Below are 110,398 nucleotides of genomic sequence, written 5' to 3' on the forward strand. Positions count from 1 at the left end.
CTACGGCTCGAACTTGTAGCCGGTCTACGGCTCGAACTTGTAGCCCAGACCACGCACCGTCACCAGATACCTGGGCGCGCCCGGGTCCGGCTCGAGCACCGTCCTCGACGCGCCCCTCGCACCGCTATGCGGGCTTCGGGACGCTGCGCCGGACTCCGTCCGCCGACTCCGGTCTACGTCGGTTCACGGCTCGAACTTGTAGCCGGTCTACGGCTCGAACTTGTAGCCCAGACCACGCACCGTCACCAGATACCTGGGCGCGCCCGGGTCCGGCTCGATCTTGGCTCGCAGGCGCTTGACGTGGACGTCGAGGGTCTTGGTGTCGCCCACGTAGTCGGCGCCCCAGACCCGGTCGATGAGCTGCATGCGGGTCAGAACGCGGCCCGCGTTGCGCAGGAGCATCTCCAGGAGGTCGAACTCCTTGAGCGGGAGGTCGACCTTCGAGCCGGAGACCGTGACCACGTGGCGGTCGACGTCCATACGCACCGGACCCGCCTCCAGCGCGGCCGGGGTGACCTCCTCGGGCTCGCCGCGGCGGCGCAGGACGGCCCGGATACGGGCGACCAGCTCACGGGACGAGAAGGGCTTGGTGACATAGTCATCGGCTCCTATTTCCAGGCCGACGACCTTGTCGATCTCGCTGTCCTTGGCGGTCACCATGATGACGGGGACGTTGGAGCGGCCGCGCAGCTGGCGGCAGACCTCCGTGCCCGGCAGGCCGGGCAGCATCAGGTCCAGGAGGACGAGGTCGGCGCCGTTGCGCTCGAACTCGTCGAGGCCGTCGGGCCCAGTGGTCGCCACGGCGACCTCGAAGCCCTCCTTGCGGAGCATGTACGACAGAGCGTCAGAGAAGGATTCCTCGTCCTCGACGACGAGCACTCGGGTCACGGATGGACCTCCGGGGCGGAAAGCGTCTGATACGCGGCTGACTCGGGGGGTGTGTCGTGGGACGGATCGGCGGGGCGCCCGGCCTCGTCGTCGAGGACGGGATGCTGCTGAGCTCGGTCGCGGGCCGCGCCCGCCTCCGGCAGTCTCAGGGTGAACGTGGAGCCCTGTCCCTCGGAACTCCACACCGTGACCTCCCCGCCGTGCGAGGCGGCCACGTGCTTGACGATCGCCAGCCCGAGCCCCGTGCCGCCGGTGGCACGGGAGCGGGCCGGGTCGACGCGGTAGAAGCGCTCGAAGATGCGCTCCTTGTCCTTGTCGGAGATGCCGATGCCCTGGTCGGTCACGGCGATCTCGATGTGGTCGCCGCCCGGTACGGTCAGGCGTCGGGCGGCGATGCCGACGCGGGTGCGGGCGGGCGAATAGTTGACGGCGTTCTCGACGAGGTTGCCGAGGGCCGCGGCGAGCTGGCCGCGGTTGCCGAAGATGCTCAGGTCGGCGGTGCCGCCCGCGGCCATCGTGATCTGCTTGGTGCCGGCGGCGTGCCGGCAGCGGTCGATGGCCTCGGCCACCAGTTCGTCCACGCGAACCGGCTCGGCGTCCTCCAGCGGGTCGTCGTTCTGGACCCGGGAGAGGTCGATCAGCTCCTGGACGAGGTTGGTGAGCCGGGTCGCCTCGATCTGCATGCGCCCCGCGAAGCGCTCCACGGCCTCCGGGTCGTCCGAGGCGTCCATGACGGCCTCGGACAGCAGGGAGAGCGCGCCGACCGGGGTCTTGAGCTCATGGCTGACATTGGCGACGAAGTCGCGCCGTACCGCCTCTATCCGCCGGGCCTCGGTGAGGTCCTCGACGAGCAGAAGCACCAGGCGGGAGCCGAGCGGCGCCACCCGGGCGGAGACCGCGAGGGCCTCGCCGCGTCCGGTGCCGCGCCGGGGCAGGTCCAGCTCGACCTGGCGTATCTCGCCGTCGCGCCGGGTGTCCCGGGCCATCTGGAGCATCGGCTCGACGGACAGCTTCCCGCCGCGTACGAGCCCGAGGGCGTACGCGGCGGAACTGGCCTTGACGACCGCGTCGGCCTCGTCCAGTACGACCGCGGAGGAGCGCAGCACGGAGAGCACCGTGTCGACGCCCGGCGGGAGTACCGGATCGGTGTGCAGGGAGGTTCTGGTGGGTCGCGCCTGGTCGCGTTCGCTCCAGCGGAACGCCAGCATGGCGATGACGCCGGTGAGTACCCCGGCAATCGCTGCCGCTGCGGCGACCGCCGCGTTCACGTCCATGCATCCAGGTTAGGCACGGCCCCGGTCATGGCCACAGCCATCAGAGTGCGACCTCGAACACTCGTCGCCCAGAGTTCACCTTGGAGCTAGCAATGGTTCATTTGGGGTGGCGGAAACGGACGCGTGCAGGTCGGAGGGTATGGGCGTGGGGTGCGATAGCGCCGGTTCAGCAGGACGTGCACACTGGCCCCGGCCCCTGGAACCCCAAGAAACACGTACGAGAGGGAACCCTCATGCGGGACGCGTACCACGAGGAACTTGACTCGATCAGCGACAGCCTGGTGGAGATGGCCCGCCTGGTCGGGTCGGCGATCGGACGCGCCACGACCGCCATACTCGACTGCGACCTCAAGCTGGCCGAGAGCGTGATCGAGGCCGACCAGAAGGTCGACGATCTCCAGCACGACCTGGAGGCGCGCGCGATAGCCCTGCTCGCCCGGCAGCAGCCGGTGGCGACCGACCTGCGGATCGTCGTCACCTCCCTGCGGATGTCCGCGGACCTGGAGCGCTCCGGCGACCTGGCGCAGCACGTGGCCAAGCTGACCCGGCTGCGCTACCCGGAACGGGCCATCCCGCACGACCTGCACGCCACGGTCCTCGAGATGGGCCAGCTCGCGCAGCGCCTGATGGCGAAGGCCGCCGAGGTGATCGTGACCAAGGACGTCGACCTGGCGCTCCAGATGGAGACCGACGACGACGCGATGGACCTGCTCCACCGCACGCTCTTCCAGCACCTGATGGACGACCGCTGGAAGCACGGCATCGAGACCGCCGTGGACGTCACCCTGCTGGGCCGCTACTACGAGCGGTTCGCCGACCACGCCGTGGCGGTCGCCAAGCGCGTGGTGTTCCTGGTGACGGGTGAACACGCGGACGAGCTCCAGCAGGACATCCCGATGACGGGCGTCGAAGGCGCCTGACAGCACGCCGGGGCGTGCGTGAGAGCCTCCGTGCGCCGTTGATGCGCCCGGCGGGATGGGCATGCAATGGGGAACAGGCAGCAGCCTCCAGCCTCTACGAGGAGGGACCCATGGCGGACTCCCCCGGCACGCCCGGCACCACACCCGACCCCACGCAGGAACGCCAGACCGAGCAGCCCGCCGAGATCAGGAACCTGACCCTGATCGGCGCGTGCGGCTGCGGTTCGGGTTGTGGCTGCGGTTGCCAGTCCGGCAACCCGTGCCAGTGCGGTTGATTCTTTTTCCCTTACGACGGTGAAGGGCCCCGGCGCGGCTGCCGGGGCCCTTCGTCGTGCTGTGGGGCGTGCCGGGGCGCAGCATGGAAGGGAGAGCCCATCGGGACGTCAGGAGGTGTGCGATGGCTCAGTTCATGGACGTACACACCGGGATGCAGGGCATCACGGCGGAGCAGCTGCACGAGGCGCACCAGGCGGACCTCGCCATAGAGAAGGACGAGGGGGTCCACTTCGAGCGGGCCTGGGCGGACCCGGAGTCCGGCCTCGTCTACTGCCTCTCCGAGGCACCCTCGGCCGAGGCGGTCCAGCGCATCCACGAGCGCGCGGGTCACAAGGCCGACGAAATCCACGCGGTGCCGCTGACGGTCTGACGCGGCGCGAACGAGCAACGGATGAAGAACGGATGGGGACCATGACCCGGTTCATGGACGTCCACCACGGAATGCAGGGCATCACGGCGGAGCAGCTGCGCGCGGGCCACGAGGCGGCGATCGCGGTCGAGAAGGAGGAAGGAGTCCACTTCGAACACGCGTGGGCGGACCCGGAGACCGGCACGGTGTACTGCCTCTCCGAAGGCCCCTCGGCCGAGGCTGTGCACCGGGCCCACGAGCAGTCGGGCGCCGCGGCACCGGACGAGATCCACCCGGTGCCCCTGTCCGTCTGAGCACGATCGCGGTTCACCACTGGCCCCGCCGCGGACGCGGGGCAGTGGGTGAGGTGACGTGCGTCCTACGGCGCGTGAAGAACGCCGTGCGGCCTGTGAAGTACGCCCTGCGCGGCCCAGAAGTACGCCCGCTGCGGCTACCGCCCCTGCCCTGCGTACCCGTCGATGATCCGCGCGGCCTCGGCGAAGGGCAGCTGGAAGAACTCGCGGTCCGCGCGTACCCGGTACTCGGCGAGCATGCCGTGCACCTCCGCCTCCACCCGGCGGGCCTGCGGAACCGTCCAGGCGCCGCGGACCCCCCACGGGATGATCACGCCGGTCGCCGAGTTGATCTCCTTGGCCCGGGTGAGCGGATCACGGTCGGTGTACCCGATCTTGAGCATCTCGGGCTCCTCTCGGGTGGAGAGCACATAGACGAACCCGCGTCCGTCGAGCGAGAGGGGAGTCCCGGCGACGAAGGCGCTGATCCGCTCCGGCAGACCGGCGTCCGTCAGGACGGCCACGTCGCGTTCCGCGCCCGCCAGGTCCCCGTCGCGCAGACAGTGCCGAAGGTGATGCAGCGTCCCGGACACCCGGCGGGCCTCCTTGGCGGGCGGGTACCCCAACTGCGCGCAGACGGTGAACCAGTCCCACTGGTCCTTCTTGTAGGTCCGGGTGAACAGCCCCCGAACCGTGGACAGATCGTCGAGCCGGCCCAGCGCGGCCTGATGCCCCCGCTGCAGCACCTCGACGACGGTCCGCCCGGCGACGACCCGCCCCGCCTGCACCTCGGGCTTGACGGGCGCCAGCCCGAACCCCCACTTCTGGGCGACCCGCGTCACCGGCCGCACATCCCCACCCTGTGATCTCATACGAGGATCCTAAATAGCCAGAATCAGCCCGCTGAACTGCGCGTCTGCCGTAAAGTTCCCGGCCGTGACGTCGTATGAGCGGTTGTCCCTGATTGCTACGTTCGGCTCCTTCCTCGTCAGCGTCGTCGCCTTCGGCGCGGTGGCCTGGCAGCTTCTTCTCCTGTCGCACAGCACCGCCCGGGATCACGACAGGCGCCGCAAGCAGGCGACCATGGAGTATCTGACGGCCAACATGGACCGGCGGATGGTGCTGATCGACGAGGGGATACCCGACGATCGGGATCCCGCGGCCATCGCGGACCTGATCAGGCTCTCGCTGTCGGGCGACGTCCCCACCACCAAGCTGATCACGTCCTACCTCACGACCTTCAACTTCCTGGCCGTGGGCGCCCAGACGGACGCCTTCGACCGGAAAGTCATCGACGAGGCATGGGGCGGAATCATCATCGCCGTGTGGAACCACTACCGGCCCTGGATCGAGGCGCAGCGGCAGCGCCACGGCGAACCCCGCGTGTGGGAGAACCTGGAATGGCTGGCCGGCGAGATGTCACCCCGCCCGGCCGAAAGACCTCCCGTGCCCGCCGGAACCTAGGACCTGCCCCAGTCCGCGAAAACGCCCCCAACCCGCGCCGTAAGCGCAGCTCGGGGGCATGATCGGGAAACCTACTTCTTCTTGCCCTGGGTGTTGTCGGGGATCTTGGGGAGCTGGGCTTTTGCTGGTCGGGGACGGTGGGCTTGTGCGCCTGGTGGTCGTCGTTGGTCGTCATTGGCCACTGGTGAGCGGCCTCGGACGGCCCAGGGACGGCCCAGCTCCCCGGTCCGTGTGAGCGGGTCGCCGGCCTCAGCGTGAGGGGCGCCTCTTCGGGGGGACCGGGCCCGGGATCACATCCTTGCCAAGGTGTTCCTTGATCAGGTACTTGAGTTCCGGCCCTTCGATGAGCTGGAGCCTGCCATGTTGGCGGGCGAAGTCGTGGCTGGCCCTGCCGAACCACGATGTGGTGATCAGGACCCCCTTGGCGGCCCGCTTGTGCTCGACCACTCCGGCGAGCGCCTGGACGGACTCAACACCCACGAGCTTGCTGTAGCGCTTCGCCTGAATGATGCACTCACCGTTGAAGACGGGGTCCTTGCTGACGGCCACCGCATCGACACCTTCGTCTTTTGAGGCCTGGGTGTTCCATGCCTCCATCCCGATCGCTTCGAAGAGTTGGCGGATCAGGTGTTCGAACTCGGTAGGGGTCAGCTTGACCAGTACGGGCCTGCTGTCGAGGTCAGCTACCACGTCCATGCTGTCCATCAGGCGGTACTTGGTCAGATCGAACTCGATGATGGGCCGGATGGGTTCGAGGTCGTACGGGTTGGGAGAGACAAGGGCATTGAGTCCCTTGAGGCAGGCGGCTGGATCGACCTGGCTGAGGCGCAGCTTGCCAAACTGTTCCCTGCTGGCGCTCAGTGTGACGAGACAGGGTGAGACCTCCTGACCAGTAGCTCGGTCGATGGTCTTGACGCGACCGTTCAGGATGACGCCGTTGACTACCCGGTCGGGGTCGCTAGCCAGAATTTCGTGGACAGTCCGTAGAGCGACCTGTGCCAAGACAGACGAGTAGATCTCCTTGCGCTCCTTCTCCGGCCGAGGCACCGCGGTCGTCTCGTCCCGGCTCTTCACATACCTGTAGCCGCGCGCGGCGGGCACGATCGTCTCCGGCGGCAGCTGAATCTCGACAAGGACGTCCCCTGTAGCAGGCCGGAAGGCGATGCGGTGCTCGTGCGGGAAGCCCATCGGGTACGACGAAGCATCGAGGACGGCCCCCAGGTGCGCTTCCACTGCTTCAGGATCGCCAGCGCGGTACGCCTCGCGCTGCTCATCCAACTGCCTGTTGAAGGCCTCGACCTTCTCAGCAGCCCGCTCCTCCGCCTGGCGGTGCTCCGTGCGCTTCTGCTCCAGCGTCTCCCGGCGCTTTTCCTCAGCTCGCGCGTGCCGCTGCTGCGCTTCGCTGAATCGTTCACGGGCCTCGGCGACTTGTGCTTGGTATCGCTTCCTGCCAATGCCCAGGACGGCAGCGAGGCCACCGGGCTCTGGGGGTGCAAAGTCCTCCCACCGCGGTGAAGGCTCCGGGCGGGACCAAGGGCGTTCATCTAACACTGTCGGCGTATGAGTCCTCCGCCGGCGCTCGAACGTTGTGGGCGGGTCACCGACCAGAGCATCACGCAGCAACTGGCTCAGCTGCTCGACCTCGTGCTCGACCCCGATCGTCTGCACGTTGGCCCGTTCGGCTTGCTGCTCCAGATACGCAGCCTTCCGCTCTTGCTCCCGCCGTTTGCTGGCCGCTTCAGCAGTCTTGCGGGCCCGCTCCGCTTGGCGGGCCTGTTGCTCCTGGGCCCGCCGCAAAGCCTGTTGCTGCCGCTGATACTCGTTGCCTCGGCCACCACTGCGCTGCGCCACTCGCTAGCCCCTCCCCTGGCTCGGCTCCCCAGAGCTGCATTCCCCTCTCATCGCGCAGAATCACGCACCTTGGGAACGTGGAACCTCGCGAGGTGCGGCAGTTGCGACACGGCAACGAGCCTAGGGACGAGCTCAGAGCCATCAGCTTAGGAAGCTTGGATGCTGCGAGGGCAGAAGCGTCGTTGACCTGCAGTGACTGGATTTCCAACGGTCGACTCATAAGCAGCCTTCGCCGCCATTCCCCGTTGGTCCCCGCTGGATCTGGCACGCCTATGGCACGCCCCCGTGACCACAGGACCCTGGACTGAGCCCGGGGAACGCCGGCACTCGCCGGTTGGGTCAACCGTCGTTGCTGTCGACATCTTCGAACATCCGTGAGGAAAGGTCACTCAACCCGAAGAAATGGCTGATGAACCGTCAGTCAGACTGCTAGCGTCACGATCGTCACATGGGCACTAAAACGCCCCGCCCGCACCTCACGCACAGGACGACAGTGAAGATCAAGCGCGTTCGCATCGAGAACTTCTGCTGCCTGTACAAGGTGGATGTGTCCTTCGAAGAGATCACCTCCTTCATCGGGCCAACGGGAGTCGGTAAGTCCACCGTGCTGCGGGCGCTCGACTGGTTCTTCAACGGCGAAAAGGGCGTCGCTCTGACTGACGACGACGTTCATTCTGCGGCCGACGACGACCGTATCTCCGTGGAGGTTGAGTTCGACGGACTCACGGCTCACGATCGCCAGACCCTCGGCCGATACGCACCCGACGGGGCCGCGAGCGTGAGTATCTGGCGGACTTGGCAGAACGGTGAGGACAAGATTACTGGCAAGGCGCTCGCCTTCGGGCCGTTCGAGGAGGTGCGGAAGAACGAGAAGGCCTTGGAACTGCGCCGTGCTTACGATCAGTTGAAGGACAGCGATCCGAGTCTGGGCCTGCCGTCCGCCGGTACCAAAGACAAGGCCCTGGACGCGATGCGCGCCTGGGAGCTGGCCAACCGTGATCGCCTCACTGAGGCGGAAGTCGAGGACACACACTTCTTCGGCTTTGCCGGACAGAGCAGGCTCGCCCAACTGATCGACTTCGTATTTGTCTCCGCTGACCTGCGGGCATACGAGCAGGCCGACGACCAGAAGGCGACGGCACTCGGCCGCATCCTCGACCATGCCGTGGATCGCTCGCAGGCGAATGAGGAGCTCGGCGAGATTGAGGAGAACGCCCATTTGGCGAGGCAGGAGGTGCACAGCAAGGTGTACGGCCCCGTGCTGGGCGAGGTGTCGGCCGCGCTGTCCGCAGAGGTCGCGAAGTTCACCACCGGACGTGAGGTCGTAGTGACCCCGACTGTGCAGGCGCCTAGGCCGGCTCGAACCACCTTCCAGGTGAGCATCCGGGACGGTGCTGCTCATACCTCCGTACACCGGCAAGGGCATGGCTTCCAGCGTGCCCTGATTATCGCGGCGCTGAAGTATCTGGCCGACCGCAGGCGCCCGGCCGACGGCATGCGGACGCTTTGCCTGGCCATCGAGGAGCCCGAGTTGTTCCAACATCCACCGCAGGCGCGGACTTTCGCAAAGGTGCTCCGCGAGTTGGTCGCTACCTCACCGCAGGGGCGCACCCAGGTTATGTACGCCACCCATAACCCGGTGTTCATCGATCCGAAGGGCTACCACCAGATTCGTCGTCTCTGCCGAGCTGTTGGCGAAGAGCACCCCGTCACTGAGGTTTGGCAGGCTACTGAGGAGGATCTGTGTGAGGCTCTGGACGGGCTTGTCGACAAAAAAGTAATCACGAGCAGGACCGAGGGCACCTTGGGAGGCGCGCTGGCTGAGGGGTTTTTCGCTCACGCCGTGGTCCTGGTCGAGGGGCGCGGGGATGAGGGAGTAATCACCGGTTGCGCGGACCGGTCCGGAGTCAACTTGGGCGCGGACGGCATCAGCATCATTGAGGTCACCGGCAAGGACAACCTTATGATCTCCGACGCGCTCTTCAGCGCCTTGGGCGTTCCTTGCTACGTCGTGTTCGACGGTGATGCCGGCATGGAGGAGCGCAAGCGAGAGTCGGTGCGCAACCTCGCCGCTGAGCAACGCCAGGAGAAGGAGCAGGAGTTCGAGCGACAAGCGCGGATGAACCGGACCAAGAACGCGAATCTTCTGAAGTACCTTGGCGCGACGCCGAACCCTCAGCCCGCCGACGGCTCGACGGGTCGGTACACCGTCTTCGAAGACACCCTGGAGACTCACCTAAGCCAGTATTGGCCGACCTGGGAGGAGCGCAGGAAGGAGCTCGTCCGTGCGGGCGAAGGCGCGGACGGGAAGAACGCAGCAACGTATCTGGAGACCACCCGGACTGTTGCGGCGGAGCCCCCGTACCTGCTGCACGCCTTGCTGGAGAATGTTCGATCCCTGGCATGGCGGCGGTAGTCGGGGGGTCGTTTCGTAGGCGCTGTCCCGTCTAGCCAACTGCCTTGGGTACGGACTGTCGGTCTGTTGACTGAGGAGGCGAAGATGGTGGCCCATGCAGCCGGCCTACGGGAGGATGTCACTCTTCCTCCGTCCAGCTCGCCTGACCGCTAGTATTTGCGCTAACTTGCCGACTTGAGGGGTGGAGTGCATGAATAGCGTATTTACATTCGCCGATTTCCTTGAAGTGTTGCCTGAGGGTAATTTTGCCGGGCAGGGGTCTACCGCTTTTCAGGTTTCGAGCCCTCAAGCTACTTTTATCCCTCCAAACTTGGAAGTATTGGATTCGAGTGACGCTCCACTGATTACACTTATCTCTGCGAGGGGTGCGACAGGTAAGTCTTGTTTGGCTAAGCAGGTCTCGGCACTGAAGCGGGTTCCCTTGTGGTTGCTGAATGAAGATATGGCCGTCAGTGGCGACGCGCTTCGAGCTCGCTTGCGTGACTATACGGGAAGATCAGATGGCCTCGATTTGCTGACCGATACCCCGGGGTCGTTTATCCTGATCGATGCGCTCGATGAGGCGCGAATGAGGGTCTCAGGAGCCTCATGGTATGAGTACGTGCAGACGCTTTTTGCAGCGTCAGAGAAAAGCCACTCGTTGGTCCTTTTTGGTCGCGAGCGAGTGCTGGAGGATATTTGGGCTAACTTCCCCGGGAGTAGTGCCAACTGGTACGAGATTTCGCATTTTGATTCGGATCAGCGCACAAAGTACATCGATCTCTATGTCGGGGAGGCGCAGTCCAAGGAAAGTGAGACTTATATTGATGCCAGAGATACGGTTATCAAAGCTCTGTCTGGAGCTGTCGAAGGAAGTCAGGCGGACTCCTTTATCGGCTACGCTCCCGTCCTCTACGCTGTTGCCCTCCTCCTCAAAAAGGGCAATCTACTAAAGATTCGGAACTCGTTCTTGCCCGAGGTGGGCAGCGACCGGAGAATCCGGGTCCTGGGCGAAATCATCGAAGAGCTCCTGCGGCGCGAACAGGAGAAGACGCAGAAACTGGCTCAGCAGCTCGGGGTGGCGTCGAGCAAGATGTATACACCTACCGAGCAAATTGACTGGCTCGCTCACTATCTCTTGAATGCTGAGGCTCCCGAACTCTCATGGTGCCCGGACCCATTGAAGGGTGAGTACAAAAACAAAATTCGCGAATTCATTGACGATCACCCATTCCGCACCGAAAATCGATGGGCTAATCCTGTCTTCTCTGCGTACATTGCAGCAGAGCGGTTTGGTCGGATCGAAGTTCGAGAAAAGCTGCAAGAGGTGGGACTTTCTACGGGACTACTCTTCGAGTTCATTTCCGCAAAAGAAGACGAAGTTGTGGTAGATGAGTGGCAGTTCGCCGCACTTCATGCGTCGCTTATGGCATCTGAGCGTCACGACGTAGAGGTTTCGGTTAGCGTGTCAGGTGGTGAACCTACTGCAGGAACTGAGCCCGCTAGCGACGTTCTGCAACTGCAAGGGGAACTTATCCTGTGGGAGAGCTCTGGTAGTCGTAACAGTGTCCGCGTTGACGTGTTGCTCGACCAGGAAGGAGTTGTAGATCTAAAGGGTCCATTGGCTTCGCTTTCCCTGACTTTCCCTGGGGTGGTGACGGTCAGGCCGCGCTCTGGCTCTGCGAACTTTGGCCCCGACTGCTTCATTCGGTGCTCAGATCTTCGCGTTTCAGGGGATAGTGTTCAAATCTCCCTCCGCCCCAACGGAACGGTCGATAACCACCAGGATGGTGGCGCCAGCGTTACTTTTGAGCTCACGGGTAATCTGTTGTGCGAAGCTCAACTGGCGGGTGACCCTCCTGCGGAGAGTTTTGAGATTCTGGTTCCGGAAGGCCGTCGAATCGGATACCCGTGGTTTCCTTATCAGAAACCCATGGAGCTTCCGAGTGTGGAGCCGAACGAGCGCGCAGCTCGCTTCGTCAAAATGATGATGAATTTGCTCCGCAACCATGGACACAAAGGCACTCCTGCGGTCTTCGATAAAAAACTGGAGGGGCGACAGTCCATCAAGGGAGACGAATTTAGGCGTGTCATCTCAGTCCTGCAAAAGCAAGGTGTTGTTTCACTCGATGGGCCGATGATTCACCTTACGCACCAGTGGATGCCTAACCGATTTTCGGGCAAGAAGAGGGAGGGCGTCCAGACCTTCGAGGACAAGCGCGAGGTGTGGATGCCGATTGTCGAGGCTATCGCAGGGGTAATGCGCCGGTAGCGACGCTACAGGTCGGCGTAGCGGCTTTGGGGTGGCGCTGCTTTGGCGCGAGTGATCATGGCCCCGTAAGCTTCCGGCGCGTCGGGCAGTCTGTGGACCTGCCCGGTCAAGCACGACGTTGGGGCCATGATCTGCGAGGCTCGCGCCAAAGTGGCTCCGTAAAGCCGTGGAGCCGACCGCCCCAGCCGCGACGTACCCCTTTTCTGGCATCAGGTGGCTGCATGCTCTGAGCGCGGCACGGGCGCCGGCCGGGCTGGAGCGGGGCGGAGACAGGAGCGCAGGCCCGGCCGGGGGCCGGGCCGCGCGCGGTGAGCGGAGCGAGCCGCCTTGAACCAGTAGAGAAAGTTGTAACTCAGTCGGTCTGCTGGGGCTTGAAGTCCTGAGTGCAGGCTGGGAGTTCGGCGCCCTCGCGGTGCGCCAATGGCAGGAAGAGTGCCGGGCGGATCGTCCATATCACGCAAGTGTCGGCCTGGCTGACTCTCACGGTGCAGGGTTCTGCCCGCAGCAGTGCCTGCCGGGTCTCGATGCGGCCGTCATAGAGCCAGTCCCATGCGTCATCGCACGCTTCCGGATCCAGCATGGGCGTGATCGTGCGGAGGATGACCGCGACCCATCGGTCCGCCTGGACCGCCGTGTCGGCGCCGAAGGACGCGACGAAGGCCGGAGGTTGGACCCCCGTGACGTCTTCGGTCCAGCACTCGCACCAGAAGCCGCGTCGGAGCTCTGCCGTCGTCAGCATGGGTGGGCTCCTCGGGATGCGTCGGCGAAGAGTTCCGCGGTGACCGTGTGGCCGTGGTCGCTGTCGTGGATCACCACTCGGTGAGCCAGAGTGCCGATCAGGGCTATGCCTCGGCCGTGTTCGGCTCCCTCCTCCTGGCGCTCGGTCTTCGGAGCCGTGTCCGTGCCCCCGTCGTCCGTCACCGAGACCGCGACCACCTGTGCCGAGACGGCGACGACCAGGTGGAAGCTGCCGGATTCGCGGCCGCTCGCGGTGTGGAGGAGGGCGTTCGTGCTCAGCTCGCTGACGATCAGTACGGCGTCCTCCGCTAAAGGGGAGCCGCGCAGGATGTCGCGCGTCCATCGGCGGGCCCTGCTCACCTTTTCCGGGAAACCTGGGCAACTGAGCCCCCAGACCCGGGCTGTACTCGTATACTCGTGCATACAAGTTCCTTCGTGCTGGTAGGCCGCCATGTGCAGCGGGTTCGGGCTAGACGAGTTTCACGCCGTCATGGGCGCGGATGGCCGGCGGGGACGTTGCGTCGAGTGCGTCCAGGACGCGGATCGCGTACGCCTCATCGGCCAGCTCGGCGACTTCCTCGCGGGTGGCCCAGCGCAGTGCGCGGGTCTCGTCGCCGGTGGTGGGCGTGCCGTCGGCGGCTTCGCAGCGGAAGACCAGGGAGACGATCAGGCCCGTCATGTTCTTGTAGACGCCGGTGAGGGTCGCCGGGAGGGCGATCTTGATGCCGGTTTCTTCGAGGACTTCGCGTTGCAGGGCCTCGGGGATGGTTTCCTCGCGTTCGAGGACGCCGCCCGGGGGTTCCCACTTGCCGTTGTCGCGGCGCTGGATGAGGAGGGCCCGGCCCTGGTCGTCGACGACGACTCCGGCCACGCTCACGGAGTGCGGGCGTTCAGTGCTCACGTTCCTCGGCCCTCTCGGATGGCTAGGCTCTCCACCGTAGCAACAACACTCGCCCACTCGTCTAGATACCTAAAGGAGTACACGTGAGCCCTCTTTCTTCGGGCCTCCTAGGTGATCTCGACCCCACGAGCGATCGTGCGGTCTTCCGGCAGATCGCCGACCAACTGCGGGAGGCGATCGACCGTGGGCGATTCCGGGAGGGCGAAAAGCTGCCCTCCGAGGCCGAGCTGGTGGACCACTACGGGGTATCCCGGATGACGGTCCGCAATTCCTTCTCCATCCTCCAGGGCGAGGGCCTGGTGCACGCCGAGCACGGGAAGGGCGTCTTCGTCCGGCCCCGACCGCCAGTGCGGCGGCTCGCCTCCGACCGATTCGCCCGGCGGCATCGCGAGCAGGGCAAGTCGGCCTTCATCGTCGAGGCCGACGCGGCCGGCAGTCACCCTCAGGTCGACAGCCTTGAGGTCAAGGAAGAGAAGGCCAGTCAGGACATCTCGACCCGGCTGGGCTCCGTACGGCGTGTGCTGGCCCGGCGTCGCCGCTACCTCCTCGATGGGCGGCCGGTCGAGTTCGCTACCTCTTACCTACCCCTCGACATCGCCCGCGGTACGCAGATCGCCGAGCCGAACCCTGGTCCCGGCGGCATCTACGCCCGCCTCGAAGAGCTGGGCCACCGCCTCGACCACTTCGAGGAGGAGATCCGGGCCCGGATGCCCTCGCCCGCCGAGGTGAAGACGCTCCGGCTGGCCGCCGGGGTGCCGGTCATTCACCTGATCCGGACCGCCTTCGACACCGAGGGGCGAGCCGTGGAGGTCTGCGACACCGTGATGGCGGCTGACGCATACGTGCTGTCGTACCAGCTTCCGGCGACCTGATCGTCATGGTTTGCGATGGTGCGCGGGGTCGGTTCTCGGACTCGTACACCTCAACAGGCATACTCGTATAGACGAGTGGGCAAGTTGAGTGGCAGAGTGATCCACGCGAACCCGGAGATCGGGTTCGCAGGTCGCTACATGTATAGACGAGTAGATAGGGGAAGTCCCTTGCGCACCATCCGCGTTGAGACCGCCGCTGCCACGATCCTGCTGACCGAGGCTCCCGAGCCCAAGGTCCGCGACCGGCAGACCGGCGAGATCGCGAAGGACGCCGTCAGCGGTGAGGCGCTGATGACGATCGGCGTCGTCTACATCGAGGACGGCGAGTCCTCGCTCATCAAGGTCACCGTTCCGGAGGGCGGTGTCTCCGAAGGGCTGGCGCTCGGTGCGCCGGTCTCGCTGCCGGGGCTGGTGGCCCGGCCGTGGGAGTCCGTGTTCAACGGGCAGCAGCGGCACGGCATCGCCTACCGAGCTGCCGCCGTCACCCCGGCCGCCTTCCCGGCCTCCGCTGGAGCCGCTGCCTGATGGCCGACATAGCGACGCTTCTGGAGGTGGGTGGTCCTGTCGCCGCACTTGGCGGCGGGGCTGCCTACGCCCGGGCCAAGCACCCGGCGGCGTACTGGTCCACGGTCGGCTTGCCGGTATCCACCGCCCGGCTGCTCGGCTCGTACAGCTCGGTCATGGAGGCGTGCGGGCTGACCGTGGCTCCCTCCCGGCTGCGGGCGCTCGCCGTCAAGGCCACCACCCGCCGAGAGGTTCGGCCGGTCCCGCCCCGCCGGGGCGTCATCCGTCCCACCTCGACCGGCTTACGGCTCCGGCTCCGCCTGGCGCCCGGACAGGAACCCGCAGACGTCGCCGCCTCGGCCGAACGGCTGCGGCACGCCTGGGGCGTTCACGCGGTGTACGTCAGCACCGTGAAGCCGGGTGTCGTCGAGCTGCGGCTCGTCGGCTACGACGTCCTGCGGCAGGTTCGAATGCCTCGCAAGCTCCCCGGCGGCTCGCTGAAGATGCCTGTCGCCCTACGAGAGGACGCCACCCCCTTCGTACGCGACTACCGCACCGTCCCGCACCAACTCACCCTCGGCGCAACGCTGTCCGGGAAGTCCATGTACCTGCGCCACCTGATCGCCGGGCTAGCACCGCAGCTCGTCGCTCTGGTCGGCATCGACTGCAAGCGGGGTGTGGAGCTGGCGCCGTTCGCGCCCCGACTCTCCGCGCTCGCTACCGACCCGGATGAGGCGGCCGAGTTGCTGCCGGTGCTCGTCAAGGAAATGGAGGACCGATACGACCTGATCAAGGCCCGGCAGGGCATCGCCCCGAACGTCCCGGACGAGGAGATCACCTCCGACATCTGGGGCCTGCCCGAGCACGAACGCCCCACCCCCATCGTTCTGTTCGTCGACGAGGTCGCCGAACTCTTCCTCGTCGCCACGAGAAAGGACGAGGAACGCCGCGACGAGATGGTCACCCAGCTCATCCGCCTCGCCCAGCTCGGCCGCGCAGCCGGCATCTACCTGGAGGTGTGCGGGCAGCGCTTCGGCGCCGAACTGGGCAAGGGCGCGACCATGCTCCGGGCCCAGCTGACCGGCCGCGTCTGCCACCGCGTCAACGACGAAGCCTCCGCGAAGATGGCACTCGGCGACATCGCCCCCGAAGCCGTCTCCGCCGCTTGCGCCATCGCTCCCGAACGGCCCGGCCTGGCCGTCGCCGGTGACACCTCCGGCGGCTGGTCCCGCATCCGCACGCCGTACCTCTCGCTCAGCGACGCCACAAACACCTGCCGGAACGCGGCGCACATGGTGCCCGACCTCCCCGCGCTGAAGCCCTTCCAGCCGTGACCGTCTGACCCTCCTCAGCCCGGTCGGCGTGACCGCCTCACGCCAACGCCCTACCCCTCCCATGCCTGAATCCGGAAGGAGCCGCTGCATGCGCGCCCAACTGGCCCGTATCGACGCGGTGCTCGTCCAAGCGGTCATCGCCGCTGCCCTGTCCTTCGCCCACCTCCACGACATCGCCTCGGCGGCCGGACAGGACGGGTGGAAAGCGTGGGCCTACCCGATCAGCGTTGACCTGCTGCTGGTCGCCGCGTGGCGTCGGCTGCGGTCCGGCCAGGCGAAGGCGGCTGGGTGGTGCTGGTTCCTCATCGCCCTCGCCGCCTCCCTGGGCGCGAACGTGGCCACCGCCGGACTCCTCGACCTGGACGACGTGCCGGCCTGGCTCCGCATCCTCGTCGCGGGCTGGCCCGCCGTCGCCTTCCTCGGTGGCACGCTCCTCGCCCACTCCACCCCGGCCACGGCCCATCAGGACGCCGAGAGCACCGACGAGCCCGTGGACCAGGAGGACGCCCACGAACCCTCTGCCCCCGACATGGCACCCACCCAACCGGCCATCGAGCCGCCGCCCGAGCGCCCCGCCGTGCCCGTCCCGGCCGCGCTCGTCGACCACGCCCGCAAGGTCGCTGCCGAACACCACACCCGCACCGGATCACCCATCGACACCCCGACACTCCGCGCACGCCTCGGCGTCCCCGCGCCGATGGCCGAAGCCATCGCCACCCAACTCACCGCGACCGGGAGCTGATCCATGCCCCTCTCCCGCTTCAACACCGCCGCCGACTACCTCGAAGCTGCCCGTGAGATGGCTGTCAGCGGTCGTACGGCGCTGGCCCGGCTCCTCGCTGAAGAGGCCGCCGACCGCGTACCGGACGCCGCCGGAGCTGCCCGCATTCTGCGCGAATTCCCCGGCCCCAGCCTCCGTCAGGAGGACTGATCATGCCCAACCGCCGATTCCGCAACGTCACCCGTATCGGCCCCGTCCAGGTCGGCACGTACTACGACGGCCGCGGCCGCGAGAAGCACACCGCCGCCTGCACCGCCCCGCGCTGCGGCTTCTCCACCGACTACGACAGCCGCGCCGCAGCCGAACTGGCCGCCCGAACCCACCGCTGCCCCGTCCGCTGAAAGGGCCCCCACACCGTGACCGTCAGCCTGCCGCTCGTCGTCGTCCTCGGCTTCTTCGCCTGGGGTGCGGTCAAGTTCCTCGGCGTCCGCGTCTGGATCGTCGTCCTGATCACCCTGTTCGGCTTCTGGCTCTCGCGCACCTTCCTCGCCCCCGCCATCGAGTCCGGCACGCGCTCCGGCGTGACCGTCATAAACGGCTCACATGCCTAGACGAGTAGATGAGGAGAAGCTCGCCGTGTTCCTGCCCAAGTACCCCGACAGCCCGACCCCGCCGCCCGCGCACACCCACGCCCCGGCCGAGCCGACGCCCGTACGACGCTCGCTCCCGCCGGTCTCGATCAGCGCCGGAGCCGTAGCGGCCGTCCTCGTCGGCGGAGTCGTCCTCACCGCGCTCCTGGCGGCCGTCGCCATCTCCGCCATCTCCGTGGCCATCGCCGCAGTGGTCCTGCGCTCCCTGCTCCGCGAACAACACCGCCGTTGAACGACCCCTGGCCTCCGGGGCGGCGCAACACCACCAAGCGTCCGCCGCCCCGGGGCCTGCCCGCCCTGACCGAACAGCCAGAAGGAGAACGTCATCTTCGCCCGCACCAACCCGCCCCCACTGCCGGAACTCACGAACCTGGCCTCGGACGGAGCACTGCCGGGTATCGTCCGCCAACTCTCCGGCCTCGGCGGCTGCACGCAGCCCATCCGCCTCGACGGCCACCGCGCCGAATACGACGTCGACACCACAACGGGAGAGATCGGCCGAGTCCTCCACCACCTCGACTCGAACGCCCTCCCCGCCGGCCAACTCCTCGTCCGCTGCAACAACCGCCGCACAACTCGCTGCCCTGCCTGCTCCGAGGTCTACCGCCGCGACACCTTCCACCTGATCACCGCCGGACTACGCGGCGGCAAGGGCACCCCGGAACACGTCGCCGCCCACCCCCGCGTCTTCGCCACCTTCACCGCCCCCGGCTTCGGCCCCGTCCATAACCGCCGCACCGACGGCCGCCCCTGCCGCTGCGGCACCCACCACAACGAGGACGACGACGCCCTCGGCACCCCACTCGACACGGACACGTACGACTACGAAGCGGCCGTCCTCTGGAACGCCCACGCCGGGCAGCTTTGGCGGCGCTTCTCCACCTATCTCCGCCGGGAGGTCGCCAAGCGAGCCGGACTCACACAGCGGGCCTTCCGCCAGTACGCCCGCGTCTCCTTCGCCAAGGTCGCCGAGTATCAGAAGCGCGGCGCCGTCCACTTTCACGCGGTCATACGCCTCGACGGCCCCGGAGGCGGCGACACCCCGCCCCCGCCCTGGGCCACGGCCGAGCTGCTCACCGACGCCATCCGCACCGCCACCGCCAAGGTCCGCGTCGACGGCCCGGTCATCGACGACCGCACCCACACCTTCACCTTCGGCCGCCAACTCGACGTACGCACCATCCGATCCGCCGACTTCAACGGCGGCCAGGAGCTGACCGAGCGGGCCGTGGCGGCGTACATCGCCAAGTACGCGACCAAGGGTGCGGAGACGGCGACGGGAGCTCTCGACCGGCCGCTGAAGTTCGCCGCCGAACTCGCCCAGCTCGACATCAGCGACCATGCCCGCCGCCTGATCCGAACCGCCTGGACCCTCGGCGGCCGCAAGAGCCTGGAGCACCTCCGCCTCCGCGCCTGGGCCCACATGCTCGGCTTCCGCGGCCACTTCTCCACCAAGTCCCGCCGCTACTCCACCACCCTCGGCGCCCTCCGTCACGCCCGCGCCGAATGGCGGCGAATGCAGGCGGTCACCAACGGACCCACCCCCGAGACGACGTACGTCCTCGCCCACTGGGCCTTCGCCGGAACCGGCCTCTCCTCCGCCGAAGCCTGGCTTGCTGCATCCCTTCAACCCGCCCCCGGAACAGAAGGAGAACCCGCCCGTGGGTAGGCGACGGCTTTCCCTTACCGACGCAGCCACAGAACCTCGTCCACTGCCCTCGCGCTACCTCACCCCTGAGGACCTGGTCGAGATGTTCGAGCTGCCCAGCGTCGAGACGGTCTACCAGTGGCGACGCAAGCGGACCGGCCCTCGTGGCTTCCGCGTCGGCCGGCATCTCCGCTTCGACCCGGCCGACGTGCTGGCCTGGGTGAACTCCCAGCGTGAGGGAGCGGCTGCCTGATGGCCGGACATATCCAAGACCGCTGGTACAGGACAGAGATCGGGACGGACGGCAAGACGCGCAAGGTGAAGGCCGAGCGCTACGGCTCGGGCATGCGCTACCGGGCCCGCTACGTGGGGCCCGATGGAACCGAGAAGTCGAAGAGCTTCCCGGATCGGCAGAAGCGGCTCGCTGAACAGTGGCTGGCTCATACCGAGGCGGACATGGCTCGGGGGCAGTACATCGACCCGCGCGCGGCCAGAATCACCTTCCAGCAGTACGCGGAGGAGTGGGTCACTAACGCGCCAGACCCGAACACTCAGGCGTCGATGGAGTCACAGCTCCGACTGCACGCCTTCCCGTACCTGGGCACGCGCCCTCTCGGGTCTTTCCAGCCTGCGCACATCCGTGACTGGGTGCGGAAGCTCCAGGAGAACGGTGTGCGTGGCTCGTACGCCCGGACGATCTACTCCAATGTGCGCGCGGCACTGAGTGCGGCCGTGGATGACGGGCACCTTCCCCGGAACCCGTGCGCCGCGCGCTCCGTTCGGCCGCCGACCGTGGACAACAAGCGTGTCGCCCCCTGGACGGCGGAACGCGTCTTCGCCGTCCAGGCCGGCATGCCTGAACGGTTCCGGGCCATGGTCGATCTGGGCGCTGGCTGTGGCTTGCGGCAAGGCGAGATCCTTGGGGTGGCCGTCGACGCGATCGACTTCGAGTCGGAGACGCTCCATGTGGTCCAGCAGCTCAAGCTGAGCCGGAGCAAGGCCGTGTTCGCTCCGCCCAAGGGTGGGAAGCTGCGGGACGTCCCGCTGCCTGGCCCGGTCGCCGATGCTCTCAGGCTGCACATGAAGAGGTTCCCGCCGGTCGAGATCACCTTGCCGTGGAAGGTGGCGGACGGGCCTCCGGTGACCAAGCGGCTGATCTTCACCGGGCCTCGTGGTGGGCACGTCTGGCGTACCTCCCTCAACGAGGAGGTGTGGAAGCGGGCGCTCGCGTCAGCCGGTGTGATCCCTGAGCGGCAGCGGGGCGAGCCGTACGCCGAGTCCCGCGAGAACGGGATGCACGCCCTCCGTCACTTCTACGCCTCGGTGCTCCTGGATGCTGGAGAGAACGTCAAGGCCCTCGCCGAGTACCTCGGCCACTCGGACCCGGGCCTGACACTCCGCGTGTACGCGCACCTCATGCCATCCAGCCAGGAGCGCACACGCAAGGCGGTAGCCACCGTCTTCGACGCCACCAAAACGATGCGACATGGCGACTGAGGGCTCGTACCCTCCGAATCGGAGAGGGGTGGGGAGAGCGATGGCGGACGAGTACTTCTTGCTGGTGTGCGACGACGTGCCTCATGACGTGGTGCTCACCGACCCAGGTGTCCGCGTGATGGACGTCGTCCAGGTCGTGCGTCGGCTGACGGGGCTGAGTCTCTGGCGCAGCAAGATCCTGGCGACACAGGTTCCCGCCGTCGTCCTTACCTGCGTGCCGGAGGAGGACGCGGTGGCAGCCGTCTCAGCCCTCCGCGATGCGGGAGCCCAGGCAGAGACGAGAGAGCAGCAGGAGCCATACTTCTCTAAGCACTGAGCACGGCTCAGCAACGGGCTTACGGCCCAGAGACGGCCCAGGCCCAGCAAACAGCCCCCTACCAGCGGAGAACCCGCAGGTAGGGGGCTTATACGCGCTTGCTTACTTCTTCTTGCCCTGGTTCTTGACCGCCTCGATGGCCGCCGCTGCCGCCTCGGGGTCGAGGTACTTGCCGCCGGGGGTCACCGGGTTGAAGTCGGCGTCGAGTTCGTAGAACAGGGGGATGCCCGTCGGGATGTTCAGGCCCGCGATGTCGGCGTCGGAGATGCCGTCGAGGTGCTTGACCAGGGCGCGGAGGCTGTTGCCGTGGGCCGCGACCAGGACCGTGCGGCCGGCCAGGAGGTCGGGGACGATGCCGTCGTACCAGTAGGGGAGCATCCGGACGACGACGTCCTTCAGGCACTCCGTCTTCGGGCGGAGCTCCGGGGGGATCGTGGCGTAGCGCGGGTCGTCCGACTGGGAGAACTCCGTGCCGTCCTCGAGCGGCGGCGGCGGGGTGTCGTAGGAGCGGCGCCAGAGCATGAACTGCTCCTCGCCGAACTCGGCCAGGGTCTGGGCCTTGTCCTTGCCCTGGAGGGCGCCGTAGTGGCGCTCGTTCAGACGCCAGGAGCGGTGGACCGGGATCCAGTGGCGGTCGGCCGACTCCAGCGCCAGCTGGGCCGTGCGGATCGCGCGCTTCTGGAGCGACGTGTGGACCACGTCGGGCAGGAGGTCGGCGTCCTTCAGGAGCTCGCCACCGCGGACCGCCTCCTTCTCGCCCTTCTCGTTGAGATTGACGTCCACCCAGCCGGTGAACAGGTTCTTCGCGTTCCATTCGCTCTCGCCGTGGCGGAGGAGGATCAGCTTGTACGGTGCGTCGGCCATGAGAAGGAGCGTAATCGAACCGTCTGATCGCTTGCGCCCCCGACCGGTAGGCGGACGGTTGACGGGATCTGTTAATCGAGTGGCCTCCGAGCGGGGCGGGTTTGTAAGTTGTGCGTGCCTTCTTCGCCACTTACATCCGGGGGATTCCGATGTCCGTCGCCACCCTGAGACGTGCCGCCCGCGAGTCCGTCTCCGGGCTCCCCCGAGAGTTCTGGTGGCTGTGGACGAGCACCCTCGTCAACCGGCTCGGCGGCTTCGTCGCCACCTTCATGGCCCTGTACCTCACGCTGGACCGCGGTTACTCCGCCTCCTACGCCGGTCTCGTCGCCGCGCTCCACGGGCTCGGCGGCGTCCTCTCCGCCCTCGGCTCCGGCGTCATGACCGACCGGCTCGGACGGCGGCCCACGCTGCTGATCTCGCAGGTCGGCACCGCCCTGTCCGTCGCCGCCCTCGGATTCGTGCACCACCCGGTGGCCATCGCGGGCGTCGCCTTCCTCGTCGGCATGGCCTCCAACGCCTCCCGCCCGGCGGTCCAGGCGATGATGGCCGACATCGTCCGGCCCGAGGACCGCGTCCGCGCCTTCTCGCTCAACTACTGGGCCATCAACCTCGGCTTCGCCATCTCCTCCATGGCCGCCGGTTTCATCGCCGAGCACAGCTACCTCGCCGGCTTCCTGATCGAGGCCGCCATGACGCTGGCCTGCGCGATCGTCATCTTCCTGAAGCTCCCCGAGTCCCGGCCCGAACGCGACGCCACGGTCAAGGAGGCCGAGGACGTCGGCCTCGGGACCGTCCTGCGCGACGGTCGCTTCATGGGCGTCGTCGGGCTTTCCTTCCTCGTCGCGCTGATCTTCCAGCAGGGCATGGTGGGACTCCCCGTGGCCATGGGCGAGGCGGGCTTCACCCCGGCCGACTACGGCCTGGCGATCGCCGTCAACGGCGTCCTCATCGTCGTCCTGCAGATCCCGGTCACCCGGTTCATCGAGCACCGGGACCCCGGCCGGCTGCTGGTGATCTCGTCCGTCCTCGCGGGCTACGGCTTCGCCCTCACCGCCTTCGCGGGATCCGTCGGCGTGTTCGCCCTCACCGTCTGCGTCTGGACCCTCGCGGAGATCGTCAACGCCCCGACCCAGACCAGCCTCGTCGTCCGCCTCTCCCCCACCCACGGCCGCGGCCGGTACCAGGGCATGTACACGATGTCCTGGGCCGTCGCCTCCCTCGTCGCGCCGCTGCTGTCCGGCTTCGTCATCGACCGGTGGGGCGCGGAGTGGCTGTGGGCGCTGTGCGCGGTGATCGGGACGGTGGCGGGGGCGGGTTACGCGGCGCTCATGCGCAGCCTGCCGACCGACGACCAGACCACCATCGCGGAGGTTCCGGCTCCGGCCCGCCCTGAGACCGCCGCCACCCCCTGACGGCCCCAGAGCCCCCTGGCCGTCTCAGGGATGCATCCGCGCCCCCTTCACCACCTTGTCCACCGCGTTCCGCGGCCCGTACACCGCGATCCCCACCAGGTCCAGGTCCCCCGTGGACACGGCCCTTACGGCGGCCCGGTTGTCCCGGTCGTTGCCGGTGGTGAACAGGTCACCGGTGAAGAGGGCGCGGGGCAGCGCACGGGACAGCACGCGCGCGTGCGCCGCCTTCAGCGTCTCCTTGGAGCCCTCGAAGACCAGCACCGGCTGACGGAACATCGGCAGATACGCCACCCCGTCGGCGTCCTCGTAGGGCTCCCCGACCACCTCGGGAACCTGCGTGCCGAGGCCGCTGACCAGGAACGCGGTCACGTTCAGCCGCTGCCACGGCTCCAGGTCGTCCCGCAGGAGCACGGCGATCTTCGTGTCGAAGCGGATGGGTTCGGCGTGCATGGGTTCAGCGTTCATGCCCTGAGACTGCCGACCGCCGTACGACCCGGTCTTGTACGTTCTTTGCATGGCCGCTCAGCGTGAGGTGACCGCCTGGCGCCCCCGGGTCCCGGGGGTCGTCGAGGTCTTCCACGCGCACTTCACCGAGTACGCCTACCCGATGCACGTCCACGAGGCCTGGACCCTGCTCATCGTCGACGACGGCGCCGTCCGCTACGACCTCGACCGGCACGAGCACGGCACCCCGCTGGACACCGTGACCCTGCTGCCGCCGCACATCCCGCACAACGGCGCCCCCGCCACCCCGCACGGCTTCCGCAAGCGCGTCCTCTACCTGGACTCCACCCGGCTCCCCGACGACCTCATCGGAGCCGCCGTCGACACCCCCGACCTGCGCGATCCTCTGCTCCGGCGCCGCGTCGGACAGCTGCACACCGCCCTCGGCCGCCCCGGCGAGGAACTGGAGGCCGCGAGCCGCCTGACCCTTCTCCAGGAACGGCTGCGGGAGCACTTGCGGGCGCGCCCGGAGAGCGGCGCCCGCACCGACCCCGCCCTCGCCCGCCGGCTGCGCGAGCTGCTGGACGCGCGGGTGGTGGAGGGCGTCGCGCTGGAGGAGGCCGCGCGGCTCCTCGACGCCCATCCCGCGCATCTCGTACGGGCGTTCAGCGGCGCGTACGGCATCGCCCCGCACCAGTACCTCACGTCCCGCCGCGTCGAGCGCGCCCGCGGTCTGCTGCTCACCGGCGCCCGTCCCGCCGAGGCGGCCCTCGACACCGGCTTCTACGACCAGGCCCACCTCACCCGGCACTTCCGCCGCCTGGTGGGGGTGACCCCGGGCCGCTACCGGGCCAGCGCGCGCTGAGCGTCGTACAGATTGCGCGGCCGTACGACGTCCGTCGTGCCGTACAGCTCCAGGCGGCTGTTGAGGTCGCCGGTGAAGTCGGGGACGTCGATCTGGTCGAACTCGCGGACCTCGTTGATGCCGACCGTCGCGCTGAAGGGGGCGAGTCCGTCGATCTTCATCAGGCCCGCGCGGCCGTTGGTGACGCGGATGTTCCAGTGGGTGAAGCGGGCGCCGAAGAGCGGGCCCGCGCTCGCGTCGCCGCCGTGGCGGCCGTCGTTGTGGACCGTGATGTCGGTGCGGACGTTGGCGAAGGGCAGTCCGCGGTGGCTGTCGAAGGTGCCCATCTCCATGAGCCCGCGGGACCAGACGTTGTACGAGGACAGGCCCTCGACGTTGATGCCGTGCAACTGCGCTCCGGACGGGGCGGGTTCCGTGCGCCGTTCGATCGTGAAGTCCTCGACGAGGTTGTCGTGCGAGCCCTCGCGGCAGAAGTACGGGTGGTGCGAGCCGCGGCCGGCCACGCGCGTGTGCCGCAACGTACAGGCGGAGGCGGCGACCAGCCCGAAGCCGTTGTCGACGTGCCGGACGGTCACGTCGTCCACCCAGCAGTCGTACGCGCATTGCAGCGTGACGCCGTTGAAGCCCCTGTCGAGGAGGTGCGGCTGCTGCGGGATATGCGGCGCCTCCAGGGTGAGCCCTTCGACGCCCGCGCCGGTCAGCTCCGCCACGTGCGTGGTCAGTCGCGGGTCCCATTCGGGGCGGACGTCCAGCGGCAGGGGGCGTTCGAGGGTGATCCGGCGGCCCTGTACGCGCGTGACGCGCACCGGCCACTCGTAGGGGACGTACGAGGTCAGCTTGGTCTTGTCGTCCCAGGTGTACGTCTCGGTGCCGGGGCCGCCGCCGCACATGTGCTCCAGCAGGGTGTGGTCGGCGTCGTCGGCGAGGCGGAGGAGGACGAGGGCGCCGGCGCGGAGCCGTGCGGGGTCGGCGACCGTGACGGTCCACGCGCCCTGCCTGGCCGGCTCGACCGTCGTCAGCGTGGACCACTCGTCGCGCTTGTTGCCCGTCCAGCCCTCGAACGGCCACGCCTTGGCGCGGATCGCGGCGGTCAAGGAGTCCAGACGGGCCTGCGGCGCCATCCAGATAAGCCCTCCGGCCCAGGACCAGGAGGACTTGTCGCCGCCGTAGCGGGAGCCGTAGACGCCGATCAGCTCGGTGAGGTGCTTCGTCGCGTACAGCGTCGTACGGCCGCTGCCCGCGCCGCGCAGGACGACGTTCGAGTGGCCCAGGCGGATCACGTCGTCGATGCGGAAGGTGCCGGGCGGGATGAGCACCGTGCCACCGCCGGCCCTTCCGGCGGCGGCGATGGCACGGTTGATCGCGGGGGCGCAGTCCGTCGTGCCGTCGGGGACGGCGCCGTGGGCGGTGACGTCGACCGTGCGCCCCACCCGGGTCCTGGTCCGGCAGCCCGCCCGGCCGATGTACGGGATCTGCGGGTGGCCGAAGGGGTTGCGGGCGAACTCGCGCCACGCCAAGGGCACTTCGGCCGCTTTCGCCGTGCCGGCCGTCACGCCGACGGTCACCGCGGTGGCGCCGATCAGGAGTGCGCGTCTGCTGAGGTTCCCGTGGTTCATGACCGACCACCCCTTGCATTCATGAATATGAACGACGTTCAGGAATGTGCTGGCCGTGAGCATGCCACGACGCCCCTTGGCGGGGAAGGGGGTGTGCGCGAGCTACGGGCGCTCGGTCAGGTGCTTGAACGCGTCCAGGTTCCGGGTCGACTCACCCCGGGCCACGCGCCACTCGTACTCCTTGCGGATGGCGCTCGCGAAGCCCAGCTCCAGCAGGGTGTTGAAGGCGCCGTCGGCGGCCTCCAGGGTCTGGCCGAGCAGGCGGTCCAGTTCCTCCGCGGTGACGGCGGAGTGCGGGAGCTTGGCGGTGACGTAGACGTCGCCGAGCTGGTCGACGGCGTAACTGACGCCGTACAGCTTGAGATTGCGCTCCAGGAGCCAGCGGTGGACGCCGGACTCGTTCTCGTCGGGGTGGCGAATGACGAAGGCGTTCAGCGAGAGGGAGTGGCGGCCGAGCCGGAGGGAGACCGTCGTCGACAGCTTGCGCGTGCCGGGGAGCTTCACGACGTAGGTCCCGGAGTCGGGACTCTCCCACTCCAGTTCGGCGTCCCGGAGGAAGTCCTCTACGGCCTGCTGCGCGTCACCCATGGTGGGAGCGTACGTGACGGCGATGGGCCTGGGCCGCCGCCAGGTAGACGTCCGCCGTGGCGGCGGCCGCCGTGTCCCAGCCGAAGGACAGGGCGTGCCGGGCCGCGGCGGCGCCCATCCTCGGGGACAGCTCCGGGTTGTCGGCGAAATCGCGCAGCACGCGCGCGTAGGCGGCCGGTTGATGCCCTTGTACGAGGAAACCGGTCCGCCCGTCGCGCACGGCCACCGGAAGCCCGCCGACCGCCGCCGCGAGCACCGGCGTGCCCGCCGCCTGGGCCTCTATGGCGACCAGGCCGAAGGACTCGCTGTAGGACGGCATGACGAGGACCGAGGCGGCCCGGAACCAGTCCGCGAGCTGGTCCTGGCCGACGGGCGGGCGGAACCGTACGACGTCGGCGATGCCCAGGCGGGCCGCCAGCTTCTGCAGGCCCTCGGGCTTGGCGAGGCCGCTGCCGCTGGGGCCGCCGACCACGGGGACGAGGATGCGGGAGCGCAGCTCGGGGCGTTCGTCGAGGAGGACGGCGACCGCGCGGAGCAGGACGTCCGGCGCCTTCAGGGGCTGGATGCGGCCCGCGAAGAGCGGGATCAGGGCGTCCTGGGGCAGGCCGAGGCGGGCCCGGGCGGCGGCGCGGCCGTCGGCGGGCGAGAAGCGCTCCAGGTTGACGCCGGGGTGGACGACGGCGACCTTGGCGGGGTCGGCGCTGTAGTGGCGTACGAGCTCGTCGGACTCCTCCGCCGTGTTGGCGATGAGGCGGTCGGCGGCGGAGACGATCTGGGTCTCGCCGATGACGCGGGCGGCGGGCTCCGGGGTGTCGCCCGCGGCGAGGTTGGCGTTCTTCACCTTGGCCATGGTGTGCATGGCGTGCACCAGGGGGGTGCCCCAGCGCTGGGCGGCGAGCCAGCCGACGTGACCGGAGAGCCAGTAGTGCGAGTGCACGAGGTCGTAGTAGCCGGGGCGGTGTCCGGCCCAGGCCTGCATCACGCCGTGGGTGAAGGCGCAGAGCTGGGCGGGGAGTTCCTCCTTGGCGAGGCCCTCGTAGGGGCCGGCGTCGACATGGCGGACGGTGACGCCCGGGGCCATCTCGACGGTGGGCGGGACCGCGGCGGTGGTGGCCCGCGTGAAGATCTCGACCTCGATGTTGATCGCGGCGAGGCGCTGCGCGAGCTCCACGATGTAGACGTTCATGCCGCCGGCGTCGCCGGTGCCGGGCTGGTGGAGCGGTGAGGTGTGCACGGAGAGCATCGCGACACGGCGGGGGCGCCGGTGCAGCCGCAGCCGCGGCGCGGCCGCCGGAGACCGCCGCCCGAGCCTGCTGACGTAATGGCTCACGTGGCGTTCCTCCTAGCTGCGGGCATGCCTGGGGGAGGACGTGCGGGGCCCTCCAGAGGGGTGCAACACCGGAGTCCCCCACTCCATTTCCAACGACCGCTTCTTTGCCGAATCATTACCCCCACTCGCTCAACCGTTCGAGGCCGGGGTGCGTACGAGGAGCAGGGCCGAGCACAGGGGGCCGGCCGCATACCCTCGTACACATGACAGCCCGCGCCGCCTCCCGCCCCGTAGGGACGGTGACGCGCGGGACGACCAATCCCAATCGGCTGCGCCGTATGGACCGCTGGATCGCCGCGACGCACGGGGGTGAGCTGCGGCGGGCCGGGGAGGCCGTGGCCGTAGATCTTGGGTACGGGGCCGCCCCCTGGACGGCCGTGGAGCTGCTCGGGCGGCTGCGTACCGTCGCGCCCCGCACGCGCGTCGTGGGCGTGGAGATCGAACCGGCCCGGGTCGAGGCGGCACGGCCGTACGAGCGCGAGGGGCTCGTCTTCCGGCACGGCGGGTTCGAGGTCCCGGTACCCCAGCGGCCGATGCTGATCCGGGCCGCCAACGTGCTGCGGCAGTACGACGAGGCCGAGGTGGCCGCCGTGTGGGAGCGGCTGTGCGCACGGCTCGCGCCCCGCGGACTGCTCGTGGAAGGGACCTGTGACGAGATCGGACGGCGGCACGTGTGGGTCGCGCTGGGGCCCGAGGGGCCGCGCACGGTGACCTTCGCGACCCGGCTCGGCTCCCTGGAGCGCCCCTCGGACCTCGCCGAGCGGCTGCCCAAGGCGCTCATCCACCGCAACGTCCCCGGCGAACCCGTGCACGCCTTCCTGCGGGACTTCGACCGCGCCTGGGCCGCCGCCGCGCCCTACGCCTCCTACGGCGCCCGTCAGCGCTGGATCCGCGCGGTGCGCGACCTCACGGCCGACTGGCCCGTGACGGACGCTCCGGTGCGCTGGCGGCAGGGCGAAGTGACGGTGGCCTGGGGAGCGTTGGCCCCGGCCGGCTGACCCCCGCTACCGCACTGACCTGCGGGGAACGATCTCCGTGAGTCGTTCGTCACATAGGCGGGGAGATCGTCATGCGGGGGCGCGAAAGGGGGGAAGCAGCAGAATGCGCGACCTCTGTCGTTTTACGGCCGGACATGGCACGATCCCCCGGACGGCCGTAAGTTACTGACGGTAAATCAGGTTGGGGGAAGAGGTATGGGTACGGCCAGGAGCGGCCTGATCACCGCTGCCGTCACCGTGGTCTGCGCGGTGACCCTGCTGGCGGGGCCGGGCATCGCGTTCGCGAGTCCGACCCCCACACCCACCCCGAGCGCGACCTCGACTCCCGTGACCAACAAGGACCTTGAGGCCGTACGCAAGAAGCTGGACCGGCTCTATCACGACGCGGCCGTCGCCACCGACGCGTACAACTCCGCCGAGGAGAAGGCCGAGGAGCAGTCCGCCGAGATCGTGGCGCTGGCCAAGAAGATCGTCAAGGGCAAGAAGAAGCTGGACGACCTCAAGGAGCGCGCCGGCGCCGCTGCCGCCGCCCAGTACCGCAGCGGCGGACTGCCCGACGAGGCCCATCTGGTGCTCAGCGACGACCCGCAGGAGTTTCTCGACGGCGCGGGCCGGGTCATCCAGGGCGAGCGCGCCACCAAGGGGCTGCTCGCCAAACTGACCCGCACCCAGGAGGACTTGGAGCAGTACGCCAAGGACGCCTCCGCCCACTGGAAGAAGCTGGAGGCGGGGCGCAAGGCGAAGGCCAAGGCCAAGGCGAAGATCAAGAAGCAGATCGCGGCCGCCGAGAAGCTGGAGTCGGAGCTGGAGGCGGAGGAGAAGGAGCGCCTCGCCGAACTGGAGCGCCAGGCCGCGCACGAGGCGCAGACGGCCTGGCTGGACTCCGGGATACTCGACGAGATCGACGGCAGGGCGACCGCCCAGGGCAAGAAGGCCGTGGCCTATGTCACCGCCCAGTTGGGCAAGCCGTACGAATGGGGCGCCGAGGGACCGGACACCTTCGACTGCTCCGGACTCACCTCACAGGCGTGGGCGGCGGCCGGGCAGCCGATTCCGCGCACCTCCCAGGAGCAGTGGAAGCAGCTGAGAAGCGTCGACGTCAAGGACATGCGTCCCGGCGACCTCATCATCTACAACGACGACGCCAGCCATGTCGCCATGTACGTCGGCGACGGCGCGATCGTCCACGCCCCGCGCCCCGGGCGGACGGTGACCATCGCGGGGGCCGGTTCCATGCCGATCCTGGCGGTCGTACGGCCGGACGCCTGAGACCGGCGTCACGGCCAACGGCCCCGGGTGACCGGGGCCACGTGACGCAGTCCACGCCGAACGGCCCCCCAAACCCCGGGCGGACGTGACGTTCGTCATCCCCGCGGCCCCGTCGGCCTGCCCAACTGCGGTACGGAACGCGGCATATGACAGTGGCCAGCCGCCGAACGGCGTGGCCTGCACCATTCCTTTGCGGTGCCCACTACCGCTATGGTCCCCGTCGGTGGGTCGAGGTCCCTCGTCCCCGCCATGCCCTCGGGGGGAGGGAAGGAACCCAAGACGATGCCCGTACCCGTACCGCGGCAGAGAGCGATCCCGGCCGTGGAGAGTGGTCAGGCGCAGGTGGCGCCCGCAACCGGCGTCACCTCCAAGGAAAGCCCGCACACCAACCTGACGCTGCTGCTGATCCAGGACGATCCCGGCGGCTCCACCGTCCTGCCCGAACTGCTCGACTGGGAGGGCAGGCCGATCCGCGTCCGCAGCGCGCGCAACCTCACCGAGGCCGAGCGCCTGCTCACCGACGACGTCCACTGCATCCTGCTGGACCTGGCGCTGCCCGCGCCGGGCCGCGGCGACGACAGCGACGAGCTCGCCGTGCTCAAGCACGTGCTGGAGCTCGCGCCCCGGCACGCCGTCCTCGCCCTCACCGCCTCCGGCGACGCCGAGGGCGGCGCCGACGCGGTCCGGGCGGGCGCCCAGGACTACCTCCTCCGGGACGAGCTGGACGGCCGGCTGCTGAGCCGCGCGATCCGTTACGCGGTCGAGCGGAAACGTTCCGACTCCGCCGAGCGCAGGCTCGCCGAGGGCCGGGTACGGGCGCAGGAGAACCGCCGCCTGGAGCGCGGCCTGCTGCCGACGCCCCTGCTGGACGGCTCCCCGCTGCGCTTCGCCGCGCGCTACCGGCCGGGGCGCTCCCGTGCCCTGCTCGGCGGTGACTTCTACGACGTCGTACGGACCTCCGACGGCACCGTGCACGCCATGATCGGTGACGTCTGCGGGCACGGCCCCGACGAGGCCGCGCTCGGTGTCGAGCTGCGGATCGCCTGGCGGGCGCTGACCCTGGCCGGGATGTGCGGGGACGAGCTGCTGGGCACGCTGCAGCAGGTGCTGGAGCACGAGCGGGCGGACGACGAGATCTTCGCGACGCTGTGCACGGTGGACATCGCGCCGGACGGCCGGCGGGCGGGGCTGTGCCTCGCCGGGCATCCGGCGCCGCTGCTGGCCCGTCCCGGGCGGCCGGCGCGGCTTCTGCCGTACGACAAGAACGGGCCCGCGCTCGGGCTGCTGCCCGGGGCCCGGTGGCCTCGGATGCAGGTGGAGCTGGGCGCCGAGTGGAGCCTGATGCTCTACACCGACGGCCTGATCGAGGGACGGATCGGTGAGGGGCGCGAGCGGCTGGGCCAGGACGGCATGGTGTCCATGGTCCGGCGGCAGATAGCGGAGGGGCTGCGCGGGGAGGCGCTGCTGAGCGCGGCCGTCAACGAGGTCCGGGATCTCAACGGGGGCGAGCTGACGGACGACGTGGCCGTGTTGCTGCTGGACCGGGTGGGCTGAGCGGCGCCCCTCACGGGGCGCTCGGCCGCCGCAGGTGAAGAACTACCGTCCGCCGTTCCAGGGGCCGTACGGGCCGTCGCTGCTGGAGCCCCTGCGGGTGTTGCGGCCGCCGCCCGGGAGGCTGCGGATCGCGGGGCGTACGTCCACCATGTACACGATCGTCGCGATCAGGCCGATGATCGGCAGGAACGACAGGATCGGGAAGAGCAGGTTCACCACGAAGGCGATGCCCAGGATGATCAGCCAGAACGGCTTGGTCTTCTTGTCGGCCGCGCGGTAGGCGTCCTCCCTGCGCGTGGCGGCGTCGATCAGCGCGAAGCCGCTGAAAATGATCAGGGCCATGCTCAGCAGCCACATGAAGTTTGCGAAGCCCTGCATCAGCACAACGTCCACCACCCGACTCGGCTCGTCCCTACGCGGTCACCGTACCCGTAGAACGGGCCGGACACCCCAGAGGTGCCCGGCCTGTCCATGGACCGTCGCCGCTTACTTCGCCGGCGGCGTCGACTTCTTGGCGGTCGTCTTGCGCGGCGCCGTCTTCTTGGCGGTGGGCTTCTTCTCCGGAGCGGCCGTCGCGGCGGGCTTGTCGTCGGCGGCCGTGGCAGCCGCGGACTTGGCCTCGGCGGGCTTGGCCGCCTCCTTGACCTCGACGGGCTCCGGGTTCGGCTCCACGGCGACGGCGATGTCCTCGATCCCCTCGGCCGCCTCGCCACGCCAGGTCCGCACGGCCTGCTCGCCGTGCTCGGCGACCTTCTCGTAGGTCTCGCGGGCCTTGACCGCGTACTCGGCGGCCATGCCGACCCCGCGCAGCGCGAAGTCCTGGGCGCTCTCGCCGAACTTCTTCAGGTCGGCGTCGAGGGTGGTGCCGAGCTTCTTCAGGTCACCGTCGAGGGTGTTGATGAACTCGCTGACCCGGGTCTGGAGGGTCTCCTGCGTCTCCTTGACGCGGGCGCCGGCCTCCTTGGCACGGGCGGCGGCCTTCTCCTGGACGGCCTTCGGGTCGGTGTTGCGTACGGCGTCGATCCGGGCCGGGGCCTCGGTGCGCAGCTGCTCGACCAGGCCCGGGACCTTCTTGGCCTGCTGGAAGGCGAGGTCGGCGGTGCCGGCGGCGAAGTAGAGGGGGGTCGGGTCGCTGAGGGTCTTGCGGAGGTCGTCGGTGATGGCCATGGTGATGGTCCTCCCGGGTCGCTGGCAGATGAGGGTGTGTTGTGGGTGCGTTCCCGCAGGCCCGGTGCGACGACGGCCGGTTGCCGGGCTCAGCCGGCCGACCGCCGCGGCTCCTGCGGGTGCGGTGGGTCGTGCGGGTCTTCCGTGTCCTTCATATCGGCTGTGCCGGCCGCGTCGGCGTCATTGCCGTAGCCGCCGGAGTCCGTGTCCGCGCCGGAGTCCGTGTCCGCGCCGGTGTTCGCGTCCGTGCCGGTGAGCGTCGCCGCTTCCTCGGCCGCCGCGGTCCCGAAGCCGTTCTCCTTGCGGAAGGACTCGTAGATCTGGAGCAGCACCTGCTTCTGCTGCTCGCTCAGCGTGGGGTCGGCGAGTATGACGGCGCGCGTCTCCACCTCGTCCCGATCCCGCTCGGCGTCCAGGATCCCGGCCCGCACGTACAGCGTCTCGGCGGAGATCCGCAGCGCCTTGGCGACCTGCTGCAGCACCTCCGCGCTCGGCTTGCGCAGCCCGCGCTCGATCTGGCTCAGATACGGGTTGGACACCCCGGCGGCATCGGCCAGCTGCCGCAGCGAGAGCTGGGCGTTACGCCGCTGCTCGCGCAGGTACTCGCCGAGATTGCCGACGTTGAGCGTTGCCATGCCCCCACCTTGCCCCACTCCCGCTAACTATTGCAAGCAGCCGCTTGCAAAAGTGTGCCATGTCATGTCCCGGCGTCAGGTCCGGTCGCTCCGGCGGGTGTTCAGCGCAGGGTGAGGCGGGTCTCCGCGTCGATGTGGGTGAGCTTCTCGGGGTTGCGGACGTAGTAGATGCCGGTGATGCGGTCGTCCTCGAAGCGGATGGCCATGATGCCGTCGGTGACGCCGTCCACGCGGAGGGCGAAGGCCGGGTGGCCGTTGATCAGGGTGGGCTCGTAGGCGATCGTGACCTGGGCCTTTCCGATGCCGCCCAGGACGTAACGGCCGACCTTGTCGGCACCCACGATCGGGCGTACGGCCGCCTGCTTGAGGCCGCCGCCGTCGCTCATGAGGACGACCTCGGGGGCGAGGATGTCGAGAAGGCCCTGGAGGTCGCCGGTCTCCAGGGTGCGCCGGAAGGAGTCGAGGGCGGCGCGGGTCCGGCTCGCGGAGACGGCCTCGCGGGGGCGGCGGGCCTCGACGTGCCGACGGGCTCGATGGGCGATCTGGCGTACGGCGGCGGGGGTCTTGCCGAGCGCGGTGGCGATCTCGTCGTAGCCGACGTCGAAGACCTCGCGGAGGACGAAGACGGCGCGTTCCGTCGGCGCGAGGGTCTCCAGGACGAGCATGAGCGCCATCGAGACGCTCTCGGCGAGTTCGACGTCCTCGGCGACGTCCGGCGAGGTGAGCAGCGGCTCGGGCAGCCACGGGCCGACGTACGCCTCCTTGCGGCGCTTCATGCTGCGCAGCCGGTTGAGGGACTGGCGGGTGGTGATCCGCACGAGGTAGGCGCGATGGTCACGCACCTGCTCCAGATCCAGGTCGACCCAGCGCATCCAGGTCTCCTGCAGCACGTCCTCCGCGTCGGCCGCCGAGCCGAGCATCTCGTAGGCGACGGTGAAGAGCAGATTCCGGTGCGCGACGAACACCTCGGTCGCCGCGTCGGTGACGTGATCACTCATACCCGCACTCTTCCCTGTCGGCGCCCGCGCTGGCCGAGGCATTCGGCGACCTCGAGACACCGCCCACCGGAGATCTGTGACAACACGTGACCTGGATCACTCCGAGGGGGAGAGGGGAGGCATGCCCGCGGAGCACAGGAACCCGTTCCGAAGGCCGCGTCGCCACCCGGCTCCCATCGAGGGGAACCGTCAGAGGCTCTCCTCCGCCTCCTCCCGCCGCGCCCTGTTCGCCTCGCGCATCACCGCCCACGCGTCCGCCACCGGGCCGAGATGCGTCAGCTTCTCGGGGTTGATCACCGAGCGGATCGTCTGGACGCGGCCCTCAGCGATGTCCAGGGCCATGATGTTGACGACCTTGCCGTCCCGGTCCCGGAAGAGGACGCCCGGTTGGCCGTTGATGTCCCGGGGTTCGGCCGTCACGCCGATCCGGACGAAGGGGTGGACCAGCGCGGCCAGCAGCCGGGACACGTTCTCGGCGCCCGAGATCGCCCGCGCCCACTGCGGAGCCTTGCCGCCGCCGTCGCCGACCATCTGCACGTCCCCGGCCAGCAGCTCGCGCAGACCGTCGACGTCCCCCTCCCGGAACGCGTCGAAGAACCGCTCCGCCAGCTCCTCCCGCTCCTTGCGGTCCGCCTCGAAACGGGGCCGCCCCGCGTCCATGTGCCGCCGCGCCCGTACCGCCAGCTGACGGCACGCCGCCTCCGAGCGGTCCACCGCCGACGCGATCTCCGGGAAGCCGAACCCGAACACCTCCCGCAGCACGAACACCGCCCGCTCCAGCGGCGACAGCCGCTCCAGCAGCACCAGCGCCGCCATCGACAGGGAGTCCGCCAGCTCCGCCGAGCGCTCCGGGTCCTCATAGGGGTCGTTCAGCAGGGGCTCGGGGAACCAGGGGCCGACGTACGCCTCCCTGCGCACCCGCGCCGAACGCAGCACGTCGATGGAGATCCGGGTGACCACAGCCGACAGGTACGCCTTCGTCGACGCGGGCCGGGTCGCCACCGCCTCCCAGCGCAGCCAGGCCTCCTGCACGGCGTCCTCCGCCTCGCTGACGCTGCCCAGGATCCGGTAGGCGATGGCGAACAGCAGCGGCCGCAGCTCCTCGAACTCCTCAGTACGACTCACACCGACCACCCCGACCACCCCGACCAGCCGGTCGCTCCAGCCACCCCGGCCACCCCGGCTACCCCGGCTACCGAGCACGCCCGGATCATCCCGACCACGTCGGCCACCGAGCCCGCCCGAACCACCCCGACCACCGAGCACGCCCGAACCATCCCCACCACGCCGGCCACCAAGCCCGCCCGAACCACCCCGACCACGCCAGCCACAGGGACCGCCCGAACCACCCCGGTCACCCCGGTCACCCCGGTCACGCCGACCACCCCTCCCATCCGCCTCACGCCAGCCCCTCCCTGAACCCCTCCCGCCAGGAGGGATACCGCGGCTTCCAGCCCAGTTCCCGTTTCGCCCTGGCGTTGGAGAAGCCGCGGCCCTCGGTCATCATCACCACCGCGACCTCGCCCGCCAGCAGCCGCGCCAGCCACACCGGCACCCGCATCGGCGGCTTCGCGCCCGCGCACGCGGCCAGGTGCGGAAGCCACTCGGCCGCCGGGGCCGGTTCGTCATCGACGATCGAGTACAGCCCGGTCGCCCGCTGCTCGACCGCCAGCACGGTCGCGCACGCCGCGTCGGACAGATGGATCCAGGAGCAGTACCCGCTCCCCCGCCCGACCAGCGGGAACTGCCGCTTCCGTACGAGCGCCACCTGGTCGTCGGTCGCGCCGGCGCCGTAGAACGCGCCGTACCGCAGCGCCGCGCCGCCCGCCTTCGTGACCGCCTCCTCCAGGTGCCGTACCGCCGCCATGACCGGCTCGGCCGGGGTGCCGGTCAGCGGGTCCGTCGGATCGTCCTCGGTCTTGACCCAGCCGCCCTCGCGGATGCCGTTCCACGCGCCGTAGCTCTGCGCGACGACATGCGGCACACCGGTCGCCTCCGCGGCGGCCAGCAGATGGTCCGTACCCTCGGTGCGCAGCCGGTTGGTGGCGGCGAACCAGCGGTCCATGTGCTTGATGTCGGGCTTCCCGGCGATCGCGGTCATCTCGTGCACGATCGCGTCGGGGCGGGCCGAGGCCACCGCCTCACCGACCGACATCGCGTCCAGACCGTCCATCACGACCGCCCGCGCGCCGAGCCGCTCCAGCACGCCCAGCTTGCCCGCGCCGGTCGTGGTCGCGGTCACCTCGTGCCCACGGGCCACCAGCTGCGGCACCAGATGCCGCCCCAGCATCCCGGTCCCGCCTGCCACGAACACCCGCATGACTCTCACCTTCCCTGTCCCGGGAACCGCCTCTCACCCATGGGACGAATCAGCCCGCCCGCCTGTGACACGCCCCGCCGAAGGCTGCCCGCACGGCCCCGCGCCGCCCGTCACGCGAGTCCCGCGTACCCACAAAAAAGTGGGTACTTGGCACCGCTCACCCCAGCCGCGAGGCTGGACGCAGGTGGTCGGAAGCCGCCAGCCGCTCCAGGCGGCGGTGGCCCCAGTCGGAGAGGGGACCGAGGAGTTCGGAGAGTTCACGGCCGAAGCCGGTCAGCGAGTAGACCGTCTTCAGCGGGAGGACGTCATGCACCTCGCGGTGCACCAGACCGTCCTCCTCCATCTCGCGCAACGCCTGCGTCAGCACCTTCTCGCTGAGCCCCGGCAGCCTGCGGCGCAGTTCGCCGGGCCGGAGCGGGCCGGATTCCAGCATCCACAGCACGCTCGTCTTCCACTTGCCGTCGATCACCGCGATCGCTGCGGTCACTCCACAGACGTTCGGATCCTGAGCACGGCCGCGCGTCATCCTCGCCCCTTTTGTTCACGTCAATTCAGAAAACACTGCTTACGGGAGTTGAAGAAGCATGTCCTCGTACGACGACCAGTCTGCCGTCACCGTCCTCGGCCTCGGCCCGATGGGCCGCGCGCTGGCCGGTGCCTTCCTGGACGCGGGCGTACGGACCACGGTGTGGAACCGCACCCCCGGCCGCGACGCCGACCTGGTCGCCCGCGGCGCGACCGGCGCCGGCACGGCGGCGGAGGCGGTCGCCGCGAGCCCGCTGACCGTGGTGTGCGTGGTGAACTACGACGCCTCCGACGCGATCCTGCGCCAGGACGACGTCACCGACGCCCTCAAGGGCCGTACGGTCGTCAACCTCACCGCCGACATCCCGGACCGCGCACGCGACACGGCCGCCTGGGCCGGCGAGCACGGCATCGCCTATCTGGACGGCGCGATCATGACCCCGACGCCGAGCATCGGGACGCCGGACGCGGTGTTCATCCTCAGCGGCCCGAAGGACCTCCACGACCAGCACCACCCCGTTCTGTCCGCGTTGGGCGGCACTCACACCCACCTCGGTACGGACATCGGCCGGGCCGCCGCGTACGACGTCGCCCTGCTGGACATCTTCTGGACGGCGATGGCGGGCTACGCGCACGCCCTCGCGGTGGCCCGCGCCGAGGGCGTCACCGCCCGGGAGCTGGCCCCCTTCGCGCAGGGCATCGGCGCGATCCTGCCGCCCCTGTTCGAGGAATTCGCCGTGGACATCGACGAGGGCACCTACTCCGGCGAGCTGAACCCGATCACCTCCGCCGTCTCCACCATGTCCCACATCGTCCACGCGTCCGAGGCCCACGGCATCGACGCGAGCCTGATGCGCGTCGTCGAGGGCCTCTCCCGCCGGGTCGTCGCCGCCGGTCACGGCAGCGACGGCTTCATGCGCGTCAGCCAGCTCCTGACCCGCCAGGCCCACTGATCCACCTCTCCAGTTCGGCGAAGTCCGCGTCGGTCAGCCCCGCCCGGTGATCGACGCGGTGGAGCAGGGCGGGTCCGGGGTACCGGCTCGCGACCCAGGCGCGGTCGGCGGCCCCGATCTCGTCGTCCACCCAGACGAAGGGCCGCCCGGCCGCCCGGGAGAGCAGCGGCAGGGTCTTCCAGTGCAGCCCCGGCGGAACGTCCGCGTCCTCCGGGCAGTCCAGCAGCGGCAGCCGGGGGAGCCCCAGCCAGGGCGCCAGGCAGGTGTTCGCGTCGTCCATCCAGGTCGTCGCCCACACGAGTTCGCAGCCGAGCCCCGCCAGGCGCGGCCCGAGCGCCGGGTCGACGCGGGCCAGGAGGGGGTGGAGGGCGGCGGACTCGGCCACGGGACCGTCGTACTCGGGGTACGGCCCCGGGCCGCCGAAGGGCAGCAGCGTTCCGTCGACATCGAGGAAGAGCAGCATCGCCTCCAGGATCCCCGAAACGCCGGGCCCTCAGAACGGCAACCCCCGCGTGTGGACCACGTCGAGCCGGGACACCGCGCGGGTCAGGGCGACGTACAGGCGGTGCGGGCCGCGCTCCTCGGCGGCGGCGATCGCGGCCGGCTCCACGACGATCACGTGGTCGTACTCCAGGCCCTTGACCGCGGAGGCCTCGATCAGCGTCACCCGGGAGGTCAGCACCCCGGCCGCCGTCAGGGGCTCCCGCAGCCACGGCACATCGGCGTCCGCCGCGATGACCCCGATGGCCCCCTCGTGCGCCAGGGCCTCTCCTACGGCGGTGGCGACCGCCTCGGGGAGGCCGGCCGCACCCGCCTCGCGCACCGTCAGTTCGCCGTCCCGGCGCAGGGAACGGGCCGCCGGGACGTCCACGTCGAGGCGGGACAGCAGCCGGTTCGCCAGCTCCGCGACCGCCGCGGGCATGCGGAAGCCGGTGGCCAACGGGACCAGGGCCGCGTCCGGCTTGCCCAGATGCCCGAGCAACGCGCCCCAGGACCTGGCCGCCCAGGGCGTCGTGCCCTGCGCCAGATCCCCCAGCACCGTGAGCGAGCCGAAGGGCGCGCGGCGCGCGATCGCCCGGCACTCCATGGGCGACAGATCCTGCGCCTCGTCGACGACCACATGGCCGTACCCCTGGGGATGCTCGACGAGCCCGGCCAACTCGTCGAGGAGGACCAGGTCGGCCGGTGACCAGCGCGCCGACTTCCAGGACCGCGGCGGCCGCGGCCACAGCAGCGCCTTCTGTTCGTCGGCGTCGAGCAGCCCGTCGGCCGCGGCGGCCAGCGCCTCCGGCCGCGTGAGGAGTTCCGCGAGCACCTCCTCGGGACGCGCCTTCGGCCATACGGCGTCGACGTACGGCCCCACGCCCTTCGCCCCCGCCATCCGGCGCACCCAGAGATTCGGCCGGGGCCCGCTGCGGCGCTCCGCCTGCTGCCGCAGCGCCTCCACCGCCCGGGTCCGCACCCGCTCCCGGCCCACGCCGTACGGCAGGTCCTCGGCCCGTACCTCCCGGACGATCCGCGCGAGTTCGTCCTCGCGGACCCGCCATCGGTAGAAGCCGTCCGGCACCGCCAGCGCCCCGGCCCCCTCCTCGGCCACCCGCGCGTACAGCGCCCGGCGCAGCACCTCGGCCATCCGGGCGTCGTGCTTGAGGACGGCCGCCCGCTCCTCGTCGGCACCGGTGACCGGCACACGGGCGATCTCCTCCAGGAGGGTCGACTGACGTACGCCCGTCTCGCCGAGCGCCGGGAGCACTTCGGAGATGTAGGCGAGGAAGGTGCGGTTGGGGCCGAGGATCAGCAGGCCGGAGCGTTGGAGGCGCTGGGGGTGGGTGTAGAGGAGGTAGGCCGCCCGGTGCAGGCCCACCGCTGTCTTGCCGGTGCCGGGGGCGCCCTGCACACAGACCGAGACGGCGAGGTCGGCGCGGACGAGATCGTCCTGCTCGGGCTGGATCGTGGCGGCGATGTCCCGCATCGGCCCGACGCGCGGCCGCTCGATCTCGCGCGTGACGATCTCGCTGACCTGCGACTCCCCGCGCTCCAGATGCTCGTCCTCCAGGCCGGTGAGGTCCGCGGAGTCGCCCCGGGTGCCCGGCGCCCAGCCGAACCGCCGCCGTACGGCCACGTCCTGCGGATCGCGGGCGCTCGCCTGGTAGAAGGCGCGGGCGACGGGCGCGCGCCAGTCGACGACGAGCGGCGGGGCGGAGGGGTGCTCGGTGATCCGCAGCCGGCCCACGTGGTAGCTCTGCCCGAGGTGCGGACCGCCGCCGAAGTCCAACCGGCCGAAGAACAGCGGCCCTTCGGGCAGTTCGCGCATCGCCTTCGCCTTGCTGCGCAGCTGGTACCCGAGCACTTCGGCGTCGGCCCCGGACGCGGAGACGTCCTCACCCACGACGACCTGCTCATCGGCCCCGGCGACCATCGCGTCGAGGGCGGCGCGGCAGCGGTCGTGGTGGGCTCGCTCGGTGCGGAGGGCATGGCGGAGGGCGTGGTCGGCGGCACTCATTCCACCGAGCGTACGCGAAAATTCGTAACCGAGTTAAATTTTTTACCGAGTCAGATACGGCAGTCCCGCCGCCAGCAGCCGGAACGCCCGCTCAGCCGCCGCCACGGCGTCCTCGCGAACATCCCGCACCCGCTCCCCACCGGAGATCCGCCGCCAGTTCTCCATGGCGAGGACCCGCTGCACCGCGCAGATCTGCCCCGCGGCCAGCCGGGCGTCCAGATCGCCGCCCAGCGCCTCGGCGAGCGCGGCCTCGGACCGCTGCTGGTGGATGTGGGCTCGGGCGACGAGGGAGGGAGTCCCGTACAGCAGCCGATGAAAGGCGAGCACCTGAGGATGATCATTGAGCCCGGTGACGGGATCACACCGCTCGAGCCCCTCCAGGAAGTGCCGCCGCAGCGCGTCGAGAGGCGCGCCCTCCGCCTCTCCGACCACCCGCGCGGCCTCGTCCTCGTGATCGGAGATCCGGTACAGGACGAGGTCCTCCTTGGCCGGGAAGTACCGGAAGAGGGTCGGCTTGGAGATCTCCGCGGCGGCGGCGACCTCCGCGACGGACACGGCGTCGAACCCCTTCTCCAGAAAGAGCCGAATCGCCACCTCCGACACGGCCTCGTACATCCGCCGCTTCTTCCGCTCCCGCAGGCCGGTCTCACTCATGGGTCGAGCCTACGCAGGCCAGGGAGCGGTCAGGTCAGGACGCGGACCAGAGCCGTCGGACGGCCGGGCAGGCCGAGCGAGCCCACGGCGGCGGCCAGGGTCATGGCGTACGAGTCGATCGCGCGCCGGACGTTGGGCGCGTCCAGGCTCGCCCCGGTGACCAGGCGGTCCAGGTCGATGTAGGCCGAGCGCACGATCTCGATCCAGCGGTAGACCCGCCAGTCCCGCCACCAGTCGACCGTGAACTCCGGATCCAGCCGCTTCGCCCAGCGCTCGAACATCCGGTCCCGGATCTCCGGCCGGGTTGGTGTGAGGTGCATATGGCGGACCAGGTCGTAGAGGGGATCGCCGACCACCGCCATCTCCCAGTCGATGAGGGTCAGCGCCAGTTCGTCGGTGCGGCGCACCAGGTTCCACGGGTTGAGGTCGCCGTGCAGCAGGGCGGGCCGGCGTTCGCTGACCTGATGGCGGGCCAGGATCTGGCCGAGGCGCGGGGCGTCGGGCAGGCCCAGCAGCCGGGCGAGCCGCCGGGACTCCTCGGGCAGGTCCCCGACCAGTTGCACCAGTTGCTCGCTGAGCCAGGTGTAGAAGCGGCCCTCGCCCGCGGCGGGGTCCATCTCCCGGAAGTTCACCCGGGTCAGCGCGCCGAGCTGGTCGACGAGCCGGTCTGCCTCGTGCGGCAGCAGACCGTGCACGGGGTGACCCGGCGGCCGGCCCATGTCCCGCGGGCCCTCGTAGGTGTGGATGGCGAAAGGTTCACCCTGATAACTCGTGCCCAGCGCCAGGAACTTCGGGACCGCTACCGGCACCCCCGAGCGCTCGATGGCCCGCAGCACGACATGCTCGCTGAGGAATCCCCGCTCCCGCCGGCAGGCGTTCGCAACCTTGCGCCGGACCACCACCGGGAAGTCGGCGCCGGGCACCTGTACGACGGAGTTCAGGTGTCCGGTGCCCTTGAAGACGCGGTCGGCAGGTGCCGCTCCCTCGGCGACGAGGGCTTCGTGCACCGCCGTACGGGGCAGCTCCGGGTGCTCGGCGAATCGCGGATCCGGCGTCCAGGCGACGGCCTTGCCGAACAGTCCCCCGCCTTCGGTTCTGGCCAGCGCCCAGCGGAAGAGGATCCGTTCGATCTCCTGCTCGTCCGGAACGGCTCCGAGCGTGAGGGGATCCGCGGCCGCCTCGAGCGCCCGGTGCACGTCTCGCCGGGCCTGGCCGAGGGCGTGCTGGTCGGGCGACTCCTGGAGCCTTCGCGCCGCCCGCATCACGTCCGGGTAGAGGGACAGAGCCCGCACGAAGGCGATGTGGTGCGGCAGATCCCGGGCCAGACCGTTGACGGCGGCGCGGCGGACCTCCCGCATGGCCGTTTCCCAGGCATCGGCGACCTCGTCCCACTGATGGCCGGGGTAGCGCATGAGGTGGAGATGGGTGGCCAGGTCGTACAGGGGGTCGCCGTAGCCGGCCAGTTCCCAGTCGACGAGCACGGGGAGCCGGTCGTCGTCGGGGGAGACGATGACATTGCCGCGGTGCAGATTGCCGTGGAGCAGTCCGTACGGTCGCCGTGACATGGCCGGGACGCGAGCGGCGAGGCTCAGCAAAGCGCTTCTGGGGACGCCCAGTGCCGCGAACAGGCCGCCGAACTCGGTCCAATTGGGCTGGATGATCCTGCGGTCCACCGACTCCGCCAGTGCTCGCAGGAAGGCCTGACCGTCCCACTGGTTGGCGGGGCGATCGGCGGGCAGGGGCGGCAGCGCGGTCCTGCGCACCTGAGCCGATCGGGCGAGCTGGTCGGTCAGCGCCCGGACCAACAAGGAGTCGACGGGCTTGCCGTCACCGCAGAACTCGGCGAGCGGGCGGCCGGCCGCGTGGCTGCGGATCGTGACGCCCGGCTGCTGCCAGAGGCTTCTGGGGATCCGAGGGGACACATCCGCGAGGGCGTTCAGAATCGCCGCGTCGTCGTGCCATGTTCTGACCCGCACGGGAAGGGTTTGGGGTCGTGGCATTCGTACCACCACGGGCGCGCCGTCCTCCCAGCCCAGGGCGAGCGCCGCGGCGGGGGTCAGGGGGTGCGTGTAGGTCCGGTGATGGCCGCCCTCGGCGCCTCGGCCCTCCAGCATGGCCAGGCGCACGAACTTCTCGACAACGTCGGGGGTGCGTACCCCAGGGCGGGGGCCGGGACGAGGTGACAAGCCCACGGCCGCTCCGGATGACTCGCGCGAGAGAGGAAGGTACTGCGTAACCTAAGTGCCGGTTGTAACAGCCACGACCAGAGTCAAGCTTGAGTGCGCCGAACGGGTGGGTTTGGCACTCATTGCCAGTCGGTCGCTCGAGATTGGTCTCTTCTCAATCTCTACACGCGCGGGAGAGAGCGTTTGGCTCAGGCGAGTGCGGGGAATATTAGCGCACTCACATGAGTTTCCCGCCGTTACTCGGACAGGAACTCCCAGACGGAGTCGAACCACTTCTGCATGCTGTCCACAAAGACGGTCCCGGGCGAGTTCGGATCATCGTCCTTCACATGGCGTGTGAGCGTGGCCCCCAGGCCCATGACGTCCAGGGCCTCGATCACCTCGCCGCCGTCCAGCTCGATCGGACGTTCGACGACCTCATAGACGCCGTGCAGGGCTTCGACACCGTTGAGCAGGTACAGCTTGAACGCCGGGGCCAGGGGTGCGTGGCGAACCTCGACATCGATGGAGGACACGAGCTTCTCATTGAGAAGATCACGCAGCGGGCCGCGCAGTGAAGCGACATGGCGGCGCGTTATCTCGTGCAGGCGTTCCTGTGGACGCGAATCCGCCGGGTCGTTCTTGGACCGCGGGTACGGCAGTCGCATCGACTCGTGCGGCAGGAGCACACGCAGGGCGATGCGCTGGGGCGTGATCTCCTTCCGGCGGATGCGCTCGACCTGAAGCCGCATGTGCAGATCCAACGACTCCGACGTCAGGGTGTAGACGTCCAGCGACACTTCAGGCTTCTCGAACGCCTTGGCGATCGGAGGGCCCAGCGTCACACCCTGTCCCGCCGTGACGTTTCCGTCCTCCGGCGCCCGCACCACGCGCACGCCACTTCCCTGACGCGACTCGATCCAGCCCTCGTCGGACAGCTCCCTGAGCGCCCTCTGCACCGTGTCCCGGGAGACGTCGAACTCCTCCGCGAGCGCCCGCTGGGGCGGCAGGTAGGACGTGACCGGGTACGTCCCGTCCGCAATGCGCGCGCGCAGCACATCGGCGAGTCGCTGGAACCCCTTGCTCCCGCCTTCGCCCATCTGCTCTGCACTCACGGTCCGACCGTACCGCTTGCCGACAGCCGCCAAACCAATCCCCTCAACTTCTCAGTCTGATTGGACTGTTGGTTAAGGGATCAGACGGACCGGGCAGACCAACCTCAGACCAACCTGACCAATTGGAAGGTAAGTTGAGGTGTCCTTACCGCGAGGGGCATCAAAGCCGCCCCAGGATCACATGCCGAACCAGGTCCAGCGAGTTGATCACGACCTCGGCGCCCGCCTCCCGAAGCAGGTGTTCCTTGGCAGCGTTACGCGCGTAGCCGAGGAAGGGAACGCCGGCGCTGTGTGCCGCTCGGTAGTCGGACGGAGTGTCGCCGATCATCAGAGCGGACGACGGGGAGGCGCCCATACCCAGCAACGCGCGGTTGAGATAGTGCGGGTTCGGCTTGAGGTGGCGAAGCTCGTGAGAGCGGCCATAGACATGGGGCAGGAAGCACGAGGACAGACCCCGGCCGCCCAAGTACGCGCGCACGGTCCGCGGGGAGTTGTTCGTGGTGATGGCCAGCCGCGTGCCCCTTGCCGTCCAGGTACGGATCAGCGGGTCGGCGTTGGGAGTCGGCATCGCGCTGGGAACGGCTCTCAGTTCCTCCTGGGTGAGACGTTCCTCCAACTCCACGACCAGGTCACTGCCCGGGCGCCTGCGGTTCACCGCGTGCAGGACGATGTGCGGGTCCAGAGCCTCCCTTTCCGCCGGCTCCAGCAGATGCCGCAAGCCCTGCCCCTCCAGCCACGACACCAGGTCTTTCGCGATCCGGCCCGCCGCCCGCCCCGCGAACAGCCGGCAGATCGGCCCGTCGAAGTCGAACAGCGCCACTTGGGCGCGCTCGATCAAGTCCCGTAGCCGTTCGAGTTCCTCCGGAGCGATCTGTGTCTCTGCACCCACCGGTTCAGTATCAGAAGTCACTAGGAGAGTGTCAGGTCCGTGGTGATGGTTTCCCAGAGGGCGTCGAACCACTTCTGGGATTCGCCCACGAAGGCCTCGTCGCGGTCGCCGGACCGCTTGGCGAAGGAGAAGAGCAGGGACTGGGCGCCCAGCGCGTCGTACATCTCCAGGGTCCGGCTCTCGTACTCCTCCTCCCGCTCGGTGACCACGTAGTACCCGATCAAGGCCTCTTCGTCGTTGAGCAGGTACAGCTTCACCGGCGGTGTGAAAGGCAGCGCGCGGAAGGTCACATGCACGTCGATGCCGTGCGTGGCGCGGACCGCCTGGAGGTTGTGGCGCAGGACCTGGGCCTGGGCGTTGCGGATGCCCAGCCAGCGGCGGTGCAGGGAGTCGTCGTCCGCGTCCCCCTCGATCAGGACGGGGAAGGCGAGCGTGATGTCCCTCGACGGCAGCAGGATGCGGACGTCGATCGACTCCGGGCGGAGGGTGCCCTCGTGGATGCGGCGCAGGGGGTCGCCGAGGGCCAGCATCAGGGTCTCGGCGGAGTGACAGACGACGTCCACGCGAACATGCCGGGCCGCGAACGCCTCCACCAGTCGTGGGGCCAGGCCGACCATCGTCGGCTGGGGCTCGCCGTGGGACGGGGCCGGGACGGCGATGCGTGGGGGGCTGCCCTTGCTGACGTTGGTGAGGAGGCCGTCCTCCTGGAGGGCGCGCAGGGCCTGGCGGACGGTGCCGCGCTCGACTCCGAACTCGTCGGCGAGTTCGGCCTGCGTGGGCAGGCGGTCGCCCGCCTTGAGCTCTCCGGCACGGATCCGTTCCCGCAGGATGTCGGCGATCTCCTGGGGGGAGAGCCTTCTGCTGCCGTTCACTGCCACGTTCTCCTGGGTCACGACCAAACGCTACAACTCCACTCCATCTACCGGGAGTTGTCGGCAACTTGTTTATGAGTAGTAACCAAGTGGGGACAACATAAGCATAGTTGGCACCAACTTGGTTGAGTTGGCGGAAGCTTTACTTCAAGGGGGAAACGTCATGCAGGTCATCGCCCTCCTGGCCGCGATACTGGTCGTCGGTATCGAACAGGCTATCGAAGTCAAGTACGGCACCACCGGCATCATCGGCGTGCTGCTCCTCACCATCGGCATCAAGGCCAAGAGCCCGGCCGTCAGCTCCGTAGGCGCCGTGGTGCTGGCCCTGCTGCTCTCGGGCCCCGCGATCAGCTAGTGAGCTCCAGCTCGGAACTGATCGTCTCCCACAGTGAGTTGAACCACAGGTTGGACTGCTCCACGAAGGTGGTGTCGCGCATCCCGGTGCCCTGCTCGAAGGCGAACAGCATCGACTGGGTGCCCTCCGCGTCGTACATCTCCAGGAACTCGTGGTCGACCTCCTCCTCGCGGCGCTGCACCGTGTAGTACGCGAAGAGCGCCTCCGCGCCGTTGAGCAGGTACAGCTTGACCGGCGGGGTGAAGGGCAGCGCGCGAAAAGTGACCCGCACATCTATCCCGTGCGTCGCCCGCAGGGCCAGCAGATTGTGCTGGAGCACCTGGCCCTGGGCATTGCGCTGGGCCAGCCAGTGGCGGCGCAGCCGGCCCGCGGCCGCGGCGTCCACGGGGGCCGGGAAGGCGAGGTCGATATGGCGGCTCGGCAGCAGGATGCGGACGTCGACCTTGGCCGGTTTCAGCTGTCCCGCGTGGATCCGGCGCAGCGGCTCGCCGATGGCGAGGGTGAGCGAGATCGCGGTCAGGCAGAGGGCGTCGATCTCGACGTGCGGGGCGGCGAAGGCGGCCCCTATGCGGGGCGCGAGGGCCACCATGGTGGGCAGCGGCGGGGCTCCGGGGCCGGTCAGCGCCCTGCCGAGGTCGAGCGCGACGGTGGCGGGGCTGCCCTTGGAGACATTGGTGAGCAGGTTCTCGGACTGCAGGATGCGCAGCGCCTGCCGTACGGCCCCTCGCTCCACCCCGAACTCGTCGGCGAGCCTCGCCTGGGTGGGCATGCGCTGGCCGGGCTGCAATTCGCCGGACCTGATCCGGGCGCGCAGCGCGTCGGCCACGTCTCGATGTGACGTCTGTGGCCGCTTCCGTCCATTGACGGAGGCGTGTTTCGGGTCCACGGCCAAACAGTACAACTTCCCGCCATCTTTGAGCAGTTCACTGAAAGGTGGTTATGAGACGCATCTACGCGGTGATAAGTACAGTGAAGTTGGTCGCCAACTTGCGCAACATGGTCAAACTTTCAGGGGGTTGGCGATCGCACCACAGGATACGGCTGAGCCGGGCTCCCTTCCGGAGGGGAGCCGGGAGCCCGGTTCGGTCAGCACCACCGCACAACAACCACAACCACAACTGAAGAGCACGCTACGGATGAGTACGGAGGACAAGGCCTGTCGTCGGGGGGAAGGGGCTCAGAACAGGTCCGGGCACCAAGGCCGCCTGGACGTACGCAGCAGGGCGTCGGCCACCCGGGCGGCGCCCGCTCGTTCTTCCCGCACCCGGCCGAGCGCGGCGAGCCGTACGGCGGACTCGTCGCCGAGCCAGAGCGTGGCGAGGTCGGAGAGGCTGAGCGCGAGGTCGGCGCGGTCGCCGGTGGGCGTACAGGCCCCGGCGCCGGTGGCGTCCGCCTCCACCCGGTACCGGCCGCCGCCGTCCACGACGTCGAGCACCAGCGTCCCCGCGCCCGCGTAGGTACGCGCCTCCAGGGCCCGTACGACATCGAGGATCCGCACCCACAGCCAGTCGGCCTGGGTGGTGAGACGGGCGGCGCGCGGATCGGGCAGGAAGTGCGGCAGCAGATCGTCGGGGGCCCGCCAGCCGGTCCTGACCGTGGTGATCCAGTCGATCGAGCACAGATAGCGCCACAGGGCGCGCTCGGCGGCCGGGGTGACGCCGATCAGCCACTTCACCTTCGCCGTGTTGAGCGGCTGCTTGCCGTCGCCCCAGTGGTCGTCCGCGGTGTACGCGACCATGCCCTCGACCTCGCCGGTCCGCGAGCGGTACACGGCGTAGTGGGGCTCGGTGAAGCTGTGGAAGAACAGGACGGCGCCGGTGGTGAGCTGCCACCACACGTCGTCGCGGCTCACCGCCCCGGGCTGGCTGCGGCGCAGCCGCTCGTGCAGTTCGGGGCCGAGCTTGCGGACGTCCGGGGCGTCGACGAGGTCGATCCGGCCGCCGTCCTCGGGGCCGGACCAGCGCGGGTCGAGGCCGGTGCGGGGCACGTCGATCGTCCACTCGGCCATGGTGGTGGCGGGGCCGAAGCCGTAGCGGCCGTAGATCGGGTACTCGGCGGCGATGAGGGTCGCGACGACGGCTCCGCGCTCCTTGGCGGCGGTCAGGTCGCGCTCCATCATGCGGCTGAGGAGGCCTCGGCGGCGGTGGGTCGGGGAGACGGTGACGTTGGTGATCGCGTCGGCGGGGACGTCGGCGCCGCCGACGGTGGTGAGCCGCTGGTCGAAGGAGCGGAAGGTGGCGACGCAACGGCCGCCGTCGAAGGCGCCGAGCACGCGGCCGGGGACGAACCAGGGCTCCCGTGCGGCCAGTTGCTCCTCGCTGAGCGTGGGCTCCCGCAGGAACCCGGTGTTCACGGCGCGATGCCAGTCCGGCTGCTCGGCCTCGGTGATCGGTCGGACGTCGATGTCAGCGGCACGGGTCATGAACTCACGGTAGGCGCGGGCCGTCGGGGGTGTCGCGGGGATTTCCTCGCCCCCGCCGCCCCCGCCGCCCCTGCCCGTCCTCGTCCCGTCCTCCAGGGGGCTCTGCCCCCTGGACCCCCGCTCCGAACGCCGGAGAGGCGGAATTGACCGGCCCCGCGCCTGCCACCAGCGTCACACCAGCAAGTCGTCCACCTGGGCCTCGCCCTCCCGGTACCGGCGGGCGATCTCCGCGCTGCAGTCGTCGGTCGTGTGCTGCAGGCGCTGACGGCGCAGGGAGACCTGCTGCTCGTAGCGGACCAGGCGGGCCATCGCCTCGGTCAGTTCACCGTCCGTCCGCGCGCCCAGGTCCGACAGCTCCACCTCCGCCAGCATCTCCGCCGCCAGCAGCCGGTACTCCTCGCTGTGCGGCGTCCCCAGCGTGACGTGCCGGGCCGAGGAACGGTGCCGCGCCGGAGCGTCCCGCAGGATCTCCGGCAGCCGCTCCACCACCGACGCCGCCCCGACCGGCGACCGCCGGGCCAACTCCGCCCGCAGGATGTCGATCCGCCCCTGCAGCAGCCGCCGCACATAGCTCAGGTCCGCCTCGTCGCGCTGCGCGTCCCGCCGCAGCGTCCGCAGCTCCGGCAGGCTCAGCACCGTCAGAGCGTGCTCAGGCGGTTCGACCGGCAGCCGTTGTGCGGGCGGCCGGAGCTGACTCAGCCCGCCCGGGCGGGTCAACGAGACAGCCCCAGGCGGCTGCCCGGTACTCGGTGTGCTCATGTGCCTCTACCGTCCCCTCGACCGGCGTGTGGAAAGCATCGTGCCACCCCAAGTGGCCGCTATGTGACCGAGTGCCCCCGATCGGCCCCAGATGGGGGGTTAAGGAGCAAAAAATAGCCCCTCGCACAGCACTTCCGGCCGCACGGCATCATGGGCTCATGCGTGCAGTGGTGCAGAGAGTGGACGGCGCGAGCGTCGTCGTGGACGGCGAGACCGTCGGAGAGATCGTCGGCGAAGGGCTGTGCGTCCTGGTCGGCGTGACCCATGAGGACACGAAGGAGAAGGCGGCCCAACTCGCCCGCAAGCTCTGGTCGATCCGCATGCTGGAGGACGAGAGGTCGTGCAGCGACATCGACGCCCCGCTCCTCGTCATCAGCCAGTTCACGCTCTACGGCGACGCCCGCAAGGGCCGCCGCCCCACCTGGAACGCGGCCGCCCCCGGCGATGTCGCCGAGCCGCTGGTCGAGGAGGTCGTCGCCCAGCTGCGTGCCCTCGGCGCGACCGTGGCGACGGGCCGCTTCGGAGCCAAGATGCGCGTCTCGCTCACGAACGACGGCCCGTTCACCGTGCTGCTCGAAATGTAGGGCTCCCTGGCCCTACGGCGACCTCTACGGCTCTACGACGACTTCCTGGGCCGCCGCCGTCTCCCCCGCCACCAGCGGCGCGTCCGTCGGCACGTTCCGCTTCACCAGGGCCAGGGCCACCGGCCCCAGCTCGTGGTGGCGTACCGACGTCGTGATGAACCCGATCTTCCGGCCGTCGGGCCCCTCCTCCGCGAGCCGCAGCTCCGTGCCGGCGACGGGGAGGTGGACCTCGCTGCCGTCGAGGTGGAGGAAGACCAGCCGCCGCGGCGGCTTGCCGAGGTTCTGGACGCGGGCCACCGTCTCCTGGCCCCGGTAGCAGCCCTTCTGCAGATGCACGGCCGTACCGATCCAGCCCAGCTCGTGCGGGATGGTCCGGTGGTCGGTCTCGAAACCGAGCCGCGGCCGGTGGTGCTCGACGCGCAGCGCCTCGTAGGCGAGCAGCCCGGCGGCCGGGCCGGCCTTCTCGGCGTACGCCTCCAGCTCCGCACGCGGGAGGAAGAGATCACGGCCGTACGCCGTCTCGCGTACGACGGCCCCGTCCGGGACCTCCGCGATGGACCCGGCGGGCAGGTGGACGACGGCGTAGTCGGCGGTCCGGTCCGCGACCTCGACCCGGTAGAAGAACTTCATCGACTCCAGGTACGCGATCAGCGCCTCCTGGGTGCCGGGCTCGACATGGGCCCAGACCGTGGCGCCGTCGTCGACGAGATACAGCGCGTGCTCGATGTGGCCGTGCGCGGAGAGGACCAGCGCCTCCGTGGCCTCGCCCACGGGCAGCTCGCTGACGTGCTGGGTGAGCAGCAGATGCAGCCAGCTCAGCCGGTCCTGGCCGGTCACGGTGACGACCCCGCGATGCGAGAGGTCGACGAAACCGGCGCCGTCGGCGAGCGCGCGCTGCTCGCGGAACAGATCGCCGTAGTGGGCGGCGACGCCTTCGTCCACACCTTCGGCGGGGACGGCGCCGGGCAGGGTCAGCAGAGGGCTCTTCATGGACGCAAGCCTACGACTCGGTAGTTGAATTCTTCAGCGAGCCGCCGTCCTGTGCGCAGTCCTTGCACCGGCCGAAGATCGCGAAGTGCTTCATATCGGTCTCGAAGCCGAAGGTGTCGCGCAGTTTGGCGATGAACTCGGTGGCCACCGACACATCCGCCTCGATCACGTTCGTGCAGTCGCGGCAGACCAGATGGATGTGGTGGTGCCGGTCGGCGAGGTGGTACGTCGGAGCGCCGTGCCCCAGATGGGCGTGGCTCACCAGACCGAGCTCCTCCAGGAGCTCCAGGGTCCGGTACACCGTCGAAATGTTGACCCCCGACGCCGTCTTCCTCACTTCCACGAGGATGTCGTCGGGGGTCGCGTGCTCAAGGGTGTCCACGGCTTCGAGCACGAGTTGCCGCTGCGGCGTCAGCCGGTAGCCGCGCTGCCTGAGGTCGCTCTTCCAGTCGGTGCTCACCACACCGACGAGTCTAGGCCTACTCGTAGGAAGACCTACTTGAAGAAGGCGATCCCGTCGTCCGGCATATCGTCGGGCAGGGCCTTGGCCCAGCGCTCGACGTCCTCCGGGGTGACGACCTTCTTCAGGTGCGCGGACATGTAGGGGCGCAGCTCGACCTCGGGGGTCTGCTTCTCGCCGACCCACATGAGGTCGCTCTTGACGTAGCCGTACAGGCGCTTGCCGCCGGTGTAGGGGCCGGAGGCGGCCGTACGGGCCACGGCGTCGGTGACCAGGTCGATCTGCGGCTTCTTGGCGGCCATCTCGCCGTACCAGATCTCCACGACACCGTCGTCGCGGACCATCGTCACCTCGACCTTGCGGTCGGCGTCGATGCGCCAGAAGCCGTGCTCGGACTCCAGCGGCCGGACCTTGTTTCCGTCGTTGTCCAGCACCCAGGTGTGGGACTGGTACTCCAGGAAGTCCCGGCCGTCGTGGGTGAAGCTGACCTCCTGGCCGAAGTTGCACTTCTCGGAGCCGGGGAAGTCGTGCACGCCCGCGCCCGCCCAGTTGCCGAGCAGGAAGGCGAGCGGGACGAGGTCCTTGTGGAGGTCGGACGGGATCTCGATCATGAGAGGCAGTTCCTAGACGTGGGTCAGCGCTGGCCCTGGTACAGCTTCTTCACGGTCAGGCCGGCGAAGGCGAGGACACCTACCGCGACCAGGACCAGCAGAATCTCGAAGAAGAGGATCACGGGTTGCTCCTTGGTGAGCGTACGGGCGATGGCACAGGGCCGGGCCCCAGCTTACGCGGCCGGGGCCCGGCCCACTTGACGAGGTCAGCCGAGCAGCTGGCTCTGCAGCGTGACGGTCTGCCGGAAGGGGACGGTGAGCGCCTTGCCCTTGCGGGACTGGAAGACGACCGCGAGCACGTCACCCGCGGTCACGTACGCCTGCCGCACCTGCTGGGCGCCGTACGGCTTGGCCTCCGCGTAGGCGTACCGCGTGGTCTCCGGGACCGCCTTGATCTCCGCGAAGCCCAGGTCGAACTCGGAGACGCTGTCGCCGCGGACGCGGTAGGACGGTCCCCCGTACGGGGTCAGGTCGACGGAGGTGAGCTCGTCCACGACCTCCGCGGTGCCGAAGCGCAGCAGGTAGACCCGGGTGCTGGTGCCGTCGTCGGTGGTCCAGCCGCGGGCGGCGATGTGCCGCAGGCCGGAGTCGACGAGCTTCTGGCCCAGCTCCTCGCGGTGGGTCTTCTCGGGGAACTGCGCCAGGAAGTCCTTCGTCGCCAGCCAGCCGTCGTCGCCGCGCAGCGCCTTGTCCTCGGTGGCGCCCTCGGGCGCGGGCAGGACCAGGGCGCGCAGGTCCGCGTGGTGGGTGCCGGCCGGGTTGTCCTCGGCGAACGGGCCCGGGCTGCCGGAGGGCAGCGGCGGCCGGGTGAGCGTCGGGTAGTCCCACCGCCCGTCCGAGGCGGTCGCGAGCCCCGGTACGTCGGTCCGCTCCAGCCGCGTGACGCCGTACGCCGAGGCCGCGCCGACGGCCGCGAAGACGGTGACGGCGGCGGTCCAGCGCAGTACGGCCCGCAGGACCCGGCGGTCCTTCACGGGGGCGGCGGGCGTCTCCTCGACGTCCGTGACCTCCACGACTTCCGCCGGCGGCAGTTGTTCGTCGATGGTCGTCATACGGCCTCTCCCGGCTCGGCGATGCGGTCGAGCTGGACGCGGAACAGCGTCGCGACCTCTTCGGTTTCGAGCGGACCGACTCCGTCCGCGGTGACGGTGACCAGGACGTCGCCCTGGTGCGCGGAGCAGGACAGGTAGTCCAGGTCCGTGTCCTCGTCCTTCGGCGACAGGAAGCAGCGGGCGTTCTTGTAGCCCTTGATCTTGGGGCCGTCGCGGAAGACGTCCAGGGAGTCGAAGAGCTCGTTCTGGAGCGTGGACAGGTTCCGGACGGTCGTCCGGTTCTCCATCTGCGACAGCACGACGCCGACGGTGACGGCGTTGCCGGCCTCCGTGTTCACGAAGCTGCGCATCGCGAGGCCGGTGAGTTCCGCCTTGTCGATGTGCTTCTCCACCTCGCGGCGCTGGGTGCGCGGCAGCTCGCGCAGCGACTCCTTGCGCAGGGCGGTGGCCTGGGCGCCGGTGAGCGAGACGTCGGAGCCGAGCTCGCCGAAGTCGGGGCCCCGGGTCCAGCCGTAGGTGCCGTACGGCACGAGCTGCCCGGCGAGCCCGGAGGGGGCCGCCGCCTCTGTCTCCTCGGCGGACTCGCCCGCCGGGAACTTCCACCGGGGCGCGCCCGCGTCCCGATCGGCGTCCCGCACGGTCACCACGGTGTACCCGACCCCGACGACGACGGCCCCGGCCAGCAGCACGGCTCCGGCGACGGCGGCGATACGACCGAGGCGCAGGGTCTTCTTGCCGGGGGCGCCCGGCACGTCGGGGGTCTCGGCCGCAGCCGGGTGCTCGGCCACCGCCGAACCCTCGACCTCGATCCGGCTCTCCGCCCCCGGCGAACTCTCGACCGCGCCGGGGTTCATGGCCCCGCCAGGCTTCTCGATCTCGCTCACAGCCGCTCCATCTGCCGCTCGGCCAGCCCCAGGACCGTCTTCTTGCTGATCTGGTCACTGCCGCTGACCCAGATCTCGACCGCGATGTCCCCGCGCCAGGCGTGCGCCTCCGCGTGGTACAGCGGCTCATAACCCGGTTCGGTCTCCGGGACGGTGTGGACGTAGGCCATGCCGTCCTCGGTGCCGGGGACGGTCCAGCTCTTGGTGTTCCTGTCGCCTTCGGACCAAGGGCTGTCCCAGCTGTCGCCGTCGAAGGTCGCCCAGAACTGGGCCTGCTCGACGGCGTCCGCGGCGGCCGTCGACTCCTCCTGCCGGTACTGGATCAGCCGGATCTCGACGGTGTACGCGTCGGTCCGCCAGCTGGTGACGGCCGCGCGGCGGAAGTCGGTGGCCAGGTCGGCGAAGGCCGATCCCGGCTTCTCGAAGGTGTCGGCGTAGTCGGCCAGTTCCATCCAGCCGTCGTAGCCCGTGAACCACTCGGTCTCCCGCGCCCCGGCCGGCTTCTTCAGCAGCAGCTTGCGCAGATCGCCCTCGGTCCTGACCTGGCGGTCGCGCGCGGCGGACAGCGGCTCGGGCGCCTTGCCCTCGGACCGCTTCAGCTCCGGCTGCGACAGCGAGGGCAGCTTCGTCGGCTCGCGGTCGGCCTGGACGAGATAGCCGGCGCAGGTGCCGGCCACGAGGCCGAGCACGGCGGCGCCACCGATGAGCAGGGCGGTACGCCCGCGGCGGCGGGCGCGTGGCCGGGGGTCAGCCGCCTCTGACACTTCGGGTACTTCTGGAGTTTCCAACACGTCCCCCCACAGAACATGAAGCGCCCATTCCGTATGCGCGCCTCACAGGAGACCCATGGCCAAAGCCCTGGGTTGTAAGGGTGTTGATTACGATTCGGCCATGGCGAAGAAGCTCGTGATCAAGGTGACGGCCGGGGCGGACGCCCCTGAGCGGTGCTCGCAGGCGTTCACGGTGGCGGCGGTGGCCGTGGCCAGTGGCGTCGAGGTCTCGGTGTGGCTGACCGGGGAGTCCGCGTGGTTCGCCCTCCCGGGCCGGGCCGCCGAGTTCGAACTCCCGCACGCGGCCCCGCTCCCCGACCTGATCGACTCGGTCCTCGCGGGCGGAAAGCTGACCCTGTGCACCCAGTGCGCGGCCCGCCGGGACATCACGGAGAAGGACGTCATCGAGGGCGTACGCATCGCCGGCGCGCAGGTCTTCGTACAGGAGGCGCTAGGGGACGAGACGCAGGCGCTCGTCTACTGACGCGGGCGCTTCTTGCCGTCCAGTTCGTCCCACCACTCGTCCGACTTGGGGTCGCCGGAGGGGTCGTCCCACCAGCGGTCGTCGGGGCCGCGGCGGTTGGCGATCATCGCGGCAAGCGGCGGGATGACCATCGCCACGAGGCACATGCCGACCGCGACCGGGACCGACCACAGGCGCACCACGCCCCACGCCAGGACGAAGAGCGTCAGGCACGTCCCCATCAGCGCGAAGTACGTGTGGCGTCGCCGTGCGTACATACGTCCAGAGTAGGTCCGCGGCAGGCTTAGGGCCCGGGGCCGGACAGCCGGAAGGGCCGCACCCTGGCGTCCAACCCGTGGGTGCGGCCCTTCGGCCGTTCGATGCGGTGGATCAGACCGCGATGGCGACCTCCGCCAGGCCGCCCTGCTGGGCGACGACGGTACGGTCGGCGGTGCCGCCGGGAACCAGCGCGCGCACGGTCCACGTGCCCTCGGCCGCGTAGAACCGGAACTGACCCGTGGCGGAGGTCGGGACCTCCGCGGTGAACTCGCCGGTCGAGTCCAGCAGACGGACGTAGCCCGTCACCGGCTCGCCGTCGCGGGTCACCTGGCCCTGGATCGTGGTCTCACCGGGCTTGATCGTCGAGGCGTCGGGGCCACCGGCCTTCGCTCCGCACATGTGAATCTCCTGAGGGGTTGGGGAGGTCGGGGCTTACTTGTTGGCGCCGAGCTCGATCGGCACGCCGACGAGGGAGCCGTACTCGGTCCAGGAACCGTCGTAGTTCTTGACGTTCTCCACGCCGAGCAGCTCGTGCAGCACGAACCAGGTCAGCGCGGAGCGCTCACCGATGCGGCAGTAGGCGATGGTGTCCTTGGCCAGGTCCACCTGCTCCTCGGCGTAGAGCTCCTTGAGCTCGTCGTCCGACTTGAAGGTGCCGTCGTCGTTGGCGTTCTTCGACCACGGGATGTTGCGGGCGCTCGGGACGTGGCCCGGACGCTGCGACTGCTCCTGCGGCAGGTGGGCCGGGGCGAGCAGCTTGCCGGAGAACTCGTCGGGGGAACGGACGTCGACCAGGTTCTTCGAACCGATGGCCGCCACCACGTCGTCGCGGAAGGCGCGGATGGAGGTGTCCTGGGCCTTGGCCTTGTACTCGGTCGCCGCGCGATCGGGCACCTCGTCGCCGCCGACCAGCTCGCGGGCGTCCAGCTCCCACTTCTTGCGGCCGCCGTCGAGGAGCTTGACGTTCTCGTGGCCGTACAGCTTGAAGTACCAGTAGGCGTAGGACGCGAACCAGTTGTTGTTGCCGCCGTAGAGGATCACCAGCGTGTCGTTGGCGATGCCCTTCTTCGACAGGAGCTTCTCGAAGCCCTCCTGGTCGATGAAGTCGCGGCGGACCGGGTCCTGCAGGTCCTTGGTCCAGTCGATGCGGATCGCGTTCTTGATGTGGTTCTTCTCGTAGGCGGACGTGTCCTCGTCCACCTCCACGATCGCGATGTTGCTGTCGTCCAGGTGCTCCTGGAGCCAGTCGGCGTCGACCAGGACGTCGCTGCGGCTCATGCTTCTTCTCCTCCGGGGCAGTTGCGGCGGGGCGTGCGAGTGAGAGGGGTGCGCTCGGTCCGGGTGCGGCGGCGCACGGATGCCCAGGGCAGGGCGGCGGGGAATGCGAGGAGTCGGTGCTCTTCGCTCAGAAGGGGCGACAGAGCATGGCGGCGACGCGGCACAGGTCTACTGCCCGCCGCTTCGTGAGATCCGCCTGTCGCTTCATGGTTGCGATCGTAGGGAGGGACAGGCGCGCGTGTCACCGGTGTGTCGTATATTGAGACACGATCGTCCGGAATGCGGGATGAGTGGGGCTCCGAAGCCCGTCCCGCACGGCTTCCGGGTGGGTGTGTCCGTCGTCACGGCTACGGTACGGACGGCGGCGTCTCGCGTTGTGGACACCGGGGGTTCACCAACGGCCGTATTACCCCGCGAGCCGGACGTTCGAACCCTTCACCGTGATCTCCACGCCGTCCTTCGCCGCCTCGACCTTGTCCAGCTGGATACCGCCGGGCAGGCCGTCGATCCGCTGCTCGAAGTCGGTGATCGAGCGGACCTCGCCCTCCGCCACCTCGACGACCAGGTTGGGCAGGTTGTCGGCGTGCACCTGCACGGTGTCGCCCTCGGCGGTGACCGTGCTGATCACGGGGTAGGTCTGCGTGATGCCCGCGGCCTCGACCTCGATGTCCACCTTGATCTTGCCGTTGCCGCCGTCGGAGAGGCCGACGACCTCGGCGGTCACCCCGGGGAGGATCTCCCGCGGTTCGGACTTGGCGGCCTTGAGCAACTCGTCGTAGGAGATGCTCGCGGTGCCGTTCGCGCTGGCCGCGGTCGCGGAGCTGTAGTCGCCGGAGAACTGGACGCCCTTCATGTGGGCCTTGAGACCGTCGATGCGGATGGTCTCGCCGTCGGTGCCCGTCGTGGCCTCGTAGTCCTCTATGCCGACCTCGACGTCGTCCAGCTCGCCGCCGACGACCTGGGTGAGGAAGGGGAAGCCCTTGATGGACACGTCCGGCGTCGCGGCGAGGTTCTCCGTGGTCTTCAGCTTCTCGGCGGCCTCGTCCTCGGCGAAGCCCACGGCGAGGCGGTCGGCGAGCACGAAGAGGCCGCCGAGGATGATGACGACGATCAGAGTGATCCGCAGTGCGCGCATGTCCGGTGTTCCCCCACCTAGGCGGTCCCGACGACCCGGGTGGCCGCCCACGGGCAAAGGTAACCCCGCCGGTGAGGGGGGCCGCCGAATTGTCGATCACCTGTGACAGGGACGGGCGGCCCCTCGGACTACCCCAGCGTCCGTCCCAGCACATAGACCGCCGGGGCCGCCGCCGCCAGGGGCAACGCCACTCCCGCGGTGAAGTGGACGAACTTCGACGGGTAGTCGTAGCTCGCCACGCGGTGGCCGATCAGGGCGCAGCCGCCCGCCGCCGCGCCCAGCAGGGCGCCCTCGGCGCCGACACCCGTCATGGCCCCGACCGCGATGCCCGCGCCCGCCGCGGCGAGGAGGGAGACGATCACCGAGGCGGGGGTGGGGAGGGGAAGGGCACGGGCCAGTACGCCCACCGCCACCGCCGCCGCTCCCACGGTCACCGCGTCGGCCTCCGCCGCGAGGTGGCCGGCCGCCACGATGGACAGCGCCGCCGAGGCCACCGTCGCCATCAGGCCATACATGCGCTCGTCGGGGTCCGCGTGAGAGCGGAGCTGGAGGACCAGGGAGAGCAGGACCCAGACGCCCAGCGTGCCGAGGATCGCCGAGGGGGCCCGGTCCGCCACGAGCAGGGCCACGTCCGCCGTCAGCGCGCCCGCGAAGGCCAGCGCGATGCCCTGGCGGGCGGGCCACATGCCGTTCAGCCGGAACCAGCCGGCCGCGGTGACCGCCTGGAGGAGGACCAGCGGGACGAGGAGCGCGTACTCGCCGATCGCCGCCGCGCCCGACAGCAGCAGCCCGAGGAGCGCCGTCAGCGCCGCCGGCTGCATTCCGGGCTCGATGATCGGCGAACGGCCTTCCAGACGCGCCCGCTGCGCGTCGGTGACGCGGGCGTTGCCGCCGAGGGTGGCGGGGCCGTAGGCGGTGGCGTCGGGGGCCTCGGGCGTCGAGGGCGCCTCGGGGGCGGGGACCGGAGGCGGGGTCCAGCCGGCCGACTCCGGCACGGCCGGGGCGGGCGGCGCGTAGGGCTCGGCCGCGTACGGCTCGTACCCCTGCTGCCCCTGGGGCGGCTGCTGGTGCTGGAGCTGGTGCTGGTCGTACCCGTGGTGGCCCTGGTAGCCCTGCTGGCTCTGGTGCCCCTGCTGCCCCTGCTGCCCCTGCTGCCCGTACCCGTCCTGGTCGTACCCCTGCTGCGGCAGATACGCCGTCTCCGCCGCCGACACCGGTGCCTGGACCTGCGTCTCCCAGGTCTGCCCCTGCCACTGCTGCGTGTACTGCTGGGCGCCGGCCTGCGGATCCTCGTAACCCTGCCAGCCCTGCGCCTGCTGCTGTCGGCCCTGCCCGTACGGGTCGTAGCCGTCGTGGCCGTCATGGCCGTCGTACCCGCCCTGATACGGCTGGTCGGTCATCGTCACCCTCCTGCGAACGGCGGGAGCACCTCGACCGTGCCGCCGTCGGCCAGCCGTACCGTCTCATGCTCGCGGGTGCCCACGGGGTCACCGTCGACGAGGAAGGAGCATCGCCGCAGGACGACCGCCAGTTCCCCGGGGTGTCGCTCGCGCACCGCGGCGAGCGCGTCGGCGAGCGTGGCCGCGTCGTACGCCTCCTCGGCGACCCCGGCCGCGGCCTTCGCGGCGGCCCAGTAGCGCACCGTGACCTTTGCCATCCCGTTCCTCTGTTCCTTCGGCTGCCGACGGCTGTCGACAGGGGCCAGGCTAGCCCGCCCGGCCGACCGCCCAGCGCCCGATCCGGTCCAGCAACTCGTCCGCCGCCGCGTGCTCCGCGTGGCCCATGCCCGGCTCCAGCCAGAGTTCGCCGTGGTCGCCGGCCGCCTCCGCCAGCATCCGGGGATGATCGACCGGGAAGTAGCCGTCGCGGTCGCCGTGCACGATCAGCAACGGGGTCGGCGCGATCCTCGGCACCGACTCCACCGGGGAGAGCGGGACCGGGTCCCACCCGCGGTGGTGGATGCGCGTCCGCAGGCCGTAGCGGGTCAGCAGCCGGCCCTCGCGGCGGGTTACCAGCCAGTGGACCCGTCGCATAGGGGCCGTACCGCGGTAGTACCAGCGGGCGGGGGCACTGACCGAAACCACCGCGTCCGACCGCGCTTCGGTGCGCCCCGCGCGCCCCGAGAGCTCGGACAGCCCGGAAAGGCCGGATAGCCCGGAAAGGCCCTCGGCGCCGTACAGCGCGCCGTGCCGCAGCACCACCGAGCCGCCCATGGAGAAGCCGATCGTCGCCACGCGCGTGTGCCCGAGTTCGCGCGCCCACGCCACCGCCGCCGCCAGGTCGAGCACCTCCCGGTCGCCCACCGTCGAGCGGCCGCCGGAGCGCCCGTGCCCGCGGAAGGAGAACGTGACCACGGCCCCGTACTGCGCGAACGCCGTCGCCACCCGGCGCACGTGCGGGCGGTCCACGTCGCCCGTGAAACCGTGCGCGACCACGAACACCAGGTCACCGGAGGATGGAGTCCCGGTGTCGTATACGAGCGCACCCGGTTCGTATACGGAATCGATCGGCACTCCGTCTTCCGTGTGCAGATACGTCCGTATAGGGGTGCGTCTGCTCGTCTCAGAGTTCGGAACAGCCGTCGAACGCGCCACATGACCTGCCGGACCAGTCCTCATGTGGGCTATTCTGCTGGGCAGAGGACTCGGGCAGCGAAGCCCCCGGGTCCTTTTGTGCTTTCGGAAGCGTTGTATACGACGCGGGAAACCGCGGGTGTACGGGGCGCCTCGGGAGCGCAGAGCAGTGCCGTACCGCCCACGTCCTCGCAGGGACCGAGGAGGAACCAGACGTATGAGTTCTCTGCTGCTCCTGACCAACGCCCTCCAGCCGTCGACGGAGGTGCTCCCGGCTCTCGGCCTGCTCCTGCACAACGTGCGAGTGGCTCCCGCCGAAGGCCCCGCGCTCGTCGACACCCCCGGCGCCGACGTCATCCTGATCGACGGCCGCCGCGATCTGCCGCAGGTCCGCAGCCTGTGCCAGCTGCTGCGCTCCACCGGGCCCGGCTGCCCGCTCATCCTCGTCGTCACCGAGGGCGGTCTCGCCGCCGTCACCGCCGACTGGGGCATCGACGACGTCCTGCTCGACACCGCGGGCCCGGCCGAGGTCGAGGCGCGGCTGCGCCTGGCCATGGGCAAGCAGCAGATCGTCAACGACGACTCCCCCATGGAGATCCGCAACGGCGACCTGTCCGTCGACGAGGCGACCTACTCCGCCAAGCTCAAGGGGCGGGTCCTCGATCTGACCTTCAAGGAGTTCGAGCTCCTGAAATACCTCGCGCAGCACCCGGGCCGCGTCTTCACGCGCGCGCAGCTGCTGCAGGAGGTCTGGGGCTACGACTACTTCGGTGGCACCCGGACCGTGGACGTGCACGTACGACGCCTGCGCGCCAAGCTCGGCCCCGAGCACGAGTCGCTGATCGGGACCGTCCGGAACGTGGGTTATCGATTCGTTACGCCCGAGAAGGGCGACCGCACCTCCGAGGAGGCGCGGGCCAAGGCCGACAGGCCAAAGGCGGAGGATGCGGACGAGACGGCCGTCCTGGACGGTGTCGAGGTCAGGGCGGACGCCTAGGGCGCCGGGACGGCTCTCGGGCAGCGCACAGGCAAGCTCCTGCACGCCCTGCCCAGAGCCGGTCCATCCGCGTAGACTCCGCGCGTGGCCAAGGTGACTAGGGATGATGTGGCGCGGCTGGCAGGGACCTCCACTGCCGTCGTCAGCTATGTCATCAACAACGGACCCCGGCCGGTCGCCCCGGCCACGCGCGAGCGTGTCCTCGCCGCGATCAAGGAGCTGGGGTACCGGCCGGACCGGGTCGCCCAGGCCATGGCCTCGCGCCGGACGGATCTCATAGGCCTGATCATCCCGGACGCGCGCCAGCCCTTCTTCGGGGAGATGGCGCACGCGGTCGAACAGGCCGCCTCCGAGCGCGGGAAGATGGTCCTCGTCGGCAACACCGACTACGTCGGCGAGCGCGAGGTCCACTATCTGCGCGCCTTCCTCGGGATGCGGGTCTCCGGGCTCATCCTGGTCAGCCACGCGCTGAACGACCTGGCCGCCGCGGAGATCGACGCCTGGGACGCCCGGGTGGTGCTGCTCCACGAACGCCCCGAGGCCATCGACGACGTCGCCGTCGTCACGGACGACCTCGGCGGCGCGCAGCTCGCGGTCCGCCATCTGCTGGAGCACGGCTACGACTACGTCGCCTGTATGGGCGGTACGGCGGAGACGCCGTCCGTCGGTGACCCGGTCTCCGACCACGTCGAGGGCTGGAAGCGCGCGATGGAGGAGGCCGGGCTCCCCACCGAGGGGCGGCTGTTCGAGGCGCCGTACAACCGCTATGACGCGTACCAGATAGCGCTGGAGCTTCTCGCGGGCCCGTCCCGCCCCCCGGCGATCTTCTGCTCCACCGACGACCAGGCCATCGGTGTGCTGCGGGCGGCGCGGGAGCTGCGGATAGAGGTGCCGGGCGAGCTGGCGGTGGCCGGGTTCGACGACATCAAGGAAGCGGCCCTGACGGACCCGCCGATGACAACGATCGCGAGCGACCGCTCCGCGATGGCCCGGGCGGCGGTGGACCTGGTCCTGGACGACGGCCTGCGGGTGGCGGGGTCGCGCCGCGAGCGCCTGAAGGTGTTCCCGTCGCGCTTGGTGGTACGCCGGTCCTGCGGCTGCGACTAGCCGCCTCAGGCGTCTTTATAACGGGCATACGAGGTTCTGTCGGGCTTCTCAGGGAGCACTCAGGGAGCTCTCATCGTCGGGCGACAAGCTCATGGACATGACCGAGAGCTTCCGCCGCGATGGCGATTACGAGCAGCAGTACGCGAACCCGTACCAGCAGCACGCTTCCGCGCCCGTGAACCCGGAGTGGCCGCCCCCGCCGGCGCACCAGCCCGCCGAGGTGCCGTCGGCCGGGACGCCTCGCAGGAAGCGCCCCCGGGGTCCCGTCGCCCTGCTCGCCGCCGTCGCCATCGTCGCCGCGGCCGTGGGCGGCGGTACCGCGTACGCGGTCCAGGAGCTGACCGGCAGCGACACCGTCGCCGCCAGCACCACCACGAACGTCCTGCCCTCCAGCAAGAAGGGCGACATCGCGGCCATCGCCGAGACGGTCAGCCCGAGCATCGTGGAGATCAGCGCCACCTCGAACTCCGGTGAGTCCACCGGCTCCGGCGTGATCATCACCAGTGACGGCGAGATCATCACCAACAACCACGTCGTCTCCGGCGCCTCCTCGATCAAGGTGTCGACCAGCGACGGCAAGGAGTACACCGCGCAGGTCGTCGGCACCGACAGCAGCAAGGACCTGGCGCTGATCAAGCTGGACGACGCCTCGGGTCTGAAGACGGCGAGCCTCGGCGACTCCGACGGCGTGCAGGTCGGCGACACGGTCGTGGCGATCGGCTCGCCCGAGGGTCTGACCGGCACCGTGACCAGCGGCATCGTCTCTGCGCTCGACCGCGATGTCACCGTCTCCACCGGCGAGGGCCAGCAGCAACAGCAGCAGGGCGGCGGGGGCGGCTGGCCGTTCGAGTTCGGGGGCCAGGAGTTCAACGGCGACACCGGGTCGTCCACAACGACGTACAAGGCGATCCAGACGGACGCGTCCCTGAACCCCGGCAACTCCGGCGGCGCGCTGATCGACATGAACGGCAACATCATCGGCATCAACTCCGCGATGTACTCGTCCGCTTCGACCTCCTCCGACGCCGGAAGCGTGGGCCTCGGTTTCGCCATCCCGATCAACACCGTCAAGTCCGACCTCGCCAAGCTGCGCGCGGGCGAGCAGAGCTGAGGGGTACGTCATGATCACGCGGATCTCCCGCTCGGTGGCCTCCCGCTCGGTGACCGACACGGGCCCGGCGAACGTCGCGCCGGCCCTCGAGGTGGCGTACGAGCTGCACGCGCCGACGGCCACCCGGGTCCCGGAGCTGGCCACCGGCCGTACGCCGGCCCGCCGCACCGCCCGCCGCCGTACGACGGCCCGCGCACAGGCCACTGTGCGAGGCTGAAGACGTTGACGAACCGCCCCTCCGCACCCGAGGAACCCGAAGCTCATGAGCCCCGCCGATGTCGACCGTGAACCCCAGCGCATCCTGATCGTCGACGACGAGCCCGCGGTGCGGGAAGCCCTGCAGCGCAGCCTCGCCTTCGAGGGGTACGACACGGAGGTGGCCGTGGACGGCGCGGACGCGCTGGAGAAGGCGACGGCGTACCGCCCCGACCTGGTCGTCCTGGACATCCAGATGCCCCGCATGGACGGCCTGACCGCCGCGCGCCGCATCCGCGGGGCGGGCGACACGACGCCGATCCTGATGCTGACGGCCCGGGACACGGTCGGCGACCGTGTCACCGGGCTGGACGCCGGGGCCGACGACTACCTGGTGAAGCCGTTCGAACTGGACGAGCTGTTCGCCCGCGTCCGCGCTCTGCTGCGGCGCAGCTCGTACGCGGGTTCCGGGGCGGCAGCGGTGGAGGAGGACGAGGCGCTGACCTTCGCCGACCTCCGCATGGACCTGGCGACGCGGGAGGTGACGCGGGCCGGGCGGCCGGTGGAGCTGACCCGCACGGAGTTCACCCTGCTGGAGATGTTCATGGCGCACCCGCGCCAGGTGCTGACCCGTGAGCAGATCCTGAAGGCGGTCTGGGGCTTCGACTTCGAGCCGTCGTCGAACTCGCTGGACGTGTACGTGATGTACCTCCGCCGCAAGACGGAAGCGGGCGGCGAGCCCCGGCTCGTCCACACGGTGCGCGGGGTGGGGTACGTGTTGCGACAGGGCGGCGCGGAGTGAGCAAGCTGTTCCGCCGGTTCCGATCCTTGCCCATCCGCTCGCGGCTGGCGCTGCTGGTGGCGGCGGCGGTGGCGTTCGCGGTGGCGGCGGTTTCGGTGACGTGCTGGTTCATTGTGCAGGGGAAGCTGTACGAGCAGGTCGACGACGACCTCAAGAAGGCGTCGATGAGGATGCCCGGACAGCTTGAGGGTGCTCTGAACAACTGCACAGACACTCCCTACGGCTCGGGCGTCTTCCAGAACAACTACTCCCAGGTCGTTCAGGAGAACGGCACCATCTGCATCCTTCAGGGCTCTCCGGCGGCGGTGAAGGTCACTCAGTCCGACAAGGACAGGATCAAGGACGCGGACACCGGCACGATCTACTTCCGCAACGGCACCGCGGGCGACGGCACCGACGTACGCGTTCTGACCCGACCGCTGGGCGCCACCACGACCGCAAGCGGGCAGACGGGCCCCAACGTCGGTCTCGTCGTCGCCGTATCCCTGAACAACACCCAGAAGACGCTCAACGACCTGGCCCTCATCCTCCTCCTGGTATCCGGAATCGGAGTGGTGGGCGCCGGAGCCGCAGGGCTCGCCGTTGCCCGGGCCGGCCTGCGTCCCGTGGACAAGCTCACCGAGGCCGTGGAACACGTGGCCCGTACCGAGGACCTGAGCGTCCGCATCCCCGTGGAGGAGGAGGCCGAGGACGAGGTCGCCCGCCTGTCCCGTTCCTTCAACTCGATGACGTCCGCCCTGGCCAGTTCCCGGGAGCTGCAGCAGCAGCTGATCGCGGACGCGGGCCACGAACTGCGTACGCCCCTCACCTCCCTGCGCACCAACATCGAACTCCTCACCCGAAGCGAGGAGACGGGCCGCCCGATCCCCGAGGCGGACCGCAAGGCACTGCTGGCCTCGGTGAAGGCGCAGATGACGGAACTGGCTTCCTTGATCGGCGACTTGCAGGAACTGTCCCGTTCGGAGGGCCAGCGAGGCGAGCGCGTCCAGGTGGTGGCCCTGGAGGACACCGTCGAATCCGCCCTCCGCCGCGCCCGCCTCCGCGGCCCCGAGCTGACGATCACCGCCGACCTCCAGCCCTGGTACGTCCGCGCGGAACCGACAGCCCTGGAGCGCGCGGTGGTCAACATCCTCGACAACGCGGTGAAGTTCAGCCCCGACGCCGGCACGATCGAGGTCCACCTCACCGACGGCGTCCTCACCGTCCGCGACCACGGCCCCGGCATCCCCGCCGAGGAACTCCCCCACGTCTTCGACCGCTTCTGGCGCTCACCCAGCGCCCGCGCCCTCCCCGGCTCAGGCCTCGGCCTCTCCATCGTGGTCCGCACGGTGGAACAGGCGGGCGGCGAGGTCGCTCTTGCGCGCGCGGAAGGCGGAGGGACGGTGGTGACGGTACGGCTGCCGGGGGCGCCCCTTCCACCTCCCGAGGTGCCGTAGAAGCAAAGGCGGCAACCTTTTCCCCTGGGGCGGCGACCACTCGGCGGACCATCCCCCGCATGGAACGGATCGCCGCATGAGTGAGCAGCAGCAGAGCAGCAGGGCCCAGCACCGCAGAAGCCGGAAGGCACTGGGCGTCGGGGTGCCGCTGGCGCTGACCGCCGCCGGGACGCTGGCGTACGGCTCGGTGTTCGGGCTGGGCGAGCAGGAGCAGGCCGCCGCGGCCACCGCGCCCGCCTGGGCCACCGCCACGGCGGACGGCTTCGCCTCCGTCAACGCCCTGGGACAGAACGGCACTTACGGCGGGCGGGACGGCCGGACCGTGACGGTCAGGACGCTCGCGGAGCTGGAGAAGTACGCGACGGCCGCGGAGCCGTACGTCATCGTCGTGGCCGCGACGATCAACATGGACCCGGTCGGGAAAGAGATCAAGGTCGCCTCCGACAAGACCATCGTCGGGTCCGGCACGTCCGGGCACATCGTCGGCGGCGGGTTCTTCCTCGGCACCGGCGTGCACAACGTGATCATCCGGAACCTGACCATCCGGGACTCGTACCAGGGCACCTGGAACGACAAGGACCACGACTTCGACGCGATCCAGATGGACGGCGCCCATCACGTCTGGATCGACCACAACGACCTGCGGCACATGGCCGACGGGCTCATCGACGTCCGCAAGGACAGCACGAACATCACGGTGTCCTGGAACAAGCTGAGCAACAACAACAAGACCTTCGGCATCGGCTGGACCGAGAACGTGGTCACCGACATCACGGTCCACCACAACTGGTTCCGCGAGACCGAGCAGCGCAACCCGTCCACGGACAACGCGGCCCACGCGCACCTGTACAACAACTACCTGGAGGACCAGTCCGGCACCACCATCACCTCCTCCTACGGCAACTACTCGCGCGGCAGGACGAAGATGGTCCTGGAGAACTCCTACTTCCAGGGCTTCAACAACCCGGTGACCAGGGACAGCACGGCGGCGGTCGTGCAGCGCGGGAACACCTTCGTCGGCACGAGCGGCCGTAACGAGAGCGGCGGTACGGCCTTCGACCCGAAGTCGTACTACGCGTACACGCTGGACAGGACGGCGGACGTGCCGGCGCTGTTGAAGTCGGGGGCGGGCCCGAGGAGTTCCATCGGCACGACGACGAGCACCCTGGCCGCGGTGGCCACGACGCTCACCGTCGCCAAGGACGGCAGCGGACAGTACTCCACCGTCCAGGCCGCCGTGAACGCCGTACCGGCGAACAACGCCTCCCGGATCGTCATCGCCGTGAAGCCGGGGACGTACCGCGAGACGGTGAAGGTGCCCGCGAACAAGCCGCACGTCACGATCCAGGGCACGGGCGGCAGCCGTAAGGACACGGTGATCGTCTTCAACAACGCGTCGGGCACGCCGAAGCCGGACGGCTCGGGCACGTACGGCACGTCGGGCAGCGCCACGGTGGCCGTGGAGGCGGACGACTTCCAGGCCCGCAACCTGACGATCGAGAACGACTTCGACGAGGCCGCGAACCAGAGCCTGAGCGGCCACCAGGCGGTGGCCCTCCGGACGGCCGCGGACAAGGTCTACCTGGACTCGCTCATCGTCAACGGCGACCAGGACACACTGCTGCTGGACACGGCGGCCGCGGACAGGCTGGGCCGGGTGTACGTGAGGAACTCCTACATCACGGGCAACGTGGACTTCATCTTCGGTCGCGCCACGGCGGTGATCGACCAGTCCGTCATCACCCTGAAGAAGCGCTGGAACGGCACGTCGGCGGGCTATGTGACCGCCCCCAGCACGGCGGCAGCCCGCAAGGGCATCCTGATCAACCGCTCGGCGGTGAATGGCGACGTGGCGGCCGGCACCTTCTACCTCGGCCGCAACTGGCACGCCGGCGGCGACGCCACCCTCCGCCCCCAGACGACGGTCCGCAACACCACCCTGAGCGCGGCGATCAAGTCCACCCCCTGGTCCGACATGGGCGGCTTCTCCTGGAAGAACGACCGCTTCGCCGAGTACAAGAACACCGGCCCGGGAGCGGGCCCGGCAAGCAGCGACCGCCCACACCTCACGGACACCCAGGCAGCGGACCAGGAGATCACGGACTGGCTGGGCGACTGGACGCCCGCGTCGGGCCAGTGATGGAGAAGGAGGTCGTGCCCCGACGGATCAGGCGTCCAGCAGCGTTCCCGGCAATGCGAACTGTTGGGTGCGGCCTGTCGGTAGGTCCACTCGTGTCACCGTCCGCTCGGTGTAGAGCAGCCAGCCCGCAGCCGTCGGCGTGAGCGCGAGGGACGCCCCCACTCCCTCGACCCGTACGCGGTGGAGTTCGTCACCGGTGGTGGCGTCGATCTCGATCAGCTCGGTGTCCTCTTCCGTGGCGGCCGCGATCACGATCGAGGAGTCCGTCGCCACCACCGCGTCCGGGCGGCCGGCTGCGACCGAGACCACCGTGGCGGTTTCCGTCCGGGTGAGCGTCACGTCCGGCCTTCCCGTCCCGCCCGAGGACGTCGGCGATCCCACGATCACCGGTCGGCCGGACGGGCAGGCGAGTTCCGTCACCTCCAGGTCTCCGGGCGTGGGAGCGGCTTTGGCCACGCCGTTCGCCAGGTTCGCCACGACGACCTCGGTGTCCGTGGCCAGGCACAGGGTGTCCGTGCCCGGATCGGAGGCGGCCAGGCCGATGGTGCCGGGGATGCTCAGCTCACGGCGTGTGGTCCAGTCGGACGGGTCCTTGACCAGCACACTGCTCGCGTCCGCCCGGTCCGGCAGCCCCGCCACCTCCGCGACCAGGCTCCGGCCCGGCAGGACGCGACGCAGCCCTCCCTCGCCCGCCATGCCGTCCAGCGCGTGATCCGCTCGGTTGACCACGTATCGACGATCCGGCCCGCCGTCGTCTTTCGGGACGCTCACCAGCCATCGCCCATCGGTGAGTTCGACGATGCTCGGACTGACCGCGGCCGAGTCGTCGGCCTGTTGGGGAACCACCGCGAGACTTTCCGCCCGCGCCCGACGGGCGTTGATCCCGACGACCGTCACCAGCCCGTCGACCCTTGCCAGGGCGAACGTCGTCGCGCCGTTCCAGTCATGCCCCAGCTCCACCCCGCCCGGGCCGGCGCACGCCGCCAGCACCGCCGTCGTGCTCAGCGCGGCCAGTAGGCGCAGAGGACGCGTCGTCCCAGCCATCGTGCGGCTCACCAGTCCCTCATCGCGTCGGTCGGCGCCATGGTCGCCGCCCTGCGTGCGGGGAGCAGCGCCCCGGCCATCACCACCGACACCGTCAGGCCCACAAGCAGCAGGAAGGTGCCCGACGACGGCAGCGGCACCCGGTCCTCGACGTAAGGCGCGAGGTCCGCGCTGCGGCGCAGCACCGCCGCACCGGCCCCGCCGAGTACCGCGCCCAGGACGGCGCCGATCAGCGCGGCGACCGCACCCGCCAGTGCCATCTCCGTCAGGAGCATGGCCAGCACCGTTCTCGTCCGGAATCCGACCGCCTTCAGAATGCCGATCTCTCGCGCCCGGCGTCGCGACAGCGCACCCGTCACCGTGACCGCGCCCGCGAACGCCAGTACTCCCAGCACCCCCAGCAGCACCTGCCCGGCCACCTTGACCAGCTCCAGCACGGCGGGCAGCGCGTCGAGCTGCTGGCGCAGCGTGACCGCCGGATAGCCCAGCTCCTGCACGGCCCGCATCACCACCGGTACGTCCGCCGCGGTCCGTGCGACGACGGTCAGCTGGTCGTAACCGATGCTGCCGAGATAAGCGCTCTCCGGCTGCCCCGACCGCCGCGCCGCCCACGTGATCACGGTGGAGTCGGCCGCGTACGCCGCGTCCGGGCCGTCGATTTGCCAGGACGGGTCGTAGACGCCGACGAGGCGGGCCTTGCCGGTGACTCCGGTGCCTTCCCCCGGTCGTACGTACCGGATCGTCTCCACCTCGATCTCGGTGCCCACCAGTCTGCTCAGGTCCACTCCTTGAGAGGCGGCCGGTGCCACGATCTCGCCTGTTTTCAGGGGGAAGAGCTCCTTGCGCACGGACTTGGTCACGGGCGGAGGGACTGCGGGACGGTAGGTCGTCGCGTACAGCAGGGCGGTGGCGCCGGCCTCGCTCGCCACGCCGAACGACACCTGGGCCCGGTGCTGCACCGACACGACGTGCGGCAGCTTCGCCAGGCGGGCCGCCGTACGGTCGGTCAACTGCGGGGTGCCGGGTCGCCCTTCGGGGCGGTCGACGGTGATGCTGCGGTTGGCCGCGCTCTCCCGGACGCCGGTGTCCGTGACGCTCTGCGCCCGGTCCGCGATGCCCAGGGCGCCGAGGCAGACGGCCGCGGCCACGGCGACCAGTGCCATGAGCCCGTACAGGCGGCGGCGCAGGGCGCGAACGTTGGCCACCGCCAGTGCGAAGACACTCATGCGGCGCTCCCCTCGGTCACCAGCGCGCCGGCGTCGAGACGGTGCACGACGTCCGCCGCCTCCGACACGGCCTGGTTGTGCGTGACCAGCAGTACCGCCCGCCCCTCGTCCGCCAGTTCTCGGAAGAGTGCGAGAAGCATCCGCTCGCCGCGGGTGTCGAGGTTGCCGGTGGGTTCGTCGGCCAGCACGACCGGCGGGTCGTTGATCAGCGCGCGAGCCAGCGCGACCCGCTGCTGCTCCCCTCCCGACAGTTCGCCGGGGAGGTGGTCGGCGCGCTCGGCGAGCCCGACCCGGCCCAGAAGGCTCCGGGCGCGTGCGTCGCCTTCGCTCCTGCGGCCGAGGTACGGCAGCACGACATTGCGCAGGGCCGAGTGCTGCGGCAGCAGGTTGTACGCCTGGAAGACGAACCCCAGCCGGGATCGCCGCAGGTCGGCGAGGGCGGAGTCGCGGAGGCCCGAGGTGTCCGCGTCCCCCACGAAGACTCGGCCCTCGTCCGGCGGCGTCAGCAGCCCCAGGATGTGCAGCAGCGTGCTCTTGCCCGACCCCGAACGGCCGACGAGCGCCGACACCTGCCCTTCCGGCACGGCGAGTTCGACATCGCGGAGGATGTCGACCCTCTTTCCGCGCAGGGTGTAGGCCTTGCCCACGCCCTCCGCCCGCAGCAACGCGCTCACCGGCGTGCTCCCGTCCTGTGTTCGTTTCCTGTTTCTCCCGGGCCCCAGCCCATGGCCCCGCGCAGTTGCCGGTCCAACGTCCACACGCCCCAGGTGGTCTTGAGGTCGCAGGCAGGGTCTCCGGCGCCCACCTGGTACAGATCGGGCAGGCCCGGACAGCCCCGGTACGGGGTGACGCCGCCCCGGAGAGCGCCGCGCAGGGGCGCGTCCAGTGCTCCGCCGAGGAGCGCGTACGCCCTGACGACCAGGGTGTAGTCGTAGAGGGAGGCGAAGCGCTCGGGGTGCAGAGCCCACCGCCGCAGATCTGCGGCGCCGATCCGGAAGGGGCCGCGCGCCCGTTGTCCGATGTCGGACAGACCCACGACCACCGTGGCCGCCGCCACCGTCGCGTCCGGCGTGCTCGGTTCCCACGGCCGGACGTCGGGGCTGCCGATGTCCGCGCCGGCGTCGGCGCAGTTCAGGGCCGTGCGCTGCCACTGGGTGGCGTTGTGCCGGGTCACGATCCCGGGCAGCAGCACGCTGTCGGAACAGAGCAGTCGGGCGTCCTCGCCGGTGTCGCCACCCGCGAGCCTGCGCAGGGCCGCCCGGCTGAGACGTTCGGTTCCGTCCTGGCCGGCGTTGCCGGACCTCTCCTCGTGGTCGAGGGCCGCGAGGAGGCGGGCGTCTCTGCGGGGCCAGCCCGCGACGGCCCGCAGTCGCTCGACGAACACGGAGGCCTCCGGGTTGCCGACGTAGGCGGCGGGGTCTCGCACCGTCCCGTCGTCGAGCCGCTCCTTCTCGAGCCGCCGCACCACGGGTGCGAACGCCGCGCCGGACGCACCGGCCGCCTTGAGCACGTGCGTGAGCGAGTAGAGCTGTTCGTACGGCAGGGTGTCCGCGCGCTCCCGAAGCACCGCCTCCCAGGTCGGCCGGTCCACGTCAGGCCGTCGGCCGGCCGCCTCCTGGACCAGGACGTAGTGGTACGTGTCGTTGAGCCGGTCCGCTCGGCCGCTGGGTGTCAGAGCCGCCCAGTCGCCGGTGCCGGGAGCCGCGATCGAGGTGAGGGCCGCGGGAACCGGCTCGTCGAGCAGTCGCAGCGAACTCGCCAGCGCGGCACTCCGGTCGAGTGGCAGGTCCTTCGAGGCGCGCGAGCGCAGCCAGCGGACGGTGCCGGCCCCGGTCGGCGGCCGACAGATCCCGCAGCCGCCCGAGGGCTTCGAGTACGTCGAGCGCCGCCCAGGTGGCACCCAGCCGAGCCGCCACCGTGTCGTCGCCGAGCGCGGGGTCGACGTACCAGCCGCCCTTCGCCCTGAGCTTCCGCACGGCCCGTGCGTCCCCCGGGCCGAGCGCTTCCGAGGCACCGGCCCGCCGCAGGGGGACCAGCCAGTCACGGCCCCACAGCGGCGACGCCGCCAGAGCATCCCGGCGCAGCGCCGCGACCCGGTCCGCGGACGCGCGCGTCCTGGGGCTTCGGCCCAGCTCGGACAGTGTCCGCAACGCATAGGACTGGGCCTCGGGAGGTGCGGGCTGCTCACGCAGGAAGGGCGGGTAGTGGTAGCCGTTCTGCGCGCTGACCAGCAGCTCGAACTGCCCGGCCGCAGGCCCTCCCGGCGGTCTCACCTGCTCGGTGCCCGACGCGCACGACGTGAGCAGCGCGACGGCCACGACCAGCCCGGCACGGCTCAGGAGGCGCCCGCGTAAGCGCACTTCTCGCTGACCTTGATCGCGCCGGTCACCTGCGCCGAGCCACAACTGCGGGTCGACACGTAGAGAGTCGACTTGCTCGGGCGCATCTGACCGTAGGTGTCGGAGATGCTGGCGCGGGTGTTCTTCCAGCGCACCACGCCCAGGGACTTGCTGACCATGGTCAGCGTGGCCTCGGGGTTCTTCGAGATCGTGATGGTGACGCCGACGCCGTGAGCCTTCAGCTCGGCGCGGTTCTGGATCCACTTCGCGCGCCTGGGGTTGGTGCCGGACATCTTCGTCGACGCCTTCCAGTCACAGGCGTTCGCGTAGAGCGCGCAGTGCCAGGCGTTGATCACGATCCTGTTGCCGCCGGGCAGTCCGACGGAGGTGGCCGCGGAGGTCGCGTGGGTGGGGGTGGCGGAGAGCACCAGAGTCGCGGCGGCTAACGCGGCGGCAGACCCGTGCAGCAAACGTGTACGCAGCTCCTTGTTCACGGAGCGTCTCCCTTGAGGTCCAGGACGACGGGCCTCATGAATACCGGGAGACGTTCCCGCAGCACATCTCGTCGATCATCACTAAGAGTGAACGACCTGCAAAAACACCCCTCAGGTGTCACGCAAGCGACGCCGGCTGACACGCCCTGAGGACCAACGTGCCCTCCGTCGACGCCGGCCCCGCCAACCGCGCATACGCCCCACCCCTCCCCACCAACTCCCCATGCGTCCCCGTCTCCACCAAGCGGCCGTCCTCCACCACCAGGATCCGGTCCGCGTCCGGTGCCAGGGTCAGGTCGTGGGTGATCAGGATGGTCGTGCGGCCCGACATCAGGCGCCGCAGGGGGCGGATCACCTGGTGGGCGGCGAGCGCGTCCAGGCCCGCTGTCGGTTCGTCCAGGATCAGGACCGGGGAGGCGCGGAGCATCGCCCTTGCTATCGCTATGCGTTGCAGCTGGCCTCCCGAGAGGGCCGCCGTGCCGGGGGCAATGGGGGTGTCGTAGCCCGCCGGGAGGGACGTGATGAAGCCGTGTGCCGCAGCCGCCCTCGCCGCCGCCTCGATTTCGGCCTCCGTCGCGTCCTCGCGGCCGCACGCCATGTTCTCGCGGATCGTGCCGGTGAGGACCAGCGTCTCCTGGGGGAGCAACGTCACCTGCTCGCGCAGGAAGTGCAGAGGGACGTCTGTCAAGGGGACGCCGTCCAGGCAGATCACCCCCTGCGTCGGGTCGTAGAACCTCGTCAGGAGTTTCGTCAGCGTCGACTTTCCCGCGCCGCTCTCGCCCGTCACGAGGACCAGTTCGCCCGGGGACGCCGTCAGCGTCATGTCCTGCAGAGCGGCGGAGTCGGCGCCCGGGTAGCGGAACGACACCCCGTGCACGCTCAGCCGGCCCCGTACCGGCCACGCCCCCACCGGTTCCGGCGGGTCCGTCACCGCCGGGCTCTCGTCCAGGATCTCGCCCAGCCGCTGCGCGCCCGCCGTCGCCGCCGTCAGGGTCAGGCCCAGTTGGCCCAGGCTCCGCACCGGTGGGTACAGGTACCCGATGAAGGCCGCGAAGGCCAGCAGCGAACCCAGCGTCATACGGTTCGCGGAGATCTCCCAGACCCCCACGCCGATCACCGTCAGGACGCAGAGCGTCTCCACCACTTCCACGAACTGTTCGTACAGCTCGCTCAGGCGCGCTCCCCGCACCGACGCCGTCATCCAGGCCCCGGCCTCCTGGTCCAGCCGCTTCGCCTCGGCCTCGCCCCGGTTGTACGCCTGCGTCAGCACCACGTTGCCCAGGGACTCCTCGACCACCGACGTGATCGCCCCGTCCGCCACCCGTTCCGCCCGGGACGTCGAGCGGATACGGCTCGCGAAACCCCTGGCCGCCAGGAGGAAGAGAGGAGCGAGGACGAACGTCACCAGGGCCAGGTCCCATCGCAGCCACAGCGCCGCCGCCGCGTAGAACAGCGCCGAGAAGGCCGCCGAGAAGGTCCCGACCGCGCCCGTCACCACCATCTGTTCGATGGCCTCGACGTCTCCCGTCAGGCGTTCCACCAGGTCGCCCCTGCGGTGCTGCTGAAAGAAGTGCGGGGGGAGCTTCTGAACGTGGGTGAACACCTGCGCGCGCAGCCGCCGCACGAACCTCTCCGCCGTCCAGGTCGCCAGTGAGTTGCCCGCGTAGCCGACCGCCGCGCCCAGGACCGCCACGGCCAGCCACTGCCCCGCCGGGGCCCAGAACGCCGACAGCGAGCCCGCCCTCAGGGCGTGATCCGTCAACTCGGCGAAGAGCAGGATCGAGGCCGTTTCGGCGAGGGCGGACAGCATCACGCACAGCAGAATCACAGCCAGCCAGCGCCGGTCGCCTCTCGTCAGCGGCCAGAAACGGGCGAAGGATTCCTTGATCTCCCGCATACGCGCATTCCTCTCGGACATGGCCGAGGCGGGGCCCGGAGAGGGAATCTCCGGGCCCCGCCTCGTGGCGTCGGCCTCAGCCCTTGTTACCCACCGGACGGCGCTTCTGGGTCTGCTTCTTCGGCGCCGGCTGAGCAGCGCGCTTCTTGGCCGGGGCGGCGGGCTTGCGGTTCTTCTTGACCGGGGTGACCTTGTGGAAGCTCATCGGGTTCTCCTTTTCGCTTTCATGTCGTCCGCGGCTTTCGCTTTCGACATGGAAAACATTACGGGACCCGGAAGCGGGAAATCGCCAATTCTGGTTAGAGGTCTATTAATAGCCGCTGAGATTGGATTTCAGGTAACCCCGGGAACCATTCCCCGATTCACACAGGATTTATTACGGGAATTCCAGGCCCGCCCCGGCGAGACGCACCCTGATCCCGTCCTCCTCCACCCGTACGTCCGTCAGCCGCAGCTCCCCGCCCGGCGGCGGCTCGGGGAGCCGGAAGCCGAGGGAGAGGCGGTCCGCCAGGGCCGGGCGGGTCAGCCCGGGCAGTGCCTTCATGAGCCCCGGGTCCAGGCCGAGGCGCCGCAGGACCTCCGGATGCTCCAGCGCCAGGTCGATCAGGTTCACCCGCATCGCCTGCTGGACGAAGCGAGGCGTTCCCGTCAGCTTCGACAGTTCCGCGTCCGAGCGCAGCGCCTCCCGCACCGCCGGTTCCGGCAGCCCCAGCCTGCGCACCACCGACGGCACCGACAGCAGCGCCTTCGCCTTCCGCGTCTCCTTCGCGAGGCGGGCGGCGGTCCCCCGCTTCAGGTGCAGGCCCTCCGAGGCGCCGGTCCCGGGGCGGTACGTCGCCAACTCGCCCACGTCCAGCCGTATGCCGCCGATCTCCGTGGCCAGGCCGCCGGTGCCGTCCCTCCCGATGCGCGCCTGCGCCCGCAGCCGCAGATCGTGCCCGGCGACCGGCAAAACGCCGCGCGCCAGCACCCGGTCGGGGCCGTCAGCGCTGAACTTCACCTGGGACGCGCCCAGTTCACGCCCGAGATCCGCGAACGACAGCAGCACGTCGCCGTCCATCGACGGAACGCGCAGGCCGCGGAGCGAAAGACCGTCCGTGGACAGCCGTACGCCCGAGGCCGTTGCCGTCACCTTCGCCAGGCTCACCCGGTCCGCGGCCACGTCGGGGACCGTCACCCGCACCGACTCGAGCCGCTCATCCGCGAGTTGGGTGAGGAAGGGGAAGCCGCCGATCGACACCTCCGGCGCGGCCGTCAGGTTCATGCGGTCCTTGAGGGCGTCCGCGGCCCGGTGCTCGGCGTAGAGCAGGGCCCAGCGGTCCGCGAGAAGCAGGAAGGCGGTGACGGCCAGGAGGCCGATCACCGCCTTCGCCGCGAGCGGCAGACCCGCGAGGCGGCCGCGGCGGCGTCGACGCCTGCCGCCACGGCGATGGTTGGGCGGAGCCCAGGGCTCCTCGGTCGAGTCGTCCTCCAACGCCTCGTACGAGAAATGCTCGCCTACGTGCGGGGGATGCGTGTCTACGTGGTGGGGGGTACGCATCGATCCATCCGACCATGCGCACCGGCCCCACCCGCAACCGTTACCCCTCGTTTGCGATTCAGCTCACGATCGTGATCCGGTTCGCCGCCGGCGGCGCGATCGGGTTCGTGGCCGAGGAGTTCGCCGTCAGGTACTGCTCCAGCGCCGTCAGGTCATCCGTGCCGACCAGGTCGTTCGTGCCCTGGCCCAGGGTGGTGAAGCCGTCGCCGCCGCCCGCGAGGAAGCTGTTGGTCGCGACGCGGTAGGTGGCCGCCGGGTCGATCGCGGCGCCGTTGAGCAGGATCGAGTCGGTCACCACACGGTCGGCGCCGGTCTTCGTCATGTCCAGCGTGTACGTCAGACCCGCCGACGGCTGGAGGATCTTCGGCGCGCTCGCGTTCGATCCGCTGACCTGCTCCTTGAGCACCTGGATGAGCTGGGCGCCGGTGAAGTCCTGGAGGTTCACCGTGTTGGAGAACGGCTGGACCGTGAAGCCCTCGGCGTAGGTCACCACGCCGTCGCCCTCACTGCCCTTGGCCGCGTAGGTCAGACCGGCCCGCACACCGCCCGGGTTCATCAGCGCCAGGTCGGTCTCGGCGTCCAGCTGCTTGCCGTACGCCAGCTGCGCGTCCGCGATCAGGTCGCCCATCGGGGACTCGGTGCCGGTGCTCGGGACGTCGGCGGAGATGTAGCCGATCGCGCGGTTGCCGATGGGCGCCGCGAGGGTGTTCCACTTGGTGATCAGCTCGGTCATGTCGGTCGCCTTGGCGACGTCCCGGGTGACCACGTGGTTCGTCGACTTCACGGCCGTACGGGCGATGTCACCCGTCCACCGGTCGTACGTCAGCGTCGTGTCCGTGTAGAGACGGCCGAAGGAGGCGGCCGAGGTGACCGTGCGGGGCTTGCCCGACGGGTCGTTGATCGTGCAGGCGTAGGCCGCGTGCGTGTGGCCGGTGACCAGCGCGTCGACCTGCGGGGTGATGTTCTTGGCGATGTCGACGATCGGACCGGAGATGCCGTCGCCGGCGCCCGGGGAGTCACAGTCGTAGTTGTACGACTGCGAGGCCGGGGCCCCGCCCTCGTGGATCAGCGCGACGATCGACTTCACGCCCTGGCGCTGGAGCTCCCGGGCGTACTTGTTGATCGTCTCGACCTCGTCCTTGAACTTCAGGCCCTTGACGCCCTCGGCGGAGACGACACCCGGGGTGTCCTCCAGCGTGACGCCGATGAAGCCGATCTTGACGTCCTTCTTCTTCCACACCCAGTACGGCTTGAGAAGCGGCTTGCCGCTCTTCTCGTTCAGCACGTTCGCCGCGAGGTAGGGGAAGTCGGCGCCCTCGAACTCCTCGTCGGTGTAGCAGCCGGCCGTCTCGTGGCAGCCGCCGTACTGGAGGCGCTTGAGCTCCGCCGGGCCCTCGTCGAACTCGTGGTTGCCGACGCTCGTGACATCGAGGTCCAGTTTGTTCAGCGCCTCGATGGTGGGCTCGTCGTGGAAGAGGCCCGAGATCAGCGGGGAGGCGCCGACCATGTCACCGCCGGCCGCGGTGATGGAGTACTTGTTGCCCTCGCGGGCCTGGCGCAGGTGGGTGGCGAGGTACTCGACACCGCCCGCGTTGATGGTCTGGGTGGTGCCGTCCTCGTTGAGGTGCGTGACCCGGCCGGAGGAGCCGGCCGGCGGCTCCAGGTTGCCGTGCAGGTCGTTGAAGGACAGCAGCTGGACGTCCTGGTAGCGGCTGTACGAGCCGCCCTTGCGGTCGCCCTCGTCCGCGGTCGCCGTGGCCGGCAGCGCGGCGGCCAGAGCGCCGGCGGTGGCGAGGCCCGCCGCGGCGGTGAGGATGAGCGTCCGGCGTCCGCGGCGGTGCCGTTGCTGCGTGGACATGGCTGGCATACGCCCCCCTGTGAGTCGTACGAAGCGGAAGAGAAGTCATGTGAGGGCGGTTGATCGCCCCGGCGCAGCCTAGAGTCAACGCGCGTAGCGCGGAAGGTGGTTCCGGGTTACATCATGGTTTCCGTCGGTCTGGCTCCCCCTCGGCTTACCCTCGTACGCATGACCAGCGACGACACCGCACGGCCCGGTGGGGGCCGCTCCATCGAGACCTACTCCGCACTCGCCCCCGAGCAGACCGAGGCGGTGCTCGCACTGCTCGCCGAGGCCGCCCGCACCGACGGCCAGCAGGCGGTGTCCGAACAGGGACGGCTGCAACTGCGCGGCGGCGAGCGCGAGGGCGTCTCGCATCTGCTGCTCACCGCGGGCTCCGAACTCGTCGGGTACGCCCAGCTGGAGGACACCGATCCGGTGGAGGCGCCGGCCGCGGAGCTGGTCGTCCACCCGGCCCACCGGGGCCACGGGCATGGGCGGGCGCTGGGTTCGGCCCTCCTCGCCGCGTCGGGCAAGCGGCTGCGGGTGTGGGCCCACGGGGGTCACTCGGCGGCGCGTCATCTGGCGCAGGTGCTGGGGCTGACGCTGTTCCGGGAACTGCGGCAGATGCGGCGGTCGTTGGCGGACCTGTCGCTGCCCGAGCCCGGTCTGCCCGCGGATGTGACGGTACGTACCTTCGTACCCGGACAGGATGACGCCGCGTGGCTCGCGGTGAACGCGGCGGCCTTCGCCCACCACCCGGAGCAGGGTTCTCTGACGCAGCGGGACCTCGACGACCGCAAGGCCGAGCCGTGGTTCGATCCGTCGGGGTTCTTCCTGGCGGAGCGGGCCGGTGAGCTGATCGGGTTCCACTGGACCAAGGTGCACGCCGAGGAGGGGCTGGGTGAGGTGTACGTCCTCGGTGTGCGGCCGGGGGCGCAGGGGGGCGGGCTGGGGAAGGCCCTTACGGCGATCGGTCTTCGGCATCTCGCGGGGCAGGGGTTGCCGACGGTGATGCTTTACGTCGACGCCGACAACAAGGCCGCGGTGTCCGTGTACGAGGGGATGGGGTTCTCCACCTATGAGACGGACTTGATGTACCGGACGGAGACGTAGTCGGTTGGCTGCGGGTGGGTGGGGGCTGGTCGCGCCCCGCGGCGGAGCCGCAGGTCGATACAGCCCCGCGCCCCTCAGGTACGTACAGGCTCCCTCGCACATAGCGCCCAGCCCGCCATCGCCCCCGCCAGCACCAACCCCCACCGGTCATGTGCCGCACCCCACCCCGGATCCTCCGCCCCCACGAACAGTCCGGGTACGAACAGCGTCGCCAGCACACCGGCCGTCAGCAGGCCCGCCCCCACGCCCACCCCGGGCTCCGGCTCCTCGGAGCGTCTGATCCAGGCCGCCGACCCCGCGAGCGCCAGCGCCCACGCGGCGCCCGCCTCCAGGGTGATCGCACCCACCGGGGGCCGGAGTTCGGACGGGACCAGCAATACCGCCGTCGTCCAGAACAGGCCCGCGAAGGGCACCACCCACGCCATGCGCAGGGCCTGTCGGACGGGCCGCCGTACCGGCACCGTCGCCGTCGTGTGGCGGGCCGGGTCGTCCAGGAGGAAGGCCAGGCCCAGGGCGAAGGCCAGGGCCGCGGCGCGCAGGGCGTTCAGCGCGAGCCAGGGTGTGAAGGCCTCGGGGAACAGCCGCGCCGTACCGGCGAACACGAGTCCTGCGGCGGCCCCGGCGCCGAGCGCCCGCCAGGGCACCGTACGCCCGACGTACCGGATCACTCCTCGCACCCGTCCTTCTCCGTGATCCCCTTCACCCCGAGCAGCTCGGCGGCCTGAGCCGTGGTGAGCCCCGGTGCGGTCAGCTCGCTCCAGTGCCGCTTCACCAGCGCCGTCACCTCGGCCTTCGGCCGGGTGAGCAGCCGCCGTACGGCCTCGGTCTGGCCCTCGGACATGTACATCGGGTTCGCCGGGGAGAGCACGACCGCCGAACCGGAGACGCTGTCGTCGAGGCGGACCGCCCGCAGCGCGTCCATCGGTGCGTCCTGCCAGCCGAGGGCCAGCCACATCACGGTGACCATCCGCCCGTCGCACAACTCGTTGGCCCCCCGCTCCCTCCCGGTCACCAGCACGGCGGCGACGGCCGAGGAGAACTCGGGCACCCGAGGGCCGCCCCAGCGGGTGCCGACGGTGACCTCGTACGCGGTGCCGGCGGGCTCCAGGGCGCCGTTGCCGCCCAGGCCGTACCGCGCCTCCACGCGCTGGCGGACGTGGAGCGGCTGTTCGTGGGCGGTGCCGCCGGCGAGGTCCGAGACCTCGTCCACGACCTGTGCCCAGGTGCCGATGCGGGGCGTCCACTCCGGATAGGCGCAGTACGTCGACCGCCCGCGCTGCACGCACTCCTGTTCCGGGTCGAACGTGGCCTTCTCGCGGGCCGCCGTGAGGGAGGCCGGAGTCCCCCCGGACTGGGCGACCGCGCCGACCAGGGCCAGGGCGACCGCACCGCCGAGGACGGGGTAGAGGGCCCTGACGCGGTGGCCGCCACCGGCCACCACGGCGAGGACACCGACCGTGAGACACAGGCCCAGCAGGTACAGGGCGTGCCAGGCGGCCGGGCGGCCCAGCAGGTCGGAGGGGAGCGTCTCGTAGCTGCTCTCGCCGACCACCGGCATCAGCCAGCGGGTCCCGGACTCGCCGTCGCCCGGGGCGACGCCGAGGACCAGGAAGAAGAGGAAGAACACGACCAGGAGCGGGCCCACGAAGGGCGATTTCAGGAGTCGGGCCAGCAGGACGCCGAGCGCGCCGAACAGCAGGACCGTCAGCGGGCCGACCAGCAGCTCGGCCGGCGAACCGTGTCCGACGGCGCCCGGCTTGAGCGCCTCCCAGCCGAACTGGACGCCCACGCCGACCGCGGTGAGCAGCACCGCGGGTACGACGGACAGCACATGGGCGAGCGAGCGGCGCCAGGTGCTGACGACCAGCACGCCGAAGAGCCGTTCGGTGTCGCGGCGCGTGGAGCGCAGCACGGCCAGGTTCACGCTCAGCAGGACCGCGAGGGCGACGAGCAGGGGCGCGCTCTGGGTGGCACGGTCGGCGTCCTGGAGGGCGGGAAAACCGCCGTAGGAGTCGCGGGTGGTCCAGACGATCCAGGCCACGTACCCCGCGAAGGCGACCAGGACCGGGACGGACAGCAGGAGTCTGCGGGCCTCGACGCGGGCGAGCGCGAGGACGGACGGCGAGTGGGAGGGGGCGGCCTGAGGTCGTTCCACGGTCATGGTCATGCCGTCACCGCCAGGCCCTGGCCGTCGAGGGTGAGCAGGTAGCCGTCCTCCAGGGTGGGTTCGAGGAGTTCGGCGCCGGGCGGTGGAGCGCCCACGTTGCGGAAGGTGCCGGCGCCGGTGCGCCAGCCCGCCTTGGCGTGCGGGGCGCGTTCGGTGGAGCTCCACACGTGGCCCGCCGCGCGCTCGGTGAGTTCGGCGGGGGTGCCGTCGAAGTGGATCCGGCCGCCGGCCATCACCAGGACGCGGTGGCAGAGCATCGCCACGTCCTCCGTCTGGTGGGTGGACAGCAGCACGGTCCGCCCCTCACCGGCTCGCGCGATCAACTCCCGGAACCGCATGCGCTGTTCGGGGTCGAGCCCGACGGTGGGCTCGTCGAGGACCAGGAATCCGGGGTCACCGACGAGGGCGGCGGCGAGCGCGACCCGCTGCCGCATACCGCCGGACAGCTTCTTGATCTTCTTGCCGCGTACGTCGCCCAGGTCGACCTCGTCCAGGACGCGGCGCACCTCGCGGTGGCGGGCGGCGCGGAGGTGGAGCTCCTTGAGGATCGCGACGTAGTCGACGAACTCGAAGGCGGTGAAGTCCGGGTGGAAGCCGGGCGTCTGCGGCAGATAGCCGAGCCGCCGCCGCACCTCCTGGCGGCCGCGCGCCGAACCGGGGTCGTGCCCGAGCACGGTGAAGGAGCCGCGCTGCGCGGGCACGGCGGTGGCGAGCACCCGCAACAGGGTGGTCTTTCCGGCGCCGTTGGGCCCGAGCAGCCCGGTCACGCCCGGGGTGAGCCCGAGGGACACGTCGTCGAGGGCACGGGTGCCGCCGTAGTGCAGGCTGAGGCCCGCGGCGGAGACGGTGGAGGTCATACGGCGCTCCTGGGGAACACGTCGAATCGGTCACGTACGAGGTAGAGCAGGCCGGCCGCGAGGGCGGCGATCGCGGCGGCCGTGGCCTGTCCGGCGGCGGTGAACGGGACGAGCTGTTCCTCGCCGCGCGCCTGCGCCGCCGCGAGGACGGCCACCCACACCCCGCCGACCAGGGACGGCGCGAGGAGTGGGCCGAGGCGGGGGGTGAGGGCGAGCGCGGTGGCGGTGAGGGCGAGCGCGGGCAGCAGCCAGGTGAGGGCGCGCAGACCGTAGGCGGGCAGGGCGAGCGTCGCCACGCCGTTGAGGCCGAGTCCGGTGGCGAGCACGGCGGTCGTACGGATCATCAGCAGCCGGAACCCGTGCACCGGGGAGACGACGGCCATCTCGTACGTCGGGTCCAGCGCGGGTCCGTAGCTGAGCGCGACCCCGGCCAGCGGCAGCAGCGGCGCGAGGGCGAGGAAGAGGGTCGGGGAACCGGCGGAGTACACCACGCCGACCGTCGTGAGCAGCAGGACCACGACCGACGCCAGCCATGAGCGGCGGAGCACCGGTGTGGCCGCGAGCAGGCGTGCGGTGTGGTCGGCGACCCCGAGCCGCAGCAGCAGCCCTTCGAGCAGTCCGGGGCGGGGCGCGTCCAGTTCGGCGTCCAGCCGCTCCCAGCCGAGGTCGACGGGGTCGCTCACGTCGGCGAGGGCGGCCCGGCACCCGGCGCAGGCGGCGAGGTGGGTGTCGGCGGACCAGAGCAGGGGCGCCGCCAGCTCGGCCCGGGCGTAGGCCCGCAGGTCCTCTTCTGATACGTGCCAGGTCATGCCAGCGCCTCCCGCAGTTGCTTCCGGGCCCGCATCGCCCGTGTCTTGACGGTCCCGGGCGGGATGCCCAGCACCACGGCCGCCTCCCGGGTGGTCAGCCCGTCGACGACCGTGGCCTGGAGCACCGCGCGCAGTTCCGGTGAGAGCCGGACCAGGGCGCCCGCGAGGTCCCCGTGCTCCACCCCCGCGAGCACGCGTTCCTCGGCGGACTCCTCCTCCCGGTGCCGCAGCCGGGCCAGCGCCTGCCGCAGCCGGCCCCGGGCGCCGTCGCCGCGCAGCACGTCGACGAGCCGCCGCGACCCGATCCGCCACAGCCACCCGGCTGGATCTCCGGTGGGCCCGTCCTCCCGGTACTTCGCGGTCCCCCGCCACACCTGGAGAAACGTCTCCTGTACGACGTCGTCGACGATCCCGGGGTCGGCGCACCGGCTGCGCAGCCGCGCGGTCAGCCAGGGGGCGAAGCGCCGGTACAGCTCCTCGAAGGCACGCCGGTCCCCGTCCGCCGCTACGGCGCGCAGCAGCTCCCCGTCGGTTCTCGTTTCGCTCACGTCACCTCATCGGACGAGCCCCCAGGACCGGTTCACGGAACCACGCTTGACTTTCGGGCTTGACTTTCGGGCTCCCCTTCCACCACCCTTTCACTACTCAATTAGTGAAAGGGTGGTGGAAGCGAGTGGTCGAGTACCGCATCGACCGGCGCAGCGGCGTCGCCACCTACCTGCAGATCGTCCAGCAGACCAAACAGGCGCTGCGCCTGGGCCTGTTGGCACCGGGAGACAAGCTCCCCACCGCGCGGGAGGTCGTGGAGGCGACCGCCATCAACCCGAACACCGTCCTGAAGGCCTACCGCGAGCTGGAGCGCGAGGGCCTGGTCGAGGCCCGCCGCGGCCTCGGCACGTTCGTACGGAAGTCGCTGGGCGCCGCGCCCGCCGACTCCCCGCTGCACGCGGAACTCACGGACTGGGCTGTGCGGGCGCGAACGGCGGGCCTGGAGCACGACGACGTAGCGGCCCTGTTCACGGCCGTACTGGAAGAGCACTTCAAGGGGGACGAGACATGACCGACACCGCCATGGCGGCGGCCGGACTCGGCAGGAGATTCGGCCGGCGTGGCAAGCGCGCCCTGGAGGGCTGCGAGTTCCGGCTGCCCGCCGGACGGATCTGTGCCGTCGTCGGGCCCAACGGCGCCGGGAAGTCCACGCTGCTGGCCCTCGCCGCCGGGCTGCTCCGGCCGAGCGAGGGGAGCGTCACCGTACTGGGCACCACCCCGGCCGAGGCCCGCGAGCGCCTCGCCTACGTCGCCCAGGACAAGCCCCTGCACCCCCACCTCACCGTCGCCGCCACCCTGCGGTTCGGGCAGGAACTGAACCCCCGGCGCTGGGACGCGGCCGTCGCGGAGCGGATCGTCGCCGAGGGCGAGCTGGACCCGTCCAGCAAGATCCGCACGCTCTCCGGCGGCCAGCGCACCCGGGTCGCGCTCGCGCTCGCCCTCGGCAAGCGGCCCGAACTGCTGCTCCTGGACGAGCCGATGGCCGACCTCGACCCGCTCGCCCGGCACCAGCTCACCGGCACGCTGATGGCGGACGCGGCCGAACGCGGCACCACGGTTGTCATGTCCTCGCACGTGGTGGCGGAGCTGGAAGGCTCCTGCGACCACCTGCTGCTGCTCGGCGCGGGCCGGGTCCGGCTCGCCGGTCCCCTGGAGGACGTACTCGCCGCGCACACCCTCGTCACCGGCCGCGCCGAGGACTCCCTCGCCCCGCACACGGTCGTCGAGTCCCGCACGACGGGCCGCCAGCTCACGGCGCTGATCCGCCCGGAGGGCCCGGTCGCCGCGGCCTGGCAGCCGGCCGAGCCGACGCTGGAGGAGCTGGTCCTGTCCCACCTGCGCGCCCCCGAGGCCCCGGCGCTGACCCTCGACGAGGCCGGGGAGGTGACCGCATGACCGACACGACCGTGCGGGCCACCCCTGCCGCGCCGTCCGACCGCGGGCCGCGTGGGCTGATCTGGGTGATGCTGCGGGTGCACCAGTCGGCCCTGCTGTTCTGGCTGATGCTCGTGACCGTGGTCGCGGGCGGACTGCTGTGGGCGTACGGCCCCGGCGCCGACGCCGCCCTGGCGGAGTACCGGCGGACAGGCTGTGGCACCGGGGAGCCCGGACTGGGCTGCGATCTGTCGGGCCCCGCCTTCGCCCGCTACAACGACATCCTCGGCGTCTGCGGCGCCCTGATCGGGTTCGTCCCGCTGTTCGCCGCCGCCTGGGCGGGCGGCGCGCTCATCGGCCGCGACCTGGAGAACGGCACCGCCCGGCTGGCCTGGACCCAGTCCGTCACCCCGGCCCGCTGGCTGGCCGCCAAGCTGGCGGTCCCGGCCGTCCTGCTCACCGTCGGCATGCTCACGCTCACCCTGCTGCACCGGCTGATGTGGGCCGGGGGCGAGGAGCTGCAGCGGGTCTGGGGCTGGCGCACCTGGCACGACGACGGGATCTTCCTGGCCAACGGCACCGCCGCCACGGCGTACGCGCTGCTGGGCCTGGCCGTCGGCGCCCTGGTCGGCCTGCTCCTGCCCCGCGCTCTGCCCGCCCTGGCCGTGGCGTCCCTCGCGCTGGTGGCGCTCTCCTTCCAGTTGGCCCGGCTCCGCCCGCATCTGTGGCCGACCGAGACGGTGACCGCCAAGGACGACGTCCCCGAACCGGCCGGAGTCGTCACCGACGGCGCACTCACCGCCGACGGCACCCGCGTCCCCGTCCCGGACTGCGTGGGCCAACCCACCTGCCGCTCCGGCGCCGACATCACCGGCTACTACGCCGACTACCACCCCACCTCCCACTTCTGGCCCCTGCACCTGATGGAGACCGGCATCGTCCTGGCCCTAGCGGCGGCGGCCGCCGGCACAGCGTTCTGGCTCCTCAAGCGCCACACGGCAACCACGACATGACCCGGACCACCACATCCAGGGGCCCCGCAGCCCACCGCCCCACGACCGCGCGCACCACCGACCGACCGCGCCACGGCAGGCACCGCACGACCACGACCACCGCATCCAGAGGCCCCGCCACCTGCCGCCCCACGACCGCGCGCACCGACCACGGCCCGACCACGCCGACCCACACCACCGACCGCCCGCGGCACGGCAGCCACCGCACGACCACGACCCCCACCACATCCGAAGGCTCCGCCCGCCGCTCCACGACCGCGCACGCCGACCACGGCCCGACCACACCGACCCGCACCGCCCATCCACCGCACACCGACCACTGCCCCACCACCCCGACGCACACCACCGACCGCCCGCGCCACGGCAGCAGGCACCGCACGACCACGACCCCCACCACATCCGAAGGCCCCGCCACCCGCCACCCCACGACCGCGCTCGCCCCCGCGCCCCCGCACACCACCCACCCACCGCACCGCCCAACCCCACCGCCCCGCACCCCCAGCCGTCGCACCGGAGCCGCCGTATGACTGCGATCGTCACCTCGCCCGCGCGTGCCGTCGGGTCGGTGCCCCGGCCCAGGGGTCTGTTCTGGGGGGTGCTGCGGCTGCACCGTACGGCGCTCGTCGGCTGGGGGGTCGCCCTGCTCGCCGCCGCCGCGTTCCTGTTCCGGCTGGCCGCGCTCGCCGGCGAGGCCGAGCGGGGGGCCGGCCCCTGTGCCGAGCCGGCCCACGACGGGCTGCCCTCCTGCTCGGCGGTCGAGGCGATCACCGCGGACGAGATCTACTCCACCGGCATCGCCTTCGTCACCGCCTGCGTGGCCTGGCTGATCCTCCCGGTCGCCGCCTGGGCGGGCGGCGCGCTCATCGGCCGCGAACTGGAGAACGGCACCGCCCGGCTGGCCTGGACCCAGTCCGTCACCCCGGCCCGCTGGCTGGCCGCCAAGCTGGCGGTCCCGGCCGTCCTGCTCACGGTCGGCACGACCGCGGTGGTCCTGCTCGGGGTCTGGGCCCGGGGCGAGGACAACCCGAACCTGGTCGGGGACTGGTACTACCCGGACGTCTTCATCGGCACCGGTCCGGCGGCCGTCGCCTACGCCCTGGCCGGCCTCGCCCTCGGCGCCCTCGCCGGGATGGTGTTCGGCCGGGCGCTGCCCGCGGCCGGGGCGGCCCTGGTGGGCTCGCTGGGCCTCTACAACCTGCTGGAACGCCACCGCGAGGACCTCTGGCCCACGGTCACCCGGGCCAAGGAGGGCTGGGAGGTGCCGCGCTCATTCGCACAGGTGTCCAGCACGGAGACCCAGGTGACCTTCCACCCTCCGTCCCACTTCTGGCCGCTTCAGTACGTCGAGAGCGGCATCCTCCTCGCCCTCGCGGCCGTGGCCGTCGCCGCCACCTTCCGGCTGCTGCGCCACCGAGCCTCCTGACCCCCGGGCCGTACGTCCCTCCTACGGGGGGAGGGACGTACGGTCCCGGCATGTAGACGTCCGGGGGCCGCTGCCCGATATCCCGCACGCCATGTCTCCGTAACCATTGGTTCAGACGGGCTTGCGACGCTCGGCGAATGAAGCCCGCCGTGCCAGAGCCTTCGCCGCCCCCCGAGGGGACCGCGGGGAACGGGGACGCCCGACGTCTCGCCGCCACGCTCCCGCCCGCGTCTTCCGACGCGCCCGTATCGCTGGAAGCGCGGAAGAATGGGTCCATGAGTCAGCAGAACGCCCAGGCACAGGTCCAGCACGCGCAGCCCTCCGTCGGCTCCATCGCCGCGCACCGGTCGCGCACCGTGGCCGGTTCGGTCTCCGACCTCGAACCCGACATCGACGCCGACCTCGACGCCTACGAGGAGGCGCCGACCGACGGCGCCCCCTTGCCCCAGGGCCGCTTCCTCGACCGGGAGCGCAGCTGGCTGGCGTTCAACGAGCGGGTGCTCGAACTCGCAGAGGACCCGACCACGCCCCTCCTGGAGCGCGCCAACTTCCTGGCGATCTTCGCCAGCAACCTGGACGAGTTCTTCATGGTCCGGGTGGCCGGCCTGAAGCGCCGTATCCACACCGGCGTCGCCACCCGCTCCGCCTCCGGCCTCCAGCCCACCCAGGTGCTGGAGATGATCTGGGCCCGCTCCCGCGAGCTGATGGCCCGGCACGCCGCCTGCTTCCACGAGGACGTCGCCCCCGCGCTCGCGGAGGAGGGCATCCACCTGGTCCGCTGGAACGAGCTGACGGAGAAGGAGCAGGCCCGCCTGTTCACCCTCTTCCGGCACCAGATCTTCCCCGTGCTGACTCCGCTCGCGGTCGACCCGGCCCACCCCTTCCCCTACATCTCCGGCCTCTCCCTCAACCTGGCCGTCGTGGTGCGCAACCCCGTCAGCGGGCACCGCCACTTCGCCCGCGTCAAGGTGCCGCCGTCCCTCTCCCGCCTCCTGGAGTCCAGCCCCGGCCGCTACGTCCCCATCGAGGACGTCATCGCCGCGCACCTGGAAGAGCTGTTCCCGGGCATGGAGGTGCTGGAGCACCACGCCTTCCGCGTCACACGCAACGAGGACCTGGAGGTCGAGGAGGACGACGCCGAGAACCTCCTCAAGGCCCTGGAGAAGGAGCTCATGCGGCGCCGCTTCGGCCCGCCGGTGCGCCTGGAGGTCGAGGAGTCCATCGACCGTGAGGTCCTGGACCTGCTGGTGCGCGAGCTGAAGGTCAGCGAGGCCGAGGTGTACCCGCTGCCGGGCCCGCTGGACCTCACCGGCCTGTTCCGGCTCGCCTCGCTCGACCGGTCCGAGCTGAAGTACCCGAAGTTCGTCGCGGGCACCCACCGCGATCTCGCCGAGGTCGAGTCGGCCTCCGCGCCCGACATATTCGCCGCGCTGCGCAGCCGGGACGTGCTGCTGCACCACCCGTACGACTCCTTCTCCACCTCCGTGCAGGCGTTCCTGGAGCAGGCGGCCGAGGACCCGGACGTCCTCGCCATCAAGCAGACCCTGTACCGCACCTCGGGCGACTCCCCCATAGTCAACGCGCTCATCGACGCGGCCGAGGCCGGCAAGCAGGTGCTTGTCCTGGTCGAGATCAAGGCCCGCTTCGACGAGCACGCGAACATCAAGTGGGCCAAGCGCCTGGAGGAGGCCGGCTGCCATGTGGTCTACGGCCTCGTCGGCCTGAAGACCCACTGCAAGCTGTCCCTGGTGGTCCGCCAGGAGGGCGACACGCTACGGCGCTACAGCCACGTCGGCACGGGCAACTACCACCCGAAGACGGCCCGGCTGTACGAGGACCTCGGCCTGCTCACGGCGGACGCCCAGGTGGGCGCCGACCTGTCGGACCTGTTCAACCGCCTGTCCGGTTACTCGCGCCGCGAGACCTACCGCAGGCTCCTCGTCGCGCCCAAGTCCCTGCGCGACGGCCTGATCTCGCGGATCAACAAGGAGGTCCAGCACCACCGTGCGGGCCGTCCCGCGTTCATCCGCATCAAGGTCAACTCGATGGTCGACGAGGCCGTCATCGACGCTCTGTACCGCGCGTCCCAGGCGGGCGTGCCGGTCGGCATCTGGGTGCGCGGCATCTGCGCGGTGCGCCCGGGTGTGGCGGGCCTGTCGGAGAACATCCGGGTCCGCTCCGTGCTCGGCCGCTTCCTCGAACACTCCCGGGTCTTCGCCTTCGGCAACGGCGGCGAGCCCGAGGTGTGGATCGGCAGCGCCGACATGATGCACCGCAACCTCGACCGCCGCATCGAGGCACTGGTCCGGGTCACCGACCCGGCCCACCGGGCGGCCCTCAACCGGTTGCTGGAGACCGGCATGTCCGACACCACCGCCTCCTGGCACCTCGGGCCGGACGGCGAGTGGACCCGGCACGCGACCGACGCCGAAGGCCAGCCCCTGCGGAACGTCCAGGAGATGCTCATAGACGCCCGGAGGCGCCGGCGTGGCACAGCAACACCTTGACCCGACGAACCCCACGGCCGTACCGGTGACCGGGGAGGCTCTCGAGGCCTACCTGCGTACCCAGGCCATGGAGTTCCTCCGCGCACTGCGGCTGCACCGGGAGACCGGCGGCGGCGACGGAGGCTCCCCGGGGCGCGCGAAGTCACGGACGGGGGAGAACGGCAACGGTTCCCAGGAGACGGCCGACGCGGCGCGCGCCCTGCGCCGCTCGGCCCGCCGCATCAGCGGCAGCCTGCACACCTTCCGCCCGCTCCTGGACGCCGACTGGTCGGAACGGATGCGCCCGGAACTGGCCTGGCTGTCCGGCACCCTGGCGATGGAACACGCCTACGCGGCCCGCCTGGAGCGCCTGCTGCTGGCCCTGCACCGGCTGTCGGGGGCCACGGCCTTCCCGACGCAGACGGCCGACGTAACCGCGGGCAGTCGTGCCGCCGGGGCGGTCCCCGCGACCAAGAAAGCGGTACCCGGCAGCGCCGGCCCGGTGACCGACGCCACGGCCATCGCGGGCAAGCGTGCCGACGCAGCCGCGGGCACTGGTCCCGACCTCGCGGCGCCCACCCCGGAGCGCGGCAACCTCACAGTCGGCGCCGCCAAAGCCGGCGCCCTGCTCGAACGCCAGCTCACCCTCGCCCGGACAAGAGCCCACAGCACGGCTCTCCAGGCCCTCGGCTCCTCCCGCTTCCACGCGGTCGCCGACAACATCGCCGTACTGGCGAGCGAAGTACCGCTCACCCAGACCGCCCCCGGCACCGACCTCCACCCCCTCGCGACCGCAGCCGAGGAACGCCTCACGGACGCGGTCGGCGCCCTCCCCCTGGTCACCGCCGGAAACCCGTACAACGCCGAGGCCCTCGTCCACGGCCTCTCCCCGGACCCGGCCCCCCACCCCCAGGACGCCCCCTGGCACCAGGTCCGCCTCCTGCTCCGGCTGCACCGCTACGCCCGGGAGTGCCTCCTCGGCGAGGCCCCCCTCGACGTACGACTGCTCACCGCGGGCCAGGCCCTGGACCGGCACCGCGACGCCTCCGAGGCCGCGGCGGCAGCGGCGGCGGCCGCCCGCACCCCCCGTATCGCCCCGGCCACGGCGTACGCCCTCGGCGTGCTCCACGCCGACCAGCGCCACGAGGTGGAGGCGGCCCGGTTCGCCTTTCAGCAGTCCTGGCAGACCTGGCAGAAGCAGAAGGTCAGCACCACCTCGTAGCGGAAGGAGGCCGGCGCACCGGTGACCGCACCGAACAACACCACCGTCCAGGCGGCCGGCTGCGTGCTCTGGCGGCGCTCCCCGGTCGACGGCCGGCTCGAGGTCTGCCTCGTGCACCGGCCGAAGTACGACGACTGGTCCCACCCCAAGGGCAAGCTCAAGCGCGGCGAGGAGCCGCTCGCCGCCGCCCTGCGGGAGGTCGAGGAGGAGACCGGCTACCGGGCCACCGTGGGCGCCGAGCTGTCGACCCTGCGCTACATGGTCGGGGGCCGGCCCAAGGAGGTCCGCTACTGGGCCGCCGAGGCCGGCCCCGGCACCTTCGTCCCCACCACCGAGGTGGACCGCATCGTGTGGCTGCGGCCGGACGCGGCCCGTCGCAGGTTGACGCAGGTCCGGGACCGCGAGCTGGTGGACGAGCTGGGCATCCCCGCCGAGCGCGGTCAGGGGCACTGACGTGCGGGCGGTGGTCCGATAGTGGGCCCCCGTCACACGCCGGAACTCTCCCCCGCGTATGTAGTCGAACACCTGCGTACAGTGACGAACCGAGGTGCGGAACGCCATCGGGTCGTGTCCTCAACGTAAGCGTTCCGTGACCTCACCGCACCGTCCACAGGGGTTCACCCCCCGTTCATTTACGGCCATCGGCGCCTTCACCTGTTCTGCCTAATTTCGGCCTTACGCGGTGTGGCGCGGCAGTTCGCTTCCCGCCCACATCACCAAGACTTCGCACGCCGCCGGATTCAGGACGGCGGCTCCTGGAAGGAACTCCCTCAAGTGAAGCTTCAGCGCATGAACCGGCGGGCCCTCGCTCTCGGTGCTCTCGCCGTCTCCGGCGCCCTGGCCCTCACGGCGTGCGGCTCCGACGACACGGGCAACAGCGGCAGCAGCGACTCCACCACCAGCGCCCAGGCCGGCAACATCAAGTGCGACGACGCCAAGGGCCAGCTGCTCGCCGACGGCTCGTCCGCGCAGAAGAACGCGATCGACGCGTGGGTGAAGCAGTTCACGGCCGCCTGCCAGGGCGTCCAGATCAACTACAAGGGCGGCGGCTCCGGCGCCGGTGTCACCGCGTTCACGCAGGGCACGGTCGCCTTCGCCGGTTCCGACTCGGCGCTGAAGCCCGAGGAGATCACGGCCTCCAAGGAGGTCTGTGAGGGTGGCCAGGGCATCGACCTGCCGATGGTCGGTGGCCCGATCGCCGTCGCGTTCAACGTCGAGGGTGTCGACGAGCTCGTCCTGGACGCGGAGACGCTCGCGAAGATCTTCAGCGACAAGATCAAGAACTGGAACGACCCGGCGATCGCGAAGCTGAACCCCGACGCGAAGCTTCCCGACCTCAAGATCCAGGCGTTCCACCGCTCGGACGAGTCCGGCACCACGGACAACTTCACCAAGTACCTGATCGCCACCACCCCGGACAACTGGAAGTACGAGGGCGGCAAGGCCTGGACGGCCCCCGGTGGCCAGTCCGCCTCCGGCTCCTCCGGTGTCGCCCAGCAGGTGAAGCAGACCAACGGCGCGATCAGCTACATGGAGCTGTCGTACGCCAAGGACGCCTCCGTCGTCGCCATCGACACGGGTGCGGCCGAGCCGGTCAAGGCCTCCGTCGAGGGCGCCACCGCCGCCATCGCCGACGCCAAGGTCGTCGGCACCGGCAAGGACCTGGCCCTGGAGCTGAACTACGCCACCAAGGCCGATGGCGCCTACCCGATCACCCTGGTGACCTACGAGATCGTCTGCGACAAGGGCAACAAGGCGGAGACGCTGCCCACCGTCAAGGCGTTCCTCAACTACATCGCCAGCGAGGACGGCCAGGGCCTCCTCGCGGACGCCGGCTACGCCCCCATGCCGGAGGACATCATCACCAAGGTCCGCACCACCGTCGCGGGCCTGAGCTGACCTGAGTGTGCGGCCCGGCCCCCTCACAGGGCCGGGCCGCACCGTCCGGTGCACCGCCGCCAGGAGCCCCGTGTGACACAGGGCGCCGCAGACCGGAGAATCAGATGGACATAACTACCAAGAACACCCAGGCACCCCCTCCTCCACCGCAGCCGACCGCGGCCCAGCACAAGCGCAACGCCCGCGGCGCCACCCGTCCCGGCGACCGGGTCTTCCTCGGTCTCGCCCGTGGCTCCGGCATCTTCCTGCTGATGATCATGGCCGCCATCGCGGTCTTCCTCACGTGGCGGGCCACCATCGCCATCAGCAAGGACGAGGGCAACTTCCTCACGACCTTCGAGTGGAACACCGCGGGCAACGAGCCGGTCTTCGGCATCGCGGTCCTGGCCTACGGCACGATCATCTCGTCGATCATCGCCATGGTCATCGCCGTCCCGATCGCCGTCGCCATCGCGCTGTTCCTCACCCACTACGCCCCGCGCAAGCTGAGCGGTCCGATCGCCTACGTGATCGACCTGCTCGCCGCGGTGCCGTCCATCGTGTACGGCCTCTGGGGCGCCCTGATCCTCGTACCGCACATGGACGGCCTGTTCGGCTGGCTGAACGACTACTTCAGCTGGACCGGCATCTTCGACTGGGAGGGCGGCGCCCCCCGTTCGATGCTCACGGTCGGCATCCTGCTCGCGATCATGATCCTGCCGATCATCACCAACGTGAGCCGTGAGGTCTTCCGCCAGGTCCCGCAGATGCACGAAGAGGCCGCCCTGGCCCTCGGCGCCACGCGCTGGGAGGTGATCCGCATGGCGGTGATCCCCTTCGGCCGCTCCGGCGTGATCTCCGCCTCGATGCTCGGCCTCGGCCGCGCCCTCGGCGAGACCATGGCCGTCGCCACCGTGCTCTCCCCTGACTTCCTGATCCACGGCAGCCTGCTCAACCCGGGCGGCGGCACCTTCGCCCAGAACATCGCCAGCAAGTTCGGTGAGGCCAACGAGTTCGGCCGGGACGCGCTGATCGCCTCCGGTCTGGTCCTGTTCGTCATCACCCTGCTGGTCAACGGCGCGGCCCGGATGATCATCGCCCGCCGCAAGGAGTACTCGGGGGCCAACGCATGAGCAACACGACTCTCGTTCAGCACCCGAGCTCGCTCCAGGGCGCCCGACTGCCGAAGTGGTCCCCCTGGGCCATCGCCGGCGGCTCGCTCGCCGTCTCCATCGGCCTCTGCCTGGCCACCGGCATCGAGAGCAAGATCCAGTGGGGCCTGATCGCCGCGCTGCTCTTCCTGCTCGGCACGTATGTCATCGCCAGTGCGGTCGAGGGCAAGCGCCAGGCCAAGGACCGCATCGCGACCTCGCTGGTCTGGGTCGCCTTCCTGCTCGCCGTGGTCCCGCTGTTCTCCCTGGTCTGGTCGACCGTCCAGCGCGGTATCAAGGTCCTCGACGTCTACTTCCTGACCCACTCGATGGGCGTCGTCGCGGACACCGAGCCCGGTGGCGGTATCTACCACGCCATCATCGGCACCCTCGAGCAGGTCGGCATCGCCACCCTGATCGCCGCGCCGATCGGTGTCCTCACCGCGATCTACCTGGTCGAGTACGGCCGCGGCCACCTGGCCCGCGCGGTCACCTTCTTCGTCGACGTGATGACGGGTATCCCGTCGATCGTCGCCGGTCTGTTCATCCTCAGCCTCATGCTGAGCTTCGACATGAGCTTCTCCGGCTTCGCGGGCGCCCTGGCGCTGGCGATCCTGATGATGCCGGTCGTGGTCCGCTCCACGGAGGAGATGCTCAAGCTCGTCCCGAACGAGCTGCGCGAGGCATCCTTGGCCCTGGGCGTGCCGAAGTGGCGCACCATCCTGAAGGTGGTCCTGCCGACCGCGGTCGGCGGTATCACCACCGGTGTGATGCTGGCCGTGGCCCGTATCGCCGGTGAGACCGCGCCTGTCCTGCTGCTGGTGTTCGGCAACCCGTTCATCAACAACAACCCCTTCGAAGGGGCGCAGGCGTCGCTGCCGCTGTACATCTACCAGCAGTACGCGAACAGCGCGGGCTCGGAGGCGGCGTACGACCGCGCCTGGGCCGCGGCTCTCACCCTGATCGTCATCGTGATGATCCTGAACCTGGCGGCCCGCGGCATCGCCCGCTGGAAGGCTCCCAAGACCGGTCGCTGACGCGGCCATACAGCGACCGAGTTTCAAGACTTTTCCGAAAGAAGCAGTGATACCCCATGGCCAAGCGAATTGACGTAAGCGGCCTCAGCGCCTACTACGGCTCCTTCCGCGCCATCGAAGACATCTCGATGACCGTCGAGCCCCGCTCCGTGACCGCCTTCATCGGCCCCTCCGGCTGCGGCAAGTCCACCTTCCTGCGCACCCTGAACCGCATGCACGAGGTCACCCCCGGCGGCCGGGTCGAGGGCAAGGTCATGCTCGACGACGAGAACCTGTACGGCGCCGGCGTCGACCCGGTGACCGTGCGGCGCGAGGTCGGCATGGTCTTCCAGCGCCCGAACCCGTTCCCGACGATGTCGGTGTACGACAACGTCGCGGCCGGCCTGCGGCTGAACGGCTCGTACAAGAAGTCCCAGCTGGACGACATCGTCGAGAAGTCGCTCAAGGGCGCGAACCTCTGGAACGAGGTCAAGGACCGCCTGAACAAGCCGGGCTCCGGCCTCTCCGGTGGTCAGCAGCAGCGTCTGTGCATCGCGCGGGCGATCGCGGTGGAGCCGAAGGTGCTCCTGATGGACGAGCCCTGCTCGGCCCTCGACCCGATCTCGACCCTCGCCATCGAGGACCTGATCGGCGAGCTGAAGGAGCGCTTCACGATCGTCATCGTGACGCACAACATGCAGCAGGCGGCGCGAGTCTCCGACCGCACGGCGTTCTTCAACCTGGCGGCCGTCGGCCAGCCGGGCAAGCTGATCGAGATAGACGACACGGAGCGCATCTTCTCCAACCCGTCGGTCCAGGCCACCGAGGACTACATCTCCGGCCGCTTCGGCTGATCGGACCCCTCGCGGTGCTGCATGGCGGTGCCACCGCGAGGCAAAGAAGGGCCCGCCCCCTGGCTCCCGGGGGGCGGGCCCGTCGGCGTTCACACGCCGGTGGCTGGTTACCGCGCTCAACCTGCTGCACAGCTGCACAGCCTGCGGGCAGTCGTGCCGCTGGGGCGGCACGGGTGGGCTGGGGGTCCCCCCTCTGGGGGAGGCACCCCGCCGGCGCGGGCAAGCGAAACCCACCCCCACCCGAGCCCCCGCAATGGGCGCTACAGAAACGCCAGGTTCACAACGCCGAAGGCTCCCGCGGCCACCACCGCGGCCGCGGGCATCGTGATGAACCACCCGAGCACGATGTTCTTGGCGACTCCCCACCGCACGGCGTTCAACCGCTTCGTCGCCCCCACACCCATGATCGCCGAAGTGATCACATGGGTCGTGGAGATCGGCGCCTTGAACAGGAACGCCGTGGTGAACATGATCGACGCCCCCGTGGTCTCCGCCGCGAACCCCTGAGGCGGATCCAGCTCAATGATCTTCCGTCCCAGCGTCCGCATGATCCGCCACCCACCGGCATACGTGCCCAGCGACAGCATCACGGCGCACACGATCTTCACCCAGACCGGAATGGGATCGCCGTAGTCCTCGACATCCGCGATGACCAGGGCCATCACCACGATGCCCATGGTCTTCTGCGCGTCCTGAAGGCCATGCCCGAGAGCCATGCCCGCCGCGGAAACCGTCTGCGCTATCCGGAACCCGCGCTTCGCCTTGTGCGGATTGGACCGCCGGAAGATCCACATGATCGCGGTCATGACGAGGTAACCGGCGAGCAGCCCCACGAACGGCGAGATGAACATCGGGATGATGACCTTCTCCAGCACCCCGTCCCAGTACACGGTCGTCCCACCGGCGAGCGCCGCCCCCACCATGCCGCCGAACAGGGCGTGCGAGGAGGACGAGGGCAGCCCGAAGTACCAGGTGATCAGGTTCCAGGTGATCGCGCCGACGAGTGCCGCGAAGAGGATCCCCATCCCCTTCGACCCCTCGGGCGTCTCGATCAGCCCCTCACTGACGGTCTTGGCGACACCCGACCCCAGGAAGGCGCCGCCGAGATTCATCACCGCGGCCATGAGCAGCGCGGCCCGAGGAGTGAGCGCCCGCGTGGAGACGGACGTGGCGATCGCGTTCGCCGAGTCGTGGAAGCCGTTGGTGTACGTGAAGAAGAGCGCGACCAGAATGGTCACGACCAAAGCGAAGGTGTCCATGGACGCGCCTCAGGACTCCTTCACTGCGATCGTCTCCACCGTGTTCGCCACGTGCTCGAACGCGTCCGCTGCTTCCTCGAGCACATCCACGATCTGCTTGAGCTTCAGCACCTCGATGGCGTCGTACTTGCCGTTGAAGAGATGCGCGAGGAGCTTGCGGTGGATCTGGTCGGCCTGGTTCTCCAGCCGGTTGACCTCGATCCAGTACTCGGTGAGGTTGTCCATGGTCCGCAGATTGGGCATGGCCTCGGCGGTCAGCTCGGCGGCCCGCGCGAGCACCTCGACCTGCTGCTCGACCCCCTTGGGCAGCTCCTCCACGTTGTAGAGGACGACCAGGTCGACGGCCTCCTCCATGAAGTCCATGATGTCGTCGAGGGACGACGCGAGGTTGTAGATGTCCTCGCGGTCGAAGGGCGTGATGAACGAGGAGTTCAACTGGTGGAAGATCGCGTGCGTGGCATCGTCACCGGCATGTTCCGCGGCCCGCATACGCTCTGCGATCTCGGCCCGGCCGGCGGTGTCCGCCCCGAGCAGTTCCATGAGGAGTTTCGAGCCCGTGACGATGTTGTCCGCGGACGCGGCGAACATGTCGTAGAAGCTCGTCTCCCTGGGGGTCAGACGAAAGCGCACGTGGGGTCCTCGGGGTCCTTCGGTTTCGGTCAGGCTGATGCTAGGCGCATCATCCGGCCACGGCTAATGGGCCGTCCCCCAGTGTCGCCCATCGGGCACAGTGATCAGCACGGGGGCGTACCAAGGGCCCTATACCCAGCAAAGTTCGGTACGATATACCCAGTAGGGGTATATGTCTGGAGGACGCGATGACGACGACCGAGGCCGGCGCCACGGCGCCCTCCGAGCAGGAGCTCGCGGCCGAGCACGCCACGCACGGCTACCACAAACAGAAGGACGAGCACCTCAAGCGACTGCGCCGGATCGAGGGCCAGATCAGGGGCCTGCAGCGGATGGTCGACGAGGACGTGTACTGCATCGACATACTCACGCAGGTGTCGGCGTCGACGAAGGCGCTGCAGTCCTTCGCGCTCCAGCTCCTGGAGGAGCACCTGCGCCACTGCGTCGCGGACGCGGCCCTCAAGGGCGGCGACGAGATCGACGCCAAGGTGGAAGAGGCGACGAAGGCGATCGGCCGTCTGCTGCGGACGTGAGGCCGAAAATGATCGGTTAGCCGTCGATCATCGGGTGGAGGGGCCGTCGCCACGACAGCGGTCGCGCTCCTCGGCCACCCGCAGCACCTCGTCGATGCTCTCCAGACTGAGCCGCTCCTCGGCGGCCGAGGCCGCGATGATGAGCTCACCGCACAGCTCGATCTCGGCGAGGGCCACGTGGTCCTGAACTGCCGTACCGCCGACCGGAGCCACGCGCATCACCTCTTCTCTGCCGTCACCGACTTCCTAGAGTAGGGAGCGGCCTACACACCGCGCATGGCACGGACGGGCTAGTCCTTGACGACCGTCGCGGATCCTCACTCCTGCGCGATGCGCCCGGCGTAGATGTCCGCGCGATCCGGAAGGCGTACGTCGACGGGGACGCCGAAGTCGAACAGCAAGGTGGTGGAGGCCACGTCGACGGGCTGTTCCTGCTGACCGTTGACGAAGCTGAACCGATGCCGGACCTTCCGGATCCGCCCCTCGTCGTCGAGATACACGTCGAAGGGCACCCGTGGTGAGGCGAACCCTTTCGCCGCCGCGTTGAGCGAGTCCCGAGAGCCCTTGGAGGCCCGCTCGGCGGCGAGCCGCAGATCGGCGACCCCGCGGTAGTGCTTCACCGCCGCCCCAGCGAGCTGCTCGGCCCCGACGTAGTCGACGCTCCGCACACCGAGAAGCAGTTGAGCCGCCGCGTACGGATCCGTGGCCCCACCGGTGACCAGGTTCCCGTCCGCCATGGAAGCGGTCTCGACCCGCACCCACTTGTCGGCGGGCACACCCGCACCGCGGTTCTTCATGAACAGCGCGCCGGGCGCGAGGAGCTCGGTGATGGGCCGGTGCGCGGGGTCCCCGGCGGGATCCTGCGGCAGCAGCACCTTCAGCCGCCCGACCTGCTTCCGGTAGTCATAGACGCCCTCGCCGCGAATGGTGACGCGGGTCCCGCCGGTGGCCATCTCCATGGAGGTCCGGGCTTTGGAGGTACGGGCGTCGACGAGCGCGGCGGCGGCACCGGCGACGACCTCGACGTGTTGCTCGGCGTCCCCGCTCTTCCCGTCGTCGGTCACGGACCCGCCGCACCCGGCCACGCTCACGACCCCCGCCGCGACAACGAGCGCCCCCGTCCGCCTGAACCGCCGCTCCGCCATCGCCTGCCTATCCCCCAGCCGGTACGTCCGTTCTCGGGCCCCCCGTCGTCCCGCTTAACGACGACCAGGTGCCCCCGTAACGCACGCACCCGCGCTTGGAAACCCTTTACCTACGCTCGGTACGGTTGCTCCGTGGCCCACGACGAAGCCCCGCCCCCGCCCCGCCCCACCCACCGCACCGCCACGATCGAACAGGGCCCCTTCTGCACGGCCCAGTGCACCTGCGGCTGGAAGGGCCCGGCGAGAAGAGCCCGCAGCCAGGCAAGAAGAGACGCAGAGGCCCACACGACAAGCTGATCGACGCCGCACGCAATCCAGCCCGTCCGGCGTTTGAGGACGAGGCCGTTCAGGCCGAAGCGGGGGTCTGGGGGCGCAGCCCCCAGCGATGGGACGGGTAGGGGCGGTGGGGGCGAGAAAACCCTTCCCGCCAGCCGACACGGAACCCCCACCCCCACCACCCCGTCTCGTTCCACGGAACCCACGGGAGGCGACATGGAACGGCGCACGTTCATAGCCGGCGGAGCAGCCGCACTCACGGCGACCACAACCGCCGCATGCACCAAAACGGGCACCGGCACCGGCACCGACCCCAAACCCCGCACCTCCGTCCCCCGCATGCGCACCACCAGCGCCACCACCCCCGCCACCTGGTCCGCCCTCGCCCAGGACCTCGACGGCCAGCTCATCCGCCCGGGCGACACCACCTGGAACACCGCCCGCCAGCTCTACAACACCCGCTTCGACAACCTGAAGCCCGCCGCGGTCGCCTACGTCGCCCACACCGCCGATATCCGCACCGCCCTGACCTACGCCCACGCCCACGACCTCCACGTGGCGATCCGCAACGGCGGCCACTCCTACGCGGGCTGGTCCTCCGGCAACGGCCGCCTGGTCATCGACGTCTCCAAGCTCAACCGCGTCCGCACCTCGGGCACCACGGCGGTCATCGGCGCCGGCGCCAAACTCATCGACGTCTACCGCGCCCTCGCCGCCAAGGGCGTCACCATCCCCGCCGGCTCCTGCCCCACCGTCGGCGTCTCCGGCCTCACCCTCGGCGGCGGCCACGGCGTCGTGTCAAGGGCGTACGGCCTGACCTGCGACAGCCTCACCCGCGCCACCCTGATCACCGCCGACGGCAGGCAGGTCACCGCCGACGCCACCACGAACAAGGACCTGTTCTGGGCCCTGCGCGGCGCGGGCAACGGCAACTTCGGCGTCGTCACGGAGCTCCGGTTCAAGACCCACCCCGCGCCGCAGGCCGTCACCGCCTACATGTCCTGGCCCTGGTCGAAGGCCGCCACCGTACTGAAGGCCTGGCAGGAGTGGGGCCCCACGCAGCCCGACGAGATCTGGTCGTCCTTCCACCTCGCGAACGCCGTCGGCGGCACCCCGACCGTCTCCGTCGCCGCCTTCTCCCTCGGCACCTACGGCGAACTCCAGAACGCCGTGGACCGTCTCGCCGACCGCATCGGCGCCTCCGCGACCAGCGTCTCGCTGCGCCGCCGCTCCTACGAGGAGTCGATGGAGCTCTACGCCGGCTGCTCCTCCTTCGCCACGGACGCCCAGTGCCACCTGCCCGGCGCCACCCCGGGCCGCTCCCCGCAGGGCGCCCTGCAGCGCGAGACCTACACCGCCAAGTCGGACTTCTTCGACCGCTCGATCTCCTCGGCGGGCATCCAAGTCCTGCTCGCCCAGCTGAAGAACGTCCGCGGCGGCTCCGGCAGCGTCGCCCTCACCGCCCTCGGTGGCGCGGTCAACCGCGTCGACCCTACGGCGACGGCGTTCGTGCACCGCCGCTCCCGCATGCTGGCCCAGTACATCGGCGCCTGGCGGGCCGGCACGAGCGGCACGACGGTCCAGTCCTGGCTGACCGGCGCCCACGACGCGATGAAGCCGTACGCGTCGGGCGCGGCGTACCAGAACTACACGGACCCGACCCTGCGCAACTGGCGCAAGGCGTACTACGGGGACGCGGCCCCCAGGCTGACCCGGCTGAAGAAGCAGTACGACCCGAGGGGGTTCTTCACCTACCCCCAGGCCATCTGAGGGAGGGGCAATCAATCGGGCCGCAAGATCAAAGGGCCCCAAGATCGGGTGTCAGGCCGCCAGATCCCGCTCCGCGGCCCCGGCATTCTCCTGCCGCGCCCCCGGAACGACCGCGCCCTGACCGTCGTACGACGACATCTTCCGCGACCGGACGATCCACCCGGCCCGCGGCGAGCGCTCGACCGCCTTCGTCACCGGCGTCAGCAGCGCCGAGGCGACGGGCGAGAGCAGCAGGGTCACCGCCGTGCCGAGCGCGAACCCGCCGATGACGTCGGTCGGGTAGTGCACGCCCATGTACACCCGGCAGAAGCCCTCCAGCAGCGCGAGCCCTATGCCGACGAGGCCGAACTTCCGGTTGGCGACGAACAGCCCGACCCCCATGGCCATGGTGATCGTCGCGTGGTCGCTGACGAAGGAGAAGTCGGTCTTCCCGGTGACCAGGACGTCCAGGCCCTGGTGGTCGAGGAAGGGGCGGGGGCGCTCGACGAAGCCCCGTATCGGTACGTTCACCAGCACCGCGATCGCGGCGGCGAGCGGTGCCCACACCAGCGCGGCCACGGACGAGGCCGTGTCCTCGCCGCCCCGGCGACGCACCGACCACCAGCACCACAGCACGAGCAGCACCATGGCGATCAGCAGGCCGTACTCACCGACGTACTCCATGACGCGGTCGAACCAGTGCGGCGCGTCCTTGGCCAGGCCATTGATGTCGTAAAGCAGCTCGACGTCGGGGTTCGACCCGGATGCGGCGAGTCCAGCCATGATGCTGTGGCCCCTTCGTCGTCTCTCCCGGCACGCCTGTGCGCGCGCCGCTGTGCCACCCCCGTGGTTGTAGATCCGCGCTCGGCTACGTCAACAGGAACGCACGGTCCCCATTGATACGTTCCACACTCCACTGAATGATCACGCAGACGTTATCGAAGAGAGACACATCATCGCAGCTCAGGGGGTGGGTTCACGCTGCGTCTACACGTCGGTGGGGAGCGCTTTCGCGCCATCCTCGGTGACCCGGGTGGCCCCGAAGTAGTCGGGGGTGTCGATCGGGTCGAACCGGATCACAGCACCTGTTCTCGGGGCGTCGATCATGTACCCGCCACCGACATAAATACCCACATGCCGGATGGCCCGGGAGTTGGTGAGGTCGTCCGAGAAGAACACCAGATCCCCGGGGAGCAGCTCGTCCCTGGCCGGATGCGGGCCCGCGTTGTACTGATCGTTGGCGACGCGCGGCAACGTGATCCCGACACTCTCGTACGCGGCCTTCGTCAGCCCGGAGCAATCGAACCGCCCGCCGTCCTCGGCGGTACCGTCCCCGCCCCAGAGATAGAGCGTGCCGAGCTTCTTCTGCGCGTAGGCGATGGCCGCGGCCGCCTGCTTCGAGGGATCGACCCGACCGACGGGCGCCGCGAAGCTCTCCTCCAGCGTAGTGATGGTCTTCACGTAGTTCTGGGTCTCGCTGTACGGCGGCACGCCCCCGTACTTGATGACCGCGTAGGCGCCGGCGTTGTAGGCGGCGAGCATGTTCTTCGTCGCGTCGCCGGGCACGTCCTTGACGTAGGAGGCGAGTTCGCAGTCGTACGACGCCGCCGAGGGGATCGCGTCCTGCGGGTCCCAGACGTCCCGGTCGCCGTCGCCGTCGCCGTCGATGCCGTGGGTGGCCCAGGTGCCGGGGATGAACTGCGCTATCCCCTGCGCCGCGGCCGGGCTCTGGGCCTTGGGGTTGAAGCCGCTCTCCTGGTAGAGCTGGGCGGCGAGCAGCGCCGGGTTGATGGCGGGGCAGAGGTTGCCCCACTTCTGCACGAGCGTCTGGTAGGCGGCCGGAACCGCCCCCTTGGCCAGCGCCTTGGCCCCGCCGCCGACGCCGTTGGCGAGGTTCCCGGCGATCACGTACACCCCGACGACGAGCAGCATCACGAAGCTGAGCGCCGCCGCGACACCGGCACCCGCCACGATCCATGCCTTACGCACCGTCAACCGCCCCTCGCCCACCGGGAGTCCGCCCGCGCCAGTCTAGGAGCTTCCCACGCGGAATCCGGCGCAACCAGGGCTGTTGTGACGACTGCTCAGAAAGGTGGCCTCAGAAGGTGGTCGTCATCCCGCCGTCGACCGCGATCGTCTGCCCGGTGATGAAGGAGGCCGCGTCGCTCGCCAGGAACACCACGATCCCGGCGATCTCCTCCGGGCGGCCCCAGCGGCCGAGGGCGGTACGGGTGTGCAGCCAGCGGGCCCACTCCGGGTCGTCGGTCAGGTCGGCATCGGCCTCGGTGACGAAGGTGCCGGGGGCCACCGAGTTGACCGTGGTGCCGCTCGGCCCGAGGTCGGCGGCGAGGGCGCGGGTGAGGCCGTCGAGGCCGGCCTTGGCGGTGACGTAGGCGACGTCCCCGATGCGGCCGAGCCGGCCGAGCACGGAGGAGACGTTGATGATGCGGCCCGGGACACCGCGCTCGGCGAGCCCCTGGGCGACCGTCTGGCTCAGGGCGTACGCCGAGGTGAGGTGGACGTCGAGGAGGTGGCCGAGTTCCCCGGGCGTCATCTCGTCCAGACCGCGCCGGTCCCGCTGACCGACGTTGTTGACCAGGACGTCGATCACGCCGAGCCCGCTCACCGCGACCCGTGCCGCCTCCCGGTCGGTGACGTCGAAGGCCGCGCCCTCTACGTCCAGCCCGGCCAGGCGCAGTCCGGCGACCACCCGGTCCAGGGCGGCCTCGTCGCGGCCGTTGAGGATCACCCGGGCGCCCGCCCGCGCCAGGCCCCGCGCCATCTCCAGGCCGAGCCCGCGCACCGAGCCGGTGACCAGGGCGGTGCGACCGGCGAGCCCGAAGCCCACGCCGCCTGCCATCCGAGCCGTCCTCCTCCGCCGAAACGCACGTTTCTGCACCGTAGCCCACGTCGTCCCGGAACAGCGCGCGCCTCATTACCTGTCAGGTCATCGACCCCGATCGGCCCCGCTGACACGATCGAGAACGCAAGGAGCAAGGAGCAAGAACGCACGGAGCCCGACCGCCCGACGACCGGAAGGCCGCCGCCATGACCGCCTACGCCATAGCCCACCTGCGCGAGATCACCCCGCACGCGGAGATCGCCGACTACATCGAGCGCATCACCGCCACCTTCGAGCCGTACGGCGGCCGGTTCCTCGTCCACGGCACCGAGCACGAGACCGTGGAGGGCGGCTGGCCCGGGGCGGTCGTGATGATCGGGTTCCCGGGGATGGAGGAGGCGCGGGCCTGGTGGGACTCCCCGGCCTACCAGGAGATCGCCCCGCTGCGCTCCCGGCACATCGAGGGCGACATCATCCTCGTCCCGGGCGTCCCCGACGGCTACGACCCCACCACCACGGCGAAGGCACTCCGGGACTCCCTCTAGCCGCTCAGCGCCGTCTCGCCGCTCCTGGCCCCGGAGATGAGCTCCTGCCGGATGAACCACTCCGTGCCGAGCATCCGCTCCCGCGCCGCCGCCGGGAGTCCGGCCAGCAGCCCCGGCCCGGCCCCGCGCTCCACCTCGCTGCGATGGGCGAGCACGGCGGCCCACTTCCGCTCCAGCCAGGGGCGCACGTCGACCGTCGCCGTGACCCACTCGTCCGGCACGGTGTGCAGCCCCTTGCCCGCCGCCGCGAACTCCTCCAGCACCCGCACCGCCGAATGCGGGTGGGTGGCCAGATACAGCGCGCGGGGCCGCCAGGGCGCGCCCGCGTCCGGGTACAGCCGCTCAAGGCCCGCCGCCTGCACGGCCAGTACGGTCAGGCGGTGGGTGTGCACATGGTCCTCATGGCCCGACAGTCCGCCGTACGCGTCGTGCGTGACCACGATCTCCGGGCGGAACTGCCGTATATGCGCGACGAGCAGGCCGATCCCCTCGTCCAGGGGCGCGTCGCACAGCCGGGGCCGGCCGGGGGCGGACTCCGGCACCCGGGAGTCGGCGTAACCGAGCATCCGGGGCTTCTCGGAGGTGCCGAGTATCCGCGCCGCCTCGGCGAGTTCGGCGCCCCGCCGGGTGTCCGCGGCCCAGGTGGCCGTCACCACCGCCGTACGACCGCCCTCGGCGGCATTGCGCGCCAGCACTCCCCCGGAGAAGAGTGACTCGTCGTCCGGGTGGGCGAACACGGCGAGCAGGCTCGGCATCGGACGACCACCTCCGCGGGACTCAGGCCACCTGAACCTCCAACGGACATCGCACCCCCGTGAGTTCCTCCGACACCGTCCACAGCCGCCCGGCCGTCGCCGGGTCGCTCGCCGCCCGGGACCGGCTCACCAACGTCGGCCCGCCCCGCCACTCGCCCCAGCCGTCGGGGCCGACGTAGCTCGCGCCGGGCAGGTCCTGGGTGGCGGCGTACAGGGTCGGCAGGGCGCCCGCGCGGTCGCTCTGGGCCAGGAACTTGTTGGACAACCGCATCCCCACCCGGTTCAGCGGGCTCGCCGCGTGGCTCTGGAGGTTGGTGGCCGAGTACCCGGGGTGGGCCGCGAGCGCGCGCACCCGGGAGCCTGACTCCGTCAGCCGGCGCTGGAGTTCCAGCGTGAAGAGCAGGTTCGCCACCTTGGACTGGGCGTAGGCGCGGCGGGGGTGGTAGTCGGCGTCCATGTTCAGGTCGTCGAAGTGGATCGTGCCGCCCCGCCACCGATGGGCGGAGGAGGCGACGGTGACGACGCGGTCCGTGATGTACGGCAGGAGCAGGTTCGTCAGGGCGAAGTGGCCCAGGTGGTTGGTGCCGAACTGCATCTCGAAGCCGTCCTGGGTCCGCCGCTTCGGGAGCATCATCACGCCCGCGTTGTTGATCAGCAGGTGCAGCGGCCCGTCCCACCCGGCCGCGAACTCCCGCACGGAGGCGAGGTCGGCCAGATCGAGGCGCCGCACCTCGGTGCTGCCGTCGACGGTCGCGGCGGCGGCCCGGCCGCGCTCGGTGTCCCGTACGGCGAGGACGACATGCGCGCCCACTCCGGCCAGCGCCCGGGCGGCGGTGAGGCCGATGCCGCTGTTGGCCCCGGTGACGACGGCCGTACGACCGTGGAGATCGGGCAGGTCGGTCAGGTTCCACTTCTGCGTCTCGGTCATGCCACCGAATGTAGGCGCCGACAACAATGCTGTCAATGACAACAATGATGGCGACGCCAACAATGATGACGCCGACAACATCCAGTTACCATGTGCGCATGCCCGAGAGCCGCCCCTATCACCACGGAGACCTGCGCTCCACCCTGCTGGCCAGCGCCGAGCGCACGCTCCGGACGAAGGGTGTCGCCGCACTCTCCCTGCGCGAACTGGCCCGCGAGGCCGGCGTCAGCCACGCCGCGCCCGGCCGCCACTTCAAGGACAAGCAGGCCCTGCTCAACGCCCTGGCCCTCGCCGGTTACGACCGCCTGGAGCAGGCCATCAAGGCAGCCGACACCCCCGACCTCCCCCTCGAACCCCGGCTCACCGCCCTGGCCCGCGCGTATCTCCGCTTCGCCCTCGACAACGCCGAGCTGCTGGAGCTGATGTACGCCCGCAAGCACGACCCCGACTCCTACGACCAGATGGCGACCGCGATCGACGGCACCATCGGCGCGCTGTCCCGGGTCATCGCCGACGCCCAGCGGCGCGGCGAGATCATCGAGGCCGAGCCGGAACACCTCACGCTCGTCACCGGCGCGAGCCTGCACGGCCTCGCCGCCTTCGCGGCGGGCGGCATGCTCACACCCGAGGCGGCCCTGGACGGCATCGAGGAGCTGGTCCACCACCTCCTGTACGGCCTCAAGCCCCGGCGCGCGTAGCCTTCACCCGGGGAACATCTCCCCGACCCGTCACCCGACCGGCCGTCAGAAACGGTACGAGCAGGGCGAGTAGTGACAAGAGGGACTAACGACAGACCACACGACAGGTTCCGCTCCGGCCTCATTGCCCGGCGTGACCGGCCGTGATACACAGAGTGACCAGACAAGCATTCGTACGAAACCCGCCAACCAATGACGCCAAGTCGACATACGACAGCGAAATTGTCGGCGACAATGAGGCCTGACCTCTGCGCGACGCCAGAGGAAGTGGAACTACCCAACAGGGGCGGTGACTTACATGCTCTTTGCGGCCGACGAGGGAGACATCAACACCATCATCGGGGGGATCGCTCCGGACTGGGGCCCCTTCGGCAGCCTGGGCAACGAGGCCAAGGTGATGATCGAGGTCGTGATGGCGGTAGCGATCCTGCTCTGCCTCGGGATCGCCATCTGGGGCGCCGCCAAGCAGCGCATCGGCGCGACCGCGCTGCGCGACACCTTCAGCGCGGAACAGGGCAAGGGCCTCATCATCGCCGGCCTGACCGGCGTCTTCATCATCGGATCACTCGGCACGCTGTTCACGATCGTGTACGGCATGGCCGTGTAGCCGGCGCGCACCCGTCCCCTTCCGTCTCCTCCCACCCGCCCGTCGTGCCCACCGGCTGAGGTTGCGTCTCCCTGATGTCGAGTCACCACACCGCGCCCGCGCGGGAACCAGCACGGCTACCGTCGTACTCCAGCGGCTTCTACGGCTTCGGGTACGACGGTGAGGGGGCGTACGCGGTATGAGTCTCGGAGACGAGCGGGAGCCTTCCGGCGGCTACGGAGGCACGGGCCAGACCCGCACCCGGCTGCCCGAGGGCGGCGGCGACATGTACGGAGGCGCACGGCGGGGCGCCCGCTCCTCGTCCCGGAGCCTGGTCACGGTGGTCGGCGTGGTCGTCCTCCTCATCGCGGCCATCGCCTTCGCGAACCGTGGAGGAGACGATTCCTCATCCAACGAGGACTCAGCGGACAAGCCGGCGGCGGCTCCTACGGCTGCAACGGGCGAACGCCCGGTGGGCTCGGGCTTCGCCCGGGACGAGCAGGGGGTGCAGAGCGCGGCGGCGAATTATGCGGTGGCTCTGGGCTCGGCCGACATGTTCGACAAGGACAAGCGCGACGCCATCCTCCAGAACATCATCGTGCCTTCCCGCGTCTCGGAGTTCGAGGCGACCCTGGACCAGGCCTACACGCCGGCTTTCAATGCCAACGTGGGCCTGAACGAAGACGGCTCGGCACCCCCGGGCTACACCTTCGTGTCCCGTACGACCCCGATCGGCACCAAGGCCACCGAGGCTTCGGACAGCAGCGCCACGGTGGAGGTCTGGTGCAGCGGTCTCCTCGGCCTGGCCGGAGAGAACTCGACGAACCCGGTTACCAACAGTTGGTTCACCATCACCAT

Annotated in this window: 120 protein-coding genes and 1 pseudogene (1 of these 121 only partly in view); 54 read left to right on the top strand and 67 right to left on the bottom strand. The window is 70.1% G+C overall.

Annotation, left to right across the window (positions count from 1 at the left end; all coding sequences use genetic code 11):
• Positions 1-24: 24 nt before the first annotated feature.
• The 3 genes and pseudogenes from AC068Z_RS14975 to phoR form a co-directional block, all read right to left on the bottom strand.
• Positions 25-105: pseudogene (locus tag AC068Z_RS14975) on the bottom strand (DNA-binding response regulator); the annotation flags it as partial.
• A gap of 102 nt (positions 106-207) precedes the next feature.
• Positions 208-879 (bottom strand): two-component system response regulator PhoP, encoded by a 672-nt coding sequence (gene phoP / locus AC068Z_RS14980; RefSeq protein ID WP_004000192.1) that lies wholly within the window; start codon positions 877-879, stop codon positions 208-210.
• Between the two features lie 5 nt (positions 880-884).
• On the bottom strand, positions 885-2,162 hold the full coding sequence (phoR, locus tag AC068Z_RS14985) for a two-component system sensor histidine kinase PhoR (RefSeq protein WP_478555132.1): 1,278 nt from the start codon (positions 2,160-2,162) through the stop codon (positions 885-887).
• 233 nt (positions 2,163-2,395) lie between these two features.
• On the opposite strand from phoR, the gene phoU reads away from it, so the two are divergent.
• The 4 genes from phoU to AC068Z_RS15005 all read left to right on the top strand — a co-directional run bounded on the left by phoU (position 2,396) and on the right by AC068Z_RS15005 (position 4,021).
• Positions 2,396-3,082 (top strand): phosphate signaling complex protein PhoU, encoded by a 687-nt coding sequence (gene phoU, locus AC068Z_RS14990; RefSeq protein ID WP_478555134.1) that lies wholly within the window; start codon positions 2,396-2,398, stop codon positions 3,080-3,082.
• Positions 3,083-3,192: 110 nt separating this feature from the next.
• Entirely contained in the window at positions 3,193-3,357 is a 165-nt protein-coding gene (locus AC068Z_RS14995; RefSeq protein WP_451718937.1) for a hypothetical protein, read from the top strand.
• A 122-nt stretch (positions 3,358-3,479) separates the two neighbouring features.
• Positions 3,480-3,728 carry an SCO4226 family nickel-binding protein gene (locus AC068Z_RS15000; RefSeq protein ID WP_478555135.1) on the top strand — a complete coding sequence of 83 codons (249 nt, stop codon included), beginning with the start codon at positions 3,480-3,482 and terminating at the stop codon, positions 3,726-3,728.
• A 41-nt stretch (positions 3,729-3,769) separates the two neighbouring features.
• Positions 3,770-4,021 (top strand): SCO4226 family nickel-binding protein, encoded by a 252-nt coding sequence (locus AC068Z_RS15005; RefSeq protein ID WP_478555381.1) that lies wholly within the window; start codon positions 3,770-3,772, stop codon positions 4,019-4,021.
• A gap of 137 nt (positions 4,022-4,158) precedes the next feature.
• Here the strand turns inward: AC068Z_RS15005 and AC068Z_RS15010 are convergent, their stop codons facing one another.
• On the bottom strand, positions 4,159-4,872 hold the full coding sequence (locus AC068Z_RS15010; RefSeq protein WP_478555137.1) for a GIY-YIG nuclease family protein: 714 nt from the start codon (positions 4,870-4,872) through the stop codon (positions 4,159-4,161).
• A 64-nt stretch (positions 4,873-4,936) separates the two neighbouring features.
• Between AC068Z_RS15010 and AC068Z_RS15015 the strand changes: the two genes are divergently transcribed.
• Positions 4,937-5,464 (top strand): DUF4760 domain-containing protein, encoded by a 528-nt coding sequence (locus AC068Z_RS15015; protein ID WP_478555138.1) that lies wholly within the window; start codon positions 4,937-4,939, stop codon positions 5,462-5,464.
• 249 nt (positions 5,465-5,713) lie between these two features.
• On the opposite strand, the gene AC068Z_RS15020 is transcribed toward AC068Z_RS15015, so the two are convergent.
• Positions 5,714-7,315 (bottom strand): restriction endonuclease, encoded by a 1,602-nt coding sequence (locus tag AC068Z_RS15020; RefSeq protein WP_478555140.1) that lies wholly within the window; start codon positions 7,313-7,315, stop codon positions 5,714-5,716.
• Between the two features lie 493 nt (positions 7,316-7,808).
• Between AC068Z_RS15020 and AC068Z_RS15025 the strand changes: the two genes are divergently transcribed.
• Together AC068Z_RS15025 and AC068Z_RS15030 are read left to right on the top strand one after the other, a co-directional pair.
• The gene (locus AC068Z_RS15025) at positions 7,809-9,731 is read left to right on the top strand and encodes an ATP-dependent nuclease (protein WP_478555142.1); all 1,923 of its coding nucleotides are present in this window, start codon (positions 7,809-7,811) and stop codon (positions 9,729-9,731) included.
• A gap of 190 nt (positions 9,732-9,921) precedes the next feature.
• Positions 9,922-11,982, top strand: a complete 2,061-nt coding sequence (locus AC068Z_RS15030; RefSeq protein ID WP_478555143.1) for a hypothetical protein — start codon at positions 9,922-9,924, stop codon at positions 11,980-11,982.
• A gap of 352 nt (positions 11,983-12,334) precedes the next feature.
• Here the strand turns inward: AC068Z_RS15030 and AC068Z_RS15035 are convergent, their stop codons facing one another.
• The 3 genes from AC068Z_RS15035 to AC068Z_RS15045 are packed head-to-tail and all read right to left on the bottom strand — an operon-like array spanning position 12,335 to position 13,597.
• The gene (locus AC068Z_RS15035; RefSeq protein ID WP_478555144.1) at positions 12,335-12,721 is read right to left on the bottom strand and encodes a hypothetical protein; all 387 of its coding nucleotides are present in this window, start codon (positions 12,719-12,721) and stop codon (positions 12,335-12,337) included.
• Positions 12,715-13,143, bottom strand: a complete 429-nt coding sequence (locus AC068Z_RS15040; protein ID WP_478555146.1) for an ATP-binding protein — start codon at positions 13,141-13,143, stop codon at positions 12,715-12,717. Before AC068Z_RS15040 ends, AC068Z_RS15035 begins: the two co-directional genes overlap by 7 nt.
• Before the next feature lie 46 nt (positions 13,144-13,189).
• Positions 13,190-13,597, bottom strand: coding sequence for an NUDIX hydrolase (locus tag AC068Z_RS15045; protein WP_389453858.1), 408 nt, complete (start codon positions 13,595-13,597; stop codon positions 13,190-13,192).
• A gap of 107 nt (positions 13,598-13,704) precedes the next feature.
• On the opposite strand from AC068Z_RS15045, the gene AC068Z_RS15050 reads away from it, so the two are divergent.
• The 12 genes from AC068Z_RS15050 (at position 13,705) to AC068Z_RS15105 (ending at position 21,163) form a co-directional block, all read left to right on the top strand.
• Positions 13,705-14,493, top strand: coding sequence for a GntR family transcriptional regulator (locus AC068Z_RS15050; RefSeq protein ID WP_389453825.1), 789 nt, complete (start codon positions 13,705-13,707; stop codon positions 14,491-14,493).
• Between the two features lie 168 nt (positions 14,494-14,661).
• Positions 14,662-15,018, top strand: a complete 357-nt coding sequence (locus AC068Z_RS15055; RefSeq protein WP_389453822.1) for an SCO3933 family regulatory protein — start codon at positions 14,662-14,664, stop codon at positions 15,016-15,018.
• Positions 15,018-16,331 (top strand): FtsK/SpoIIIE domain-containing protein, encoded by a 1,314-nt coding sequence (locus AC068Z_RS15060; RefSeq protein WP_478555149.1) that lies wholly within the window; start codon positions 15,018-15,020, stop codon positions 16,329-16,331. The genes AC068Z_RS15055 and AC068Z_RS15060 overlap by 1 nt, the downstream gene beginning before the upstream one ends.
• 88 nt (positions 16,332-16,419) lie before the next feature.
• Positions 16,420-17,073 (top strand): DUF2637 domain-containing protein, encoded by a 654-nt coding sequence (locus tag AC068Z_RS15065; RefSeq protein ID WP_478555151.1) that lies wholly within the window; start codon positions 16,420-16,422, stop codon positions 17,071-17,073.
• Positions 17,074-17,076: 3 nt separating this feature from the next.
• Positions 17,077-17,262, top strand: coding sequence for a hypothetical protein (locus AC068Z_RS15070; RefSeq protein WP_478555153.1), 186 nt, complete (start codon positions 17,077-17,079; stop codon positions 17,260-17,262).
• Positions 17,262-17,453: a mobile element transfer protein gene (locus tag AC068Z_RS15075; RefSeq protein WP_478555383.1), complete on the top strand. Its 192-nt coding sequence runs from the start codon at positions 17,262-17,264 to the stop codon at positions 17,451-17,453. The genes AC068Z_RS15070 and AC068Z_RS15075 overlap by 1 nt, the downstream gene beginning before the upstream one ends.
• Positions 17,454-17,468: 15 nt before the next feature.
• Positions 17,469-17,663 carry a hypothetical protein gene (locus AC068Z_RS15080; protein ID WP_478555154.1) on the top strand — a complete coding sequence of 65 codons (195 nt, stop codon included), beginning with the start codon at positions 17,469-17,471 and terminating at the stop codon, positions 17,661-17,663.
• Positions 17,664-17,688: 25 nt separating this feature from the next.
• Positions 17,689-17,934, top strand: a complete 246-nt coding sequence (locus AC068Z_RS15085; protein WP_478555385.1) for a SpdD protein — start codon at positions 17,689-17,691, stop codon at positions 17,932-17,934.
• 120 nt (positions 17,935-18,054) lie between these two features.
• Complete coding sequence (locus AC068Z_RS15090; RefSeq protein ID WP_478555387.1) at positions 18,055-19,371, top strand: replication initiator; 1,317 nt, start codon at positions 18,055-18,057, stop codon at positions 19,369-19,371.
• Positions 19,364-19,603, top strand: a complete 240-nt coding sequence (locus AC068Z_RS15095) for a helix-turn-helix transcriptional regulator (protein WP_478555156.1) — start codon at positions 19,364-19,366, stop codon at positions 19,601-19,603. Before AC068Z_RS15090 ends, AC068Z_RS15095 begins: the two co-directional genes overlap by 8 nt.
• Positions 19,603-20,847 carry a tyrosine-type recombinase/integrase gene (locus AC068Z_RS15100; protein WP_478555157.1) on the top strand — a complete coding sequence of 415 codons (1,245 nt, stop codon included), beginning with the start codon at positions 19,603-19,605 and terminating at the stop codon, positions 20,845-20,847. The genes AC068Z_RS15095 and AC068Z_RS15100 overlap by 1 nt, the downstream gene beginning before the upstream one ends.
• Positions 20,848-20,887: 40 nt before the next feature.
• Positions 20,888-21,163: a ribosomal protein L7/L12 gene (locus AC068Z_RS15105; protein ID WP_478555159.1), complete on the top strand. Its 276-nt coding sequence runs from the start codon at positions 20,888-20,890 to the stop codon at positions 21,161-21,163.
• Positions 21,164-21,265: 102 nt separating this feature from the next.
• On the opposite strand, the gene AC068Z_RS15110 is transcribed toward AC068Z_RS15105, so the two are convergent.
• Positions 21,266-22,027, bottom strand: coding sequence for a phosphoglyceromutase (locus tag AC068Z_RS15110; RefSeq protein ID WP_478555161.1), 762 nt, complete (start codon positions 22,025-22,027; stop codon positions 21,266-21,268).
• 149 nt (positions 22,028-22,176) lie between these two features.
• Between AC068Z_RS15110 and AC068Z_RS15115 the strand changes: the two genes are divergently transcribed.
• Complete coding sequence (locus AC068Z_RS15115) at positions 22,177-23,439, top strand: MDR family MFS transporter (RefSeq protein ID WP_478555163.1); 1,263 nt, start codon at positions 22,177-22,179, stop codon at positions 23,437-23,439.
• Between the two features lie 24 nt (positions 23,440-23,463).
• Here the strand turns inward: AC068Z_RS15115 and AC068Z_RS15120 are convergent, their stop codons facing one another.
• A complete protein-coding gene (locus AC068Z_RS15120; RefSeq protein WP_478555165.1) occupies positions 23,464-23,904 on the bottom strand; it encodes a DUF2000 family protein in 441 nt (146 codons plus the stop codon).
• A 49-nt stretch (positions 23,905-23,953) separates the two neighbouring features.
• Between AC068Z_RS15120 and AC068Z_RS15125 the strand changes: the two genes are divergently transcribed.
• Positions 23,954-24,748: a helix-turn-helix transcriptional regulator gene (locus AC068Z_RS15125; RefSeq protein ID WP_478555167.1), complete on the top strand. Its 795-nt coding sequence runs from the start codon at positions 23,954-23,956 to the stop codon at positions 24,746-24,748.
• On the opposite strand, the gene AC068Z_RS15130 is transcribed toward AC068Z_RS15125, so the two are convergent.
• The 3 genes from AC068Z_RS15130 to mshA form a co-directional block, all read right to left on the bottom strand.
• Positions 24,727-26,364, bottom strand: a complete 1,638-nt coding sequence (locus AC068Z_RS15130; protein WP_478555169.1) for a glycosyl hydrolase family 28-related protein — start codon at positions 26,362-26,364, stop codon at positions 24,727-24,729. The genes AC068Z_RS15125 and AC068Z_RS15130 overlap by 22 nt on opposite strands.
• A 102-nt stretch (positions 26,365-26,466) precedes the next feature.
• A complete protein-coding gene (locus tag AC068Z_RS15135; protein WP_478555171.1) occupies positions 26,467-26,952 on the bottom strand; it encodes a type III secretion system chaperone family protein in 486 nt (161 codons plus the stop codon).
• Positions 26,945-28,282, bottom strand: a complete 1,338-nt coding sequence (gene mshA / locus AC068Z_RS15140) for a D-inositol-3-phosphate glycosyltransferase (RefSeq protein WP_478555173.1) — start codon at positions 28,280-28,282, stop codon at positions 26,945-26,947. The genes AC068Z_RS15135 and mshA overlap by 8 nt, the downstream gene beginning before the upstream one ends.
• A 203-nt stretch (positions 28,283-28,485) precedes the next feature.
• Between mshA and AC068Z_RS15145 the strand changes: the two genes are divergently transcribed.
• From AC068Z_RS15145 to AC068Z_RS15155, 3 genes are all read left to right on the top strand, one after another.
• Positions 28,486-29,280 (top strand): class I SAM-dependent methyltransferase, encoded by a 795-nt coding sequence (locus AC068Z_RS15145; RefSeq protein ID WP_478555175.1) that lies wholly within the window; start codon positions 28,486-28,488, stop codon positions 29,278-29,280.
• A 195-nt stretch (positions 29,281-29,475) separates the two neighbouring features.
• Positions 29,476-30,549 (top strand): C40 family peptidase, encoded by a 1,074-nt coding sequence (locus tag AC068Z_RS15150; RefSeq protein WP_478555177.1) that lies wholly within the window; start codon positions 29,476-29,478, stop codon positions 30,547-30,549.
• A 282-nt stretch (positions 30,550-30,831) separates the two neighbouring features.
• Positions 30,832-32,103 (top strand): PP2C family protein-serine/threonine phosphatase, encoded by a 1,272-nt coding sequence (locus AC068Z_RS15155; RefSeq protein ID WP_478555179.1) that lies wholly within the window; start codon positions 30,832-30,834, stop codon positions 32,101-32,103.
• Between the two features lie 42 nt (positions 32,104-32,145).
• Here the strand turns inward: AC068Z_RS15155 and AC068Z_RS15160 are convergent, their stop codons facing one another.
• The 7 genes from AC068Z_RS15160 to AC068Z_RS15190 all read right to left on the bottom strand — a co-directional run bounded on the left by AC068Z_RS15160 (position 32,146) and on the right by AC068Z_RS15190 (position 37,749).
• Positions 32,146-32,481 (bottom strand): DUF2516 family protein, encoded by a 336-nt coding sequence (locus AC068Z_RS15160; RefSeq protein WP_451718906.1) that lies wholly within the window; start codon positions 32,479-32,481, stop codon positions 32,146-32,148.
• 108 nt (positions 32,482-32,589) lie between these two features.
• Entirely contained in the window at positions 32,590-33,270 is a 681-nt protein-coding gene (locus AC068Z_RS15165; RefSeq protein WP_478555181.1) for a hypothetical protein, read from the bottom strand.
• An 89-nt stretch (positions 33,271-33,359) separates the two neighbouring features.
• Positions 33,360-33,905 carry a helix-turn-helix domain-containing protein gene (locus AC068Z_RS15170; RefSeq protein ID WP_478555183.1) on the bottom strand — a complete coding sequence of 182 codons (546 nt, stop codon included), beginning with the start codon at positions 33,903-33,905 and terminating at the stop codon, positions 33,360-33,362.
• A 101-nt stretch (positions 33,906-34,006) separates the two neighbouring features.
• Positions 34,007-34,903, bottom strand: a complete 897-nt coding sequence (locus AC068Z_RS15175; RefSeq protein WP_478555185.1) for an RNA polymerase sigma-70 factor — start codon at positions 34,901-34,903, stop codon at positions 34,007-34,009.
• A gap of 189 nt (positions 34,904-35,092) precedes the next feature.
• Positions 35,093-36,028, bottom strand: a complete 936-nt coding sequence (locus AC068Z_RS15180; RefSeq protein WP_478555187.1) for an RNA polymerase sigma-70 factor — start codon at positions 36,026-36,028, stop codon at positions 35,093-35,095.
• Between the two features lie 274 nt (positions 36,029-36,302).
• A complete protein-coding gene (locus tag AC068Z_RS15185; protein WP_478555188.1) occupies positions 36,303-37,223 on the bottom strand; it encodes an NAD-dependent epimerase/dehydratase family protein in 921 nt (306 codons plus the stop codon).
• Positions 37,224-37,380: 157 nt separating this feature from the next.
• A complete protein-coding gene (locus AC068Z_RS15190; protein WP_478555190.1) occupies positions 37,381-37,749 on the bottom strand; it encodes a winged helix-turn-helix transcriptional regulator in 369 nt (122 codons plus the stop codon).
• A gap of 58 nt (positions 37,750-37,807) precedes the next feature.
• Between AC068Z_RS15190 and AC068Z_RS15195 the strand changes: the two genes are divergently transcribed.
• On the top strand, positions 37,808-38,701 hold the full coding sequence (locus tag AC068Z_RS15195) for an NAD(P)-dependent oxidoreductase (protein ID WP_478555192.1): 894 nt from the start codon (positions 37,808-37,810) through the stop codon (positions 38,699-38,701).
• Here the strand turns inward: AC068Z_RS15195 and AC068Z_RS15200 are convergent.
• From AC068Z_RS15200 to AC068Z_RS15230, 7 genes are all read right to left on the bottom strand, one after another.
• On the bottom strand, positions 38,670-39,164 hold the full coding sequence (locus AC068Z_RS15200) for an HAD domain-containing protein (protein ID WP_478555194.1): 495 nt from the start codon (positions 39,162-39,164) through the stop codon (positions 38,670-38,672). The genes AC068Z_RS15195 and AC068Z_RS15200 overlap by 32 nt on opposite strands.
• Before the next feature lie 30 nt (positions 39,165-39,194).
• On the bottom strand, positions 39,195-41,204 hold the full coding sequence (locus AC068Z_RS15205) for a HelD family protein (protein ID WP_478555196.1): 2,010 nt from the start codon (positions 41,202-41,204) through the stop codon (positions 39,195-39,197).
• A gap of 42 nt (positions 41,205-41,246) precedes the next feature.
• Entirely contained in the window at positions 41,247-41,858 is a 612-nt protein-coding gene (locus tag AC068Z_RS15210) for a TetR family transcriptional regulator (RefSeq protein ID WP_478555198.1), read from the bottom strand.
• Between the two features lie 29 nt (positions 41,859-41,887).
• Positions 41,888-44,050 (bottom strand): phosphotransferase family protein, encoded by a 2,163-nt coding sequence (locus AC068Z_RS15215; protein WP_478555200.1) that lies wholly within the window; start codon positions 44,048-44,050, stop codon positions 41,888-41,890.
• Between the two features lie 230 nt (positions 44,051-44,280).
• Positions 44,281-45,138 carry a GntR family transcriptional regulator gene (locus tag AC068Z_RS15220; protein WP_478555202.1) on the bottom strand — a complete coding sequence of 286 codons (858 nt, stop codon included), beginning with the start codon at positions 45,136-45,138 and terminating at the stop codon, positions 44,281-44,283.
• Positions 45,139-45,298: 160 nt separating this feature from the next.
• Positions 45,299-46,027: an HAD family hydrolase gene (locus tag AC068Z_RS15225; RefSeq protein WP_478555204.1), complete on the bottom strand. Its 729-nt coding sequence runs from the start codon at positions 46,025-46,027 to the stop codon at positions 45,299-45,301.
• A gap of 20 nt (positions 46,028-46,047) precedes the next feature.
• Positions 46,048-46,926, bottom strand: a complete 879-nt coding sequence (locus AC068Z_RS15230) for a GntR family transcriptional regulator (RefSeq protein ID WP_478555206.1) — start codon at positions 46,924-46,926, stop codon at positions 46,048-46,050.
• Positions 46,927-47,062: 136 nt separating this feature from the next.
• Between AC068Z_RS15230 and AC068Z_RS15235 the strand changes: the two genes are divergently transcribed.
• Positions 47,063-47,254 carry a hypothetical protein gene (locus AC068Z_RS15235; RefSeq protein ID WP_478555208.1) on the top strand — a complete coding sequence of 64 codons (192 nt, stop codon included), beginning with the start codon at positions 47,063-47,065 and terminating at the stop codon, positions 47,252-47,254.
• On the opposite strand, the gene AC068Z_RS15240 is transcribed toward AC068Z_RS15235, so the two are convergent.
• The 3 genes from AC068Z_RS15240 to AC068Z_RS15250 all read right to left on the bottom strand — a co-directional run bounded on the left by AC068Z_RS15240 (position 47,247) and on the right by AC068Z_RS15250 (position 50,435).
• Positions 47,247-48,146, bottom strand: a complete 900-nt coding sequence (locus AC068Z_RS15240) for a winged helix-turn-helix domain-containing protein (protein ID WP_478555210.1) — start codon at positions 48,144-48,146, stop codon at positions 47,247-47,249. The two genes, AC068Z_RS15235 and AC068Z_RS15240, sit on opposite strands and share 8 nt — an antisense overlap.
• Before the next feature lie 285 nt (positions 48,147-48,431).
• The gene (locus AC068Z_RS15245; RefSeq protein WP_478555212.1) at positions 48,432-49,676 is read right to left on the bottom strand and encodes a GNAT family N-acetyltransferase; all 1,245 of its coding nucleotides are present in this window, start codon (positions 49,674-49,676) and stop codon (positions 48,432-48,434) included.
• 171 nt (positions 49,677-49,847) lie between these two features.
• Positions 49,848-50,435 (bottom strand): RsiG family protein, encoded by a 588-nt coding sequence (locus AC068Z_RS15250; RefSeq protein ID WP_478555214.1) that lies wholly within the window; start codon positions 50,433-50,435, stop codon positions 49,848-49,850.
• A gap of 158 nt (positions 50,436-50,593) precedes the next feature.
• On the opposite strand from AC068Z_RS15250, the gene dtd reads away from it, so the two are divergent.
• Positions 50,594-51,019, top strand: coding sequence for a D-aminoacyl-tRNA deacylase (gene dtd, locus AC068Z_RS15255; RefSeq protein ID WP_451718854.1), 426 nt, complete (start codon positions 50,594-50,596; stop codon positions 51,017-51,019).
• Positions 51,020-51,043: 24 nt separating this feature from the next.
• Here the strand turns inward: dtd and ygfZ are convergent, their stop codons facing one another.
• From ygfZ to AC068Z_RS15285, 6 genes are all read right to left on the bottom strand, one after another.
• Positions 51,044-52,009: a CAF17-like 4Fe-4S cluster assembly/insertion protein YgfZ gene (gene ygfZ / locus AC068Z_RS15260; RefSeq protein WP_478555217.1), complete on the bottom strand. Its 966-nt coding sequence runs from the start codon at positions 52,007-52,009 to the stop codon at positions 51,044-51,046.
• Positions 52,010-52,019: 10 nt separating this feature from the next.
• Entirely contained in the window at positions 52,020-52,472 is a 453-nt protein-coding gene (locus AC068Z_RS15265) for a Fur family transcriptional regulator (protein ID WP_478555219.1), read from the bottom strand.
• A 32-nt stretch (positions 52,473-52,504) separates the two neighbouring features.
• A complete protein-coding gene (locus AC068Z_RS15270) occupies positions 52,505-53,080 on the bottom strand; it encodes a heme-binding beta-barrel domain-containing protein (RefSeq protein ID WP_451718848.1) in 576 nt (191 codons plus the stop codon).
• Positions 53,081-53,286: 206 nt separating this feature from the next.
• Complete coding sequence (locus AC068Z_RS15275) at positions 53,287-54,132, bottom strand: hypothetical protein (protein ID WP_478555221.1); 846 nt, start codon at positions 54,130-54,132, stop codon at positions 53,287-53,289.
• Positions 54,129-55,016 (bottom strand): hypothetical protein, encoded by an 888-nt coding sequence (locus tag AC068Z_RS15280; protein ID WP_478555223.1) that lies wholly within the window; start codon positions 55,014-55,016, stop codon positions 54,129-54,131. The genes AC068Z_RS15275 and AC068Z_RS15280 overlap by 4 nt, the downstream gene beginning before the upstream one ends.
• The gene (locus tag AC068Z_RS15285) at positions 55,013-55,780 is read right to left on the bottom strand and encodes a hypothetical protein (RefSeq protein ID WP_478555225.1); all 768 of its coding nucleotides are present in this window, start codon (positions 55,778-55,780) and stop codon (positions 55,013-55,015) included. The genes AC068Z_RS15280 and AC068Z_RS15285 overlap by 4 nt, the downstream gene beginning before the upstream one ends.
• 127 nt (positions 55,781-55,907) lie before the next feature.
• Here AC068Z_RS15285 and AC068Z_RS15290 point away from each other — a divergent pair, with 127 nt between their 5' ends.
• A complete protein-coding gene (locus AC068Z_RS15290) occupies positions 55,908-56,270 on the top strand; it encodes a DsrE family protein (protein ID WP_478555227.1) in 363 nt (120 codons plus the stop codon).
• Here AC068Z_RS15290 and AC068Z_RS15295 read toward each other — a convergent pair.
• From AC068Z_RS15295 to AC068Z_RS15330, 8 genes are all read right to left on the bottom strand, one after another.
• Positions 56,264-56,527, bottom strand: coding sequence for a DUF3099 domain-containing protein (locus tag AC068Z_RS15295; protein WP_478555229.1), 264 nt, complete (start codon positions 56,525-56,527; stop codon positions 56,264-56,266). The two genes, AC068Z_RS15290 and AC068Z_RS15295, sit on opposite strands and share 7 nt — an antisense overlap.
• Before the next feature lie 112 nt (positions 56,528-56,639).
• Complete coding sequence (locus AC068Z_RS15300; RefSeq protein WP_004986406.1) at positions 56,640-56,927, bottom strand: DUF1416 domain-containing protein; 288 nt, start codon at positions 56,925-56,927, stop codon at positions 56,640-56,642.
• Between the two features lie 33 nt (positions 56,928-56,960).
• Positions 56,961-57,806, bottom strand: coding sequence for a sulfurtransferase (locus tag AC068Z_RS15305; RefSeq protein ID WP_478555231.1), 846 nt, complete (start codon positions 57,804-57,806; stop codon positions 56,961-56,963).
• A 127-nt stretch (positions 57,807-57,933) separates the two neighbouring features.
• Positions 57,934-58,014 carry an Ms5788A family Cys-rich leader peptide gene (locus AC068Z_RS15310; protein ID WP_350751515.1) on the bottom strand — a complete coding sequence of 27 codons (81 nt, stop codon included), beginning with the start codon at positions 58,012-58,014 and terminating at the stop codon, positions 57,934-57,936.
• 198 nt (positions 58,015-58,212) lie between these two features.
• A complete protein-coding gene (locus AC068Z_RS15315; RefSeq protein WP_478555233.1) occupies positions 58,213-58,941 on the bottom strand; it encodes an LmeA family phospholipid-binding protein in 729 nt (242 codons plus the stop codon).
• Positions 58,942-59,069: 128 nt separating this feature from the next.
• Complete coding sequence (locus AC068Z_RS15320) at positions 59,070-60,341, bottom strand: hypothetical protein (RefSeq protein WP_478555235.1); 1,272 nt, start codon at positions 60,339-60,341, stop codon at positions 59,070-59,072.
• A gap of 2 nt (positions 60,342-60,343) precedes the next feature.
• On the bottom strand, positions 60,344-60,598 hold the full coding sequence (locus tag AC068Z_RS15325; protein WP_478555237.1) for a MoaD/ThiS family protein: 255 nt from the start codon (positions 60,596-60,598) through the stop codon (positions 60,344-60,346).
• Positions 60,599-60,647: 49 nt separating this feature from the next.
• Positions 60,648-61,559, bottom strand: a complete 912-nt coding sequence (locus AC068Z_RS15330) for an alpha/beta hydrolase (RefSeq protein ID WP_478555239.1) — start codon at positions 61,557-61,559, stop codon at positions 60,648-60,650.
• Positions 61,560-61,731: 172 nt separating this feature from the next.
• Here AC068Z_RS15330 and AC068Z_RS15335 point away from each other — a divergent pair, with 172 nt between their 5' ends.
• From AC068Z_RS15335 to AC068Z_RS15365, 7 genes are all read left to right on the top strand, one after another.
• Complete coding sequence (locus AC068Z_RS15335; protein ID WP_478555241.1) at positions 61,732-62,511, top strand: winged helix-turn-helix transcriptional regulator; 780 nt, start codon at positions 61,732-61,734, stop codon at positions 62,509-62,511.
• A gap of 84 nt (positions 62,512-62,595) precedes the next feature.
• The gene (locus AC068Z_RS15340; protein WP_478555243.1) at positions 62,596-63,618 is read left to right on the top strand and encodes a LacI family DNA-binding transcriptional regulator; all 1,023 of its coding nucleotides are present in this window, start codon (positions 62,596-62,598) and stop codon (positions 63,616-63,618) included.
• 97 nt (positions 63,619-63,715) lie between these two features.
• On the top strand, positions 63,716-64,729 hold the full coding sequence (locus AC068Z_RS15345; RefSeq protein WP_478555245.1) for a S1C family serine protease: 1,014 nt from the start codon (positions 63,716-63,718) through the stop codon (positions 64,727-64,729).
• 10 nt (positions 64,730-64,739) lie between these two features.
• Positions 64,740-64,946, top strand: coding sequence for a hypothetical protein (locus AC068Z_RS15350; protein ID WP_478555247.1), 207 nt, complete (start codon positions 64,740-64,742; stop codon positions 64,944-64,946).
• Between the two features lie 45 nt (positions 64,947-64,991).
• Positions 64,992-65,726, top strand: a complete 735-nt coding sequence (locus AC068Z_RS15355) for a response regulator transcription factor (protein WP_478555249.1) — start codon at positions 64,992-64,994, stop codon at positions 65,724-65,726.
• Positions 65,723-67,162: a HAMP domain-containing sensor histidine kinase gene (locus AC068Z_RS15360; protein ID WP_478555251.1), complete on the top strand. Its 1,440-nt coding sequence runs from the start codon at positions 65,723-65,725 to the stop codon at positions 67,160-67,162. Before AC068Z_RS15355 ends, AC068Z_RS15360 begins: the two co-directional genes overlap by 4 nt.
• A gap of 76 nt (positions 67,163-67,238) precedes the next feature.
• Positions 67,239-69,302 (top strand): pectinesterase family protein, encoded by a 2,064-nt coding sequence (locus AC068Z_RS15365; RefSeq protein ID WP_478555253.1) that lies wholly within the window; start codon positions 67,239-67,241, stop codon positions 69,300-69,302.
• A 27-nt stretch (positions 69,303-69,329) separates the two neighbouring features.
• On the opposite strand, the gene AC068Z_RS15370 is transcribed toward AC068Z_RS15365, so the two are convergent.
• The 9 genes from AC068Z_RS15370 to AC068Z_RS15410 form a co-directional block, all read right to left on the bottom strand.
• Positions 69,330-70,358, bottom strand: a complete 1,029-nt coding sequence (locus tag AC068Z_RS15370; RefSeq protein ID WP_478555255.1) for a hypothetical protein — start codon at positions 70,356-70,358, stop codon at positions 69,330-69,332.
• Positions 70,355-71,572, bottom strand: coding sequence for an ABC transporter permease (locus AC068Z_RS15375; RefSeq protein ID WP_478555257.1), 1,218 nt, complete (start codon positions 71,570-71,572; stop codon positions 70,355-70,357). Before AC068Z_RS15375 ends, AC068Z_RS15370 begins: the two co-directional genes overlap by 4 nt.
• The gene (locus AC068Z_RS15380; protein WP_478555259.1) at positions 71,569-72,246 is read right to left on the bottom strand and encodes an ABC transporter ATP-binding protein; all 678 of its coding nucleotides are present in this window, start codon (positions 72,244-72,246) and stop codon (positions 71,569-71,571) included. Before AC068Z_RS15380 ends, AC068Z_RS15375 begins: the two co-directional genes overlap by 4 nt.
• Positions 72,243-73,472 carry a hypothetical protein gene (locus tag AC068Z_RS15385; RefSeq protein ID WP_478555261.1) on the bottom strand — a complete coding sequence of 410 codons (1,230 nt, stop codon included), beginning with the start codon at positions 73,470-73,472 and terminating at the stop codon, positions 72,243-72,245. Before AC068Z_RS15385 ends, AC068Z_RS15380 begins: the two co-directional genes overlap by 4 nt.
• Before the next feature lie 435 nt (positions 73,473-73,907).
• Positions 73,908-74,405: a hypothetical protein gene (locus AC068Z_RS15390; protein ID WP_478555263.1), complete on the bottom strand. Its 498-nt coding sequence runs from the start codon at positions 74,403-74,405 to the stop codon at positions 73,908-73,910.
• A gap of 118 nt (positions 74,406-74,523) precedes the next feature.
• On the bottom strand, positions 74,524-76,302 hold the full coding sequence (locus tag AC068Z_RS15395) for an ABC transporter ATP-binding protein (RefSeq protein WP_478555265.1): 1,779 nt from the start codon (positions 76,300-76,302) through the stop codon (positions 74,524-74,526).
• A gap of 76 nt (positions 76,303-76,378) precedes the next feature.
• Entirely contained in the window at positions 76,379-76,507 is a 129-nt protein-coding gene (locus AC068Z_RS15400) for a hypothetical protein (RefSeq protein ID WP_478555267.1), read from the bottom strand.
• A gap of 171 nt (positions 76,508-76,678) precedes the next feature.
• On the bottom strand, positions 76,679-77,842 hold the full coding sequence (locus tag AC068Z_RS15405) for an LmeA family phospholipid-binding protein (RefSeq protein WP_478555269.1): 1,164 nt from the start codon (positions 77,840-77,842) through the stop codon (positions 76,679-76,681).
• Between the two features lie 58 nt (positions 77,843-77,900).
• Positions 77,901-79,709: a bifunctional metallophosphatase/5'-nucleotidase gene (locus tag AC068Z_RS15410; RefSeq protein WP_478555270.1), complete on the bottom strand. Its 1,809-nt coding sequence runs from the start codon at positions 79,707-79,709 to the stop codon at positions 77,901-77,903.
• Positions 79,710-79,868: 159 nt separating this feature from the next.
• On the opposite strand from AC068Z_RS15410, the gene mshD reads away from it, so the two are divergent.
• On the top strand, positions 79,869-80,795 hold the full coding sequence (gene mshD / locus AC068Z_RS15415) for a mycothiol synthase (RefSeq protein ID WP_478555272.1): 927 nt from the start codon (positions 79,869-79,871) through the stop codon (positions 80,793-80,795).
• Positions 80,796-80,869: 74 nt separating this feature from the next.
• Here the strand turns inward: mshD and AC068Z_RS15420 are convergent, their stop codons facing one another.
• From AC068Z_RS15420 to AC068Z_RS15440, 5 genes are read right to left on the bottom strand one after another with little or no spacing between them, the layout of a single operon-like run.
• Positions 80,870-81,472: an ABC transporter gene (locus tag AC068Z_RS15420; RefSeq protein WP_478555274.1), complete on the bottom strand. Its 603-nt coding sequence runs from the start codon at positions 81,470-81,472 to the stop codon at positions 80,870-80,872.
• The gene (locus AC068Z_RS15425; protein ID WP_478555276.1) at positions 81,460-82,962 is read right to left on the bottom strand and encodes an ABC transporter permease; all 1,503 of its coding nucleotides are present in this window, start codon (positions 82,960-82,962) and stop codon (positions 81,460-81,462) included. Before AC068Z_RS15425 ends, AC068Z_RS15420 begins: the two co-directional genes overlap by 13 nt.
• A complete protein-coding gene (locus tag AC068Z_RS15430; protein WP_478555278.1) occupies positions 82,959-83,819 on the bottom strand; it encodes an ABC transporter ATP-binding protein in 861 nt (286 codons plus the stop codon). Before AC068Z_RS15430 ends, AC068Z_RS15425 begins: the two co-directional genes overlap by 4 nt.
• On the bottom strand, positions 83,816-84,628 hold the full coding sequence (locus tag AC068Z_RS15435; protein WP_478555280.1) for a zf-HC2 domain-containing protein: 813 nt from the start codon (positions 84,626-84,628) through the stop codon (positions 83,816-83,818). The genes AC068Z_RS15430 and AC068Z_RS15435 overlap by 4 nt, the downstream gene beginning before the upstream one ends.
• Positions 84,625-85,176 carry an RNA polymerase sigma factor gene (locus AC068Z_RS15440; RefSeq protein ID WP_478555282.1) on the bottom strand — a complete coding sequence of 184 codons (552 nt, stop codon included), beginning with the start codon at positions 85,174-85,176 and terminating at the stop codon, positions 84,625-84,627. Before AC068Z_RS15440 ends, AC068Z_RS15435 begins: the two co-directional genes overlap by 4 nt.
• Positions 85,177-85,301: 125 nt before the next feature.
• Between AC068Z_RS15440 and AC068Z_RS15445 the strand changes: the two genes are divergently transcribed.
• The 12 genes from AC068Z_RS15445 (at position 85,302) to pstB (ending at position 97,594) form a co-directional block, all read left to right on the top strand.
• On the top strand, positions 85,302-85,688 hold the full coding sequence (locus AC068Z_RS15445) for a GntR family transcriptional regulator (RefSeq protein ID WP_478555284.1): 387 nt from the start codon (positions 85,302-85,304) through the stop codon (positions 85,686-85,688).
• Positions 85,685-86,572, top strand: a complete 888-nt coding sequence (locus AC068Z_RS15450; RefSeq protein ID WP_478555286.1) for an ABC transporter ATP-binding protein — start codon at positions 85,685-85,687, stop codon at positions 86,570-86,572. The genes AC068Z_RS15445 and AC068Z_RS15450 overlap by 4 nt, the downstream gene beginning before the upstream one ends.
• The gene (locus AC068Z_RS15455; RefSeq protein ID WP_478555288.1) at positions 86,569-87,564 is read left to right on the top strand and encodes an ABC transporter permease; all 996 of its coding nucleotides are present in this window, start codon (positions 86,569-86,571) and stop codon (positions 87,562-87,564) included. Before AC068Z_RS15450 ends, AC068Z_RS15455 begins: the two co-directional genes overlap by 4 nt.
• Positions 87,561-88,091: a hypothetical protein gene (locus AC068Z_RS15460; protein ID WP_478555290.1), complete on the top strand. Its 531-nt coding sequence runs from the start codon at positions 87,561-87,563 to the stop codon at positions 88,089-88,091. The genes AC068Z_RS15455 and AC068Z_RS15460 overlap by 4 nt, the downstream gene beginning before the upstream one ends.
• A complete protein-coding gene (locus tag AC068Z_RS15465; RefSeq protein WP_478555292.1) occupies positions 88,088-88,987 on the top strand; it encodes a hypothetical protein in 900 nt (299 codons plus the stop codon). The genes AC068Z_RS15460 and AC068Z_RS15465 overlap by 4 nt, the downstream gene beginning before the upstream one ends.
• Before the next feature lie 275 nt (positions 88,988-89,262).
• A complete protein-coding gene (locus AC068Z_RS15470; protein WP_478555293.1) occupies positions 89,263-91,494 on the top strand; it encodes an RNA degradosome polyphosphate kinase in 2,232 nt (743 codons plus the stop codon).
• Positions 91,475-92,695 carry a CHAD domain-containing protein gene (locus tag AC068Z_RS15475; protein ID WP_478555295.1) on the top strand — a complete coding sequence of 407 codons (1,221 nt, stop codon included), beginning with the start codon at positions 91,475-91,477 and terminating at the stop codon, positions 92,693-92,695. The genes AC068Z_RS15470 and AC068Z_RS15475 overlap by 20 nt, the downstream gene beginning before the upstream one ends.
• Positions 92,696-92,716: 21 nt before the next feature.
• Entirely contained in the window at positions 92,717-93,148 is a 432-nt protein-coding gene (locus AC068Z_RS15480; RefSeq protein ID WP_478555297.1) for an NUDIX hydrolase, read from the top strand.
• 321 nt (positions 93,149-93,469) lie between these two features.
• Positions 93,470-94,594, top strand: coding sequence for a phosphate ABC transporter substrate-binding protein PstS (gene pstS / locus AC068Z_RS15485; protein WP_478555299.1), 1,125 nt, complete (start codon positions 93,470-93,472; stop codon positions 94,592-94,594).
• A 104-nt stretch (positions 94,595-94,698) separates the two neighbouring features.
• A complete protein-coding gene (pstC, locus tag AC068Z_RS15490) occupies positions 94,699-95,706 on the top strand; it encodes a phosphate ABC transporter permease subunit PstC (RefSeq protein ID WP_478555300.1) in 1,008 nt (335 codons plus the stop codon).
• On the top strand, positions 95,703-96,761 hold the full coding sequence (pstA, locus tag AC068Z_RS15495; RefSeq protein WP_478555302.1) for a phosphate ABC transporter permease PstA: 1,059 nt from the start codon (positions 95,703-95,705) through the stop codon (positions 96,759-96,761). Before pstC ends, pstA begins: the two co-directional genes overlap by 4 nt.
• Before the next feature lie 56 nt (positions 96,762-96,817).
• Positions 96,818-97,594 carry a phosphate ABC transporter ATP-binding protein PstB gene (gene pstB, locus AC068Z_RS15500; protein ID WP_451718733.1) on the top strand — a complete coding sequence of 259 codons (777 nt, stop codon included), beginning with the start codon at positions 96,818-96,820 and terminating at the stop codon, positions 97,592-97,594.
• A gap of 260 nt (positions 97,595-97,854) precedes the next feature.
• Here pstB and AC068Z_RS15505 read toward each other — a convergent pair whose 3' ends face one another.
• Together AC068Z_RS15505 and AC068Z_RS15510 are read right to left on the bottom strand one after the other, a co-directional pair.
• Positions 97,855-98,853 (bottom strand): inorganic phosphate transporter, encoded by a 999-nt coding sequence (locus AC068Z_RS15505; protein ID WP_478555305.1) that lies wholly within the window; start codon positions 98,851-98,853, stop codon positions 97,855-97,857.
• A 9-nt stretch (positions 98,854-98,862) separates the two neighbouring features.
• The gene (locus tag AC068Z_RS15510) at positions 98,863-99,483 is read right to left on the bottom strand and encodes a DUF47 domain-containing protein (protein WP_478555307.1); all 621 of its coding nucleotides are present in this window, start codon (positions 99,481-99,483) and stop codon (positions 98,863-98,865) included.
• Positions 99,484-99,671: 188 nt separating this feature from the next.
• Between AC068Z_RS15510 and AC068Z_RS15515 the strand changes: the two genes are divergently transcribed.
• Positions 99,672-100,016 carry a metal-sensitive transcriptional regulator gene (locus tag AC068Z_RS15515; protein WP_478555309.1) on the top strand — a complete coding sequence of 115 codons (345 nt, stop codon included), beginning with the start codon at positions 99,672-99,674 and terminating at the stop codon, positions 100,014-100,016.
• A gap of 27 nt (positions 100,017-100,043) precedes the next feature.
• Here AC068Z_RS15515 and AC068Z_RS15520 read toward each other — a convergent pair whose 3' ends face one another.
• Positions 100,044-100,235 (bottom strand): hypothetical protein, encoded by a 192-nt coding sequence (locus AC068Z_RS15520; RefSeq protein ID WP_478555310.1) that lies wholly within the window; start codon positions 100,233-100,235, stop codon positions 100,044-100,046.
• Positions 100,236-100,333: 98 nt separating this feature from the next.
• Entirely contained in the window at positions 100,334-101,161 is an 828-nt protein-coding gene (locus tag AC068Z_RS15525) for an SCO4651 family lipoprotein (RefSeq protein WP_478555312.1), read from the bottom strand.
• Between the two features lie 492 nt (positions 101,162-101,653).
• Here AC068Z_RS15525 and AC068Z_RS15530 point away from each other — a divergent pair, with 492 nt between their 5' ends.
• Positions 101,654-103,207, top strand: a complete 1,554-nt coding sequence (locus AC068Z_RS15530) for an FAD-binding oxidoreductase (protein ID WP_478555314.1) — start codon at positions 101,654-101,656, stop codon at positions 103,205-103,207.
• A 51-nt stretch (positions 103,208-103,258) separates the two neighbouring features.
• Here the strand turns inward: AC068Z_RS15530 and AC068Z_RS15535 are convergent, their stop codons facing one another.
• The 3 genes from AC068Z_RS15535 to AC068Z_RS15545 form a co-directional block, all read right to left on the bottom strand.
• Positions 103,259-103,969 (bottom strand): phosphatase PAP2 family protein, encoded by a 711-nt coding sequence (locus tag AC068Z_RS15535; RefSeq protein WP_478555316.1) that lies wholly within the window; start codon positions 103,967-103,969, stop codon positions 103,259-103,261.
• A 204-nt stretch (positions 103,970-104,173) separates the two neighbouring features.
• Positions 104,174-105,196: a C40 family peptidase gene (locus AC068Z_RS15540; protein WP_478555318.1), complete on the bottom strand. Its 1,023-nt coding sequence runs from the start codon at positions 105,194-105,196 to the stop codon at positions 104,174-104,176.
• An 88-nt stretch (positions 105,197-105,284) separates the two neighbouring features.
• Positions 105,285-106,046, bottom strand: coding sequence for an SDR family oxidoreductase (locus AC068Z_RS15545; protein ID WP_478555320.1), 762 nt, complete (start codon positions 106,044-106,046; stop codon positions 105,285-105,287).
• A 188-nt stretch (positions 106,047-106,234) separates the two neighbouring features.
• Here AC068Z_RS15545 and AC068Z_RS15550 point away from each other — a divergent pair, with 188 nt between their 5' ends.
• Positions 106,235-106,573: a DUF1330 domain-containing protein gene (locus tag AC068Z_RS15550; RefSeq protein WP_478555322.1), complete on the top strand. Its 339-nt coding sequence runs from the start codon at positions 106,235-106,237 to the stop codon at positions 106,571-106,573.
• On the opposite strand, the gene AC068Z_RS15555 is transcribed toward AC068Z_RS15550, so the two are convergent.
• Positions 106,570-107,328, bottom strand: coding sequence for a PIG-L deacetylase family protein (locus AC068Z_RS15555; protein WP_478555324.1), 759 nt, complete (start codon positions 107,326-107,328; stop codon positions 106,570-106,572). The two genes, AC068Z_RS15550 and AC068Z_RS15555, sit on opposite strands and share 4 nt — an antisense overlap.
• Before the next feature lie 22 nt (positions 107,329-107,350).
• On the bottom strand, positions 107,351-108,256 hold the full coding sequence (locus AC068Z_RS15560; protein WP_478555326.1) for an oxidoreductase: 906 nt from the start codon (positions 108,254-108,256) through the stop codon (positions 107,351-107,353).
• Positions 108,257-108,354: 98 nt separating this feature from the next.
• On the opposite strand from AC068Z_RS15560, the gene AC068Z_RS15565 reads away from it, so the two are divergent.
• The 3 genes from AC068Z_RS15565 to AC068Z_RS15575 all read left to right on the top strand — a co-directional run.
• Complete coding sequence (locus AC068Z_RS15565; protein ID WP_478555328.1) at positions 108,355-108,954, top strand: TetR/AcrR family transcriptional regulator; 600 nt, start codon at positions 108,355-108,357, stop codon at positions 108,952-108,954.
• A 298-nt stretch (positions 108,955-109,252) separates the two neighbouring features.
• Entirely contained in the window at positions 109,253-109,561 is a 309-nt protein-coding gene (locus tag AC068Z_RS15570) for a hypothetical protein (protein WP_019526682.1), read from the top strand.
• A 178-nt stretch (positions 109,562-109,739) separates the two neighbouring features.
• Positions 109,740-110,398, top strand: partial view of a hypothetical protein gene (locus AC068Z_RS15575; protein ID WP_478555331.1) — the 5' portion only. 151 nt of this gene lie beyond the right edge of the window; 659 of the gene's 810 nt are visible here — the first part of the coding sequence; its start codon is at positions 109,740-109,742; its stop codon lies off the right edge, out of view.

This window comes from Streptomyces sp. NPDC043726, from assembly GCF_056436565.1.

Bases quoted from the DNA above. Each gene is read 5' to 3' on its own strand.
- AC068Z_RS15355 (WP_478555249.1), top strand. From the start codon at position 64,992: ATGAGCCCCGCCGATGTCGACCGTGAACCCCAGCGCATCCTGATCGTC.
- AC068Z_RS15245 (WP_478555212.1), bottom strand. From the start codon at position 49,676: ATGACCCGTGCCGCTGACATCGACGTCCGACCGATCACCGAGGCCGAG.
- AC068Z_RS15335 (WP_478555241.1), top strand. From the start codon at position 61,732: ATGAGTTCTCTGCTGCTCCTGACCAACGCCCTCCAGCCGTCGACGGAG.
- AC068Z_RS15505 (WP_478555305.1), bottom strand. From the start codon at position 98,853: ATGGACACCTTCGCTTTGGTCGTGACCATTCTGGTCGCGCTCTTCTTC.
- AC068Z_RS15175 (WP_478555185.1), bottom strand. From the start codon at position 34,903: ATGAGTGATCACGTCACCGACGCGGCGACCGAGGTGTTCGTCGCGCAC.
- AC068Z_RS15035 (WP_478555144.1), bottom strand. From the start codon at position 12,721: ATGCTGACGACGGCAGAGCTCCGACGCGGCTTCTGGTGCGAGTGCTGG.
- AC068Z_RS15520 (WP_478555310.1), bottom strand. From the start codon at position 100,235: ATGCGCGTGGCTCCGGTCGGCGGTACGGCAGTTCAGGACCACGTGGCC.
- pstA (WP_478555302.1), top strand. From the start codon at position 95,703: ATGAGCAACACGACTCTCGTTCAGCACCCGAGCTCGCTCCAGGGCGCC.
- AC068Z_RS15550 (WP_478555322.1), top strand. From the start codon at position 106,235: ATGACCGCCTACGCCATAGCCCACCTGCGCGAGATCACCCCGCACGCG.
- AC068Z_RS15165 (WP_478555181.1), bottom strand. From the start codon at position 33,270: ATGGCCATCACCGACGACCTCCGCAAGACCCTCAGCGACCCGACCCCC.
- AC068Z_RS15210 (WP_478555198.1), bottom strand. From the start codon at position 41,858: ATGAGTGAGACCGGCCTGCGGGAGCGGAAGAAGCGGCGGATGTACGAG.
- AC068Z_RS15290 (WP_478555227.1), top strand. From the start codon at position 55,908: ATGGCGAAGAAGCTCGTGATCAAGGTGACGGCCGGGGCGGACGCCCCT.
- AC068Z_RS15060 (WP_478555149.1), top strand. From the start codon at position 15,018: ATGGCCGACATAGCGACGCTTCTGGAGGTGGGTGGTCCTGTCGCCGCA.
- AC068Z_RS15555 (WP_478555324.1), bottom strand. From the start codon at position 107,328: ATGCCGAGCCTGCTCGCCGTGTTCGCCCACCCGGACGACGAGTCACTC.
- AC068Z_RS15570 (WP_019526682.1), top strand. From the start codon at position 109,253: ATGCTCTTTGCGGCCGACGAGGGAGACATCAACACCATCATCGGGGGG.
- AC068Z_RS15195 (WP_478555192.1), top strand. From the start codon at position 37,808: ATGTCCTCGTACGACGACCAGTCTGCCGTCACCGTCCTCGGCCTCGGC.
- AC068Z_RS15460 (WP_478555290.1), top strand. From the start codon at position 87,561: ATGACCCGGACCACCACATCCAGGGGCCCCGCAGCCCACCGCCCCACG.
- AC068Z_RS15150 (WP_478555177.1), top strand. From the start codon at position 29,476: ATGGGTACGGCCAGGAGCGGCCTGATCACCGCTGCCGTCACCGTGGTC.
- AC068Z_RS15430 (WP_478555278.1), bottom strand. From the start codon at position 83,819: ATGACCTCCACCGTCTCCGCCGCGGGCCTCAGCCTGCACTACGGCGGC.
- AC068Z_RS15205 (WP_478555196.1), bottom strand. From the start codon at position 41,204: ATGAGTGCCGCCGACCACGCCCTCCGCCATGCCCTCCGCACCGAGCGA.
- AC068Z_RS15125 (WP_478555167.1), top strand. From the start codon at position 23,954: ATGGCCGCTCAGCGTGAGGTGACCGCCTGGCGCCCCCGGGTCCCGGGG.
- AC068Z_RS15425 (WP_478555276.1), bottom strand. From the start codon at position 82,962: ATGACCATGACCGTGGAACGACCTCAGGCCGCCCCCTCCCACTCGCCG.
- pstB (WP_451718733.1), top strand. From the start codon at position 96,818: ATGGCCAAGCGAATTGACGTAAGCGGCCTCAGCGCCTACTACGGCTCC.
- AC068Z_RS15465 (WP_478555292.1), top strand. From the start codon at position 88,088: ATGACTGCGATCGTCACCTCGCCCGCGCGTGCCGTCGGGTCGGTGCCC.
- AC068Z_RS15310 (WP_350751515.1), bottom strand. From the start codon at position 58,014: ATGAAGCGACAGGCGGATCTCACGAAGCGGCGGGCAGTAGACCTGTGC.
- AC068Z_RS15450 (WP_478555286.1), top strand. From the start codon at position 85,685: ATGACCGACACCGCCATGGCGGCGGCCGGACTCGGCAGGAGATTCGGC.
- mshD (WP_478555272.1), top strand. From the start codon at position 79,869: ATGACCAGCGACGACACCGCACGGCCCGGTGGGGGCCGCTCCATCGAG.
- AC068Z_RS15365 (WP_478555253.1), top strand. From the start codon at position 67,239: ATGAGTGAGCAGCAGCAGAGCAGCAGGGCCCAGCACCGCAGAAGCCGG.
- AC068Z_RS15200 (WP_478555194.1), bottom strand. From the start codon at position 39,164: ATGCTGCTCTTCCTCGATGTCGACGGAACGCTGCTGCCCTTCGGCGGC.
- AC068Z_RS15535 (WP_478555316.1), bottom strand. From the start codon at position 103,969: ATGGCTGGACTCGCCGCATCCGGGTCGAACCCCGACGTCGAGCTGCTT.
- AC068Z_RS15030 (WP_478555143.1), top strand. From the start codon at position 9,922: ATGAATAGCGTATTTACATTCGCCGATTTCCTTGAAGTGTTGCCTGAG.
- AC068Z_RS15130 (WP_478555169.1), bottom strand. From the start codon at position 26,364: ATGAACCACGGGAACCTCAGCAGACGCGCACTCCTGATCGGCGCCACC.
- AC068Z_RS15275 (WP_478555221.1), bottom strand. From the start codon at position 54,132: ATGACGACCATCGACGAACAACTGCCGCCGGCGGAAGTCGTGGAGGTC.
- AC068Z_RS15000 (WP_478555135.1), top strand. From the start codon at position 3,480: ATGGCTCAGTTCATGGACGTACACACCGGGATGCAGGGCATCACGGCG.
- AC068Z_RS15375 (WP_478555257.1), bottom strand. From the start codon at position 71,572: ATGAGTGTCTTCGCACTGGCGGTGGCCAACGTTCGCGCCCTGCGCCGC.
- AC068Z_RS15065 (WP_478555151.1), top strand. From the start codon at position 16,420: ATGCGCGCCCAACTGGCCCGTATCGACGCGGTGCTCGTCCAAGCGGTC.
- AC068Z_RS15105 (WP_478555159.1), top strand. From the start codon at position 20,888: ATGGCGGACGAGTACTTCTTGCTGGTGTGCGACGACGTGCCTCATGAC.
- AC068Z_RS15305 (WP_478555231.1), bottom strand. From the start codon at position 57,806: ATGAGCCGCAGCGACGTCCTGGTCGACGCCGACTGGCTCCAGGAGCAC.
- AC068Z_RS15400 (WP_478555267.1), bottom strand. From the start codon at position 76,507: ATGAGCTTCCACAAGGTCACCCCGGTCAAGAAGAACCGCAAGCCCGCC.
- AC068Z_RS15410 (WP_478555270.1), bottom strand. From the start codon at position 79,709: ATGCCAGCCATGTCCACGCAGCAACGGCACCGCCGCGGACGCCGGACG.
- AC068Z_RS15185 (WP_478555188.1), bottom strand. From the start codon at position 37,223: ATGCGGGTGTTCGTGGCAGGCGGGACCGGGATGCTGGGGCGGCATCTG.
- AC068Z_RS15565 (WP_478555328.1), top strand. From the start codon at position 108,355: ATGCCCGAGAGCCGCCCCTATCACCACGGAGACCTGCGCTCCACCCTG.
- AC068Z_RS15435 (WP_478555280.1), bottom strand. From the start codon at position 84,628: ATGACCTGGCACGTATCAGAAGAGGACCTGCGGGCCTACGCCCGGGCC.
- AC068Z_RS15525 (WP_478555312.1), bottom strand. From the start codon at position 101,161: ATGGCGGAGCGGCGGTTCAGGCGGACGGGGGCGCTCGTTGTCGCGGCG.
- AC068Z_RS15135 (WP_478555171.1), bottom strand. From the start codon at position 26,952: ATGGGTGACGCGCAGCAGGCCGTAGAGGACTTCCTCCGGGACGCCGAA.
- phoR (WP_478555132.1), bottom strand. From the start codon at position 2,162: ATGGACGTGAACGCGGCGGTCGCCGCAGCGGCAGCGATTGCCGGGGTA.
- AC068Z_RS15190 (WP_478555190.1), bottom strand. From the start codon at position 37,749: ATGACGCGCGGCCGTGCTCAGGATCCGAACGTCTGTGGAGTGACCGCA.
- AC068Z_RS15005 (WP_478555381.1), top strand. From the start codon at position 3,770: ATGACCCGGTTCATGGACGTCCACCACGGAATGCAGGGCATCACGGCG.
- AC068Z_RS15120 (WP_478555165.1), bottom strand. From the start codon at position 23,904: ATGAACGCTGAACCCATGCACGCCGAACCCATCCGCTTCGACACGAAG.
- AC068Z_RS15405 (WP_478555269.1), bottom strand. From the start codon at position 77,842: ATGCGTACCCCCCACCACGTAGACACGCATCCCCCGCACGTAGGCGAG.
- AC068Z_RS15325 (WP_478555237.1), bottom strand. From the start codon at position 60,598: ATGGCAAAGGTCACGGTGCGCTACTGGGCCGCCGCGAAGGCCGCGGCC.
- AC068Z_RS15145 (WP_478555175.1), top strand. From the start codon at position 28,486: ATGACAGCCCGCGCCGCCTCCCGCCCCGTAGGGACGGTGACGCGCGGG.
- AC068Z_RS15515 (WP_478555309.1), top strand. From the start codon at position 99,672: ATGACGACGACCGAGGCCGGCGCCACGGCGCCCTCCGAGCAGGAGCTC.
- AC068Z_RS15470 (WP_478555293.1), top strand. From the start codon at position 89,263: ATGAGTCAGCAGAACGCCCAGGCACAGGTCCAGCACGCGCAGCCCTCC.
- AC068Z_RS15395 (WP_478555265.1), bottom strand. From the start codon at position 76,302: ATGCGGGAGATCAAGGAATCCTTCGCCCGTTTCTGGCCGCTGACGAGA.
- AC068Z_RS15455 (WP_478555288.1), top strand. From the start codon at position 86,569: ATGACCGACACGACCGTGCGGGCCACCCCTGCCGCGCCGTCCGACCGC.
- ygfZ (WP_478555217.1), bottom strand. From the start codon at position 52,009: ATGAAGAGCCCTCTGCTGACCCTGCCCGGCGCCGTCCCCGCCGAAGGT.
- AC068Z_RS15330 (WP_478555239.1), bottom strand. From the start codon at position 61,559: ATGAGGACTGGTCCGGCAGGTCATGTGGCGCGTTCGACGGCTGTTCCG.
- AC068Z_RS15040 (WP_478555146.1), bottom strand. From the start codon at position 13,143: ATGCACGAGTATACGAGTACAGCCCGGGTCTGGGGGCTCAGTTGCCCA.
- AC068Z_RS14995 (WP_451718937.1), top strand. From the start codon at position 3,193: ATGGCGGACTCCCCCGGCACGCCCGGCACCACACCCGACCCCACGCAG.
- AC068Z_RS15160 (WP_451718906.1), bottom strand. From the start codon at position 32,481: ATGCAGGGCTTCGCAAACTTCATGTGGCTGCTGAGCATGGCCCTGATC.
- AC068Z_RS15270 (WP_451718848.1), bottom strand. From the start codon at position 53,080: ATGATCGAGATCCCGTCCGACCTCCACAAGGACCTCGTCCCGCTCGCC.
- AC068Z_RS15010 (WP_478555137.1), bottom strand. From the start codon at position 4,872: ATGAGATCACAGGGTGGGGATGTGCGGCCGGTGACGCGGGTCGCCCAG.
- AC068Z_RS15110 (WP_478555161.1), bottom strand. From the start codon at position 22,027: ATGGCCGACGCACCGTACAAGCTGATCCTCCTCCGCCACGGCGAGAGC.
- AC068Z_RS15545 (WP_478555320.1), bottom strand. From the start codon at position 106,046: ATGGCAGGCGGCGTGGGCTTCGGGCTCGCCGGTCGCACCGCCCTGGTC.
- AC068Z_RS15295 (WP_478555229.1), bottom strand. From the start codon at position 56,527: ATGTACGCACGGCGACGCCACACGTACTTCGCGCTGATGGGGACGTGC.
- AC068Z_RS15235 (WP_478555208.1), top strand. From the start codon at position 47,063: ATGCAGGTCATCGCCCTCCTGGCCGCGATACTGGTCGTCGGTATCGAA.
- phoU (WP_478555134.1), top strand. From the start codon at position 2,396: ATGCGGGACGCGTACCACGAGGAACTTGACTCGATCAGCGACAGCCTG.
- AC068Z_RS15100 (WP_478555157.1), top strand. From the start codon at position 19,603: ATGGCCGGACATATCCAAGACCGCTGGTACAGGACAGAGATCGGGACG.
- pstC (WP_478555300.1), top strand. From the start codon at position 94,699: ATGGACATAACTACCAAGAACACCCAGGCACCCCCTCCTCCACCGCAG.
- AC068Z_RS15315 (WP_478555233.1), bottom strand. From the start codon at position 58,941: ATGCGCGCACTGCGGATCACTCTGATCGTCGTCATCATCCTCGGCGGC.
- AC068Z_RS15320 (WP_478555235.1), bottom strand. From the start codon at position 60,341: ATGACCGACCAGCCGTATCAGGGCGGGTACGACGGCCATGACGGCCAC.
- AC068Z_RS15155 (WP_478555179.1), top strand. From the start codon at position 30,832: ATGCCCGTACCCGTACCGCGGCAGAGAGCGATCCCGGCCGTGGAGAGT.
- AC068Z_RS15560 (WP_478555326.1), bottom strand. From the start codon at position 108,256: ATGACCGAGACGCAGAAGTGGAACCTGACCGACCTGCCCGATCTCCAC.
- AC068Z_RS15070 (WP_478555153.1), top strand. From the start codon at position 17,077: ATGCCCCTCTCCCGCTTCAACACCGCCGCCGACTACCTCGAAGCTGCC.
- AC068Z_RS15250 (WP_478555214.1), bottom strand. From the start codon at position 50,435: ATGAGCACACCGAGTACCGGGCAGCCGCCTGGGGCTGTCTCGTTGACC.
- AC068Z_RS15345 (WP_478555245.1), top strand. From the start codon at position 63,716: ATGACCGAGAGCTTCCGCCGCGATGGCGATTACGAGCAGCAGTACGCG.
- AC068Z_RS15300 (WP_004986406.1), bottom strand. From the start codon at position 56,927: ATGTGCGGAGCGAAGGCCGGTGGCCCCGACGCCTCGACGATCAAGCCC.
- AC068Z_RS15170 (WP_478555183.1), bottom strand. From the start codon at position 33,905: ATGGCAACGCTCAACGTCGGCAATCTCGGCGAGTACCTGCGCGAGCAG.
- AC068Z_RS15530 (WP_478555314.1), top strand. From the start codon at position 101,654: ATGGAACGGCGCACGTTCATAGCCGGCGGAGCAGCCGCACTCACGGCG.
- AC068Z_RS15115 (WP_478555163.1), top strand. From the start codon at position 22,177: ATGTCCGTCGCCACCCTGAGACGTGCCGCCCGCGAGTCCGTCTCCGGG.
- dtd (WP_451718854.1), top strand. From the start codon at position 50,594: ATGCGTGCAGTGGTGCAGAGAGTGGACGGCGCGAGCGTCGTCGTGGAC.
- AC068Z_RS15350 (WP_478555247.1), top strand. From the start codon at position 64,740: ATGATCACGCGGATCTCCCGCTCGGTGGCCTCCCGCTCGGTGACCGAC.